This is a genomic window from Aeromonas schubertii (assembly GCF_000820105.1).
Lineage (GTDB): Bacteria > Pseudomonadota > Gammaproteobacteria > Enterobacterales > Aeromonadaceae > Aeromonas > Aeromonas schubertii.
The window spans coordinates 1-113,137 of the sequence record NZ_CDDB01000021.1 but is presented as its reverse complement, the minus strand read 5'-3'; the positions used below and the strand labels follow the sequence as shown (position 1 = coordinate 113,137).

The 113,137-nt window shown below is 61.8% G+C and carries 113 protein-coding genes and 1 tRNA gene (1 of these 114 cut by a window edge); 45 read left to right on the top strand and 69 right to left on the bottom strand.

Annotation, left to right across the window (positions count from 1 at the left end; all coding sequences use genetic code 11):
- The 5 genes from BN1133_RS04485 to BN1133_RS04465 form a co-directional block, all read right to left on the bottom strand.
- Positions 1–49: the start of an amino acid permease gene (locus tag BN1133_RS04485; protein WP_050665350.1), read on the bottom strand. 1,397 nt of this gene lie to the left of the window's left edge; 49 of the gene's 1,446 nt are visible here — the first part of the coding sequence; it begins with the start codon at positions 47–49; its stop codon lies off the left edge, out of view.
- A gap of 102 nt (positions 50–151) precedes the next feature.
- On the bottom strand, positions 152–607 hold the full coding sequence (locus BN1133_RS04480; protein ID WP_050665349.1) for a beta-galactosidase subunit beta: 456 nt from the start codon (positions 605–607) through the stop codon (positions 152–154).
- Positions 604–3,678 (bottom strand): beta-galactosidase subunit alpha, encoded by a 3,075-nt coding sequence (gene ebgA, locus BN1133_RS04475; RefSeq protein WP_050665348.1) that lies wholly within the window; start codon positions 3,676–3,678, stop codon positions 604–606. Before ebgA ends, BN1133_RS04480 begins: the two co-directional genes overlap by 4 nt.
- A 220-nt stretch (positions 3,679–3,898) precedes the next feature.
- Positions 3,899–4,867, bottom strand: a complete 969-nt coding sequence (ebgR, locus tag BN1133_RS04470; protein WP_050665347.1) for a transcriptional regulator EbgR — start codon at positions 4,865–4,867, stop codon at positions 3,899–3,901.
- A gap of 234 nt (positions 4,868–5,101) precedes the next feature.
- On the bottom strand, positions 5,102–6,232 hold the full coding sequence (locus BN1133_RS04465) for an anthrax toxin-like adenylyl cyclase domain-containing protein (RefSeq protein WP_050665346.1): 1,131 nt from the start codon (positions 6,230–6,232) through the stop codon (positions 5,102–5,104).
- Positions 6,233–7,064: 832 nt separating this feature from the next.
- On the opposite strand from BN1133_RS04465, the gene BN1133_RS19545 reads away from it, so the two are divergent.
- Positions 7,065–8,153, top strand: coding sequence for a trypsin-like serine protease (locus BN1133_RS19545; protein ID WP_082177896.1), 1,089 nt, complete (start codon positions 7,065–7,067; stop codon positions 8,151–8,153).
- Between the two features lie 475 nt (positions 8,154–8,628).
- On the opposite strand, the gene BN1133_RS04455 is transcribed toward BN1133_RS19545, so the two are convergent.
- The 7 genes from BN1133_RS04455 to ilvC form a co-directional block, all read right to left on the bottom strand.
- On the bottom strand, positions 8,629–8,964 hold the full coding sequence (locus BN1133_RS04455; protein ID WP_050665344.1) for a copper-binding protein: 336 nt from the start codon (positions 8,962–8,964) through the stop codon (positions 8,629–8,631).
- A gap of 13 nt (positions 8,965–8,977) precedes the next feature.
- On the bottom strand, positions 8,978–9,256 hold the full coding sequence (locus tag BN1133_RS04450) for a copper-binding protein (protein ID WP_050665343.1): 279 nt from the start codon (positions 9,254–9,256) through the stop codon (positions 8,978–8,980).
- Positions 9,253–9,687: a cupredoxin domain-containing protein gene (locus BN1133_RS04445; protein WP_050665342.1), complete on the bottom strand. Its 435-nt coding sequence runs from the start codon at positions 9,685–9,687 to the stop codon at positions 9,253–9,255. Before BN1133_RS04445 ends, BN1133_RS04450 begins: the two co-directional genes overlap by 4 nt.
- Complete coding sequence (locus tag BN1133_RS04440) at positions 9,684–12,818, bottom strand: efflux RND transporter permease subunit (RefSeq protein ID WP_050665341.1); 3,135 nt, start codon at positions 12,816–12,818, stop codon at positions 9,684–9,686. Before BN1133_RS04440 ends, BN1133_RS04445 begins: the two co-directional genes overlap by 4 nt.
- Positions 12,819–12,820: 2 nt before the next feature.
- Entirely contained in the window at positions 12,821–14,290 is a 1,470-nt protein-coding gene (locus BN1133_RS04435) for an efflux RND transporter periplasmic adaptor subunit (RefSeq protein ID WP_050665340.1), read from the bottom strand.
- A gap of 69 nt (positions 14,291–14,359) precedes the next feature.
- Positions 14,360–14,731 carry a hypothetical protein gene (locus BN1133_RS04430; RefSeq protein ID WP_050665339.1) on the bottom strand — a complete coding sequence of 124 codons (372 nt, stop codon included), beginning with the start codon at positions 14,729–14,731 and terminating at the stop codon, positions 14,360–14,362.
- A 130-nt stretch (positions 14,732–14,861) separates the two neighbouring features.
- Entirely contained in the window at positions 14,862–16,340 is a 1,479-nt protein-coding gene (ilvC, locus tag BN1133_RS04425) for a ketol-acid reductoisomerase (protein ID WP_050665338.1), read from the bottom strand.
- A gap of 121 nt (positions 16,341–16,461) precedes the next feature.
- Between ilvC and ilvY the strand changes: the two genes are divergently transcribed.
- Entirely contained in the window at positions 16,462–17,346 is an 885-nt protein-coding gene (gene ilvY / locus BN1133_RS04420; RefSeq protein ID WP_050665337.1) for an HTH-type transcriptional activator IlvY, read from the top strand.
- On the opposite strand, the gene BN1133_RS04415 is transcribed toward ilvY, so the two are convergent.
- Positions 17,343–18,188 (bottom strand): substrate-binding periplasmic protein, encoded by an 846-nt coding sequence (locus tag BN1133_RS04415; RefSeq protein WP_050665336.1) that lies wholly within the window; start codon positions 18,186–18,188, stop codon positions 17,343–17,345. The two genes, ilvY and BN1133_RS04415, sit on opposite strands and share 4 nt — an antisense overlap.
- A gap of 148 nt (positions 18,189–18,336) precedes the next feature.
- Between BN1133_RS04415 and BN1133_RS04410 the strand changes: the two genes are divergently transcribed.
- The gene (locus BN1133_RS04410) at positions 18,337–18,537 is read left to right on the top strand and encodes a hypothetical protein (protein ID WP_050665335.1); all 201 of its coding nucleotides are present in this window, start codon (positions 18,337–18,339) and stop codon (positions 18,535–18,537) included.
- A 24-nt stretch (positions 18,538–18,561) separates the two neighbouring features.
- Here BN1133_RS04410 and BN1133_RS04405 read toward each other — a convergent pair whose 3' ends face one another.
- The gene (locus BN1133_RS04405) at positions 18,562–18,747 is read right to left on the bottom strand and encodes a hypothetical protein (protein ID WP_050665334.1); all 186 of its coding nucleotides are present in this window, start codon (positions 18,745–18,747) and stop codon (positions 18,562–18,564) included.
- Positions 18,748–18,918: 171 nt separating this feature from the next.
- On the opposite strand from BN1133_RS04405, the gene tusA reads away from it, so the two are divergent.
- A complete protein-coding gene (gene tusA / locus BN1133_RS04400; protein WP_050665333.1) occupies positions 18,919–19,164 on the top strand; it encodes a sulfurtransferase TusA in 246 nt (81 codons plus the stop codon).
- Between the two features lie 14 nt (positions 19,165–19,178).
- Positions 19,179–19,526, top strand: a complete 348-nt coding sequence (locus BN1133_RS04395; RefSeq protein ID WP_050665332.1) for a RidA family protein — start codon at positions 19,179–19,181, stop codon at positions 19,524–19,526.
- A gap of 52 nt (positions 19,527–19,578) precedes the next feature.
- Here BN1133_RS04395 and BN1133_RS04390 read toward each other — a convergent pair whose 3' ends face one another.
- The 3 genes from BN1133_RS04390 to BN1133_RS04380 form a co-directional block, all read right to left on the bottom strand.
- Complete coding sequence (locus BN1133_RS04390) at positions 19,579–21,624, bottom strand: S9 family peptidase (RefSeq protein WP_231686239.1); 2,046 nt, start codon at positions 21,622–21,624, stop codon at positions 19,579–19,581.
- 286 nt (positions 21,625–21,910) lie between these two features.
- Positions 21,911–22,345: a DUF411 domain-containing protein gene (locus BN1133_RS04385; protein ID WP_050665331.1), complete on the bottom strand. Its 435-nt coding sequence runs from the start codon at positions 22,343–22,345 to the stop codon at positions 21,911–21,913.
- A gap of 58 nt (positions 22,346–22,403) precedes the next feature.
- Positions 22,404–22,727 (bottom strand): hypothetical protein, encoded by a 324-nt coding sequence (locus tag BN1133_RS04380; RefSeq protein WP_050665330.1) that lies wholly within the window; start codon positions 22,725–22,727, stop codon positions 22,404–22,406.
- 136 nt (positions 22,728–22,863) lie between these two features.
- On the opposite strand from BN1133_RS04380, the gene kefF reads away from it, so the two are divergent.
- The 4 genes from kefF (at position 22,864) to BN1133_RS04360 (ending at position 26,872) form a co-directional block, all read left to right on the top strand.
- Positions 22,864–23,460, top strand: coding sequence for a glutathione-regulated potassium-efflux system oxidoreductase KefF (kefF, locus tag BN1133_RS04375; RefSeq protein WP_050665329.1), 597 nt, complete (start codon positions 22,864–22,866; stop codon positions 23,458–23,460).
- Positions 23,460–25,316: a monovalent cation:proton antiporter-2 (CPA2) family protein gene (locus BN1133_RS04370; RefSeq protein WP_050665328.1), complete on the top strand. Its 1,857-nt coding sequence runs from the start codon at positions 23,460–23,462 to the stop codon at positions 25,314–25,316. The genes kefF and BN1133_RS04370 overlap by 1 nt, the downstream gene beginning before the upstream one ends.
- On the top strand, positions 25,313–25,699 hold the full coding sequence (locus BN1133_RS04365; protein ID WP_050665327.1) for a SirB2 family protein: 387 nt from the start codon (positions 25,313–25,315) through the stop codon (positions 25,697–25,699). The genes BN1133_RS04370 and BN1133_RS04365 overlap by 4 nt, the downstream gene beginning before the upstream one ends.
- A 195-nt stretch (positions 25,700–25,894) precedes the next feature.
- A complete protein-coding gene (locus tag BN1133_RS04360) occupies positions 25,895–26,872 on the top strand; it encodes a helix-turn-helix transcriptional regulator (RefSeq protein ID WP_050665326.1) in 978 nt (325 codons plus the stop codon).
- A gap of 54 nt (positions 26,873–26,926) precedes the next feature.
- Here BN1133_RS04360 and BN1133_RS04355 read toward each other — a convergent pair whose 3' ends face one another.
- Positions 26,927–30,232: an alpha-L-rhamnosidase-related protein gene (locus BN1133_RS04355; RefSeq protein WP_231686237.1), complete on the bottom strand. Its 3,306-nt coding sequence runs from the start codon at positions 30,230–30,232 to the stop codon at positions 26,927–26,929.
- A 240-nt stretch (positions 30,233–30,472) separates the two neighbouring features.
- Here BN1133_RS04355 and BN1133_RS04350 point away from each other — a divergent pair, with 240 nt between their 5' ends.
- Complete coding sequence (locus BN1133_RS04350; RefSeq protein WP_231686236.1) at positions 30,473–31,417, top strand: LysR family transcriptional regulator; 945 nt, start codon at positions 30,473–30,475, stop codon at positions 31,415–31,417.
- Between the two features lie 39 nt (positions 31,418–31,456).
- Here the strand turns inward: BN1133_RS04350 and BN1133_RS04345 are convergent.
- The 9 genes from BN1133_RS04345 to BN1133_RS04305 all read right to left on the bottom strand — a co-directional run bounded on the left by BN1133_RS04345 (position 31,457) and on the right by BN1133_RS04305 (position 40,450).
- Positions 31,457–31,533, bottom strand: a tRNA-Pro gene (locus BN1133_RS04345).
- A gap of 111 nt (positions 31,534–31,644) precedes the next feature.
- Positions 31,645–32,343, bottom strand: a complete 699-nt coding sequence (locus BN1133_RS04340) for an MOSC domain-containing protein (RefSeq protein WP_050665325.1) — start codon at positions 32,341–32,343, stop codon at positions 31,645–31,647.
- Positions 32,344–32,383: 40 nt separating this feature from the next.
- Entirely contained in the window at positions 32,384–33,235 is an 852-nt protein-coding gene (locus BN1133_RS04335; RefSeq protein ID WP_050665324.1) for an ABC transporter permease subunit, read from the bottom strand.
- Complete coding sequence (locus BN1133_RS04330) at positions 33,232–34,128, bottom strand: ABC transporter permease subunit (RefSeq protein ID WP_050665323.1); 897 nt, start codon at positions 34,126–34,128, stop codon at positions 33,232–33,234. Before BN1133_RS04330 ends, BN1133_RS04335 begins: the two co-directional genes overlap by 4 nt.
- Positions 34,125–35,279, bottom strand: a complete 1,155-nt coding sequence (gene potA / locus BN1133_RS04325; protein ID WP_050665322.1) for a polyamine ABC transporter ATP-binding protein — start codon at positions 35,277–35,279, stop codon at positions 34,125–34,127. Before potA ends, BN1133_RS04330 begins: the two co-directional genes overlap by 4 nt.
- 94 nt (positions 35,280–35,373) lie before the next feature.
- Positions 35,374–36,465, bottom strand: a complete 1,092-nt coding sequence (locus BN1133_RS04320; RefSeq protein WP_050665321.1) for a polyamine ABC transporter substrate-binding protein — start codon at positions 36,463–36,465, stop codon at positions 35,374–35,376.
- Between the two features lie 81 nt (positions 36,466–36,546).
- A complete protein-coding gene (locus tag BN1133_RS04315) occupies positions 36,547–37,644 on the bottom strand; it encodes a polyamine ABC transporter substrate-binding protein (protein ID WP_136614561.1) in 1,098 nt (365 codons plus the stop codon).
- 46 nt (positions 37,645–37,690) lie between these two features.
- Positions 37,691–39,049, bottom strand: coding sequence for an aspartate aminotransferase family protein (locus tag BN1133_RS04310; protein ID WP_050665319.1), 1,359 nt, complete (start codon positions 39,047–39,049; stop codon positions 37,691–37,693).
- 69 nt (positions 39,050–39,118) lie between these two features.
- Complete coding sequence (locus BN1133_RS04305) at positions 39,119–40,450, bottom strand: glutamine synthetase family protein (protein WP_050665318.1); 1,332 nt, start codon at positions 40,448–40,450, stop codon at positions 39,119–39,121.
- Between the two features lie 407 nt (positions 40,451–40,857).
- On the opposite strand from BN1133_RS04305, the gene BN1133_RS04300 reads away from it, so the two are divergent.
- The 10 genes from BN1133_RS04300 (at position 40,858) to BN1133_RS04255 (ending at position 49,789) form a co-directional block, all read left to right on the top strand.
- Positions 40,858–41,244: a TraR/DksA family transcriptional regulator gene (locus BN1133_RS04300; protein WP_050665317.1), complete on the top strand. Its 387-nt coding sequence runs from the start codon at positions 40,858–40,860 to the stop codon at positions 41,242–41,244.
- Between the two features lie 45 nt (positions 41,245–41,289).
- On the top strand, positions 41,290–42,144 hold the full coding sequence (locus BN1133_RS04295) for a hypothetical protein (RefSeq protein ID WP_050665316.1): 855 nt from the start codon (positions 41,290–41,292) through the stop codon (positions 42,142–42,144).
- Positions 42,145–42,168: 24 nt separating this feature from the next.
- A complete protein-coding gene (locus BN1133_RS04290; RefSeq protein WP_050665315.1) occupies positions 42,169–42,615 on the top strand; it encodes an Mpo1 family 2-hydroxy fatty acid dioxygenase in 447 nt (148 codons plus the stop codon).
- Between the two features lie 12 nt (positions 42,616–42,627).
- Positions 42,628–43,086 (top strand): CreA family protein, encoded by a 459-nt coding sequence (locus tag BN1133_RS04285; protein ID WP_050665314.1) that lies wholly within the window; start codon positions 42,628–42,630, stop codon positions 43,084–43,086.
- 77 nt (positions 43,087–43,163) lie between these two features.
- Positions 43,164–44,153: a 2-hydroxyacid dehydrogenase gene (locus BN1133_RS04280; protein ID WP_050665313.1), complete on the top strand. Its 990-nt coding sequence runs from the start codon at positions 43,164–43,166 to the stop codon at positions 44,151–44,153.
- Positions 44,154–44,218: 65 nt separating this feature from the next.
- Entirely contained in the window at positions 44,219–45,577 is a 1,359-nt protein-coding gene (gene yegD, locus BN1133_RS04275; RefSeq protein WP_050665312.1) for a molecular chaperone, read from the top strand.
- A gap of 94 nt (positions 45,578–45,671) precedes the next feature.
- Positions 45,672–46,085 carry an META domain-containing protein gene (locus BN1133_RS04270; protein ID WP_050665311.1) on the top strand — a complete coding sequence of 138 codons (414 nt, stop codon included), beginning with the start codon at positions 45,672–45,674 and terminating at the stop codon, positions 46,083–46,085.
- Positions 46,086–46,282: 197 nt separating this feature from the next.
- Entirely contained in the window at positions 46,283–47,113 is an 831-nt protein-coding gene (locus BN1133_RS04265; protein ID WP_050665310.1) for an HDOD domain-containing protein, read from the top strand.
- Positions 47,114–47,115: 2 nt separating this feature from the next.
- Entirely contained in the window at positions 47,116–48,942 is a 1,827-nt protein-coding gene (malZ, locus tag BN1133_RS04260) for a maltodextrin glucosidase (RefSeq protein ID WP_050665309.1), read from the top strand.
- Between the two features lie 73 nt (positions 48,943–49,015).
- Positions 49,016–49,789, top strand: coding sequence for a glycosyltransferase family 2 protein (locus BN1133_RS04255; protein WP_082177894.1), 774 nt, complete (start codon positions 49,016–49,018; stop codon positions 49,787–49,789).
- 30 nt (positions 49,790–49,819) lie between these two features.
- Here BN1133_RS04255 and BN1133_RS04250 read toward each other — a convergent pair whose 3' ends face one another.
- On the bottom strand, positions 49,820–50,860 hold the full coding sequence (locus BN1133_RS04250; RefSeq protein WP_050665307.1) for a glycosyltransferase family 9 protein: 1,041 nt from the start codon (positions 50,858–50,860) through the stop codon (positions 49,820–49,822).
- Positions 50,861–50,996: 136 nt separating this feature from the next.
- On the opposite strand from BN1133_RS04250, the gene coaD reads away from it, so the two are divergent.
- Positions 50,997–51,494, top strand: a complete 498-nt coding sequence (gene coaD, locus BN1133_RS04245; protein ID WP_050665306.1) for a pantetheine-phosphate adenylyltransferase — start codon at positions 50,997–50,999, stop codon at positions 51,492–51,494.
- On the opposite strand, the gene BN1133_RS04240 is transcribed toward coaD, so the two are convergent.
- The 6 genes from BN1133_RS04240 to radC all read right to left on the bottom strand — a co-directional run bounded on the left by BN1133_RS04240 (position 51,479) and on the right by radC (position 55,118).
- Positions 51,479–52,345, bottom strand: a complete 867-nt coding sequence (locus BN1133_RS04240; RefSeq protein WP_050665305.1) for a VirK/YbjX family protein — start codon at positions 52,343–52,345, stop codon at positions 51,479–51,481. The two genes, coaD and BN1133_RS04240, sit on opposite strands and share 16 nt — an antisense overlap.
- A 165-nt stretch (positions 52,346–52,510) precedes the next feature.
- Complete coding sequence (gene mutM / locus BN1133_RS04235) at positions 52,511–53,323, bottom strand: bifunctional DNA-formamidopyrimidine glycosylase/DNA-(apurinic or apyrimidinic site) lyase (protein WP_050665304.1); 813 nt, start codon at positions 53,321–53,323, stop codon at positions 52,511–52,513.
- 8 nt (positions 53,324–53,331) lie between these two features.
- Positions 53,332–53,793, bottom strand: a complete 462-nt coding sequence (locus BN1133_RS04230) for a hypothetical protein (RefSeq protein WP_050665303.1) — start codon at positions 53,791–53,793, stop codon at positions 53,332–53,334.
- Between the two features lie 95 nt (positions 53,794–53,888).
- Positions 53,889–54,056, bottom strand: a complete 168-nt coding sequence (gene rpmG, locus BN1133_RS04225; protein ID WP_005307500.1) for a 50S ribosomal protein L33 — start codon at positions 54,054–54,056, stop codon at positions 53,889–53,891.
- Between the two features lie 10 nt (positions 54,057–54,066).
- Complete coding sequence (gene rpmB, locus BN1133_RS19540; protein WP_005349438.1) at positions 54,067–54,303, bottom strand: 50S ribosomal protein L28; 237 nt, start codon at positions 54,301–54,303, stop codon at positions 54,067–54,069.
- 140 nt (positions 54,304–54,443) lie between these two features.
- On the bottom strand, positions 54,444–55,118 hold the full coding sequence (gene radC, locus BN1133_RS04220) for a RadC family protein (protein WP_050665302.1): 675 nt from the start codon (positions 55,116–55,118) through the stop codon (positions 54,444–54,446).
- A gap of 144 nt (positions 55,119–55,262) precedes the next feature.
- On the opposite strand from radC, the gene coaBC reads away from it, so the two are divergent.
- From coaBC to BN1133_RS04200, 4 genes are all read left to right on the top strand, one after another.
- Complete coding sequence (gene coaBC, locus BN1133_RS04215) at positions 55,263–56,492, top strand: bifunctional phosphopantothenoylcysteine decarboxylase/phosphopantothenate--cysteine ligase CoaBC (RefSeq protein ID WP_050665301.1); 1,230 nt, start codon at positions 55,263–55,265, stop codon at positions 56,490–56,492.
- Complete coding sequence (dut, locus tag BN1133_RS04210) at positions 56,489–56,947, top strand: dUTP diphosphatase (RefSeq protein WP_050665300.1); 459 nt, start codon at positions 56,489–56,491, stop codon at positions 56,945–56,947. The genes coaBC and dut overlap by 4 nt, the downstream gene beginning before the upstream one ends.
- A gap of 69 nt (positions 56,948–57,016) precedes the next feature.
- The gene (gene slmA / locus BN1133_RS04205; RefSeq protein WP_050665299.1) at positions 57,017–57,613 is read left to right on the top strand and encodes a nucleoid occlusion factor SlmA; all 597 of its coding nucleotides are present in this window, start codon (positions 57,017–57,019) and stop codon (positions 57,611–57,613) included.
- 123 nt (positions 57,614–57,736) lie between these two features.
- Positions 57,737–58,567 carry a mechanosensitive ion channel domain-containing protein gene (locus BN1133_RS04200; RefSeq protein WP_050665298.1) on the top strand — a complete coding sequence of 277 codons (831 nt, stop codon included), beginning with the start codon at positions 57,737–57,739 and terminating at the stop codon, positions 58,565–58,567.
- Positions 58,568–58,630: 63 nt separating this feature from the next.
- Here BN1133_RS04200 and BN1133_RS04195 read toward each other — a convergent pair whose 3' ends face one another.
- On the bottom strand, positions 58,631–61,060 hold the full coding sequence (locus BN1133_RS04195) for a VolA/Pla-1 family phospholipase (RefSeq protein WP_050665297.1): 2,430 nt from the start codon (positions 61,058–61,060) through the stop codon (positions 58,631–58,633).
- A 270-nt stretch (positions 61,061–61,330) separates the two neighbouring features.
- Here BN1133_RS04195 and ubiK point away from each other — a divergent pair, with 270 nt between their 5' ends.
- Complete coding sequence (gene ubiK / locus BN1133_RS04190) at positions 61,331–61,588, top strand: ubiquinone biosynthesis accessory factor UbiK (protein ID WP_050665296.1); 258 nt, start codon at positions 61,331–61,333, stop codon at positions 61,586–61,588.
- Positions 61,589–61,604: 16 nt separating this feature from the next.
- On the opposite strand, the gene BN1133_RS04185 is transcribed toward ubiK, so the two are convergent.
- The 6 genes from BN1133_RS04185 to trxA all read right to left on the bottom strand — a co-directional run bounded on the left by BN1133_RS04185 (position 61,605) and on the right by trxA (position 67,851).
- Positions 61,605–62,552 (bottom strand): GGDEF domain-containing protein, encoded by a 948-nt coding sequence (locus tag BN1133_RS04185; RefSeq protein WP_224160944.1) that lies wholly within the window; start codon positions 62,550–62,552, stop codon positions 61,605–61,607.
- Between the two features lie 182 nt (positions 62,553–62,734).
- Complete coding sequence (fre, locus tag BN1133_RS04180; RefSeq protein ID WP_050665295.1) at positions 62,735–63,430, bottom strand: NAD(P)H-flavin reductase; 696 nt, start codon at positions 63,428–63,430, stop codon at positions 62,735–62,737.
- Between the two features lie 78 nt (positions 63,431–63,508).
- A complete protein-coding gene (ubiD, locus tag BN1133_RS04175; protein ID WP_050665294.1) occupies positions 63,509–64,978 on the bottom strand; it encodes a 4-hydroxy-3-polyprenylbenzoate decarboxylase in 1,470 nt (489 codons plus the stop codon).
- 49 nt (positions 64,979–65,027) lie between these two features.
- Positions 65,028–65,975, bottom strand: a complete 948-nt coding sequence (locus tag BN1133_RS04170) for a hypothetical protein (protein ID WP_050665293.1) — start codon at positions 65,973–65,975, stop codon at positions 65,028–65,030.
- Positions 65,976–66,077: 102 nt separating this feature from the next.
- Entirely contained in the window at positions 66,078–67,343 is a 1,266-nt protein-coding gene (gene rho / locus BN1133_RS04165; RefSeq protein WP_005349337.1) for a transcription termination factor Rho, read from the bottom strand.
- A 181-nt stretch (positions 67,344–67,524) separates the two neighbouring features.
- Positions 67,525–67,851, bottom strand: a complete 327-nt coding sequence (gene trxA / locus BN1133_RS04160) for a thioredoxin TrxA (RefSeq protein ID WP_005349340.1) — start codon at positions 67,849–67,851, stop codon at positions 67,525–67,527.
- Positions 67,852–67,964: 113 nt separating this feature from the next.
- Between trxA and rhlB the strand changes: the two genes are divergently transcribed.
- The 3 genes from rhlB to BN1133_RS04145 all read left to right on the top strand — a co-directional run bounded on the left by rhlB (position 67,965) and on the right by BN1133_RS04145 (position 71,919).
- The gene (rhlB, locus tag BN1133_RS04155) at positions 67,965–69,248 is read left to right on the top strand and encodes an ATP-dependent RNA helicase RhlB (RefSeq protein WP_050665292.1); all 1,284 of its coding nucleotides are present in this window, start codon (positions 67,965–67,967) and stop codon (positions 69,246–69,248) included.
- An 8-nt stretch (positions 69,249–69,256) separates the two neighbouring features.
- Positions 69,257–70,753, top strand: a complete 1,497-nt coding sequence (gppA, locus tag BN1133_RS04150) for a guanosine-5'-triphosphate,3'-diphosphate diphosphatase (protein ID WP_050665291.1) — start codon at positions 69,257–69,259, stop codon at positions 70,751–70,753.
- Between the two features lie 185 nt (positions 70,754–70,938).
- Positions 70,939–71,919: a DUF4382 domain-containing protein gene (locus tag BN1133_RS04145; protein WP_050665290.1), complete on the top strand. Its 981-nt coding sequence runs from the start codon at positions 70,939–70,941 to the stop codon at positions 71,917–71,919.
- Positions 71,920–71,948: 29 nt separating this feature from the next.
- Here BN1133_RS04145 and BN1133_RS04140 read toward each other — a convergent pair whose 3' ends face one another.
- The 3 genes from BN1133_RS04140 to rph all read right to left on the bottom strand — a co-directional run bounded on the left by BN1133_RS04140 (position 71,949) and on the right by rph (position 73,953).
- Positions 71,949–72,437, bottom strand: a complete 489-nt coding sequence (locus tag BN1133_RS04140; protein ID WP_050665289.1) for a YbaK/prolyl-tRNA synthetase associated domain-containing protein — start codon at positions 72,435–72,437, stop codon at positions 71,949–71,951.
- A gap of 82 nt (positions 72,438–72,519) precedes the next feature.
- Positions 72,520–73,161: an orotate phosphoribosyltransferase gene (pyrE, locus tag BN1133_RS04135; protein WP_050665288.1), complete on the bottom strand. Its 642-nt coding sequence runs from the start codon at positions 73,159–73,161 to the stop codon at positions 72,520–72,522.
- A 75-nt stretch (positions 73,162–73,236) separates the two neighbouring features.
- Positions 73,237–73,953, bottom strand: a complete 717-nt coding sequence (gene rph, locus BN1133_RS04130) for a ribonuclease PH (protein WP_050665287.1) — start codon at positions 73,951–73,953, stop codon at positions 73,237–73,239.
- 139 nt (positions 73,954–74,092) lie between these two features.
- Here rph and BN1133_RS04125 point away from each other — a divergent pair, with 139 nt between their 5' ends.
- The 5 genes from BN1133_RS04125 to creD all read left to right on the top strand — a co-directional run bounded on the left by BN1133_RS04125 (position 74,093) and on the right by creD (position 79,416).
- The gene (locus BN1133_RS04125) at positions 74,093–74,956 is read left to right on the top strand and encodes a YicC/YloC family endoribonuclease (protein WP_050665286.1); all 864 of its coding nucleotides are present in this window, start codon (positions 74,093–74,095) and stop codon (positions 74,954–74,956) included.
- A 128-nt stretch (positions 74,957–75,084) separates the two neighbouring features.
- Complete coding sequence (gene blrA / locus BN1133_RS04120) at positions 75,085–75,759, top strand: beta-lactam response regulator transcription factor BlrA (RefSeq protein WP_050665285.1); 675 nt, start codon at positions 75,085–75,087, stop codon at positions 75,757–75,759.
- A complete protein-coding gene (gene blrB, locus BN1133_RS04115) occupies positions 75,759–77,180 on the top strand; it encodes a beta-lactam sensor histidine kinase BlrB (protein ID WP_050665284.1) in 1,422 nt (473 codons plus the stop codon). Before blrA ends, blrB begins: the two co-directional genes overlap by 1 nt.
- 48 nt (positions 77,181–77,228) lie before the next feature.
- The gene (blaOXA, locus tag BN1133_RS04110) at positions 77,229–78,020 is read left to right on the top strand and encodes a class D beta-lactamase (protein ID WP_050665283.1); all 792 of its coding nucleotides are present in this window, start codon (positions 77,229–77,231) and stop codon (positions 78,018–78,020) included.
- 112 nt (positions 78,021–78,132) lie between these two features.
- Positions 78,133–79,416 (top strand): cell envelope integrity protein CreD, encoded by a 1,284-nt coding sequence (gene creD, locus BN1133_RS04105; RefSeq protein WP_050665282.1) that lies wholly within the window; start codon positions 78,133–78,135, stop codon positions 79,414–79,416.
- A gap of 49 nt (positions 79,417–79,465) precedes the next feature.
- Here creD and glmU read toward each other — a convergent pair whose 3' ends face one another.
- The 23 genes from glmU to BN1133_RS04000 form a co-directional block, all read right to left on the bottom strand.
- Complete coding sequence (glmU, locus tag BN1133_RS04100; RefSeq protein WP_050665281.1) at positions 79,466–80,827, bottom strand: bifunctional UDP-N-acetylglucosamine diphosphorylase/glucosamine-1-phosphate N-acetyltransferase GlmU; 1,362 nt, start codon at positions 80,825–80,827, stop codon at positions 79,466–79,468.
- A 95-nt stretch (positions 80,828–80,922) separates the two neighbouring features.
- Positions 80,923–81,348 carry a F0F1 ATP synthase subunit epsilon gene (locus BN1133_RS04095; RefSeq protein ID WP_050665280.1) on the bottom strand — a complete coding sequence of 142 codons (426 nt, stop codon included), beginning with the start codon at positions 81,346–81,348 and terminating at the stop codon, positions 80,923–80,925.
- A gap of 18 nt (positions 81,349–81,366) precedes the next feature.
- Positions 81,367–82,755, bottom strand: a complete 1,389-nt coding sequence (gene atpD / locus BN1133_RS04090; RefSeq protein ID WP_050665279.1) for a F0F1 ATP synthase subunit beta — start codon at positions 82,753–82,755, stop codon at positions 81,367–81,369.
- Between the two features lie 34 nt (positions 82,756–82,789).
- Entirely contained in the window at positions 82,790–83,656 is an 867-nt protein-coding gene (gene atpG, locus BN1133_RS04085) for a F0F1 ATP synthase subunit gamma (protein WP_050665278.1), read from the bottom strand.
- A gap of 43 nt (positions 83,657–83,699) precedes the next feature.
- The gene (atpA, locus tag BN1133_RS04080; protein ID WP_050665277.1) at positions 83,700–85,241 is read right to left on the bottom strand and encodes a F0F1 ATP synthase subunit alpha; all 1,542 of its coding nucleotides are present in this window, start codon (positions 85,239–85,241) and stop codon (positions 83,700–83,702) included.
- Between the two features lie 15 nt (positions 85,242–85,256).
- Positions 85,257–85,790, bottom strand: coding sequence for a F0F1 ATP synthase subunit delta (atpH, locus tag BN1133_RS04075; RefSeq protein WP_050665276.1), 534 nt, complete (start codon positions 85,788–85,790; stop codon positions 85,257–85,259).
- A gap of 13 nt (positions 85,791–85,803) precedes the next feature.
- The gene (gene atpF / locus BN1133_RS04070; protein WP_050665275.1) at positions 85,804–86,274 is read right to left on the bottom strand and encodes a F0F1 ATP synthase subunit B; all 471 of its coding nucleotides are present in this window, start codon (positions 86,272–86,274) and stop codon (positions 85,804–85,806) included.
- Between the two features lie 62 nt (positions 86,275–86,336).
- Positions 86,337–86,564: a F0F1 ATP synthase subunit C gene (atpE, locus tag BN1133_RS04065; protein WP_396021095.1), complete on the bottom strand. Its 228-nt coding sequence runs from the start codon at positions 86,562–86,564 to the stop codon at positions 86,337–86,339.
- 45 nt (positions 86,565–86,609) lie between these two features.
- Entirely contained in the window at positions 86,610–87,389 is a 780-nt protein-coding gene (gene atpB, locus BN1133_RS04060; protein WP_050665273.1) for a F0F1 ATP synthase subunit A, read from the bottom strand.
- An 8-nt stretch (positions 87,390–87,397) separates the two neighbouring features.
- A complete protein-coding gene (locus tag BN1133_RS04055; RefSeq protein ID WP_050665272.1) occupies positions 87,398–87,790 on the bottom strand; it encodes an ATP synthase subunit I in 393 nt (130 codons plus the stop codon).
- 204 nt (positions 87,791–87,994) lie between these two features.
- A complete protein-coding gene (locus tag BN1133_RS04050; RefSeq protein WP_050665271.1) occupies positions 87,995–88,906 on the bottom strand; it encodes a ParB/RepB/Spo0J family partition protein in 912 nt (303 codons plus the stop codon).
- Complete coding sequence (locus BN1133_RS04045; RefSeq protein WP_050665270.1) at positions 88,903–89,706, bottom strand: ParA family protein; 804 nt, start codon at positions 89,704–89,706, stop codon at positions 88,903–88,905. The genes BN1133_RS04050 and BN1133_RS04045 overlap by 4 nt, the downstream gene beginning before the upstream one ends.
- Positions 89,707–89,734: 28 nt before the next feature.
- The gene (gene rsmG, locus BN1133_RS04040; RefSeq protein WP_050665376.1) at positions 89,735–90,358 is read right to left on the bottom strand and encodes a 16S rRNA (guanine(527)-N(7))-methyltransferase RsmG; all 624 of its coding nucleotides are present in this window, start codon (positions 90,356–90,358) and stop codon (positions 89,735–89,737) included.
- Positions 90,359–90,379: 21 nt separating this feature from the next.
- Positions 90,380–92,269, bottom strand: a complete 1,890-nt coding sequence (mnmG, locus tag BN1133_RS04035; protein WP_050665269.1) for a tRNA uridine-5-carboxymethylaminomethyl(34) synthesis enzyme MnmG — start codon at positions 92,267–92,269, stop codon at positions 90,380–90,382.
- 510 nt (positions 92,270–92,779) lie between these two features.
- Complete coding sequence (gene mioC, locus BN1133_RS04030; RefSeq protein ID WP_050665268.1) at positions 92,780–93,229, bottom strand: FMN-binding protein MioC; 450 nt, start codon at positions 93,227–93,229, stop codon at positions 92,780–92,782.
- Positions 93,230–93,392: 163 nt separating this feature from the next.
- Positions 93,393–94,754 carry a tRNA uridine-5-carboxymethylaminomethyl(34) synthesis GTPase MnmE gene (gene mnmE, locus BN1133_RS04025; protein WP_050665267.1) on the bottom strand — a complete coding sequence of 454 codons (1,362 nt, stop codon included), beginning with the start codon at positions 94,752–94,754 and terminating at the stop codon, positions 93,393–93,395.
- 80 nt (positions 94,755–94,834) lie between these two features.
- Positions 94,835–96,469, bottom strand: coding sequence for a membrane protein insertase YidC (yidC, locus tag BN1133_RS04020; protein ID WP_050665266.1), 1,635 nt, complete (start codon positions 96,467–96,469; stop codon positions 94,835–94,837).
- Positions 96,470–96,474: 5 nt separating this feature from the next.
- Positions 96,475–96,723, bottom strand: coding sequence for a membrane protein insertion efficiency factor YidD (gene yidD, locus BN1133_RS19535; protein ID WP_082177893.1), 249 nt, complete (start codon positions 96,721–96,723; stop codon positions 96,475–96,477).
- Positions 96,690–97,046: a ribonuclease P protein component gene (rnpA, locus tag BN1133_RS04015; RefSeq protein ID WP_050665265.1), complete on the bottom strand. Its 357-nt coding sequence runs from the start codon at positions 97,044–97,046 to the stop codon at positions 96,690–96,692. Before rnpA ends, yidD begins: the two co-directional genes overlap by 34 nt.
- The gene (rpmH, locus tag BN1133_RS19530) at positions 97,046–97,180 is read right to left on the bottom strand and encodes a 50S ribosomal protein L34 (protein WP_005351555.1); all 135 of its coding nucleotides are present in this window, start codon (positions 97,178–97,180) and stop codon (positions 97,046–97,048) included. The genes rnpA and rpmH overlap by 1 nt, the downstream gene beginning before the upstream one ends.
- A gap of 263 nt (positions 97,181–97,443) precedes the next feature.
- Entirely contained in the window at positions 97,444–98,178 is a 735-nt protein-coding gene (locus BN1133_RS04010; RefSeq protein WP_050665264.1) for an amino acid ABC transporter ATP-binding protein, read from the bottom strand.
- A 10-nt stretch (positions 98,179–98,188) separates the two neighbouring features.
- Positions 98,189–98,857 (bottom strand): amino acid ABC transporter permease, encoded by a 669-nt coding sequence (locus BN1133_RS04005; RefSeq protein ID WP_136614557.1) that lies wholly within the window; start codon positions 98,855–98,857, stop codon positions 98,189–98,191.
- Positions 98,858–99,607 carry an amino acid ABC transporter substrate-binding protein gene (locus tag BN1133_RS04000; protein WP_050665263.1) on the bottom strand — a complete coding sequence of 250 codons (750 nt, stop codon included), beginning with the start codon at positions 99,605–99,607 and terminating at the stop codon, positions 98,858–98,860.
- Between the two features lie 293 nt (positions 99,608–99,900).
- Between BN1133_RS04000 and dnaA the strand changes: the two genes are divergently transcribed.
- From dnaA to BN1133_RS03965, 7 genes are all read left to right on the top strand, one after another.
- Entirely contained in the window at positions 99,901–101,268 is a 1,368-nt protein-coding gene (gene dnaA / locus BN1133_RS03995) for a chromosomal replication initiator protein DnaA (RefSeq protein WP_050665262.1), read from the top strand.
- Between the two features lie 15 nt (positions 101,269–101,283).
- Positions 101,284–102,387 carry a DNA polymerase III subunit beta gene (gene dnaN / locus BN1133_RS03990; protein WP_050665261.1) on the top strand — a complete coding sequence of 368 codons (1,104 nt, stop codon included), beginning with the start codon at positions 101,284–101,286 and terminating at the stop codon, positions 102,385–102,387.
- A 2-nt stretch (positions 102,388–102,389) separates the two neighbouring features.
- Positions 102,390–103,490 (top strand): DNA replication/repair protein RecF, encoded by a 1,101-nt coding sequence (recF, locus tag BN1133_RS03985; protein WP_050665260.1) that lies wholly within the window; start codon positions 102,390–102,392, stop codon positions 103,488–103,490.
- Positions 103,487–105,898: a DNA topoisomerase (ATP-hydrolyzing) subunit B gene (gyrB, locus tag BN1133_RS03980; RefSeq protein WP_050665259.1), complete on the top strand. Its 2,412-nt coding sequence runs from the start codon at positions 103,487–103,489 to the stop codon at positions 105,896–105,898. The genes recF and gyrB overlap by 4 nt, the downstream gene beginning before the upstream one ends.
- Positions 105,899–106,101: 203 nt before the next feature.
- Positions 106,102–107,775 carry an AMP-binding protein gene (locus BN1133_RS03975; RefSeq protein WP_050665258.1) on the top strand — a complete coding sequence of 558 codons (1,674 nt, stop codon included), beginning with the start codon at positions 106,102–106,104 and terminating at the stop codon, positions 107,773–107,775.
- A 164-nt stretch (positions 107,776–107,939) separates the two neighbouring features.
- Positions 107,940–108,353, top strand: a complete 414-nt coding sequence (locus BN1133_RS03970) for an Hsp20 family protein (RefSeq protein ID WP_005351577.1) — start codon at positions 107,940–107,942, stop codon at positions 108,351–108,353.
- A gap of 72 nt (positions 108,354–108,425) precedes the next feature.
- The gene (locus tag BN1133_RS03965) at positions 108,426–108,869 is read left to right on the top strand and encodes an Hsp20 family protein (protein ID WP_050665257.1); all 444 of its coding nucleotides are present in this window, start codon (positions 108,426–108,428) and stop codon (positions 108,867–108,869) included.
- A gap of 45 nt (positions 108,870–108,914) precedes the next feature.
- Here BN1133_RS03965 and BN1133_RS03960 read toward each other — a convergent pair whose 3' ends face one another.
- Positions 108,915–110,168, bottom strand: coding sequence for a valine--pyruvate transaminase (locus BN1133_RS03960; RefSeq protein ID WP_050665256.1), 1,254 nt, complete (start codon positions 110,166–110,168; stop codon positions 108,915–108,917).
- Between the two features lie 258 nt (positions 110,169–110,426).
- Between BN1133_RS03960 and BN1133_RS03955 the strand changes: the two genes are divergently transcribed.
- Entirely contained in the window at positions 110,427–110,669 is a 243-nt protein-coding gene (locus BN1133_RS03955) for a hypothetical protein (RefSeq protein WP_153006794.1), read from the top strand.
- On the opposite strand, the gene BN1133_RS03950 is transcribed toward BN1133_RS03955, so the two are convergent.
- Complete coding sequence (locus BN1133_RS03950) at positions 110,641–111,420, bottom strand: AraC family transcriptional regulator (protein WP_050665254.1); 780 nt, start codon at positions 111,418–111,420, stop codon at positions 110,641–110,643. The two genes, BN1133_RS03955 and BN1133_RS03950, sit on opposite strands and share 29 nt — an antisense overlap.
- Before the next feature lie 259 nt (positions 111,421–111,679).
- Between BN1133_RS03950 and BN1133_RS03945 the strand changes: the two genes are divergently transcribed.
- The 3 genes from BN1133_RS03945 to BN1133_RS20415 form a co-directional block, all read left to right on the top strand.
- The gene (locus tag BN1133_RS03945) at positions 111,680–112,804 is read left to right on the top strand and encodes an ISAs1 family transposase (protein WP_050665253.1); all 1,125 of its coding nucleotides are present in this window, start codon (positions 111,680–111,682) and stop codon (positions 112,802–112,804) included.
- Positions 112,801–112,941, top strand: a complete 141-nt coding sequence (locus BN1133_RS20000) for a hypothetical protein (protein ID WP_157432336.1) — start codon at positions 112,801–112,803, stop codon at positions 112,939–112,941. Before BN1133_RS03945 ends, BN1133_RS20000 begins: the two co-directional genes overlap by 4 nt.
- Positions 112,938–113,137, top strand: a 200-nt coding sequence (locus tag BN1133_RS20415; protein WP_231686235.1) for a hypothetical protein, incomplete at its 3' end; no start/stop codon positions are given. The genes BN1133_RS20000 and BN1133_RS20415, both read left to right, overlap by 4 nt.

The window sequence follows — 113,137 nt, the reverse complement described above, 5'->3', positions numbered from 1 at the left end:
GCGACAGCAGACCAAACTTGCCGATCGTATTTCGTTTGGAATCAGACATGGTGCATCTCCAGACCTGTAGTTATTGCAGCGAAAGAGCGGGGCATTCGTTGTAGGGTGAGCCCCGCCCTTTCGGCTTTGTCGGTGCAAAACCGGCGGCTTGTTATTTGTTTTTGAAGTAGCCGCCTTCGACCGTGACCTTGATGATCACCTTGCGCACCGGAGCGTCCCCGCAGAAGCGGTAGGCCTTGTCGCTCTCGAAGAGCACCACCTGGCCATGGCCTACCCGGCAGCGTTGCTGCACCTCGCCCCCGAGTTGCTCCCGGTCGGTGCAGTCGTCATAGGCCTGCACCACGCCAAGATCGTCCTTGGCGGCCCACTCCACCGTCTCCTCCCCCTCCAGGTAGTAGTGCAGGTCCACATAACGGCGGGTCCCCTCGAAGGTCTCTTTGGCCGGGCTCACCCCCTCGAACAGCCGGTAGACCAGGGAGTCACCGATGGAGTGGAAGACCCCGGGGCGGATATTGGGCAGGTTGTCGATCGCCTCGATGCAGCGGTTCCACTTCTTGCCTTCGCGGTAGACCTGCTTGAACAGATCCAGACTTTCCAGGGTGATCATGCGAGGTTCCTCCCGCCCTTGATGGTGAGGTCCAGTCCGGCCAGGGTGGCCGGTGTCAGGTTGCCGCGCTCGATAGGCAGCAGGGTGAGGCCATACTCAAATGCCTCGAAGCGCACCCGGTGGGAGTCCAGCACCTCTGAGCCCCAGGAGTTGGAGCCCAGCCCCAGCACCTTGTGATCCAGGTTGAGGGTGATGTGGCCGCCGGGCTCGAGCTCGTTGATGTGCTGGGCCGCGTGGATATGCTCCCAGCTGTAGGGCCAGGCGCTCAGGTTGATGGGGGCGTCGGGGCGCACATAGAGGCCGCTGCCGTGACGGTCGGTCAGGCTGGCCCAGCGCACCTGCTGGCGATTGCCGTTGTCCTGGGGGAAGGGGTAGTGCTCCCACATCTCGGCCACCGTGCTCTTGAAGGTGCCGATCCAGTTGCTCTGGCGACTGTCGGAGTAGTTCTCGCCCGGACCCATGCCGTAGTAGTGCACCCGATCCAGATCCCCGCGCAGCCCCAACTCGACGCCGATCTTGGGAATGATGTCGTCGTAGCGGCCATAGGGAACGCCGCTCAGGGCCACATGCAGCTGGCCATTGGGGCTCAGGGTGTAGACGTAGCGGCAGCGCATGCCGAAGTCGAACACCGGCGGGGCTATGATGCTCTCCACCGTCACCTCGACCGCCTCACCCAGCTGGCGCCAACTCAAGGTGCGGAAGTGCTCCTGCATGATCTGCAGGTGGTTCGGGTGCCACAGGCTCTCGTACTCCTGCTTGTGGTTGTCGATCATCGCCTTGAAGAAGGTAAGGCGCGGGGCGCTCGCCAGCAGCTCGTCACCGGCCACCTGCCAGCTCTCCAGCTTGCCATCCAGACGGGAGAAACGCAGGGCGAAGCCGCTGCCCGTGATGGTGAGGGCCAGACGTCCCTCCTCCAGCTGCAGTTCGGTGGCGTTGGGATTCACCAGAGGGTAGAGGGTGCGGGTCGCCCCCTTGAGTTGGAACTGGTACTGACCCAGCTGATAGCCCGCCGGGCTATAGGCGGTGGCCTGTTCGCGCACCACCCGCACCTGCAGGAAGGTCTCCCGCTGATCCAGGGCCGGCAGGTCGAGGGCGACAGGCAAGGTCTCTCGCGGTGCCACGCCACACAGGGGCTGGCTCTCACTCCAGATCACCTCTCCTTCGGCCTGCAGCTCCCACTCCAGACGCAGCCCGTCCAGGGAAGAGAACCAGAAGCGATTCTCCAGCTCGAAGCGGCCGGCGGCGGCGTGACTGGCACGTACCTTGACCGGGCAGAGCACCTGCTTGTATTCGCGCAGGCCCGGCCCCGGGGTCTGATCCGGGTAGATGAGGCCATCCATGCAGAAGTTGTAGTTGTTGGGGTAGTCGCCATAGTCACCGCCGTACTGGTAGACGGGGCGCCCCTGCTCGTCGTGGGCCAGGATGCCGTGATCGCACCACTCCCAGATGTAGTGGCCCTGGATATGATCGTGGCGATCGAACACCTGCTGGTACTCGCTGAGGCCACCCGGGCCATTGCCCATGGCGTGAGCGTACTCACACAGGATGCGCGGCTTGTTCATGGGGTACTCGCCGAAGTGGTTCATCTGCTGAACCCGGGAGTACATGGTGCTCACCACGTCCACCACCTCGGCGTCCCTGTCCTCCTCGTAGTGGACCAGACGGGTCGGATCGATGGCCTTGCAGCTGTGGTACATGGCCCTGATGTTGCAGCCGTAGCCGGATTCATTGCCCAGGGACCAGATGATGATGGAGGGGTGATTCTTCTGGGCGTGTACGTGGCGCACGATGCGATCGACGAAGACGCTCTCCCAGGCCGGATCATCGGTGATGGCGCTGAGATCACCGACGCTGACGAAGCCGTGGGTCTCCACATCGGTCTCGGCCATCACAAACAGGCCATAGCGGTCGCACAGCTCGTAGAAGCGGGGGTCGTTGGGGTAGTGGGCGGTGCGCACCGAGTTAAGGTTGTGCTGCTTCATCAGGATGATGTCCTGCTCAACCCGATCCATGCCCACGGCGCGGCTCTTCAGATGATCGTTGTCATGGCGGTTGACCCCGTGCAGCTTGAGGTAGCGGCCGTTGACATGAAAAAGGCCGTCGCGCACGGCGATCTCGCGTACCCCGACCCGCTGGGGGATCACCTCCAGCAGGGTGCCGGCGGCATCGAAGTGGGCCAGCTCCAGGCGGTAGAGGTAGGGGTCTTCGGCACTCCAGAGGCGCGGCCGATCGAGGTCCAGGGTGAAGCGGGTGGTGAGGTTGCCATCGATGTGCAGATCCGTCTGCTCGCCACTCCCGACCTCTTGCTCGGCGTCAAGCAGGCGCCAGGCCAGACGATGGCCGCTGACCGGGCCGTCCAGGCTCTCGAATTGAAGATCGCAGCTCAGGGTGGCGCCGGTGCAGTCACCCGAGAGGCGGGTCTGAACGAAGAAGTCCTGCAGATGGGCGCGCGGCTTGCCGACCAGGTAGACGTCGCGGAAGATGCCCGCCATCCACCACATGTCCTGATCCTCGATATAGGTGGAGTCGGCCCACTGCATCACCCGCACCGAGAGCAGGTTCTCGCCCACCCGGGCAAAGGCACTGATATCGAACTCGGCGGTGAGGCGGCTGCCCTTGCTAAAGCCGGCGTAGTGACCGTTCACATAGACCTCGAAGTAGGTCTCGACCCCGTCAAATTTGATGATGACCTGCTCCCCGTCCCACGCCGGGCTCAGCGTGAAACTGCGCTGGTAGGCACCTGTGGGGTTGTTGGTCGGCACGAAGGGGACATCGATGGGGAAGGGAAAACCTTCATCCGTGTACTGGAGCCGGCCATGCCCCTCCATCTGCCACAGGTTGGGCACTGTGATCTGGCCCCACTCGGTCATGGGGCTGTGGTAGAAGGCTTCCGGCACCGCCAGGGGGTGATCGAAGTAGTGGAACTGCCAGCGGCCGCTCAAGGAGAGGAAGCGGCGGCTCAGTTCTCGCTGCATGGTGGCGGCGCTTGCCCTGTCGGCATAGGAGAAGAAGTAGGCGCGTGGCGCCAGACGATGCTCTCCCAACAGGGTGAAGTTTTCCCAGTTATTCACATGTCCTCCCGGAACAGGCTGAGTTGATGGGAAGACTTTAGTTAAAGTTTTACTTAATCACAGAGTTAAACAGGTAAAACTTTAACTGGATCACAGCTCACTTTCTGGACTGTGATCCGGATCCTGTTGGCGAGGTGGTGAGGCGCTCGTTGGCATAAAAATTGACCCGCATCGAGGGCATCGAGCGGGTCAGGGTCGGGTAAAGGGGAGTAAAACGGGTTCAGCGGGTGGTGCCGCGCAGCACCAACTGGCTCGGTACCAGCACCCGTAACGGGATGTCGCGCCCGTCGCGCTGCCGCTCCAGCAGCAGGTTGACCCCCTGCGAGCCCATCAGCTCGGAGTGGATGCGCACCGTGGAGAGCGGGGGGAAGGTGAACTTGGCGGTGGGGATGTCGTTGACACTGATAAGCTCCACCTGCTCGGGAATGCGCACCCCCCGCTCGTGCAGGGCACGCAACACCCCGATGGCAATGGAGTCGGAGGCGACGAAGAGGGCCGGCGGGCACTCATGCTCCAGCATCTGACAGGCCAGCCGGTAGCCGGAGGCACTGGAAAACTCGCCCCGGTAGAGATCCTCCTGCTGCACCACCCCGAGCCGCTCTCCGTAGGCGGCGAAGGCGATCTCGCGGGCGTCGGTTTCTCCATCCTGACCACCGATATAGCCAATGCGCCGGTGACCATGGGCGACGAAGTGATCGATCACCTGCTGACTGATACGGGCCAGATCCACGTCGACCGTGTCGTGCTCGAGAGCGCTGCTGTTGTCAACCGACACCAGGGGCACCCCGCGTTCCTGCAGCAGGCGGCAGAGGTCGGTTTCGACCCGCCCGACCAGAAGGGCACCGTCCAGGGTGGCAGGCAGCTCGCTCTGGGCTCCCGCCTCGTAGAGATGGCTCAGGCCGATGCCGAGGCGGGCACACTGGGCCTCGATGCCATAACGGATGGAGAGGTAAAAGGGATCGTTCACCTCCAGGCTCTGGGGATAGCCATAGAGGGCCAGAAACTGCTGCTTGCTCTTGTGCACCCCGCGTCGGTTCGCCTGCGGCCGATACTCCAGCCGCTCGGCGATCTCGAAGATACGCTGCCGGGTCTCATCCTTGACGCTCAGGGTGGGGTCCTCATTAAGGACACGGGAAACGGTGGCGAGCGAGACACCCGCCTCCTGCGCAATCTCTTTCAGGGTTGCCATCGAGACTCCTGTGGCCGGACAACGCCCCTCCGGGGCCGGAAGAGCAAGATTACCGAGCCAGACCGCGAGGGACCAGCAGATTTTTACTAAAACTCATCATGAAAGCGGTTGCGAGGAGATCTCCATGCTTGGGACTTACTCACCACTGCAGCCAGCCTGGCCTCAGGACAGAAACGGACAGATCAGCTGCGTGACGCCTTCCATGGCGTCGGATATCCCTGCTCGATTATCGACTCACACCTTGCCGCGAAAGAAGGCTTGCGCCTCTGCAAAGCTGGGCCGTACAGGCACCTGCCAATCGGGGTGGGCGTTAAAGTGGTAACCATTCTCCTTGATGCACTCGACGAACACATTGAAGTGCTGATCGTCCGTCACGACGCAGACCTCTGTGAAGTGCATCGACTCTCCCCCAGCCCTGTACTCCATGGCCCGGGGAAGGTAGAAAGTCGCCGGGAAGTTATCCCCCATGGAAGAGACAGGGCTGCCCGCATCATCGCTGTGATGAAACATCTCCTTATGCTCTCCACGTCCCAGCGAGTCATTAAGGGTATCCACCAACTGCCTGGTGCGCGACGTGATGTTGCCCCGGGTCGCATCTTCCCGGCCGTAGAAACTCTCCATGGTATGGGGATCATTAGGCAAAGGTTGGTACTTCACCGCCGTGTTAGGCCTGGCATCACAGCCACCACTGCCGTACTCCTCTACTGAGGGCGCCACCAGAAAGAGGTCATAGTCCGCCGTCATGGGCAGGCCACACTCTGGGTGGGCCAAGACCTGAATCGCCTCCTGCTCACCCTGTCGACTGATCCGGTAGAGGCCATCTTCCTCCTGCCGGGCGACAAACTCATAGGTGTTGCCACTGGGCCCCGTGGCACTCAGGTGGCGAACCGACCCAACCCCCTCTCCTTTGAGGCCAAAATCCTGGATCAGCTCACCGATACGCTGAGGGCTGATCCTGAGGTCGGCCTGGGTATAGGCACCGCCCTTCATCCCCTTTGCCACCGCCTGGGTGAGCTTGCCGATCTCGGCCGGGTCACGATTCTCCCGCTTGCTCAGCTTCTGATCGACACAAATAAAACCGGCCTGAGGACCCCAGTTAGCACTCTTCCCCTTGACCGAAAATCCCTTGGTCGGGTATCCCTCTTTGATCAGGGTGGTCACCATCCCCTCGACGGGACGAATGCCAAAGACTGTGTTGGTCTCTTTGGCAACCGCTTGCATACGCATGGCATGCTCAACCGGGATTCCCACCCCATGGTCGGTAAACAGATATTGCAGCGCCTGAGGAGTGAGCGCGGCTGGCTGTTTCCCCTCCGGTTGCCCCACATCTCTCGGCACTATTTCACGAACACCATCGATACGCATCCTGACTCTCCTCTACGAAACAGAGGTCAGTCTAAAAATCCATAAGGTGAGGGTATTGCAAAATCGGCCGCCATTTATTCACTTTCGCAATATTATATCGAATGGGATAGATCACTCTTGGAGTCGGTTCCTGGAAGCGGAAAAACTGAAGAACAGTAAAATTTACTCCACTCATTTTCTCGCAAGTACCCCATCATAAAGTGACAAAAACATTGGCAGAACAATAAACACACCTTGTTTTATCGCACTAAAAATGACAACCATCAATACCAAGTGAGTAGCAACATAGTCCACACATTAGATGCAACCTCTTTACATCAATAATATTGAACAACATCATCAACCAATTTCACTTCCCCTTCGAATAACCCCCTCATAGACCCCTGATATCACCTCAAATCATGGTGCGTAGAGATTTATACCTTTGTTCATATCACCGAATGTGGATAATGAAATAGATGATATAAACTCAGGGTGCAACCCATGTTGAATTTAAAGCAAAAATAAATAAAAACTACTTAAACACTCTGGATGCCAATGGATTTCAGATTGCTGTTAATTGATGGGAAGGATATTTAATTGATCTTGCCAAGCACTGGCCATCATGTGATAAATCATTACAGAACTTAATGTATGACTCACTCGAAGCCCGCCATTAGTAATCTGAACCAAGATTGTCACGTCATCAGCACGATGACAAAAGTATCCACAGCAGCACTCTGACCAATCACTTTCCTGGTGATAGTGACAAGCGAAGATACGCCTTGGATTGAGCATGAAAACCTCGTTGCATACCGCTTCATCACATATACAAGATAAGGAAAGGGATTGCATGAAACGTGAAAAGTATTTCATCCCACTGTCAATTAGTCTGTCATTAACTGGTGGTTTATATGCATTGCCTGCCATGGCAGTTGACGGAGAGGATGTCTTGGCTAACGATGCGCCATATATGGTCTATTTAAGAGGAGCGCATTGCTCTGGTGCTCTGATTGCACCAAAAACGGTTCTCACCGCACAACACTGTGTTTACTTAGGCGCCGGAAAAGGGGCTGATGCCTATCTTCTTCATTCGAGAGCACAGGCGCGTGACGAAAATGGCCGCATACCTCACCTTGGCATCAAGGTAAAAATAGTAGAGACCTATACGCCTGACCATATTTACAGGGTTAATAACAAGATAGTGGCTGATAAGTTTGATGATATAGCCATTTTGGAGCTTGAAAGCATGCCAGAGGGCGTGACGTTCTTGCCAGTCGCACATGAGGAAATTGACTTTGGTGCAGAGGTTTTCCCCATTGGATATTCAACCAGGAACCTTAAACGCATGCCAGTTCCCGCCATTGTTGCTGAGAAAGAACACTCTCCAGACTATGAGCGTGAAGTAGACATGTCTCGATGTCATAGCTCCAAGTACTTTTCAAACCAATACTTCACACAGAAATATCCACAAAGTGACCAAAATAGCTGTGAGATCGCTGAGGCCGACTATGAACGAAGAGCGAAAGCAGCCACCTATAAACCTAACCGCTACTCTATCACGGTTGAAAACCCACCGCTAAATATCTCTGACCCCAGATGGAGCACGAATGAGTTTGGAACTGTGATAACAAAATATTCAACATTCAAGGGCGATAGCGGTGGACCCCTTATCTACCAAGGAAAAATTTATGGCGTTGTCAGTACAGGAGCAAACGCACACTCTCAGCTACATAACCAGGCCACCTTTTATGCCGGATTCACAAGGCCAGGTGTGTTCAGCTGGATTGTTGATACGGTACGAAGGATTCAGAGTAACTCAGTAGTAACAGAGAATAACAACGCTGTATTGAACGCTCCAATCACCTTCTCGAAACCTAATACTGTGCTAGAAGAAAACAAATCTGTGCTAAATGCACCCATTGTTTTCCCCAAGCATTAAAAAGATAAGATGGGGCACTCAACACACATATATCACCACCGCTATAATCGAAACAAACCTCAGAGGTTGGATCGATCCATGGTGCAAGGGTAATGGGGAGTGTCCCAGAATGTCGGGTTAGATCAGAAGCAAGGTCAGAAGCGCCATCAGGGATGATGGCACAGCGGTCGAATGGGTGGGTTGGCCGCTCGATTGGTGACCTTTCTTTGACCAAAAGTCACTCGCCACGTCCCGCAGGGCGGGCGAAACCCCTTCGAGGGCAGCGGCCTAGCGCCCTATGCAGCAACACAGCCCCCCTTACCCCGGAGCAATGCGCTGCGCTTATTGCACTCTCCCCCTGCAACGCCGCCACATCGAAAAGCCGGGTCAGGAGCCGACCGAAAGCCTCCCTGCCGGCGGCAATAAATAAAATACCCTCCCCGTCCGGGGAGGGTCATAAACCCGCTTGTCGGGGCGTCGCCAGATGTCCCGCCGCTTAGCGGCTCAGGGAGACGAGCACCAGGGCCCCGTCCCGTTTCTCGGCGAAAAACTCGATGGCATCCCCGGTTTTAAGCCCCTCCAGCAGGGCAGGATCGGCCGCCTTGAAGATCATGGTCATGGGGGGCATCCCCAGGTTGGCGATCGCCTCGTGACGGATCCCCACCTTACCCGCCTCCAGATCGACCCTGGTGACCACCCCCTTGGTCATCACCTGGGCCCCCATCATGGGCTCGTCCATCTGGTGGCCTTCGTGGCCGGCCATCTCGTTGGCCAGGGCGGGCATGGTCAGGCTCAGGGAGCCCAGCAGCAACAGGGTCAGTGCACTTTTCATTTGTCTCTCCTCGTCAGATTGATACGCTCGGGCCAAGCAGTCCGAAGCTATTAAGCAATGGGTTATCACACAGGGCCAGCAAGAGGGTGTCCCCCACCGCCAGCGTCTCCAACAGCATCGGGTCACTGACCCGGACGCGCATTGTCATGGCCGGCATTCCCAGCCTGATTTCGGCCTCGTGGCGCACCGTAACGGCTGACGCCTCCCTGGCCACGACGACCCCCTTCACCAGCCAGGGCTCGGCGAGCGCCGACCCACTGAGCAACAGAGTAGCCAGTAGCCAACGCCTCACCCCTCCACCCGGATCTGGCCCACCATGCCCGCCTCCATATGACCTGGGAGCAGACAGGCGAAGTCGAGTTGGCCGGCCTTGGGGAAGTACCACACCAGTTCGCCGCTGGCACCGGGGGCCAGGCTCACCATACCGGGGTCGTCATGCTCCATCCCGGGGTGCTGGCGCATCATCTCGGCATGCTGGCGCAGGCTGTTCATCTCCCCCAGCACAAACTCGTGGGTCAACTTGCCCTGGTTGTGCAGCCGCAGCCGCACCGTCTCACCCGCCTCGACCCGGATGGCAGCCGGGCTGAAACGCATGGTGTCATCCAGGGTCACCGTCAGGGTGCGGTCGACGGGGCGTTGGGGGGCAGGTTCCCCCAGGCGGTGGCCCCCGTCGGCGTGGGCGGCAAAGGTCATGGCCAGCAGCAGGCCTGCAATCACTCTCATTGGGTCTTCTCCTCGGGTTGGCAAAGGGCGGCAAGCTGACGCCCGCGCCACAGGTAGTAGATGGCCGGCAGCACCAGCAGGGTGAGCACCAGGGCCGTCACCATGCCGCCTATCATGGGGGCGGCGATGCGCTGCATCACCTCGGATCCGGTTCCCTCGCTCCACATGATGGGGAGCAGGCCGACGATGATGGTCACCACCGTCATCATCTTGGGGCGCAGGCGCAGGGCGGCCCCCTCGATGACGGCGTCGTGCAGGCTGGCGCGATCGGGCTGGCCACGGGCCCAGAGATCCTCCCAGGCGTGGTTGAGGTAGACCAGCATCAGCACACCGGTCTCGACCGCCACCCCGGCCAGGGCGATAAAGCCCACCCCGACCGCCACCGAGAGGTTGAAGCCGAGCAGCCAGATGGCCCAGATCCCCCCCACCACGGCGAGCGGCAATGAACCCAGGATGATCAGCACCTCGCTCATGCGACGAAACGCCAGATAGAGCAGCAGCACTATGATGGCCAGGGTGAGCGGCACCACATAGGTGAGGCGCGCCTTGGCCCGCTCCATGTATTCGTATTGACCGGACCAGGTCAGGGAGTAGCCGGGATCGAGTTTAAGCTCCTGCTCCACCCTGGTCCGAGCCTCGGCCACGAAGGAGCCGATGTCGCGCCCGTCGATATCCACATAGACCCAGCCGTTGAGGCGGGCGTTCTCGCTGCGCAGCATGGGCGCCTCGTCGGAGAGGTAGACCCGCGCCACGTCGCCCAGCGCAATGCGTGCCCCGTCGGCGGTCACCAGGGGGAGCAGGGCCAGGGCCTCGGGGGAGTCGCGATAGTCCTGGGGATAACGCAGGTTGATGGGGTAACGCTCGCGCCCCTCTATGGTCTGGCCTATCTCCATGCCGCCGACGGCGGTGGCCAGCACCGCCTGCACGTCGGCCACGTTGAGGCCGTAGCGGGCGGCGCGGGCACGGTCGATATCCACCTTGACGTAGCGTCCGCCGGCGACCCGCTCGGCATAGACCGACGAGAGGCCCGGCACCGTCTTGAGGATCCCCTCGATGTCGCGGCCGATGCGTTCGATCACCTTGAGATCGGGGCCGGCTATCTTGATGCCGACCGGGGTCTTGATGCCGGTGGCCAGCATGTCGATACGGGTCTTGATGGGGGGCACCCAGGCATTGGTGAGACCGGGGAAGCGAATGAGGGCGTCGAGCTCCTCACGCAGCTTCTGTGGCGTTATGCCGGGGCGCCACTGGTCGCGGGGCTTGAGCTGGATGCTGGTCTCGAACATCACCAGGTCCGCCGGATCGGTGGCACTGTCGGCCCGTCCCGCCTTGCCGAACACATTCTGCACCTCGGGCACGGTGCGAATGAGCTTGTCGGTCTGCTGCAGCAGCTCGCGCGCCTTGCCCACCGAGAGGTTGGCGTAGGTGGTGGGCATGTACATCAGATCCCCCTCGTCGAGCTGGGGCACGAACTCCGAACCCAGGTGCTTGAGCGGGTAGAGCCCCCCCACAGTCACCAGCAGGGCCAGCGCCAGGGTGGTCTTGGGCCAGGCCAGTACCGTATTGAGCAAGGGGATGTAGGCGCGCGACAGGGTGCGGTTGAGGGGATTGGCCTGCTCGGCCAGCACCCGGCCGCGGATGAAGTAACCCATCAGCACAGGCACCAGGGTAATGGCCAGGGCCGAGGCCGCCGCCATGGCATAGGTCTTGGTGTAGGCGAGCGGGGCAAACATGCGCCCCTCCTGGGCCTCCAGGGTAAAGACCGGCAGGAAGCTCATGGTGATGATGAGCAGGGAGAAGAAGATGGCGGGCCCCACCTCTATGCTCGCCTGCTGGATCACCTGCCAGCGGTTCTGGTCGGTGAGGGTGGTGCGCTCCATGTGCTTGTGGACGTTCTCGATCATCACGATGGCGCCATCCACCATGGCGCCGATGGCGATGGCGATGCCGCCCAGCGACATGATGTTGGCGTTGATCCCCTGCAGGTGCATGACGATGAAGGCGACCAGGATGGCGATGGGCAGGCTCACCACCACCACCAGGGAGGAGCGCAGGTGGAACAGGAAGGCCAGGCAGACCAGCACCACCACCACGAACTCCTCCACCAGCTTGCCGGAGAGGTTGTCGATGGCGCGCTGGATGAGATCCGAACGGTCATAGACGGTGACCAGCTCCACCCCCTCGGGCAGGCTGGATGTCAGCTCGGCCAGGCGAGCCTTGACCCCGTCTATGGTCTGCTGGGCATTCTCGCCGTAGCGCATGACGATGATGCCGCCGACCACTTCCCCCTCGCCGTTGAGCTCGGCCACCCCGCGCCGCATCTGCGGGCCCGTGCCTATCTCGGCCACGTCCCCCAGGGTGAGGGGGGTGCCGCGCACCCGGGTGCCGAGCGGGATGAGGCGCAGGTCCTCCACCCCCTTGAGGTAGCCGTTGGAGCGCACCATGTACTCGGCCTCGGCCATCTCGATGACCGACGCCCCCGTCTCCTGGTTACCCGCCTCGATGGCGCTCTTGATCAGCGAGAGTGGCACCCCGTAGGCGCGCAGCTTGTCCGGGTCGACCCGAACCTGATACTGCTTGACCATGCCCCCGACGGTCGCCACCTCGGAGACACCGGGCACCGTCTGCAGCTCATACTTGAGAAACCAGTTCTGCAGCGAGGTGAGCTGGGCCAGATCGTGCTTGCCGCTCTTGTCGACCAGGGCGTATTGGTAGACCCAGCCCACCCCGGTGGCGTCGGGGCCGAGCTCGGGCTTGGCCTCGGGCGGCAGGCGCGAGGCCACCTGGCTCAGGTACTCCAGCACCCGGGCGCGGGCCCAGTAGAGATCGGTCTTGTCGTCGAACAGCACATAGACGAAGGAGTCGCCAAAAAACGAGTAGCCGCGCACCGTGGTGGCGCCGGGCACCGCCAGCAGCGCCGTGGTGAGGGGATAGGTGACCTGATCCTCGACCACCTGGGGCGCCTGCCCCGGGTAGCTGGTCTTGATGATCACCTGCACGTCCGAGAGATCCGGCAGGGCATCGACCGGGGTCTGGCGTACCGACCAGATGCCCCAGGCGGTCACCAGCAGGGCCACCAGCAGCACCAGAAAGCGGTTGCCCAGCGACCAGCGAATGATGGCTGCGATCATGCTCACTGCCCCCCGTGTCCAGTGGTGGTGGTCGCGGCGCCGTCCATCACATGGATGGCGGTGATGAGGTAGTCATCTCCCTGCTGGCGCATCTCGAAGTGCAGGGCTCCGCCCACCTTGAGGGCGCTGGCATCGACACCGTCGGCCAGCGCGAACTCCATCTCCATGGCGGGCCACTGCCACTCGGGCACCGCCTCATGGGAGAGCGTCACCCGCCCCTCACTCAGGGCGGTCACCGTACCCTGGCTCCAGACCGACTCGGGGCGAAACGCCGTCATGCGCTGGAAATCCGATCCCAGGCTCGACTCCGAGTCGATGAGGAACTGGGCCGAGCTGACCACCTTGTCCCCCGCCTCAACCCCCTCGAGGATCGCCTGACGCTCGCCGTCGCGCTCACCGAGGCGCACCGCCACCGACTTGAAGCGCCCGTCACCCAGCGCCAGCACTACCCGATCCTGGCGACCGGTGCGGATCACCGCCTCGGCCGGTACCTGCAATACGGGGGCACGGGCCTGCTCGATGCGAACGGCGGCAAACATGTTGGGCCTGAGGAAGCCGTCCGGGTTGGCAAAGCGCAGGCGCACCTTGAGGGTGCGGGTGGCCGCATCCAGGGTGGGATAGACGTAATCGACCCGCCCCTGCCAGCTGCGCCCGGGGGCATAGTCCAGGGTCATGGTGGCGGGCATGCCCGGCTGCACAGCGGCGGCCTGGCGCTCGAACAGCTCGGCGCTCACCCATACCTGATCGAGGGCGGCCAGGGAGAAGAGGGGGTTGGCCGGGTCGACATATTGCCCCTCACGCACCTTGAGATCGACCAGATAGCCGCTGCGCGGCGCCGGCACCCGTATGGTCTCCTGCACCCGGCGGCTCTGGCGCACCTGATCTATCTGGCTCTGGGGCACCTCGAGGGCGCGCAGCTTGCCCTCGGCGGCCTTGATAATCAGCGGGTTGCCACTGCCCAGGGCCAACAGATACTCCTTCTGGGCGTTGACCAGATCCGGGGAATAGAGGTCGAACAGGGGCTCGCCGGCACGCACCGTCTGCCCCTCGCTCTTGACGTAGAGACGACGGATCCAGCCGCTCAGGCGGGCGGTCACCGTCTCGAGGCGCTCCTCGTCATAGCCCACATAACCCACCGTATCGATGCGCTGCAACCAGGGGGCCCGGGTCACCTCGGCCAGACGCACCCCCATGTTCTGCTGGATCTCGGGGGCTATGGTGACGGTGCCGGGGGAGCCGTCCTGTTTCTCTTCATAGACGGGGATGAAGTCCATCCCCATGGAGTCCTTGGCGGGGCCCGGTCGCTTGTCGGCCGGGTCCATGGGGTTGACCCAGTAGAGGGGCTGCTTCTCGGCACTGGCCGGGGCGGCGTGATGACTCGCCAGCCAGTAGCCGGCGGCGGCGCTGCCGGCCAGGGCGGCCAGCAGCAAGATCCCCTTCAAGGGGTGCAGGGATGAGGTGTTGGATTCCATGATCACTCTCTTGCACGAAAACGAAGACACGCCGGCACGAGGCCGGCCGTTGACACGGCAAGGGAAAAATCAATGGCGCAGGACGCAGAGCTCCAGGTGTCGCCTTGGCCAGGAGGGTGGCGGGGCGCCCCGTTCACGACCGACCCGCCAGCCCGGGCGGGCGGCCAGCAGCAGGGGTGGGGCAAACAGGGTGAGGCAGAGTAGCAGTGGCAGCAGCAGCCAGGGCAGACCCGCCGCCAACTGGGCCAGGGAGCCGGCGAGGCCAGAAGGCATGGGGCAATCGCTGCCGGACTGGTTCTCTTCGGCGTGGCAGCCAAGGGCCATCTGGTCCACAGCGGCGTTGGCCTGATGAGCGGCGAGGCAGAAGGTCAGATTGCAGGCGAGCAGCAGCACCAGCATCAGCCGGGCTATCAGGCTCGTGGGCAATCTGTTTGCAAGCATGGGCTCTCCCTTCGCTGCCGGCAGGCAGTCCTGTCTCTCACCCTAAACCTTACCAGGATGGGAAGGTCAAGCAGGGGACTCCAACGAAAAAGGGGGAGCCGTTGGCTCCCCCCCTCTGACATCCCTTGGCTTAACCGCCGACGGCGATGCGCTTCATGTCCTTCATGTAACCGCGCAGCACCTGGCCGATGGCCTCGATGGGGTGGTTGCGGATCGCCTCGTTGGCGCGGATCAGGGCGGCGTTGTCCGCCTCGTTACCCGCCAGCAGCTGGCCCAGATCGCCTGCCTTGAGGGTCGGCATGAAGTGCTCGCGCAGCAGCGGTACGGCGGCGTTGGCGAACAGGTAGTTACCGTATTCGGCGGTGTCGGAGATGACCACGTTCATCTCGTACAGGCGCTTGCGGGCAACCGTGTTGGCGATGAGCGGCAACTCGTGCAGGGACTCGTAGTAGGCGGACTCTTCGTAGATGCCGGAGGCCACCATGGTTTCGAACGCCAGCTCGACCCCCGCCTTGACCATGGCCACCATGACCAGCCCCTTGTCGAAGTACTCCTGCTCGGCGATCTTGCCGTCGAACGCCGGGGCGTTCTCGAAGGCGGACTTGCCGGTCTCTTCGCGCCAGGTCAGCAGCTTGATGTCGTCTTCGGCCCAGTCGGCCATCATGCCGCGGGAGAAGTCGCCGGCGATGATGTCATCCATGTGCTTCTCGAACAGGGGGCGCATCAGCACCTTGAGCTGCTCGGAGAGCTCGAAGGCACGCAGCTTGGCCGGGTTGGACAGGCGGTCCATCATGTTGGTGATGCCACCCTGCTTGAGGGCCTCTGTGATGGTCTCCCAGCCGAACTGGATCAGCTTGCCGGCGTAACCGGCGTCGGTGCCTTCGGCCACCAGCTTGTCGTAGCAGAGCAGGGAGCCCGCCTGCAGCATGCCGCAGAGGATGGTTTGCTCGCCCATCAGGTCGGATTTCACCTCGGCCACGAAGGAGGACTCCAGCACCCCGGCGCGGTCGCCGCCGGTGGCGGAGGCCCACGCCTTGGCGATGGCCATGCCCTCGCCCCTGGGATCGTTCTCCGGGTGCACGGCGATCAGGGTCGGCACGCCGAAGCCGCGCTTGTACTCCTCGCGCACCTCGGTGCCCGGGCACTTGGGGGCCACCATGACGACCGTGATGTCGGCACGGATCTGCTGACCTTCCTCGACCACGTTGAAGCCGTGGGAGTAACCCAGGGCGGCGCCCTGTTTCATCAGCGGCATCACGGTCTTGACCACGTCCGAGTGCTGCTTGTCCGGGGTCAGGTTCAGCACCAGATCGGCGGTGGGGATCAGCTCTTCATAAGTGCCGACCACGAAGCCGTTGTCGGTGGCCTTCTTCCAGGAGGCGCGTTTCTCTTCGATGGCCGCCTTGCGCAGGGCGTAGGCGATATCCAGGCCGGAGTCACGCATGTTCAGACCCTGATTCAGACCCTGGGCACCACAGCCGACGATCACTACCTTCTTGCCCTTGAGCACGGCGCAGCCGTCACTGAACTCATCGCGCTTCATGAAACGGCACTTGCCCAGCTGGGCGAGCTGCTGACGCAGATTCAAGGTATTGAAATAGTTGGCCATGGTGATTGCTCCGTCCGGTTGATTCCATGCCGCGATGCGGCTCGATGTCGAACCACTATAGCGTGGGACAGGTATTGCCGTAACTGATATATTCGAAACATCGTATTGCGGATAATGAAATATGGACCTGCGCCACCTGGAGCTCTTTCTCCACCTCGCCGACAGCCTTCACTTCGGCAAGACCGCCGATGCCATGGCGGTCAGCCCCTCCACCTTAAGCCGCGCCATCCAGCGTCTGGAGCAAGAGACCGGCTGCGCCCTGTTCGAGCGGGACAACCGCAGCGTGCGCCTGACTCCGGCCGGGGAGAAGCTGCGCGAGTTTGGCGGCAGCCTGGTGCAGGAGTGGCGCCACCTGCGCCAGGAGCTGCGCCGCAGCGACGAGCCATTGCAGGGGCGACTGCGGGTCTTCTGCTCGGTCACCGCCAGCTACTTCCTGCTGCCCGAGGTGCTCGAGCGTTTTCGCCGTCGCCACCCGCGCCTCGAGATCAAACTCGAGACCGGCGACCCGGCCCTGGCAGTGGACAAGCTGCTGGGAGACGAGGCGGATCTCGCCATCGCCGCCCGCCCCGATGCCCTGCCCGCCAAGCTGGAGTTTGCCAGCCTGCGCCAGGTGCCCCTGGTGTTCATCGCCCCCCGGAGTGGCCCCCAGCTGGCCCAGTGGTTTCCGGGTGGCGAGCCGGATTGGGAGCGGCTACCGGTGATCCTCTCGGAGCAGGGGTTGGCCCGTAAACGCAGCGATCAATGGTTTCGCAACAAGGGCATCGCCCCCAACCTCTACGCCGAGGTGGCCGGTAACGAGGGCATAGTGGCCATGGTGGCCCTGGGCTGCGGGGTGGGACTGGTACCCGATGCGGTGATCGACCATAGCCCCATGGGGGAGAAGGTGCGCATCATCGATCTCGCACCGCCCTTCAAGCCCTTCGATGTGGGCGTGGCCGTGCTCAAGAAGCGGCTCGAGGAGCCGCTGGTACGCGCCTTCTGGGACACGGCCCGCAGCGGCCGCTAGGGACGCGGGAAGGTCAGGGCCGGATCGGCCAGCATCTGGCGACTGCGCTCGGGCAGGTCGGGATTTTCCAGCTCCAGTATGGTACGCCGCGCCAACCCCAGGCGGCGTATGGTGCCGCCAAAGCCCTGCTCAAACAGCCGTTCATAGGCGCCGTTGGCGCGTGCCCGCAGCAGGCCGGTCTCGATGCGACGCGCCAGCTCCGGTCGCGTCGGCGAGACGAAGAACATCAGGGCCAGGGGATAGCGAAAAATCAGGTGTGGCTCGATGACGAGATCCGGGTTGGCCTTCTGCTCATCCTCCACCTCGATCACCGAGCGCAGAAAGCAGTCGAAACGCCCCTTGCGCAGCATCCGAAATAACCCCTCATAGCGATGCCCCAACTCGACCCGCAGCTTGTTGGCCTGAAGCAGCGCGGTATCGGGCCAGGATTGGTGCTGCCCGATCAACAATCCGCTGGCCCGCCAGCGCGCCAGGCTGTCGATGGCCGCGAAGCGCCGCTCGTCGCCGGGGCGGATCAGGCAGACCCGCCACCCCAGCAACCCCCTGGCGAGCGGCACATAGACGCCGAGCAGGGTGCGCTCTCGCTCCCCATCGGGGGCAAACACCGCCACATCCATCTGCCCCGACTGCAGTTCCCGTACCGCCCGTCCCTGCTCCATCTCCACGCTGCGACTCAGGGTGTAGGGGCCGTAGTCCTCCACGGTGAGGTCGAGCGCCAGGCGCAGCAGACCGGCCACGGCGGGATTGGGGTGCTCGAGCAGCCGGTTCCAGACCACCAGCGGCGCCTCGGCAGCACGGGGCATACCGCACAACAGTAACAGGCACAGGGCCAGATGCCGCATCGCACGACTCCAACAGAGATTCCTCTCTACTATAACGCGACCCTCTACGGAGCAAAGGGGAGAGCGCCCGGTGTCAGATCTGACAATGGGCAGATGCCAAGGGAGCCGGGAGACTATGCTATTTACTCGTTACTCAGGAAAGATGGCCATGGATCCGCGTTTCATCGAGATAGGCAGCCCCGTATTGTTTGAGGAGTACCTTCGCAGCATGGGGGTCACCCACGCCCATCTGGGGCAAGAGGGGGAGATCTATCTGCAGGAGCGCCATCTGGCGGCCATACGACGGGTGCAGGGGGAGCTGCGCTACTACCTCAGGGCCAGCGCCCTGACCGAGGGGCAGAAACAGTGAAGACGGGCCAATGGCCCGTCTTCGTTACTGATCCCTGTCGTCCTCATCCTCGTCGAAATCGCTGATCTCGACCCAGAGTCCCAGCCCTATCATCACCAGGGCACCAAACCAGGTACCGGCATTGCCGATGGGCGCTCCCAGGGCCAACATGGAGAAGGCCAGAAAGCCCATGGCGGCATAGACCTTCAGTCTGTCGTATGACTGGATCATATTCACACCTCCTTGTTGAATATGGGTCTTTTTTTATATTACCCATGATAGGCGGACAGGAAAGCGAGATGAAACAATTTGGTTACATCTTCTGTCCGGCATCGACCCGATTTGATTATTTTTTGGTCGCGAGTATTATTGGCAGCCGAATTGGTTAGGGGTTTCAAGTTAATGAGTGATTTATTCTGCAGAGCAACCCATGAACTGGATGCCATTGGGCTCCGTTGTCCCGAGCCGGTGATGATGGTGCGCAAGATGGTGCGCAACATGGCCGACGGCGAGACCCTGCTGGTGCGTGCCGACGATCCCTCCACCACCCGGGATATCCCCAGCTTCTGTCGCTTCATGGACCACACCCTGGTGGCCTGCGAGACCGAGGCCACCCCCTATCGCTATCTGATCCGCAAGGGTCTGTAATCCGGAGCAACCCCATGTCACAGATCACCCGTATCGGCACCACGGCCCGTTGGTCCGACGTCGTCATCCACAACGGCACCCTCTATGTGGTGGAGGTTCCCGCCACCCTGGAGGCCGACCTCCAGTCCCAGACCCGCGAGGTGCTGACCAGCCTGACCCGCCTGTTGGAAGAGAACGGCTCCGGGGTCGACAAGATAGTGATGGCCACCATCTATCTGAAAGAGATCGGTGACATCGCCGCCTTCAACGAGCTGTGGGACGCCTGGTTGCCGGCCGGCACGGCCCCGGTGCGCTGCTGCGTGCAGGCCCGCCTCGCCCACGACGACTACAAGGTCGAGATCCAGCTCACCGCCGCAGTGTGACGGTCGCGAAATAAAAAAAGAGCGCCAAAGGGCGCTCTTTTTGTTGGGCGGTTTACGCCCTCTTGTCCACCTGCAGCAGGAAGGCGAACTCCAGGGCGATATCCTCATAGGCCTTGAAGCGTCCCGACTTGCCCCCGTGGCCCGATTCCATGTCGGTATTGAGCAGCAGCAGGTTGTGATCGGTCTTGAGTTCGCGCAGCTTGGCGACCCACTTGGCCGGCTCCCAGTACTGCACCTGGGAGTCGTGCAATCCTGTGGTCACCAGCAGGTTCGGATAGGCCTGAGCCTTGACCTGATCGTAGGGACTGTAGGACTTCATGTAGTCGTAGTAGGCCTTCTCGCCCGGGTTGCCCCACTCGTCGTACTCGCCGGTGGTGAGGGGGATCGACTCGTCGAGCATGGTGGTCACCACATCGACGAACGGCACCTGGGCCACCACACCGCGATAGAGCTCGGGGGCCTGGTTGATCACCGCTCCCATCAGCAGGCCGCCGGCGCTGCCTCCCATGGCATAAACCCGATCGGCGGCTGCGTACTTCTGCTCGACCAGGGCCCGGGTGACATCCACGAAGTCGTTGAAGCTGTTCTGCTTGTTGAGCAGCTTGCCCTGTTCATACCAGTCGCGCCCCAGCTCCTCGCCACCACGGATGTGGGCGATGGCATAGACGAAGCCGCGATCGAGCAGGCTCAGGCGGGCGCTGCCAAAGTCCGGATCCATGCTGGCGCCATACGAACCGTAGCCATAGACCAGCAGGGGGTTGCTGCCATCCTGTTTGAACTTGTCTTTGCGCCACACCAGCGAGACCGGCACCTTGACGCCATCACGGGCGCTCACCCAGAGCCGGGCACTGGCGTAATCCTCGCTCTTGAAGCCGGCCACCGCCTGCTGCTTGAGCCGGGTACGCTCGCCGCTGTCGAGGTTCACCTCGTAGGTGGTGCTCGGGGTGGTCAGTGACGAGTAGCCGTAGCGCAGGCGATCGGTGTCGGGCTCGGGGTTGTAGCCGAGCCAGGTGACGTAGGCGGGATCGTCGAAGGCGATCGCCTTCTGCTCCCCATCCTTCCAGCGGATCTGGCGCAGCCGGGTCAGCCCCCCTTCCCGCTCCTCCACCACCAGCCAGTCGCGCAGCAGGGTATAGTTTTCCAACAGGGTGTCGGGGCGCGGCGCCACCACCGACTTCCAGCGCGCCTCCGAGGCCTCGCGGGTCTCGTAGAGGCCGAAGTTCTTGCCGTCCTTGTTGGAGCGTACATAGAAGTAGCCGCGATAGTGATCGATGCCGTACTCGTGGTTCACCCGACGGGGCAGGAACACCTTGGGGGGACGCTCGGGGTGAAGGGGATCGATCAGCAGTGCCTCCCCCGTGGTGGTACTGGAGAGGCCGATGACGATGAACTCTTCCGAGGTGGTGGCGTAGAGGCTCACGTAGAAGGTGTCGTCCTTCTCCTCGTAAACCAGCACATCCTTGGCCGGATCCGTGCCCAGCACGTGGCGATAGACCTGGTAGGGCAGCAGGGTCTGGGGGTGCTTGCGCACATAGAAGAGGGTCTTGTTGTCGGCGGCCCAGACGATGTTGCCCGAGGTATTCGCGATGGTATCGGGCAACCACTGGCCGTGCTCGATATCGAAGAAGCGCACGTCATACTGGCGGCGCGATACCAGGTCTTCGCTCACCGCCAGCAGCCGGTTGTCGCGGCTCACCTCGAGCGCGCCGGTGGCGTAGTAGTCGTGCCCCTCGGCACGCCGGTTGCCATCCAGCAGCAGCTGGGAGGCGCCGCCTGCCACCGCCTCACGGCTGTAGATGGCGTACTCCTTGCCCGGCTCGTAGCGAGTCTGGTAGCGGTAGCCATTCTTGACGTAGGGCACTGACTCGTCCCGCTGGGGAATGCGCGCCACCATCTCCTTGTAGAGGGTATCGCGCAGCGCCCTGGAGGGGGCCAGCATGGTGGTGGTGTAGTCATTCTCGGCCTTGAGGTAGTCGAGCACGGCCGGATCGCGGCGCTCGTCATCCCGCAGCCAGTAGTAGTTGTCGATACGCTCATCCCCGTGACTCTTGAGCAGATGGGGATGGCGGGCGGCCTGGGGAGGCATGGGCTGGGTCATGGGGGCAATACTCGCGGCTTGGGCGGCCCCGGTCAGGAGTCCCAACCAGAGCAGCCAATGGGGTTTTAGCAACATGTCGCGTCCTTTGCGATCTTCTGTCGTTTCTCTCGAGCGGCCTGGGCCACTCTCCTGGCGGGACCAATCTGCCCCCATACGGGCCCGATGACAAGGCGATCTCCATAAAAAAACCGCCACCCAAGGGTGGCGGTCGACCGCTGCGGCGGCTCGGCAGTCTGCCAGGTGTGCCTCACATGGGATGAAAGGAGCGCACCACAGCGGTCTTGGGTCAGCCCGGGTAGGCGGACCAGCGGGCCGTCTTGCCCTCCTTGTCCATGCTCAGCACCTCATAGGGGTGGCCGGGAATGTCCATTCCCGGGGCGCTCTGGGGCATGCCGGGAATGGTCAGCCCCTGGATCGCCGGTTTCTCCTTGAGCAGGCGCTTGACGTCGGCGGCGGGGACATGCCCCTCCACCACATACCCTTCCACTATGCCGGTGTGGCAGGAGGAGAGCTCGGGACGGATGCCGTACCTGGCCTTGACGGTGGCGAGATCATTGGTCTCCACCACCTTCACGTCGAAGCCATTCTCCTCCATGTGTTTGACCCACCCCTTGCAGCAGCCGCAGTAGGGAGATTCATAAACGGTCATGCTCTGCCCCGCAACGGCGGAGAAGGCAGCCACACCGGCCATCATGGCCAGCAGACGGGATGCGAGTTTCATCGGGTTATCCTCGTTTGACTTAGGGTTGAGCCTTCCCCGGAAGGAAGACGGCGACGAGTCAGAGGAGGGAGATCGGAGGGCGCTCCAGCCGCTCCACCGGGGCGACAGGGACGAAACGGCTCGGCTCGGGGAAGCAGGGGGTATCGGGCACCGGACGGGCCACCCCCAACCAGGCATCCGCCACCACCGTCATGCTGAGGGCCGTGGTGAAGCTGCCGCAGGGCATCGCCTTCTCCAGGTTGCGCTCCATGGCGCCACAGTGGCTGGTGAAGGTACAGAGATCGGCCGCCGCCCTGGTCCCGAACGACATCAACACCAGCAGCAGACACCACAAGGGTATCCAGCGGCCGGCGCCGAGTCGGGAATGGGTTAGGGAGAGCATGGGAGACCTCATCGGGAACAGGGGCATATCCTAACCTTACCACCGGGGGCAGGGTCAAGGCGGGATCGACGGACTGGACGCCATCGACAACCCGGCCGAGAATGGGGCCCCTGTGACAGGACAAACCGAGGACCCCATGAAACGCATCCTGGTGCTGTTTGCCCACCCCGCCCTGCAGAAGTCGCGGGCCAACCGCAGTCTGCTGCAGGCCATCTCGGATCTGGAGGGGGTCACACTGCACGATCTCTATCAGACCTACCCGGATCAGCTGATCGATGTTAAACGGGAGCAAGCCCTGTTGGCCGAGCACGATCTCATCGTCTTTCAACACCCCTTCTACTGGTACTCCTGCCCCGCCATCCTCAAGGAGTGGTGCGATCTGGTGCTCGAGTACGGCTATGCCTATGGCCAGGAGGGCACCGCCTTGCACGGCAAACAGTGGCTCTCGGCCATCACCACAGGGGGGGCACCGGAGTCATACAGCGAGGCCGGCTACAACCACCGCCCCCTGCTCGACTTCCTGCTGCCGTTTCAACAGACGGCCCGGATGTGCGGCATGACCTGGCTGCCCCCCTTCGTGCTGCACTCCTTCCACAAGCTGAGCGAACCGGGAGCCTTCACCCGCTGCGGCCAGGAGTATCGCCGCCTGCTCGAGGCCCTGCGCGACGACCGCCTGGCGCAGGAGCAACTGGCCGGCCGCGACTACCTGCGCGATCTGCTGGAGGCGCTGTGATGGAACAGGGACTGCTGCACAACGCCCTCATCTATCTGGGGGCCGCCGTCATCGCGGTGCCGCTGGCCAAGCGCTTCGGCCTCGGCTCTGTGCTCGGCTACCTGCTGGCGGGTATCTTGATCGGCCCCTATCTGCTCGGCCTGGTGGGGGATCAGAAAGAGGTGATGCACTTTGCCGAATTCGGTGTGGTGCTGATGCTGTTTCTGGTGGGGCTGGAGCTCAAACCCGCCCTGCTGTGGCAACTCAAGGGACCCATCCTCGGCACGGGTGGTCTGCAGATGGTGCTCACCACGGTCGCCCTCACCGGGGTGGGGCTGCTCTTCTCCCTCGGTTGGCAGAGTGCGCTCGCCATCGGCCTGATCCTGGCCCTCTCCTCGACGGCCATCGCACTGCAGAGCCTGCAGGAGCGCCACCAGATGCAGAGCGAGAGCGGTCGCAGCGCATTCGCCGTGCTGCTGTTGCAGGATATCGCCGTCATCCCCATCCTCTCTCTGCTTCCCCTGCTGGCCCTGCAGCCCACCACCCTCGGCGAGAGCAGCGGTCTCAGTGGCTGGCAGCAGGGCATGGTGGTGGCCGCCGCCATCAGCGGCATAGTGTTGGGTGGCCACTACCTGATGCGTCCCATCTTTCGTGCCATCGCCCAGGCCCATCTGCGGGAGATCTTCGTCGCCGCCGCCCTGCTGCTGGTGGTGGGGATCGCCGTGTTGATGGAGTCGGTGGGCCTCTCGCCGGCGCTCGGCTCCTTCCTGGCCGGCGTAGTATTGGCCGAGAGCGAATACCGGCACGAGCTTGAGGCGGACATGGCCCCCTTCAAGGGGCTGTTGCTCGGCCTCTTCTTCATGTCGGTGGGGGCCGGTATCGACTTTAGCCTGTTTGCCGAGCATCCCCTGCTGATCCCCCTGCTGGTCATCGTGCTGGTGGCGGTGAAGTGGGCCGTGCTGATGGGACTGGGCCGGGTGCTGCGGATGAGCCCGAACCAGAACTGGACCTTCGCCCTGGCGCTGGCCCAGGGGGGGGAGTTTGCCTTCGTCCTCTTCTCCTTCGCCGGCCAGGCCCGGGTGCTCGATGGTGAGATCACCGACCTGCTCACCCTGGTGGTGACCCTCTCCATGGCGCTCGGTCCCCTGCTGCTGATCCTCAACGATCGCCTGATCCAGCCCCGCTTCGACTATCAGGCTACGGCCCGGGAGCACGCCAACCCCGAGCCCGCCGACAACCCGGTCATCATCGCCGGCTTCGGTCGCTTCGGGCAGATGGTGGGGCGTATGCTGCACGGTCACGGCATCGGTACCACCATACTCGAGCAGGACCCGAGCCAGATCGAGATGCTGCGCAAGTTCGGCTACCAGGTCTTCTACGGGGATGCGGCCAGGCTCGATCTGCTGCACGCGGCCGGGGCCCACCAGGCCAGGCTGCTGGTGGTGGCGGTCAACGATCCGGCCATGACCCTGGCCATCATAGAGACGGCGCACAAGCACTTCCCCCACCTGCGCATACTGGCCCGGGCCCAGGACCGTCCCCACGCCCACGCGCTGCTGCGTAACGGGGTCGAGAGGGTCTATCGCGAAACCCTGGGGTCGGCGGTCGATCTCGGGGTCGAGGCTCTGACCCAGCTCGGCTTTCGGGCCAACCAGGCGTGGCGCGCCGGCCAGACCTTCAAGCAGCACGACAATCGTCTGCTGCACGAGCAGCTCCACTATCTGGACGACGAATACACCTATATCAACAAGAGCCTGCAATACCGCGACATCCTGGCCGACTTGCTGCAAGATGACGAGGAGGAGCAGGAGCGCGCCCGTCATCACGACTGGGACAGCGGTTTGCCCGCCGATGAACACCCCAAGGAAGAGAGATGATCACCTACTACCCATTGATAAAGCACCTGCATATGCTGCTGGCCATGGTGAGCCTGCTGCTGTTTCTCGGCCGCTGGATACTGGCACTGATGGAGAGCCCGCTCTTGCAGCGCAAGTGGCTCAAGATAGCTCCCCACATCAACGACACCCTGCTGCTCGGGGCCGGCCTCTGGCTGGCGGTGCTGCTGCACCTCTCCCCCGGCAGCCAACCCTGGTTGCTGGCCAAGCTGATCGCCCTGGTCGGCTATATCGCCGCCGGCATGGTGGCCCTCAAGAGCCGGCGTCCGCTCCTGCGTACCCTCTCGGGGGTCAGCGCACTGGGTCTGTTTGGCTACATGGTGGGGGCCGCCCTCCTCAAGAGCCCCCTCTCCTGGCTGAACTAGGCAAGCAAAACCCACTGCGACAGAAACCTTCAGGGCCTCTAACGGGGCCCTTTGTTTTGTTAAAATCCATGATTTTCAGATAGATATGCCATTGTGTATGTAAATGGCGACACTTGTCGCAGCAAAAAATGCGACAGAAGCTGTCGCAACTTGTCTCTAGGATAGACTCATAGCCCATCAGCAAAGGCATTCACCATGAGCAAGAAGCTGTTAAGACAACTGACGCTGGCACGCTGCATTCCGCACCGTCCCTACAAGCTGACCGCCAGCCAACTGCAGGTGAAACTCGAGGAAGAGGGGATTCGTGTCAGCCTGCGTACCGTCCAGCGCGATCTGGAGGAGATGTCCGGCATGGGTCTGTTCGACCTCACCTCCGATGAGCGCAGCAAGCCCCATGGCTGGTGCTTCGAACGCAACGGCCTGAGCGACTTCGCCAATATCATGCCCCTCTCCCTGGCGGTGGCCCTGAAGACCTGGAGCGATCAGGCCAGTCAACTGCTGCCGGCGAGCGTGCTGACCGAACTCAACCCCCTGGTGGACAAGGCCTGCCAGGTGATCCAGGACAGCCAGAGCGAACCGGCCCAACGCTGGCTCGAGAGCGTTCACCAGTCGCCGCGCCCCTTCGCCGGCAACCCGGATATTCGCCGCAGCACCCTGATCCGCGACGCCCTGTGGCGTGGCCGCAAGTTCAGCGCCGACGTGCAGCGGGTGATCAAGGAGCGCACCGTCTGGCTGCGTTACGATCTGATCAACCCCCTCGGCATCCTGAATCAGGAGGAGGGCCCGGTGCTGCTCTGTACCCTCTCCGAGCTGGATCCCAAGGTCTACGGCATCGCCTTCGACCATATTCGCGAAATAGAGCTGACCAACCACAGCACCACCCAGCCGAAGGATTTCAACCTCCAGAAGCTGGTGCGCGAGCAGAGCTATCAGGATGCCAGCAGCACCATCCGCTTCGTCGGCCGTATCGACGAGAGCAGCCAGGCCCTGCGCGAGGGTGACATCCCCGGTCGCAACCAACGCATGACCCGCTATGACAAGCGCAGCGTGGTGGTAGAGACCGAGGTGGCCGACACCCCCGAGTTTCGCAGCTGGCTGCACAACATCGACGGTCAGGTCGAGGTGTTGGCCCCGGAGTTTCTCAAGAAGGTCTACCCCTCCCGTCTGAGCTGATGACAGCCTCAAGAAAAACGCCGCTCTCAGGAGCGGCGTTTGCATCTATGGCCCTTAGCGATCCGTCAGCAGCAGGGCGGCCAGATCGACCCGGTTGATGGGCCCCTCCCGTCCACCCGCATCGTTATAGGTCTCATTGGAGCTTAGATAGCTCATGTTATAGAAGTCGCTGACCCGGACGCTGTAACGACCGGCCGGCAGATCGACCGCCAATGGCGTCGACTCGCGCAGGGGCTTCTTCTCCCCCTCCTTCATGACATGGGGCATCTGCACCACACCGCTCGCCACCACGGCACCGCCCTGGCTCAGCACTTCGACCAGCTTGACCCCGTTGGTCACTCCCAGATTGATGGCGTGGTGACCGTTGAAATACTCGAGCCGGATCATCCGCTTGCCCTCGATGGGCAGATCCCCGATCAGCAGCTGCTCACCCGGCGCCCCCCAATCCTTGAGATAGGCGACCTCAATCCCCTCCCCCGTCACCAGGCTGCCATCGTGGCGAACCCTGGCGTCGGTGACCGGGATGCGCTCTCGCACCGCGTTCAGGCACAAGGGCTTGGCGTGATGGGAGCGATGGCCACTGGACCCATAGACCGCCTCGGCGCTGTAGCAGGCCCCGTCGGTCGCAGGCAGACCCGCATCCAGCCAACGCGGCTCGGTCAGGCCACTGGCCACCCGCTGTCCGTTGCGATAGAGGTTGTAGGTGACGCCGCCGCGGTTGGCCATGTCACTAAACTCGACGGCTACCCCGTCACCCTGGCGGGTCACGGCGACCATCTGCGGCTCCACGGGGGCAAAGACGTTGGAGTCATCCACCGAGCGGGGATCGACCCCCTCGATCAGGGTCACCGGCTGCTCGTCGCGCTGGGCGGCGCCAAACCGGATCTCGATGCGGTTGCTCCCCTGCAGCTGGCTGGCGTCGATCCGATCGCCGCTCACCTCGTTGCCGTTGAGGCGGATTCCCGCCACCGGATAGTAACCACCGACCGCCCCCTGTGCGGGCAGTTGCAGCACTATGCTGATCGTCTTGCCCCGATAGTTGAGCCCCGTCAGGGCCACGCTGTCACTGCCCCCCATGAGGCGGTGCAGCCTTGTGGTGACGAAGGGCGTGAGGCGTATGCCCCCCTCCTCCACCCGGTAGCCGAAGATGTCACTCGTCACCATGCCGAGGTACCCCCCCACGGACCAGAGTTGGCGCTGGGAGTTGATCACCGGGCCACTCAGCTCGGGGTGCTCCAGATCCATCAGGGAGGGTTGACCGGAGAGCCACTCCAGGTTCTCCATGTTGGAAAGGTTGAGGGCCGCGCCGCGCATCAGGGTGTCCACATGGCGATCAACTGCCGCCACGCTCTTCACCTGCACCGACGCCTTGAGGGCGTAGGCGGTGACGAAGGGCCAGATGGAGCGGTTGTGATAGACGGGCACATCGGGTTGCTGGGGGAAGTAGACGGGCGCCCCGAAGGGGCCGAAGGGGTAACGGCTGACGATCGACCTGGCCTGCTGCTCATCGGCGATGCCGCTGACGATGGCCAGGGCCTCCCCCAGCATGTCGAAGCGATAGCCCTGGCCGGCATCGGTCGCACCATAGATGAGGCTGGCATACATGCCCTGCTCCGGCATCCAGAAGCCCCGGTTGATGGCCAGCTTCAGATCCCGGGCCCACCCCTCATAGCGGCTGGCCGCCTCGCTCTCCCCCTGCTGGTCCGCCAGGCGGGCCGCCAGGCGCAGCGCCCGGTAGTGGTTCACGTTGGTCGAGAGGGCCTTGCTCATGGCGATATGGGCGATGTCCCCGGTAATCCACCTGGCATAGGTCTGTTCACGCCAGTCCAGGTAGGACTGCTCCCCCGTGTAGAGGCCGTCGGCCGGATCGAAGGCGGCCAGCCGGTCGCTCTCCAGGGTGGCCTTGAGCCCGCCATAAACCTGGCGAGCGAAGACGAGCCGCTCCGGCTCATCCAGGCTGCCCAGCACCGATTCGGCCCCCATGGCCCAGGTCACCCGATCCGTGCTGATGGGCCAGCTGCCGCCGGTCCCTGTGTCCTGCACTATCTGCGCCCCCTCGGGGATGCGGGGCGAGAGATCCCCCTGCAGGGATGCCCTGAACGGGGAGAGCTTGAACTGCAGCGAGTTGCGGGCGCGCAGGGGATCCAGGGTGCCGAGCCCCAGATCGGTGGCATAGGAGAGATCCCGGGTCCAGACATAATGCCACTTGGCCCCCGTCTCGAAGCAGTCGCACGGGATGGCCCGGCCACCGTTGTAGCTGCCATCCTTCACCTCTGCCACGCTGTTGAGGCGCATCTCATGGTTGGCCAGGGCAAACAGGGCATCGAAGGCCAGGCTGCCGGTGCGCACCCTGGGCAGATCGGCCTCCTCCCGGTAGGTCACATGATTTTCGACCGGGTCACGCAGCTCCTGGGTGGTGGATTGGGCGTATTGGCGCAGCTCGGCATCGCGCTTGAGCACCGAGAAGGTGACCTCCTCCTTCACCCCGGCTTGATAGGTATCGAAGGAGCGCTTCTCGACCGCCTCATGCCCCTGATGCGGGTTGACCAGGGTCAGATCCTCAGCGCTCGCCTCGCTCACCATCAGACGGGGGGCATCAGCCCGGCTCGCATCCAGCTCAAACTTGTAGAACCCTTCCTGAGCCAGGGTGAGATCGAACGGGCTGCAGGCGCCATCACAGCGCGCCAGCGGCAGGCTCTCGCTGGGTTTGGCCTGCGCACCCAGGCTCGACAGGCCCAGTTCGCCGCCGGCTGAGCCTATCTCCAGCCGGTGATCACCGGCCGCCAGGCGGGCCACGGTGACGTAGCGACCGTCTCCCAGATAGGTGAGGGAGAGGACCGGCTCGCGGCTCCCCTCGATGCCGAACAGATAGAGGGTTTGAGGGTACACAGGGTCATCCCGCTCCATGGTGAAGGTGATGCCGGGGGCCGCCAGATCGGCGCGATTCACCTCGACCTTGATGTCGAACAGCCCCTTGCGCTCTACCACCAGCCGGTTGTTTTGTCCCCCGTCCAGGTAGTACATAGGATAGGCTTGCCCCGGGTGAATGGCGGTCTCTTTCTGGGTGTCGGCGGCAAAGTCCGGATAGGTCCCCCACTCGGGGCCCGCCACCTTGAAGGGGGGCATGCCGCTGTTGAGACGCAGGTTATCCAGGTGATAGGCGCCGTCACGATAGACAAACTTGAACTTGTTATCGCGATTCCAGCCACTGAACTCCCCGACCATGTAGAGATCGAACGCCCAGGGGGCCTTCTGGGCCTCGGGGTTGGGCGGGGTTGTCGAGTCATTCTGGTTGCAGGCGCTGAGTAGCAGGCCGCCGCTGCAGAGGGCAACGGCCATGGCGACAGGATGGAGCTTCATGATTTTCCCTTTATTTTTTATAGGCAACGATGTGCCGCGCCATTCTAGGGAAGAGGATCATGGGGTTAGAAATAGCACAGGGCCTCACCACCGATAGAGGCCATCTATAACGCCCCCGAAAAGTGTGATCGGGTCACCGTTGAGAGGCCATAACCCGCTATTTCGATTCTCTGAAACTGTGATCGTGACGGGGCTCCCCGCACCGCCTTCCGCACCTTGCTACCCACACTCGGCGGGGATATGGTGGCCTCCCCTTGCCAAGCCCCCATCATCACAGTGAACCGACAGCTACAACAATTCATTCAGGTCGCCACCTGCCGTAACCTGAGCCAGGCGGCCCGACACCTCGGCGTGACCCAACCCACCCTCACCCACAACATGCGCCGTCTGGAGGAGAGGCTGGGGGTCACCCTCTACCAACGCAACAGCAGCGGCATCACCCTGACCGAGGCGGGACTCTGCCTGCTGGAGCAGGCCAGGGAGATAGAGGCGCTCTATCAACAGACTCACCAACGCCTGCAACGAATCCGGGATCGCCAGCACCACGCCCTGCGCATCGGCACCGGTCACGCCTGGTGGCACGGCCTGTTGCTGCCGGTCGTCAGCCGCTATTGTGATGCCCACCCGGCCGCCTCGCTCAACATCCAGGTGGGTAACCACCTGCGCCTGCTGGACCTGCTCGCCCATCATGAGATCGATCTCTTCATCGGCCACGAGATCCACGGGCTGGCCGAACAGAGCCAACTCCACTTCGAGCCCTTGCTGCAGGCCGAGGATGCCCTCTTCGTCCGCACTGGACACCCCCTGAGCCACACCCTCTGCAGCAAGCAGGACCTGGCCCGCTACCCGACCCTGCTGGTCACCCCCGATGAACATCGCTTCATCCGGCTGGTACACGACCTCTCCACCAAGCAGGCAGAGAAGCAACGCATGGGAATCGACGACAAATTCATCCACACCACCAACTCCATGATGGTGGCCATGGACCTGCTGCGGGGGAGCAACATGATCATGCCCTTCCCGCGTCAGATGGGGGAATACCTGGGCCGGCAGGGGCTGCTGCCCCTGCGGATGAGCGAGGAGTACAACAGGGGCATCATAGGTGTGTATTACCGGCAGGGGGAGGAGTGGACGACCATGCTCCGGTTACTGCAACAGGAGGCGGCCCGTCATCGGCAGGGCTGAAATGCAAAAAGGCCGCTCTATGAGCGGCCTTTTCAAATGTGGTCGGTGTGAGAGGATTCGAACCTCCGACCCCTTCGTCCCGAACGAAGTGCGCTACCAAGCTGCGCTACACACCGATGTCGACGGGGCGTGAATTTACCTAAACCCCCGCCCCGTGACAAGGTTTTTTTCACTTTTTTTTGGAAAAGCGGCGCGTTTGCTCACCGCCTGCCCGAAGCGCCGTTTTTTCAACCAGAAAGACCCTGGGGACCGAGCAGGCGATGGCGCCAGTCGGCGGCTTCCCCCCGCTCCAGCCACTGGCTGGCATGGTGTCGCCAGTTGGGGGAGAGGGTTGGATGCTCCGCCAGCAGACGCAGATCGGCCTCAACCAATGCCTGGTTGAAGAGGATATCCGCACAGCGCTTCACGCTTAGGGTCGAGGTACGATCGATCAGGGTCAGTTCGGCATCCGGCGCAACAGCGCCCTCCTCCACCACCCGCAGTAACCAGCCACAGCGACCGCTCAGCTGCATCATCAGGGAGAAGTCGGGGTAACCGAAGCGCAGGTTGAGCTTGAAACAGGGAGAACGGGGCTGACTCACCTGCACCAGTGCCTCACCCAGGCGAAAGAGGTCCCCGATATGAACCCCCTCCTCGGTCAGGCCAGTGCACGAGAGGTTCTCGCCGAAGGCGCCGGGCAACCAGGGAGTGGCGGGATCGGGTAACCCCAGGCTCTGCTGCCAGCTGCGCCAGAAGGCGTAGTGGTCGGCAGGATAGTGATGCAGGGCCCGTTCCGGGCCACCGTGATGGCGGGGATCGGCCTGCTCATCCCCCTCCAGCCCGGTTGCACCACACCAGAGCGAAGCCGTGGCCGGCCGCTTGGCGATGGCGGAATCAAGCTGGGGGGAGAGTGCAGCCCGGCTGCCGGTAAAGAGGGTAATCCGCATTCTCATCCTCCTGATTGACGAGAGAATGCGGATCTTATCATCACTGGGCGTCGACCACCGACTGCATCTGCAGCATGTGGGCAATCTCCGCCTTGCGACGCTTCTCTGCCTTGGCCATGAAGTACCAGCTAAAGAAGGTAAACAGGGAGACAGAGAGCAGGATCAGGCTGGCGATGGCGTTGATCTCCGGCTTCACACCGAGACGCACGGCGGAGAAGACCTCCATCGGCAAGGTGGTCGCGCCGGGGCCCGCCACGAAGCTGGCCAGTACCAGGTCATCCAGCGACAGGGCAAACGACATCATGCCACCGGCCGCCAGGGAGGGGGCGATCATCGGGATGGTGATAAGGAAGAACACCTTCCATGGGCGAGCCCCCAGATCCATGGCCGCCTCCTCGATGGAGAGATCCAGCTCGCGCAGGCGCGCCGACACCACGATCGCCACATAGGCCGAACAGAAGGTGGTGTGGGCGATCCAGATGGTCAGCATGCCCCGCTCCGCCGGCCAGCCCACCAGCTGGGCCATGGCCACGAACAGCAGCAGCAGGGAGAGACCCGTGATCACCTCGGGCATCACCAGCGGCGCCGTCACCATGCCACCGAACAGGGTCCGGCCACGGAAGCGGGGGATGCGGGTCAGCACGAAGGCCGCCAGGGTACCGAGCGCCACCGCCGCGATCGCCGTGTAGAAGGCGATCTCGAGGGAACGCAGCACAGAGTTGATGAGCTGGGTGTTCTTGAGCAGACCGAAATACCACTTGAGGGACCAGCCCCCCCACACGGTCACCAGCTTGGAGGCGTTGAAGGAGTAAATAACCATGATGACCATGGGCAGGTAGATGAAGGTCAGACCGGCCCAGAGCATGAAGCGGGAGAAGTTGTGCTGTTTCATACCTTGCCCTCCAGCTCCTTGGCCTGGTTACGGTTGAACAGGATGATGGGGATGATGAGGATCGCCAGCATCACCACCGCCAGGGCCGAGGCCACCGGCCAGTCGCGGTTGTTGAAGAACTCTTGCCACAGCACCTTGCCGATCATCAGGGTCTCTGGACCACCGAGCAGCTCGGGAATGACGAACTCCCCCACCACAGGGATGAACACCAGCATGCAGCCGGCGATGATGCCGTTCTTGGAGAGAGGCACGGTGATCTGCCAGAAACGGGTCAGGTTGCGCGCCCCCAGATCCGAGGCCGCCTCGAGCAGGCTGTGATCGTGCTTGGCCAGGTTGGCGTAGAGGGGCAGCACCATAAAGGGCAGATAGGAGTAAACGATGCCGATGTAGACGGCCACGTTGGTGTTGAGGATCTGCAGCGGCTGATCGATGAGGCCGATCCCCATCAAGACGCTGTTGAGCAGCCCATTGTTGCTGAGGATGCCCATCCAGGCGTAAACCCGGATCAGGATGGCGGTCCAGGTGGGCATCATGATGAGCAGCAGGTAGACGGTCTGCATATGCTTCTCGGCCCGTGAGATGGCGTAGGCCATGGGGTAGCCGATCAGCAGACAGAGCAGGGTGCTGATGAACGCCATCTTGAGCGAACCGAGATAGGCGGCCAGATAGAGTTCATCCTCGTCGAGCAGCAGGTAGTTGCCGAGGTTAAGCAGTATGGTGAGCTGGTTATCGGCCCAGGTCATCACATCCGTGTAGGGCGGAATGGCCACATCCGCCTCGGCGAAACTGATCTTCAGCACCATGATGAAGGGGAGCAGGAAGAACAGGAACAGCCAGAAGAAGGGCACACCGATGACCAACCGGCGGCCGATGGCAAGATTCATCGTCTTCATGATTGCAGCACCACGCCGCTGTCATCTTCCCAGTAGAGGAACACCTGGTCGTTCCAGGTGGGCCGCTTGCCGTGGCGTTCGGCATTGGCGATGAAGGCCTGAACCACCATGCCCGACGGCAGCTCGATGAAGTAGACGGAGTGGCCCCCCAGGTAGGCGATGTCGTACACCTTGCCCCAGGTGCCGTTATGGTTGGGATGCTCCAGGTCCTCCGGCTTCTGGGTGCTCATCAGCAGCTTCTCGGGACGCAGGGCATAGGTGACCTTCTTGTCCTCGGCCCGGGTACTGATGCCGTGGCCCACCATGATGGGCTGATCCAGATGGGGACAGGCGATCACCGCGTGGTCCAGCTCATCTTCCACCAGCACGCCGTCAAACAGGTTGACGTTGCCGATAAACTCGCACACCAGGCGGCTGGCCGGGGTCTCGTAGATGTCCATCGGGCTGCCGATCTGCTCGATGCACCCCAGGTGCATGATGGCGATACGCTCGGCCATGGTCATGGCCTCTTCCTGATCGTGGGTCACCATGACGCAGGTCACCCCGACCCGCTCGATGATCTCCACCAGCTCAAGCTGCATCTGGGAGCGCAGCTTCTTGTCGAGCGCCCCCATGGGCTCGTCGAGCAGCAGCAGCTTGGGGCGCTTGGCCAGAGATCGGGCCAAGGCCACCCGCTGCCGCTGACCACCGGAGAGCTGGTGCGGCTTGCGCTTGGCATATTGGGTCATCTGCACCAGCTTGAGCATCTCCTCGACCCTGGCATCGACCTCAGCCCTGGGCAGACCATCCTGCTTCAGACCGAAGGCGATATTCTGCGCCACTGTCATGTGCGGGAAGAGGGCGTAAGACTGGAACATCATGTTGATGGGGCGCTCGTAGGGGGGCATGTCGGTGATGTCCACCCCGTCGAGGAAGATGCGACCCTCGGTCGGACGCTCGAACCCCGCCAGCATCCGCAGCAGGGTCGATTTACCGGAGCCCGAGCCCCCCAGCAGGGCGAAGATCTCCCCCTTGTTGATGTTGAGGGAGACGTTATCGACCGCCAGGGTCTCGTCAAACTGCTTGCTCACCCTGTCGATCTTCACCAGCACCTCTTTCGGCTGCTGGCTCCCTTCTAGGGCTTTCTTGTAGGCACTGGAGGCTATTGCCATCACCAAACTCCCAAACAATGCACACTGCCCCTCACGGCCGTGTCCTGGCTACTGAGACGAAGGGGCGGGCCTGCCGGCCCGACCCCGCTTTTTGTTATTTTCCGGTCTTGACCCGGCTCCAGCTGCGCGTGAACTGTCGCTGGATCTTGGGGGTACGCTCGGCGGCGATGTAGAGCCGGCCGAGCACGTCTTTACTGGGGTAGATGCCCTGATCGGTGAGCATCCCCTCATCCATGTAGGGCACCGCCTTGGTATTGGGATTGGCGTACCCCACGTACTTGCTGACCCCGGCGATCACCTGGGGATCGAGCAGATAATTGATATAGGCGTGGGCCTCTTTGACATGCCTGGAGTCCACCGGAATCGCCATCATGTCAAACCAGAGGTTGCTCCCCTCCTTGGGGATGGAATAGGCGATCTCGATCCCCTTGCCCGCCTCTTCGGCACGGGCGGCGGCCTGCATCACATCGCCCGAATAACCGACCGCCACGCAGATGTCGCCGTTGGCCAGATCGCCGATGTACTTGGAGGAGTGGAAATAGGTGACATAGGGGCGGATCTCCATCAGGCGGGCCTCGGCCTTCTTGAAGGTCTCCGGGTCCTTGCTGTTGGGATCGAGCCCAAGGTAGAGGGCCGCCAGAGGCAGCATCTCATCCCCTGAATCGAGCAGGGCGACGCCGCATTTGGCGAGCTTCTGGATATTCTGCGGCTCGAAGATGACGGCCCAGGAGTCGATGTGATCCACCCCCAGCACTGCCTTCACCTTCTCGACGTTGTAGCCGATGCCGTTGGTCCCCCACAGGTAGGGCACCGCGTACTGGTTGCCGGGATCGTTGACCTCCAGCTGTTTGAGCAGCATGGGGTCCAGATTGTTCCAGTTGGGCAGCAGGCTGCGGTCGAGCTTCTGGAAGGCGCCCGCCTTGATCTGCTTGCCGAGGAAGTTGTTGGAAGGCACCACAACGTCATAACCGGTATTACCGGTGAGCAGCTTCCCTTCCAGGGTCTCGTTGGAATCGAACACGTCATAGACGGGCCGAATGCCGGTGACCTTCTGGAAAGAGGGCAGCGTCTCTTCGCCGATATAATCGGACCAGTTATAGATGTGTACGGTCGGAGCAGCCTGGAGCAGGGAAGAGGCTCCCAACAACAGGGTCGCGGTCAACAGTTTGCTATGCACAGAATCCATCCTCGTATCTTGGGTTAGAGAACCTGAACCCCTCACACTCCGGCGAATTCCCCTCCGGCGAACCGGAGGGGCGATACGGCATTACTTACCGGACTTGATCTTGGTCCAGCTACGGGTCATGGCCCGCTGCACCTTGGCCGGAAGATCCGGGAAGGTGTAGATCTTCTTGAGGGTCTCCGCCGTCGGGTAGATACCCGGGTCGGTGCGGATCGCCTCATCCACCAGCGGCGTGGCCGCCTTGTTACCGTTCGGGAACTGAACGGCATTGGTGATCTCGGCAATGATCTCCGGCTTCATCAGGAAGTTGAGGAAGGCGTGGGCCTCCTCCACATTCTTGGCGTCGGCCGGCACGGCCAGCATGTCAAAGAAGCTGCCCGCCCCCTCCTTGGGAATGGTGTAAACGATGTTCACCCCATTGTTCGCCTCGACGGCACGGGACTTGGACTGCTGCAGATCACCGGAGTAACCCACGGCGACACAGAGGTTGCCGTTGGCCAGATCACCGATGTACTTGGAAGAGTGGAAATAGGCGGTATAGGGACGGATGGAGAGGAACAGCTCCTCGGCCTTCTTCAGATCCGCCGGCTTCTCCGAGTTGCTGGGCAGCCCCTGATAGTGCATGGCAGCCGGCAGCATCTCGGTCGGAGAGTCCAGGAAGGAGACGCCGCACTCCTTGAGCTTGGCCATGTTCTCCGGCTTGAAGACCAGATCCCAGGAATCGACCGGGGCCTTGTCCCCCAGCACGGCCTTGACCTTGTCCACGTTGTAGGCGTAACCGATAGTGCCCCACATGTAGGGCAGGGAGTACTGGTTACCCGGATCGCTCGGCTCCAGCGCCTTGAGCAGATCGGTGTCCAGATTCTTCCAGTTGGGCAGCTTGGACTTGTCCAGCTTCTGGAAGACACCGGCCTTGATCTGCTTGGCCAGGAAGGGGTTGGAAGGCACCACCACGTCATAGCCCGACTTGCCCGCCAACAACTTGGCTTCCAGCACCTCGTTACTGTCGAACACGTCGTACACCACCTTGATGCCCGTCTCTTTCTCGAACTTGGCGATGGTGTCCGGGGCGATATAGTCGGACCAGTTGTAAACATGCAGCTTCTTGTCTGCGGCTACCGCATTCGTGGCCAGCATGGCAGAAACCACGCAGGCAGCGAGCACACCCTTCTTAAAAGACATCATCCTTGTCTCCTTCAAGTTTGCATACGGCAACCGGGCCTCAGACTCAGCCGAGCAGGCTATCGGCGGTCAGCTCCAGACTCCGTCTGGCCAGGTTGACCAAGTTATCCACCTCCGTCTCGGTGATGACCAAGGGGGGGGATATGATCATCGTATCCCCTACCGCCCGCATCACCAAGCCATTGTTAAAGCAGAACTCACGGCACGTCAGACCCGCTTTTGACGAGGCCGGGAAGCGACGTTTGTCCTGCTTGTTTTGCACTATCTCGAGCGCCGCCACCATCCCCTTGCCCCGGGTCTCCCCGACGATGGGCAGGTCAGAGAGCTCCGACCAGCGCTGCTGAAGATAGGGGGCGATTCTATCATGCACGCGACTAACTATGCTCTCTTTTTGCATAAGCTTAATGTTAGCGATCGCTACGGCGCAAGCCACCGGATGGCCTGAATAGGTGAATCCATGAGCGAACTCTCCCCCCTTCTCCACCACACGTGCGACCCGATCGCTTACCATCACGGCACCGAGCGGCACATAACCCGAGGTGATCCCCTTGGCCAGGCACATGAAGTCGGGACGGATGCCGAAGGTGTCGCTGCCAAACCAGGCGCCGGTACGGCCGAAACCACAGATCACCTCGTCGGCGATGAGCAGAATGCCGTAGTCATCGCAGATGCGCTGGATCTCTGGCCAGTAGCTCTCGGGAGGGATGATGACGCCACCGGCCCCCTGGATCGGCTCGCCGATGAAGGCGGCGACCTTCTCCGGCCCCACCTCGAGGATCTTCTTCTCGAGCTGTCGGGCCCGCTCCAGACCGAACTCGTGAGGAGTCATGCCACTCCCTTCACCGAAGTGATAGGGCTGATCGATGTGGACGATACCCGGGATCGGCAAGGAGCCCTGTTCGTGCATCCCGCTCATACCACCCAGGCTGGCACCAGCCACGGTGGAACCGTGATAGGCGTTGTGGCGGCTGATGATCACCTGGCGCTCCGGCTTGCCCTGACTGGCCCAGTAGTGGCGCACCATGCGCAGCACAGTGTCGTTGCACTCGGAGCCCGAACCGGTGAAGAAGACCTGGTTCAGGCCGGCCGGGGTCACCTCGGCCAGCAAGCTGGCCAGCTCGATGGCGGGTGGATGGGCGGTCTGGAAGAAGAGGTTGTAGTAGGGAAGCTCGCGCATCTGGCGCTCGGCCGCGTCGATCAGCTCCTCACGACCATAACCCATGTTGACGCACCACAGACCGGCCATGCCGTCGAGGATGCGCTTCCCCTCGGAATCGATCAGGTAGACCCCCTCACCCCGGGTGATGATACGGGATCCCTTCTGGCGCAGCGGCTGGTGATCGGTAAAGGGGTGCAGGTGGTGGCTCGCATCCAGACGCTGCCACTCACGGGTATCGAATTGCATCTTTCGCTCCTTGCGCGGACGGACTGGCCGCCCTCCAGTTGAAGCGGGCCGCCGGGCGGCCCGCCGGGATCAGACGTTGAGCAGCAGGAACTCCCGCTCCCAGGAACTGATGACACCGAAATAGGTCTCGTACTCCTTGCGCTTGACCGCCACGAAGGCCCGCACGAAGCGCTCTCCCAACAGCTCCTTGATGGGCTCGCACTGCTCGAGGTGGCTCAGGGCCTCTTCCAGGGTGCGCGGCAGGCTGTAGGGCAGGTCGTAGGCGCTGTGTTTCATCTCGGGCAGCGGCTCCAGCTTCTCCTGGATGCCGAGGAAGCCGCACGCCAGGGTGGCGGCCAGGGCCAGATAGGGGTTGGCATCGGCCCCGGCGAAGCGGTTCTCGACGCGGCGGGCAGAGGCATCGGAGTGGGGCACCCGCAGACCACAGGTGCGGTTCTCCACCCCCCACTGCACGTTACGCGGCGCGCTCTCGCCGAAGGTGAGGCGACGATAGGAGTTGACGTTGGGGGCCAGCAGGGCGGTCACCGCCGGGGTGTACTTCTGCAGTCCGGCGATGAAGTGCATGAAGAGCTGGGTATGCCCCCCATCCTCGGTGCCAAACAGGTTGCGCCCCTCGCTATCCTCCAGACTCTGGTGGATATGCATGGCCGAACCGGGTTCGTTGCTCATGGGTTTGGCCATAAAGGTGGCGTAGATGCCGTGACGGTGGGCGGCCTCACGCATGGTGCGCTTGAACAGAAACACCTGATCGGCCAGGTCGATGGCATCCCCGTGCAGGAAGTTGATCTCCATCTGGGCGGCACCGGACTCATGGATCAGGGTATCCACCTCCAGCTCCTGGGCCTCGCAGTAGTCGTACATGTCCTCGAAGATGGGGTCGAACTCGTTGACCGCATCGATACTGAACGACTGGCGGGCGGTCTCGGGACGCCCGTTGCGCCCGATGGGCGGCTCCAGCGGGTAGTCGGCATCCTCGTTGCGCTTGACCAGATAGAACTCCAGCTCGGGGGCCACCACCGGTTTCCACCCCTGCTTCTCATAGAAGGAGAGGACCCTACGCAGCACGGAGCGGGGGGCGATATCCACCAGCTGACCGTGAGAGTCGAAGCAGTCGTGGATCACCTGGGCAGTGGGCTCCAGAGCCCAGGGCACGAAGCGAATGGTGTTGGGGTCGGGGTAGAGCAGCATGTCCCGCTCCAGGGGATCGACCATGCTCTCGTCCTCCGGGTAGTCCCCGGTGACGGTCTGGATGAAGATGACCTCGGGCAGTCGCATTCCCCCCTCGCGCAGAAACTTGCTGGCGGGAAGAATCTTGCCCCTGGCGTTACCGGTGAAGTCCGGAATCAGGCACTCCACCTCTGTGATGCGGTTGGCGTCCATCCAACCCTTGATGCGATCCATGTTAACCCCGACTGTGAATCTGCCCCGTCTGGAGCGATGTTACCGAAATGTAACTTGTCACCATCTAAGCCGGTTATAGGATCCACTGTCAAGGGAGGGTGTTTAAAAAAATAAAAAGATTCACCCCAAAAACAGCTTTACGGACGCAAATATTAAACACCTTGACCCAAGGCCGGATCCAGGTGCCATGAGGCCGAAATCGACGCAAAAACTCACTCGGAACCCATCTTTTCCCGAAGAAGTGCACAAAATAGCGACGCCCCCCTTTGCTAGCCGGAAAAGATCTGATAAAAGGCCCGCCCTGATTTCGTGCTCACGCACGAGTTCAGAGCACCGGGAATTGGTCTGGTCACAGACCGCCCCTATCCATACTGATAATTCGGGTTTGAATACACGGGTAGTAACACATGTGTGACTTTATGACTGAAGACCAACTGAGCTTCTACAAGGGCCAAATCGAGGCCCAGATCGTCGAGATCGAGGAGCGTCTCAACTCCCAGGCCAGTCAGGCGATTGCCACCGACACCAACGAGATGGCTGACGAGATCGATCGCGCCAGCGTCGAAGAGGCACGCCGCCTCGAGCTCAACCGCATCGAGCACGACAAACTCCATCTGCGCAAGCTCAAGGCTGCCCTCAAGCGCATCTCCGAAGGGGATTTCGGTTACTGTGAGTCCTGTGGCGACGAGATCGCCATCAAGCGTCTGCAAGCACGCCCCGAGTCGCGCTTCTGCGTCGAGTGTCAGAGCACCAAGGAGTTCAACGACACCCACGTCTATCGCCGCGTCGCCTGACATTTCTGTTAGAATCGGGCCAGTTTCCATACGGAGTCCGATTCGATGAAATGGTTTGGTTGGTTGTGCCTGTACCTTCCTCTGCTGGTACAGGCACAGACCCTCACGGTCCGAGTCCCCCGCCTGCCGGTCAACCAGATGGCCGAACAGTACCAGTTGCCCCTGCTCAGGCTGGCCCTGGAGAAGTCGGGCATTCCCTTCGAGATCACCGAAGTTCCCACCACACTCACCCAGGATTCCATCAGCCGCGAGCTCGAGAAGGGCAAGCAGTTCAACCTCTTCTGGATGGGAACCTCAAGCGATCTGGAGCAGCGCCTCACCCCCATACCGGTTCCCCTGTTTCGAGGGCTGGAAGGGGTGCGGGTCGCCATCATCCACCGCGACGCCCAGGAGACCTTCGCCCGCATCAACAATCTCGATGAGCTAAGGCAGCACAAGGCGGTCCAGGGGGTGGGCTGGGGCGACAACCGGATTCTGGAGGCTGCCGGCATTCCCACCTATGCGGGGCGCTTTCACACCCTGTTCCACCTCATCAATGACCATCAGGAGGTCGACTTCTTTCCAAGGGCTCTGGTCGAAGCCTATTCCGAGCGTCGTGAACTGGCCGAGCAGTACCCCAATCTGATGATCGACACTCACCTGCAAGTGCGTTATCCCTATGCCCAGTTCTTCTTCGTCGGCCACGATGAGACCGAATTGGCCAAGGCCCTGCAGACGGGTCTGGAGCGGCTCTACGCCGATGGTAGTTTTCTGCGCTTCTTTCGGGGTAATCCCCTGGTGCGCGATGCACTGGCCCGGGCCAATCTGGGCCAGCGTGTCACCATCGATCTGGCCAACCCGGACATGACCCCCACTCTCAGGGCCGTTCCTGCCGCCTATTGGGAGTGGCCACAGCCCTGACCAACCGGCTCAAGGAGGAGCCCGATGAAAGACCTGACCACCTGGTTTTCCCTCTATGGAGAGAGCCACCGGCACCCGCTCAACCAGGCGATACACAGGGTGGCGGTGCCCGGCATCTACCTCTGTTCCATTGGCCTGCTGCGAGAGCTGCCCTGGGCGCCGGCCAGGCTGGACTGGGCCCTGCTCATGGCCATCCCGGTCCTGCTCTTCTACCTGTACCTCTCCTTTCGCCTCTTTCTCGGCATGGGATTGCTGACCGCGGCCGGCCTGTGGAGCTGGCAGCAACTGGGGGCAGGAGGCTACGCCTGGCCCCTGGCGCTGCTGCTGTTTGCCCTCTTCTGGGTGGCCCAGTTTATCGGGCACCGGCACGAGGGGCGTCGTCCGGCCTTTCTCACCGACCTGCAGTTCCTGCTGATCGGCCCCCTCTGGGTGCTGGCAGGCCTCTATCGCCGACTGCACATCCCCTACTGACAGGAGGTTTTAATGAAATATCCGCTGCTGTTCACTCTACCCCTGCTGACGGCCTTCGCCCAGGGGGCCGACGCCGATCGGGTCGGCGAGGTGAGCACCGCCTTCAAGCTGTTTGGCCCCAACCACAAGATAGTGATCGAGGCGTTCGACGACCCGCGAATCCAGGGGGTCACCTGCTATCTGGCACGCCCCAAGACCGGCGGCATCAAGGGCGGTCTGGGGCTGGCCGAGGACCCCTCTCACGCCACCCTCTCCTGCCATCAGGTCGGCCCCATCCAGGTGCCGGCCACCCTCAAGGAGGGGGAGGAGGTATTCGACGTCAGCACCTCCCTGGTCTTCAAAGAGCAGAAGGTGGTCCGCTTCTACGACCAGAAGCGTAATGCCCTGGTCTACCTCACCTACAGCACCCGGCTGGTCGATGGATCCTACAAGAGTGCGGTGAGCGCCGTACCCATCATGCCGTGGGGCTAATACCCCTGCCTCGGCACGGGTGATAGGGATCACACTTTGGTGTAAGGTGTGGCCACGCATCCTCGGGAGTCCACACCATGAAAATCGCCCTCTTCAGCAGCAAGAATTACGACAAGGAGTACTTTCAGCAGGCGAACGCCGGCTACGGCTTCGAGCTGGAGTTCTTCGATGTCCGGCTGGAGGCCAAGACCCTGCGGCTGGCCCACGGCTTCCCCGTGGTCTGCCTGTTCGTCAACGACGAGGCCGACCGCACCATACTGACCGAGCTGGCCGAGAATGGCACCCGGGTCATCGCCTTGCGCTGCGCCGGTTACAATAACGTGGATCTGGTGGCCGCCAGGGAGCTGGGGCTCAAGGTGGTGCGGGTACCCGCCTACTCGCCAGAGGCGGTGGCCGAGCACGCGGTGGGGCTGATGATGACCCTCAACCGCCGCATCCATAAGGCCTACCAGCGCACCCGCGACGCCAACTTCTCCCTCGAGGGTCTGGTCGGCTTCAACATGTACGGTCGCACCGCCGGCGTTATCGGCACCGGCAAGATAGGTATCGCCACCCTGCGCATCCTCAAGGGGTTCGGCATGCGCCTGCTGGTAAGCGACCCTTACCCGAACCAGGCAGCCCTGGATCTCGGGGCCGAGTACGTGGACCTCGACACCCTCTATCGCGAGTCCGATGTCATCTCCCTGCACTGCCCCCTGCTTCAGGAGAACTACCACCTGCTCAACGGTGAAGCCTTCGCCAGGATGAAGAACGGGGTGATGATCATCAACACCAGCCGGGGCGGCCTGCTCGACGCCAACGCCGCCATCGAGGCACTCAAGAGCGGTCGCATCGGCGCCCTGGGCCTCGACGTCTACGAGGAGGAAGAAGAGCTCTTCTTCGAGGACAAGTCCAACGAGGTGATCACCGACGACGTGTTCCGCCGCCTGTCAGCCTGCCACAACGTGCTCTTTACCGGTCACCAGGCCTTCCTGACCCGCGAGGCCCTGCACGCCATCGCCGATACCACCCTGGCCAACGTCAAGGCGGTACGCGAGGGACGCGTGAGCGGCAACGAAGTGGAATAACGCAGCCCCTTGAGACGGGCCGACGCTTTGGGTAGGCTCTCCCTTTTTGCCGGGAGAACCTGCCCATGTTTGTCGGATTCGATTATGGCACCTCCAACTGCGCCATCGCCGTGATGGAGCAGGGAGCGCCACGCCTGTTACCCCTGGGCCAGGGTAGCTATCTCCCCTCCACCCTGCACTCACCCCATCGTGATGCCATCCCGGGCCTGCTCGCCGAGCTGCTGCCCGAGACCCGGCGGGCCCGCTATCTGACCCTGCGCGGCCCCCAGGTGCAACGGGCCCAGAGCCTGCGCCGCGAGCTGCGCGAAGAGGGGCTCGACGATGCCCTCGCCATCGGCGAGGCGGCCCTCAGCGCCTATCTGGAGGAGCCGGAAGAGGGGTACTACATCAAGTCCCCCAAGTCCTTCCTCGGTGCCTATGGGCTCAAGCCGCCCCAGATCGCCCTGTTCGAAGACATCGTCTGCGCCATGATGCTGCTGGTGAAGCGGCGTGCCGAGGCGCTCACCGGGGTCCCCATCGACCGGGCGGTGATCGGCCGACCGGTCAACTTCCAGGGGCTGGCCGGGGAAGAGAGCAACCGCCAGGCGATCGCCATCCTGACCGAGGCAGCCAGCCTGGCCGGCTTCGAGCGGGTGGAGTTCCTCTATGAGCCGGTGGCCGCCGGTTTCGAGTTCGAGGCGCGCCTCGATGCGGACTGCACCGTGCTGGTGGTGGACATCGGCGGCGGTACGACCGACTGCTCCATGCTGCGCATGGGACCGAGCTACCGCGCCCGGCTCGATCGCAGCGCCCAGATGCTGGGGCACAGTGGCCAGCGTATCGGCGGCAACGACTTCGACATCCGCCTGACGGTGGAGGGCATCATGCCCCTGCTCGGCATGCATGAACGACTCAAGAGCGGCAAGCCCCTGCCCCACCCCCTGTTCTGGGACGCCGCCGCCATCAACGATGTGGCCGCCCAGAGCCGCTTCTACAGCCTGACCACGGGGCGCGAGCTGCAAGACATGCTGCTCGACTGCCCGAGCGGCAGCCACCTCGCCCGACTCATCCGCCTGCGCGAGCACAAGCTGAGCCATCAGGTGGTGTGGCGTGCCGAGCAGGGCAAGATCGCCCTCTCCAGCCAGGAGAGCGCGCTCCAGCCCCTCGGCGAACTGGAGCGGGAGCTGGTCGTGACCCTGACCCGCGCCCAGCTCGCCGACTCTTCCGCTCCCCTGCTCGGGAAGATCGGTGAGCTGATGGACGAGGCCATCGCCCAGGCCGGTTGCCAACCCGATCGCATCTTCATCACCGGGGGTAGCGCCAAGTCCCCCCTGATCGGCCAGTTCATCCGCACTCGCCTGCCCGGGGTGCCGCTGGAGGGGGGCGACGACCTCGGCTCGGTGGCCTCGGGACTCGCTCGCTACGCCGAGCGTCTGTTCGCCTGAGCGAAGCGACAGGGGCGGTCGGTTGGCCGCCACCGCCCCCTGTCACCCCGTCTCGCCTCACTCTATCCTTGAGCCCTACCAAGGAGCCACAGTGATGAACCGCCCTGCCATGACCCTCGCCAGCCTCTTGCTGCTGACCGCCTGCAGCACCACCTGTCCTACCCAGACCGATCTGATGCACCACCACTGGGTGCTGGAGAGCCTGGATGGCCAAGCCGTTCGTGCCGAGCGCGGGCAGGAGCCGGATCTGGAGATTGGGGAGAATTTCACGGTCAACGGCATCGCCGGCTGCAACCGCTACTTCGGCATGGGCAATCTGGATCGGGGACGTTTCTGGGTCACCAGTCTGGGGAACACCGAGATGGCCTGTACCGTCCCTCTCGATACGGTGGAGCAGGCGGTACTCACCACCCTGCAGGAGGGGGCCAGCCTGACCCTCGAGCCCGAGCAGTTGATCCTGAAGGGAAAGCGGCACACCCTGCACTACCGGCTGGAAGACTGGAAATAAAAAAACCGGCTACGAGAGCCGGTTAAAAGAAACAACAGGTGTTCCACACAGTGCTGAGAGAGCGTGAGCTCTACTGGGTAGCAGGATGGCACCGCCACCTTGAACCCCTTATGAACACAAGGGGCATATTTGCAGGCATCCCCACCGCCCCTGTGGCACAATAAACAGGAGTAAGGACCAGGGAGGCCACCACTGCCATGTCGATGGATCGTCTGTTTGACAAGATTAAGCAGCTCCCCACCATCCCCCAGCTATTGCACGAGCTGATGGAGAGCTTCAACGACGAGAATGCCCGCATCGACGAGATCGCCCGCAAGATCGCGATGGATCAGGTGATCAGCGTCAAGGTGCTGCGCATGGCCAACTCGGCGGCCTTCCGACGGGGGCAGGATGTTACCTCCATCGAGCAGGCGGTGATCCGGCTCGGCTTCAACCGGTTGCGCTCCGTGGTGGTGGCCTCCGGCATCATTGGCAGCTTCAAGGCGCCCCCCAGCTTCGACAAAAACAAGTTCTGGACCGAAACCTTTCAGGTGGCGACCATCGCCAAGACCCTTGCCCAGCAGTGCGGCACGGTCGACCCGGAGACCGCCTTCACCTGCGCCCTGATCCACAACATCGGTGAGCTGCTCATCCAGAGCACACTGCCGGAAGAGGCCGAGCTCATCAGCCTGGCCATGGCCAAGGGGGCAAGCCGGGTCGAGGCCCAGCGGGAGATGCTGGGCTACGACTACGCCCAGCTCGGCGCCGAGCTGGCTCGCCGCTGGAACCTGGCCGATGCCTTCATCACCGCCATTGCCCAGCAACTCGACCCGCTGGAACACGAACCGGTGAGCAAGGAGGCAGTACTGATCCGACTCGCCATGTTTGTCTCGTTTGCCTGGAACGCCGGCGTCCCGGCCCAGGCTATCATTGCCCGCTTCCCCAAACCCCTGGCGACCCACCTCGGCCTGCAGCCGGAGAAACTCGCCAACCAACTGGAATCCCTGCACGAACAGGGCAACGCCCTGGCCGAGATCCTGACCGGATAAAGATGACCCCCTTTCTGTTTCATCCCCAAGCGTCGCCCTGGTTCAGGGCGACCAACGACACATTACTGCTCACCCTCTTTGTCGATCGCGCCGCCAACCTGAATCAGGTGCTGCTGCGCATCGAACCCGACAACGAGGAAGAGCTGCACCCCATGACTCTGGTCGAGGTACGCGATCGCCTGCAGATCTGGCAACTCACCCTGCCCTTGTCCCCTCATCAGGATCAGCACCTCTACTGCTTCAAGGGGTTGACCGATGAAAGCCAATGGTGGTTGCACGGAGGCGGCATCGATCCCGCCATGCCCCCACGCGCCACCCATTTTCGCTACAACGCCCGGCACCAACCACCGGCCTGGGTGCAGGATCAGGTCTTCTACCAGATCTTCCCGGACCGCTTCTGCAACGGAGATCCCAGCCTGAACGTACAGGAGGGAGAGTACGACTACCGCGGTCGTCCGGTACTGAGCAAGGCCTGGGGTGAACCGGTCAGCCTGCCGGGCAGCGGTGACGAGGCGAGCGAGTTCTACGGCGGCGATCTGGCCGGCATCGACCAGAAGCTCCACTACCTGCACTCCCTGGGAGTGACGGCCCTCTACCTCAACCCCATCTTCGCCTCGCCGAGCAACCACAAGTACGACACCCAGGACTACTACCGGATCGATCCCCACTTCGGCAGCAACGAGCAGTTCGCCCAGCTGACCCGCAACCTGCGTCAGCGCGGCATGCGCATCGTGCTCGATGCGGTGGTCAACCACACCTCTACCGAGCACCCCTGGTTTGCTCCCCCCGAGGGTGCACACGGTAACCCGGACTCCCCCTGGCGCAGCTTCTACACCTTCGCTGAAGACGGGGACTACGTGAGCTGGAAGGGGATCCGCAGCCTGCCCAAGCTCGACTTCGCCAGCGAGCGGGTACAGGACGTCATCTACCGGGCCGACGACGCCATAGTGCGCCACTGGATGCGCCCCCCCTACCAGATCGACGGCTGGCGCTTCGACGTCATCCACATGCTGGGAGAGCAGGGCTCGGCCAGCGGTAACCGCCACCATGTGCGGGCCCTGCGCGGTGCAGTCAAACAGGAGAACCCGGACGCCTACGTGCTCGGCGAGCACTTCTTCGAGGCCAGCCAGTGGCTGCAGGGGGATCAGGAGGATGGCGCCATGAACTACTACGGCTTCGCCCACCCGATCCGCGCCTTCCTCGCCGGCAAGGACATCGCCTATCAACCGATCCGGATCAGCGCCGCCGAGCTGGATCGTTGGCTGCGGTTGGCCCGCGCCCACATCCCCTTTGCCAACCAGCTGGCCCAGTTCAACCTGCTCGACAGCCACGATACCGCCCGCTTCCTCGAGCTGCTGGGGGGAGACCGGGAACGGATGGCCCTGGCCGTCACCCTGCTGATGACCTATATCGGTGCCCCTTGCGTCTATTACGGTGACGAGGTGGGGATGCGGGGGGGCAATGATCCGGATTGTCGCCGCTGCTTCCCCTGGGAGAGCACCCGCTGGGATCACGCCCTGCACGATCTCTACCGCCGCCTGATCCGGCTGCGCCGCCAGCGACCGGCCCTGCGTCGGGGCGATCTGCAGACCCTCTATGCCGGGGAGCACACGCTAGCCTATGCCCGCACCCTGGAGCGGGATCAGGTGGTGGTGGCCTGTAACCGCCACCCGGACAATCCGCGCAGCCTCACCCTGCCCCTGTGGCAGACCGGCGCACCGGTCAGCCGCTTCTGTGATGCCCTCACCGGCGAGCGTTTCGAGCTGGTGCAAGGGGAACTGCAACTGACCCTGCCCCCCGGCGGCAGCCGGGTACTTATCGCCACCTGAGCCGGGCCGGTGCTGGCGCCGGCCCTCTCACCTCACTAGAATGGAGCCCCTGCACTCCCCGATGGAAAGACCCATGAAACCGACCCTGGCCGCCGTGCTCATCGTCAAGAACGAGGCCGAAAACCTGAGAGCCTGCTTGGCCACCCTGCAGGGAGTGGTCGACGAGATTGTCATCCTCGACTCCGGCAGCCAGGATGAGACCGCCGCCATCGCCGCCGAGTTTGGCGCCCGCTTCTTCGTTAACAACCAATGGCCCGGGTTTGGTCGCCAGCGTCAGCTGGCCCAGTCTCACGTACAATCCGACTGGGTGCTGTGGCTGGACGCCGACGAGCGCCTCACCCCCGAGCTGGCTCAAAGCATCCGCACCGTGCTGGAGAACCCGCCAGCCGATACCCTCTACACCTTGCCGCGCCTCTCCTGGGTGTTTGGCCGTTTCATCCGCCACAGCGGCTGGTACCCGGATCGGGTGCTGCGTCTCTACCCCAGGGCGCTGACCGGTTACAACGACGCCCTGGTCCACGAAAAGGTAGAAGTGCGCGCCAACATGAAGGTGGTGGACCTCAGCGGCGACCTGCTCCACTACACCTATCGGGATCTCGAACACTATCTGGTGAAATCGGCCGGCTATGGCCGCGCCTGGGCCGACCAGCGTCAGGCCCGCGGCAAGAAGAGCTCCCTCGGCCAGGGGCTGCTGCATGCGATCGGCTGCTTCATGAAGATGTACCTGCTCAAGGCGGGTTTCCTCGACGGACGGCAGGGACTGCTGCTGGCCATCCTCTCGGCTCACTCGACCTTCATCAAGTACGCCGACCTCTGGATCCGCCACCAGCCACAACGCCCCGAATAACCACAAGGCCCCTCACGGGGCCTTGTTCATTCAGGAGGCTTGCCAGAATGGCGGAGCCCACTCGGCGATGGCGGCCGCCACCACCCTGGGCTCGATCTGGCTCATGTCTTCGGGATGGTCGCTATCTTCTGGTGGGCTGAATGCCAGGTGGCGTCCCTCCCCGTTGAGCGGACGCCAGCGCAGGGGCGTGGCCGAACGACGCATGGGGAAGAAGCCGACCGTGGGCACGTCCAGGGCGGCGGCGATATGCAGGGGCCCTGTGCTGCCGGCCATGAAGAGGGCGGCGTTGGCGATCACCTGGCAGAACAGGGGAAGTCCCCCCTCGGAGCGGTAGATCCAGCCATTCCCCCCGTGGGCCAGCAGCTCGGCGGCCAGCTGCTCGGCCATCTTCTCCTCGCCGGGACCGGCGGTGAGGATGCATTGCAGCTCGGGACGAGCCTGGTTCAGCTTGATAATGATACGGGCATACTGCTCGATGGAGAGGTTGTTGGCCGAACCACCGCTGCCGGCATGTACCAGCAGCCAGGGGCGGTTGGCATCGACCCGCAAGCGGGCGGCCACCTGCTCGCGTACCCGTGCCAGCACCTCGCCCGGGAAGCGCAGGAAAGGCGCCACGGGCTCGACCGGCGTCACCCCCTGATCCGCCAGGAAGCGACGTATCAGGTCGAGGTTGTATTCGTACTCGGGCTTCTCGGAGCGGGAACGACGCTGGGTCAGGCGCTGGTTGTAGAGCACCTGGGCCAGCTTGGTGGCCGGTGCCAGCCGATAGGGAATGCCCGCCTTCCACACCAGCATGGCATTGCGGGAGTTGGAGAAGAGGCAGATGGCCGCATCGAAAGCCTGCTCGCGGATGGCGCCGAGCAGCCCCTGCTGTTTCTCCTTGTCGGCCCCCTTGCCCGGATCGATCAACACCTCGTCGATCCAGGGACAGAGCCTGGCCAGCGGCGCCGTATAGGACGGCACCAGGGCGGTCACATGACAGGGCAGTGACTGCTTGAGCATGGCGAAGCTTGGCCATGCCAACATGAAGTCACCGATCTTGTCGTTGCGCACCACCAGAATACGTTTCATCACAACCTCATCCTGTGCCCCGACCACTATGGTGGGGACGATCGTTACCTGTGGTGCGCTATTCTTGCCCGACCGACTGCACTTCTCAAGGTGTGGTCGTATAATGCGCCCTATTTCGATCCCAGGAGAGAACATCATGAGCCATCGGGTCATCTATCCGGGCACCTTCGATCCCATCACCAATGGCCATACGGATCTCATCGGCCGGGCCGCCAGCCTCTTCGACGAGGTGATCGTCGGTGTCGCCGCCAGCCCGAGCAAACGCCCCCTGTTCGAGCTGGACGAACGGGTCGAGCTGGCCCGCGAGGTCACCTCACACCTGCCCAACGTCACCGTGGTGGGTTTCTGTGGCCTGCTGGTGGACTTTGCCAAGGCTCACCAGGCCAATGTGTTGATCCGTGGCCTGCGTGCCGTCTCCGACTTCGAGTATGAGTTTCAGCTGGCCAACATGAATCGCCGCCTGATGCCGGAGCTCGAGAGCGTCTTCCTCACCCCGGCGGAGGAGAACTCCTTTATCTCCTCCACCCTGGTCAAGGAGGTGGCCCTGCACGGGGGCGACATCGGTCAGTTTGTCGACCCCAGAGTCGGCAAGGCGATCGCCGCCAAGCTGGCCCAGCGTCAGCCGAACACCTGATCCAGCCGGCGGGCCAACTCGTCCAGCCAGTCGTAACGACGGCGATACATGGCCCGCTTCTTGGACGCTATCTCCTCGAGGGGTTTACGCTCCAGGGGGGCCAGGGTCACGAAGTTGGCGTCCAGCACCCGGGCGCCAAACTCCCCCCACAGCTCGTCATAGTCCGCCTGCAGGCACTCCTTCTTCTTCTTGCTGTAGCGCTTGGCCTGGAAGATGTGGGCACACTTGCGGATAGCACTCACCCGGCTGGCCCCCACACTCTCTGCCAGCATCAGCACCAGCATCACCACCAACGACTTGGGACGCAGGCCATGGCACTGCTTGGTCAGTAACCGGACCCGCTCCTGGGGAGCCTCGACCGAGGGCTCAGGCCCCTGTACCGAACCGATCACCAGCCCCAGCGAGCCACCACAACGCTCCAGAGAGAAGGCACAGCTGTAGAGACGTTTGCCCTCTCCATCCAGCAGGGAGAGGGAGAGCTCGGCCTCACGGCGGAAGGTGCCGTCGTGACGCAGCACCAGGCGCACTTCGGAGTCAGGGATCCGCCCCACCTCGACCCCTTGCTCCAGATAGAGGGGAACGATGAGTGACGGGAAGCGCTCCAGCATCAGTCGATAGTGCTCCTCCACCATGGCGGCGCGCTGGTGAGCACTGGAGCTGGCGAAACGATAGGGGCGCATCGGCTTGTCGAGCAGCTCGGGATAACGGGTCGGCAGCTCGCACAGGGGCGCCTCGCAGAAGAGGCGATAGACCCGGCTGAGCGGCTTGCGGTAGAGCAGACTACGCAACACAAACTTGGTGCGGTTGAAGGTACAGCGGGCACTCCCCTCGGGATAGAGGTAGCGAGCCATGGCAGAGGCGCGATAGCGCTCCTGCCGGGCCAGGTCGGCCCAACATGCGTGTGAAGTTGTCATTGTTGTTTATCTCGTGTACAGCCTGAACGGACGAGATACTAAGGAAGGAGCGACCACCAGGACAAGCCCCTGCAACACTCTCTTACAAGATGAGAAGGGATCTCAATGCTGGCAGTGGGGGCAGAAGAAGGTGTTGCGCTGCCCCAGGCGCAGGGAATGGATCTCGCTGCCACAGGTGTGGCAGGGCTCCCCGGCACGCCCGTAAACCTGCAGCCGCTGCACGAAGTAGCCCGGCTTGCCATCGGCACTGGTGAAGTCCTTGAGGGTGGTCCCCCCCTGGGCGATGGCCTCGGTCAGCACCCGTTTGATCTCCTCAACCAGTCGCCCCAGCCGCTCCCGGCTGATGTTGCCGGCCGCCCGCTTGGGATGAATACCGGCGGCAAACAGGGCCTCGTTGGCGTAGATGTTGCCGACCCCGACCACCACCTGATTGTCCATCAAAAACTGCTTGATGGCGGTGCTGCGCCCCTTGGCACGCTGGGCCAGATAATCGGCGCTGAAGGCGTCGGTCAGCGGCTCCGGGCCCAGCCTGGCGAGCAGGGCATGTGCCTCGGCGGGGTCCCGGGTCCACAGCAGGGCGCCGAAGCGACGGGGATCGTTGAGGCGTAGCAGCTTGCCGTTGGCAAACTCTATGTCCACGTGATCGTGCTTCCCGGCCGGGGTGCCTATGGGCAGCACCCGCAGGCTGCCCGACATCCCCAGATGCAGGATGGCGGTGCCAAAATCGGTCTCCAGCAACAGGTACTTGGCACGCCGGGCGACCCGGCGAAGGGTGAGCCCGGCCAGCTCCTGGATCTCCCCGGGCACCGGCCAGCGCAGGCGGCCGTCGCGCACCACGATGCGGGTCACTGCGATACCGGTGAGCCAGGGGGCAATCCCCTGCCGACTCACCTCGACTTCGGGCAGTTCTGGCATGTGTTCCCTTACTTGGCAGGGGTGGGAGAGAGCAGGGCCTGATACTGCTCGGCCGTGAGGGCAAGCCAGCGATCCGGCGGCAACAGGGCCCCGTAGCGACCGTTATCCTGGTAGAGGCCAACCTCGACCGGATCGTCGCTGGCCGCCAGCCAGACCCGGATCAGGGTCGGCGCACCACGCAGTGGCTCGGTGGGAGGAAGCAGCCACTGGCTCCACTGGCTCACCAGCCCTCCCAGCGCCGCACTGTCGAGACCAAGGTCGGGCTGGCTGCGCCACCCCTGGCCAATCCGCTCGATCTGCCAGGTGGGCCCCTGCCAGGTGAGCACCACGGCATCGGCCGGCAGCAGGGTACGCTGACGATTCTGGCTGTTGATCTCCTGCATCTGCTCCATGCGATGCAACAGGGTGATGGCGGCCAGGACCCCGACAATGATGACGTTGTTCCAGCCCCGACGGGAGAGTCTGAACATGCTTTCCTCCTGAAAAGGGAGGACAGTGTACTGTGGATCGCGGCCATAAAAAAACCCGGCCTAAGCCGGGTTTTTGGGAGAGCAAGATCAAGTAATTACTTGATTTTGCCTTCCTTGTAGATCACATGCTGGCGAACGACCGGATCAAATTTCTTGATCTCCATCTTTTCGGGCATGGTGCGCTTGTTCTTGGTAGTGGTATAGAAGTGACCAGTACCGGCGCTGGAGTTCAGGCGAATCTTCTCGCGAATACCTTTAGCCATGATTTAGTCCTTATACCTTCTCACCGCGGGCGCGCAGTTCAGCCAGAACGACTTCTACGCCACGCTTGTCGATGATACGCATGCCCTTGGCGGAAACACGCAGGCTTACGAAGCGCTTTTCACTCTCAACCCAAAAACGGTGAGTGTGCAGGTTCGGCAGGAAACGACGCTTGGTAGCGTTGTTAGCGTGCGAACGGTTGTTACCAACAGCCGGACGCTTGCCGGTTACTTGGCATACTCTAGACATGTCAGTCTCTCCAAATCTTACTTCTTGCTCGAGCAAATATTTGCCCCGCTGGCCTTCGATTGCGGGGCAAACAGAAGGCGGCATTTTATACAGCATCTGTGATCAAAGATCAACTAAAACGGGGCCCAGCGCCATGGTTGTCAGAGCCAACCGCGCTCGGCGAAGGAAACCGTGATGCCGTCACCGATCACCAGATGATCCAGGACTCGCACATCGATCAGGGCCAGTGCGGCCAGGATCCGTTCCGTCAACTGGCGATCGGCCCGGCTGGGCTCGGCCACGCCGGACGGGTGATTATGCGCCAGAATCACGGCGGCTGCATTATGTTTGATCGCGATCCGCACAATTTCTCTCGGCCAGACGCTGGCACTGCCCAGGGTTCCCTGAAACAACTCTTCGTCATGGATCACCCTGTGCTGATTATCGAGCAGGAGGATCGCGAAGATCTCCCGCTCACGATCCCTGAGCCTGGCCTGCAGATAGTCGCGGGTCAGCTGGGGGCTGGTGAGGGCCTCCCCCCGCTCCAGCCGCTCGGCCAGATGGCGCCGGGCCATCTCGAGGACCGCCTGCAACTGGACAAACTTGGCCTCACCGAGACCACGGCCACGACAAAAGGCCTGCCGCTCGGCCCCCATCAGGGCGCGCAGGGAGCCAAACTCCCCCAACAGGTTGCGCGCCAGGGTCACCGCGTCCGTCCCGCTCACTCCGGTGCGCAGAAAAATCGCCAGCAGCTCGGCATCCGATAACGCCTGTGCCCCCCTGGCCAGCAGCTTCTCCCGTGGGCGCTCGTCCCGGGGCCAATCTTTGATAGCCATTTGTCACCCTCCCTGTGGGATGAGACAACCTTAGCCCGTCCCCCTCTTCCCTGCTCACCCATGAACTTGACCTTGCCCCCTGTCCCGAACAGAGGGGTGTGATATCTTAGCCGACCAGTGACTGAGACGACCGGAACGAGATCCATGAGATTGGCCGACAAACGCATCCTGCTGGGCATCAGCGGGGGGATCGCCGCCTACAAAAGTGCCGAGCTGGTGCGCCGCCTGAAAGATCAGGGGGCCGAGGTGCGGGTGGTGATGACCCGCTCCGCCAAGGAGTTCATCACCCCCCTGACCCTGCAGGCGGTATCGGGCCATCCGGTGGCCGACAGCTTGCTCGACCCGGCCGCCGAGGCTGGCATGGGCCATATCGAGCTGGCCAAGTGGGCCGATCTGGTCCTGATCGCCCCGGCCAGTGCCAACCTGATGGCCCGTATGGCCGCCGGCATGGCCGACGAACTGCTCACCACCCTCTGCCTGGCCACCCCGGCCACCGTCGCCCTGGCCCCGGCCATGAACCAGCAGATGTATCTCAACCCCGCCACCCAGGCCAACCTCAAGACCCTGGCCAGCCGCGGTATCCTGTTGTGGGGGCCCGACTCGGGCAGCCAGGCATGCGGCGATGTGGGACCGGGTCGCATGCTCGACCCGCTCGAGTTGGTGGAGCGCTGCGTGACCCGGCTGCAGGGAGAACGCCCCCTGGCCGGTTGTCGTCTGCTGCTGACCGCCGGCCCGACCCGGGAAGCCCTCGACCCGGTGCGCTACATCAGCAACCACAGCTCGGGCAAGATGGGATTCGCCCTGGCCCGTGCGGCGGTCGAGCTGGGGGCCGAGGTGACCCTGGTGAGTGGACCTGTGGCCCTGGCCACCCCGGCAGGCGTCACCCGCATCGACGTGGAGAGCGCCGGGCAGATGCATGCGGCCGTGATGGCCCGGGTGGCCGGCAGCGACATCTTTATCGGCTGCGCCGCCGTGGCGGACTACCGGCCGGCCGAGATCCACCCTCAGAAGATCAAGAAAACGGTCGATAAAGAGGAGATGGTGCTGACCCTGGTGAAGAACCCGGACATCATCGCCTCGGTTGGCGCCCTCGAGGATAAACCCTTCACCGTTGGGTTTGCCGCCGAAACCGTGGATGTGGAACAATACGCCCTCGACAAGCTGCAACGGAAGCGGCTCGACATGATCGCCGCCAACGACGTGTCCCGCGCCGGCCAAGGATTCAATGCCGATGACAACGCCCTTACCCTGTTTTGGCAGGGGGGACGCCACGAGTTGCCACTGGCCGACAAGCTGTCGATCGCCCGGCACCTGCTCACCCTGGTGGCGGAACACTATCTGCGCCGCCGCGCCCAAGATAACAAGCACTCATGACGACACAGATTGAACTGAAAATCCTCGATGACCGCATCGGCCGCGAATTTCCGCTGCCCGCCTACGCGACCCCGGGTTCTGCCGGCATGGACCTGCGCGCCCTGCTGGACGAGAGCATCACCCTGGCCCCCGGAGAGACGACGCTCGTCCCCACCGGCCTGGCCATCCATATCCAGGATCCGGGCCTGTGCGCCACCATCTTGCCCCGCTCCGGCCTCGGCCATAAGCACGGCATCGTGCTCGGCAACCTGGTGGGCCTCATCGATTCCGACTATCAAGGCCAGCTGATGGTCTCGGTCTGGAATCGCGGCAAGGAGAGCTTCACCATGCAACCGGGCGAGCGCATCGCCCAGCTGGTGATCCTGCCCGTGGTACAGGCCAGTTTTACCCTGGTCGACGAGTTTGATCAGAGCGAGCGCGGCGAGGGGGGCTTTGGCTCCTCCGGACGCCAGTAACGCCGCCGGCAGACACACCCGGGCAGCGCCAAATAATAAAGACAAGGCATTGTTTTTGTAGGGGATTTTATGGCAAGCAGTCAACTCAAGCAGAGCCGTCGGGAGCAGATCCTGCAGGCTCTCGCCCATATGCTGGAAACCAGTCCTGGGCAGCGCATCACCACGGCCCGCCTGGCCGCCGAGGTCGGGGTATCGGAGGCAGCCCTGTACCGGCACTTCCCCAGCAAGGCGCGCATGTTCGAGGGATTGATCGACTTCATCGAGGACTCCCTGCTCTCCCGGGTGAACCTGATCCTGACCGAGGAGAAGGACACCATGGCGCGCTGCCGCCACATACTGCAACTGCTGCTGGTGTTTGCCGAGCGCAACCCGGGCATCACCCGTATCCTCAACGGCGATGCTCTACTGGGGGAAAACGACCGGCTGCGGGATCGCATCGGCCTGCTGTTCGACAAGCTGGAGACCCAGCTCAAGCAGGTGCTGCGCGAGAAGCGACTGCGCGAGGGGCAGGGATTCCAGCTCGACGAGACCATGCTGGCCAACCTGCTGCTCGCCTACGCCGAGGGACGTATCAGTCAGTTTGTTCGCTCCGAGTTCAAGCTCAAGCCCACCGCCGGCTTTGAGGAGCAGTGGCACTTCATTCGCAGCCAGCTGCTGCAGAGCTGATTGCCAAGGGGGAGACCAGAGGTCTCCCCCTTTTCTTTGTCTGTTTCATATGCGACCGTAGTCGTCGCACCCTTGTGCTCTAATCCACCCCTTTGCCCATCACCATCACGGACAGGAGACCCTATGGAACCCGAGATCCTCAACGAGGCCCAGACCTGGTTGCAGAACAATCAGACCCTGATCATCGAATATGGCGTCAATATCGCGGCCGCCCTGCTTACCCTGCTGCTGGGTTACTTCGCGGCCAACATCATCAGCGGTGGCGTGACCCGGGTGATGAAGGCCCGCCAGCTGGATATCACCATTACCGAATTCGTTGGCAGCATCCTCAAATACGCCATCCTGATATTCGTGGTGATCGCGGCGCTGGGCCGGGTCGGAGTGCAGACCGCCTCCTTCGTGGCCATCATAGGTGCCGCCGGTCTGGCCATCGGCCTGGCACTGCAAGGGTCGCTCTCCAACTTTGCCGCCGGTTTCCTGCTCATCATCTTCCGTCCCATCAAGGCGGGGGAGTTTATCGAGGTCGCCGGCACCAGTGGTGTGGTACAGGCGGTGCAACTCTTCACCACCACCCTTAACTCCGCCGATAACAAGATGGTGGTGGTCCCCAACTCCGCCATCCTCAACGGCACCATAGTGAACTACTCGCGCATGGAGACCCGCCGGGTCGACATGACCTTCGGCATCGGCTATGGCTCCGACCTGCGCAAGGCCAAGCAGATCCTCGAGCGCCTGGTTCATGAAGAGCCGCGCATCCTGAAAGATCCGGCCGTCACCATCGCCGTCGCCGCCCTGGCCGACTCCTCGGTCAATATCGTGGTGCGCCCCTGGGTCAAGACCGCCGACTACTGGGGGGTCTGGTTCGACTTCCACGAGAGGGTGAAGATGGCCTTCGACGCCGAGGGTATCGAGATCCCCTTCCCCCAGCGTGTGGTGCATATGAAGTCTGAATAACACCTCACCATGAAAAAAGAGAGGCCGCCCCACGTGGGGCGGCCTCTTTCATTGCTGCTTGGTTTATTGCTTGAGCAGGTTGGGATCACTCACCTGCACAGCCCCGCCGGCGGTCACGAAGAAGCTGGCAAACTCCTTCTGGATCTCGGCAGTCACAGCCCCGGTGTCATCACCCCCGTCCGGCGCCAGCAGCGAACTGTGGCCCCCGTCGACGAAGCGTGCCACATGGCGGATGGGTCCGGCCTGGGTGCCGGTCAGTGGCTGCAGCCCCAACACCTTGAGCAGAGGCTCGGTGCCGCCCAGGGGAGCGCTCGCGATACTGTTGGGGATCACCTGATCCGGCAGCTTGAGGGCACCATCGCCCACGATCTCGGTGGCAAACAGCTTGAGGTCGCTCTTGATGCCCGCCCCCAGATTGATGGGATCGGCCGAGTCGAGCACCGACTGGGCGGCGAAGCTGTAACTGGCCAGGGTCGAGGTGGCGGCAGCCCGGGTCGCCGCATCCTGTTTCGGCAGGAACTCGTTGACGAAGCAGGCAGGATCCGGTGCCTTCTGGCAGCTCGGGGCATAGGCAGCGAAGCCATTCTTGAGTGCGGCAGAGCTGCTGGTCAATATCCCGTACTGGATGGTCGGCCCGAAGGTCGGTGAGTTGAGCAGCAGGGGGGCTATGCCACCACCGGGCATGGCCAGGCCGCCGGTGTCGAACTTGAACAGAGGATCGACTTGAGGGTTAAGCTCCGCATTCGCCACCGCCAGCAGATTGGTGCCGGTGATGGCCCCCAGGGAGTGACCCAGGAAGTGCACCTTGAGCCCGACACCACCGATCACTCCCTTGCTGTTGGCCAGCCCCACCGCCAGGCGCAGCCCGAGCAGGTCGGCGACGCTCTGTTTGAGGTTGTCGCGGGCCACGGTCAGGTAGCTGAGGTTGAGGTAGGGGGTCGGGTTGCTGCTGGTGGTGACCGTATCCATGCTGCCGCTCAGGGCGTAACCACGCTCACCGTGCAGCGGGTGGTCGATCACCACGATGGCTACATTCTTGGCACTGGGCAGAGCCTGCAGGCCGGTACCGATCTGGCTCAGGGCCAGGGCGTAGGCGTTCTCCTTCACCGAGGTGACGCCATGCTGGTAGATGATCACATCGGTCACGGCACTCAGGGGCGCCGCGGCGAAGATGCGCATCGGCACCGACTGCACCTCACTCAGGGCCGGCAGCGGGTTGAAGCGACCTATGTTGTGCTGGGTATCGATGGGCTTGCCACCCGAGGTGAGGGTCACCCCGATCAACTTGCTCGCCTCGGCCAGCAGTTCGGCCGAGCGGCCGGGATCGGCCAGCAACTCGGCCAGCTCGGCGGGGTTGACACCTGCGCCCACCAGACCGTCAATCACCTCCTTGTCGCCCGCCTTGAGGGCGTTGGCGATGGCGTAGAGGCTGTCGACAGCCCCGTGCCAGGATTGTCCCTTGGCCTTGTCCCAGGAGCCCGCCAGGGCCGGGGTGGAGAGGAAATAGGGGAGTCTGACGGTGCCGCTATAGACCTTGGTCGCTGCCGCCAAACCGGAGAGAGTCGGGTCGGCACCAATCACCTGGGCCAACTGATCACGCGAGGCCTGGGGCAGGAAGGTTTCACCGGCCAGCTTGGTCAGAAACGCCGTACCGCCATCGATCTGGTTGATGGTGTAGGTCCCCGGCAGGCTGGTATTGCCGCTGGCATCCTGCTTCCACAGAGCGGCGGCGTCCAGGGTGGCGGAATTTGCCAGGATGCTGGCTGCCGCACCCTTGACGGCGGTCAGCACATCGGCGCCGGATTGGGTGGCAAACCAGTCGGAGAAGATCACCTTGTCTGAGGTAATGCCGGTCTTCTGCAGGAACAGCCCCTCCTGCAGGGCGATCAGGTTGTGCAGCTTCTGCTCGGTGGCGCTGCTGCCCGCATTGGCTCTCAGGTTGGCGTAGTCATCGCCGGCGCGCAGGGCACTGCCACGGCTGTCCTTGAGGGTGCTGGTGGCCACCGTCATGTAGTAAGAGGAGGGATTGAAGGGCTTGAGCGGTACCAGGGCCAGCTTGCCGCCACTCTCGGCCACGACGAAGTCGGAGCCATAGACGAGTTGCTTCTTGATCCCCTTGGGCGCCATGGTGCTGCTGTCAAAATCCAGCTCGAACAGATAGAGGGGGGCCACCGCAGCGGCAAAATCGGCGCCGGAAGGAGCCGGCACACCCACCCCTTCGACCCCGATGGGGACCAGGGTCACCGGCTGGGTGGTGGACCATCCATCCAGAGTGGAGAGAGCGGATACCGGGTTGGAGAGATCCGTCGTTTCGGTAGAGAACTTGAGGGTCCCGTCACCGTCGCGGGGAGCCAGCACACTGGCACGCAGACCCGTGGAGCCGGTCAGCAGATAATCGAGAGAGGAGGAGGTATCCCCCTTGTTGTCGTCACCACCGCCACAGGCGGTCAGCAGCGCAGTGGCCACCGCAACAAAGATCAGCTTCTTCTTCATATCCATGTCTCATTATTGTGAATGTGTCCTGACGAGGCGGGTACGGCTCCAACCCGCACCCAGGCACATTAACATAAAAGCAACAGCTCAGAAGCTACTGGTCCGTCATCGGATCTCAACTCTTGCTTAAAAATGCGACGCACCCCTCATCGGGAGGAGGCGCAGACTAGCACACCCCGCATTGGCTCCCGCTCCGACCAGGCCCATCAAACAGGCTCGGCAGCTGGGGCCATTAGCGGTAGAATGCTGACCAGCAACAAGGAGACAGCCATGATTGACCCGAAAAAATTGGAAGAGATCGCCAAGCAGATCCATAACGCCATGCCCCCTGGCATGAAGAGCGTTGGGGAAGAGGTAGAGAAGAAGATTCGTCAGGTTCTGCAGGCTCAGCTCGGCAAGCTCGACCTGGTGAGCCGCGAAGAGTTTGACGTGCAAACCAAGGTGTTGCTGCGCACTCGCGAGAAGTTGGCCACGCTGGAAGCCAAGCTGGAACAGCTCGAGCAGCAGCTGGGCCAGAAGGGGGAGTAATTCCCGGGGCAGGCCGTCACAGGTAGAGTTGATGCCAACGCTGCTTGCCCCTCTCCTTGGCCAGGTACATGGCCCGGTCCGCCGCCTCCAGCGCCAGCCTAAAAGGGGGGCGCTCCGCCTCCCAACGGGCGATGCCGATACTCATCCCCAGCGTCAGGCGACTGCCCGGATCGGGCAGATAGTCGCTCACCTGTGCCAGTAATCGCTCGGCCAGCGGACCCGGCGACACCCCCTCCGGCAGACAGACCACAAACTCATCCCCGCCGTAACGCCCGCACGGGGCCGATTCGGGCATGATGTCACGCAGCCAGCCGGCTATCTGTTGCAATACCCGATCACCACAGGCATGCCCCAGACTGTCATTCACCAGCTTGAAGTCATCGAGGTCGATAAAGAGCAGCGCCGCCAGCGACGGCGTCTCACTGAAGGCATGAGCCAACCCCTGGCGGTTGAGCAGATCGGTCAGGGCATCGCGACGGGCCTGGCGAGCCAGACGCTGCTCGTTCTCCTTGCGATGGGTGATATCGATATGAGAGCCGAGGATCCGCAGCGGCTTGCCGTCCCCATCCCACTCCACCACCCGCCCCCGGTCCCACAGCCAGGTCACCCGACCATCGGGAGCCAGGGTGCGGTACTCGGCCTCGTAGAAGGGCGTCTCTCCCGACAGGTGATCGAAGTAGCGGGTGAGGGCCAGCTCACTGTCTTCGGGATGGAGCTTGGCGCGCCACTGGTCGAAGTGAGGTGCCATCTCACCAGCCTTAAAGTGCTGTAGATTGAAGACCTTAAGCTCACCGGTCGGGATCAACCCCTGCCACAGACAGAGGCCGGTACCATCCAGGGCAGCATTGAGGCGCTCCTGCAGGATACGATTTTCCTGCTCCAATTGACGCACTGCCTGACGCAGTTGGCGTAGCTCATCTTCCTCAACCTGGGCCAGGGTCAGCCATTCCGAACCCTCCGTCACCGCCGCCTCCCTGCTCTGAACTCTGCTCCAAGTGAGACACAATAGTGTTGATTATCAATAGAATGCAAGCGGATAACGCATAGGGAGAGAAAGGCATCACAGGGAGAAAAGAAGAAGGGGCCGTTCGGCCCCATTCAAACAGATACATTGGCGTCACCGGGATCACCCCCAGCCACCCTGATTCAGATAAACTCGTAGGCATCACCGAAGATGCGCTCCGGCTCGGCGCCGAGCAGCTTGAACTCCTCGCGCGCAGCACCGGCCATCTCGAAGCGCCCCGCCACATAGATGTCGTAGTCGTGCAGACTGACGAAGTCATCCATGATCGCCTTGTGCACCAGTCCGGTGCGGCCCTGCCACTGCGGATCGGGCTCCTGTACCACGGGGATAAAGGTGAGCGGCGCATAACGCTGCTCGAGGGAGCGCATCTCGTCGAGTTCATAGAGCCAGTGGGCCTGACGCACCCCCCAGTAAACGAACACGGGACGCTGGCTGCCGCCGTCGATCAGTTGTTGCAATATACTGCGCACATAGGAATAACCGGTACCGCCCGCCATCAGCAGCAGGGGGCGGGGCGACTCTTCCCGCAGGAAGGCCTTGCCCGCTGCCAGCTCGACCTCGATCTCCCCCTGCTCGCGCATGCGAGCCAGTACCTGACCGGCATAGGCATTTTCCGGGGTGGCACCGATCTGCAGCTCGAGGCCAGGACGGCCCGGCCCATTGGCGATGGAGAAGGGGCGCTTGTCCGAGTCGCTCATCACCACCAGCAGATACTGGCCCGGCTTGAAGGTGATCGCGTCGGCAGGTGTCAGGCCCACCTGCCAGATGGTCTCTACCACTTCGCGTAACTCGGTTACGCGGCACTTGATTCGTTGCATTCGTTTCCTTTCTCGGTGGCACTCGCCACCCTGGCTCATGTCGTCATTATGATGACCGGTCGATTCCCGGTTGGGCTATTAGTCGAGAATACCCAATTCGTCCCAGATCGCATCGATCTTTTGCTTCACCACCGGGTCTTGCACTATGGGCGCCCCCCACTCGCGGTTGGTCTCTCCCGGCCACTTGTTGGTGGCATCCAGCCCCATCTTGGAGCCGAGCCCCGAAACCGGCGAGGCGAAGTCCAGGTAGTCGATCGGCGTGTGCTCGATCAGGGTGGTGTCGCGGGCCGGGTCCATCCGGGTGGTGATGGCCCAGATCACATCCTTCCAGTCGCGGGCATTGATGTCGTCATCGCACACCACCACGAACTTGGTGTACATGAACTGGCGCAGGAAGGACCAGACCCCCAGCATCACCCGCTTGGCGTGGCCCGGGTAGCGCTTCTTGATGGTCACCACCGCCATCCGGTAGGAGCACCCCTCCGGCGGCAGGTAGAAGTCAACGATCTCGGGAAACTGCTTCTGCAACAGGGGCACGAACACCTCGTTGAGCGCCACCCCGAGCACCGCCGGCTCATCGGGTGGACGGCCGGTGTAGGTGCTGTGGTAGATGGCATCCTTACGCAGGGTCATGTGGGTGATGGTGAAGACCGGGAACTCGTCCACCTCGTTGTAGTAGCCGGTGTGATCCCCATAGGGACCTTCCGGCGCCAGCTCGCCCGGTTCGATATAGCCCTCCAGCACGATCTCGGCGCTCGCCGGCACCTCCAGCTCACAGCTGACAGCCTTGACCACCTCGGTACGGCTGCCGCGCAGCAGACCGGCAAAGGCGTATTCGGAGAGGGTGTCGGGCACCGGCGTCACGGCACCGAGTATGGTCGCGGGATCGGCACCGAGCGCCACCACCACCGGGAATTGCTCACCCGGGTGCGCCTCCTGCCACTCGCGAAAATCGATAGCCCCACCGCGATGATCCAGCCAACGCATGATGAGCTTGTTCTTGCCGATCTTCTGCTGGCGGTAAATGCCGAGGTTCTGCCGCTTCTTGTAGGGGCCGCGGGTGATGGTGAGTCCCCAGGTGACCAGGGGCGCCACATCCCCCGGCCAGCAGTGCTGGATGGGGATACGGTCGAGATCGACCTCGTCGCCGGTCAGCACCTGCTCCTGGCAGGGGGCCGAGGAGAGGCGCTTGGTCGGCATGTTGAGCACCTGCTTGAAGATGGGCAGCTTATCCATCAGCTCCCTGAATCCCTTGGGTGGCTCCGGCTCCTTGAGGTAGGAGAGCCAGGTGCCCACCTGGCGCAGGGCGCCGACGTCCGGCTGGCCCATGCCCATGGCGACCCGATCCGGGGTGCCGAACAGATTGGCCAGCACCGGCATCTGATACCCCTTGGGGTTTTCGAACAGCAGGGCGGGGCCACCGGCACGCAGGGTACGGTCGCAAATCTCGGTCATCTCGAGATAAGGATCGATCTCGCGGCCGATCCGCTTGAGCTGGCCCCGCGTTTCGAGCTGCGCGATAAAGTCGCGCAAATCCTTGTATTTCATAAGGCTACCGCGTTGGATTCAGGGGTTGACAGTATACCCTGACGGGGGCTCAGGGGCGACCCGGCTCGACACCGGCCTGCCCCGACTTCTGCTCCTGCAACAGGCGATCGGCCAGCAGGATCAGTTGCAAGGACTCCGCCCTGGGCTGCAACAGCTTGGCCAGTGCGACGCCGTTGTCACTGATGCCGAGCTCCCGGTTGAGATAATCGCGAATGGCATCGGGCAGCGGGCGCAGGGCACCGAGCGCCAGCATGGCCTGGCCGTTGAGAGAGGGGAGCTGGGCGGCGGCCAGCAGCAGGGAGCCGGCGTCCCGTCCCTGATAGAAGCGGCTCACCAGGGAGAGGGCCCGCAATGAGCTCTCATCCACCGGACGCCGCCAGAGGGCCAGAAACAGGGCCCGGTTACCGGTGCGGGAGAGGAGGTCGTAGGCCAGCCTGTTGTCGGGGAGATAGAGTGCTTCTTGCGCCAGTTCGGTGGCCAGACGGATCACCTCACCGGCGGGAGCCTTGTTCAGCGCCGCCAACAGGGCCGCCTGCTGCCACTCCACCTCGGGGTTGTTGAGGCGATAGAGGGAGCGAAGCTCGAAGCGGCCTGCGGTCAGCTCGGCCTCAAACTGGGCCTGCCAGTCCAGCTGGCGCCAGGCATGTTGCAGATAGCGGGCGCGGGCCGGGTAGTCATAGCGGGGAAGCGACACCAGGAAACCGTCGCGGGTCTGCTCTGCCAGCGTCAGGGGTACCCGTTCGGCCTGCCGGTCCACCCAATGACGGATCGGTGCCGCGGGACGCATGCTCCCCTCCATGGCACCGAGCAGTTGCCAACGCAGTTGTTCACTCTGCTCAACGGGCAGGGTGACCAGCAGACTCTCGACCGCCTCCTCCTGCCCCTGCTGCAGGCGCGCCTGCAGATAGGAGAGATGATCTCCCGGCACCACCTCACTCACCGCCATGGCCATCAGGCTGACCAGCCACAGCAGGACTCCTGCCCCGATCCTTTTCATCCGTGCCACTCCCTGGTCTGTCGCCCCTATAGTGCGATGCCACTCCTCCATGGGCAAATAAAAAACCGCGGCACTGGGGCCGCGGCTTGTCATCGAGACGGGTTATTTCTGCTGACGCTTCATGGCGTCGAAGAACTCGTCGTTGGTCTTGGTCATCGCCAGCTTGTCGATGAGGAACTCGATGCCGTCGATCTCGCCCATGGGGTGCACAATCTTGCGCAGGATCCACATCTTCTGCAGCTCTTCCGGGGTGGTGAGCAGCTCTTCCTTCCGGGTACCGGAGCGGGTGATGTCGATGGCCGGATAGACACGCTTCTCGGCTATCTTGCGCGAGAGGTGCAGCTCCATGTTGCCGGTGCCCTTGAACTCCTCGTAGATCACCTCGTCCATCTTGGAGCCGGTGTCGATGAGGGCGGTGGCGATGATGGTCAGGCTGCCGCCTTCTTCAACGTTACGCGCGGCACCGAAGAAGCGCTTCGGACGGTGCAGGGCGTTGGCGTCTACACCACCGGTCAGTACCTTGCCGGAGGAGGGGATGACGGTGTTGTAGGCGCGGGCCAGACGGGTGATGGAGTCGAGCAGGATGACCACATCCTTCTTGTGTTCGACCAGGCGCTTGGCCTTCTCGATCACCATCTCGGCAACCTGTACGTGGCGTGCAGCCGGCTCGTCGAAGGTGGAGGCGATCACCTCACCCTTGACCATGCGCTGCATCTCGGTCACTTCTTCGGGACGTTCGTCGATGAGCAGCACGATCAGCTCACAGTCCGGGTGGTTGTAAGCAATGCTCTGGGCGATGTTCTGCAGCAGCATGGTCTTACCGGCCTTGGGCGGAGCGACGATGAGGCCACGCTGGCCCTTACCGATCGGAGAGGCCAGATCCAGCACACGGGCGGTGATATCCTCGGTGGAGCCGTTACCGCGCTCCATACGCAGACGCTCGTTGGCGTGCAGCGGGGTGAGGTTCTCAAACAGGATCTTGTTACGGGCGTTTTCCGGGCGGTCGTAGTTGATGTTGTCGACCTTGAGCAGGGCAAAGTAACGCTCGCCTTCTTTCGGCGGGCGGATCTTGCCGGCAATGGTGTCACCGGTACGCAGGTTGAAGCGGCGGATCTGGCTCGGGGAGACATAGATGTCATCCGGGCCGGCCAGGTAAGAGCCGTCGGCACTGCGCAGGAAGCCAAAGCCGTCGGTCAGGATTTCGAGTACGCCGTCACCGAAGATATCTTCCCCACCCTTGGCATGGGCCTTGAGGATGGCAAAGATGATGTCTTTTTTGTGTGCCCGAGCCAGGTTTTCCAGCCCCATGGACTCGCCCAGCTTGATGAGCTCGGACACAGGGGTGTTCTTTAATTCGGTCAGATTCATAGCAATGAAGGTCTGTAAGAAGGGTTTTAAGATGTGGGGAAAGTCTGCTGGGTAGCTACTGATTGGACTGGATTGCAGAGGCGGTTAGCAAACGAACAATAAACTAGCACCAATCGGGGTGAGCGTCTACAGGCAGAAACGGAAGGAGCGCATTATTGCAATGCGCTCCTTGTCTATCTCATCAGATGTTGGCGTCCAGGAACTCTTTCAATTGAGTCTTGGACAGCGCACCCACCTTGGTCGCGGCCACTTCGCCGTTTTTGAACAACAGCAGGGTCGGAATACCGCGAATACCAAATTTGGGCGGGGTATCTGCGTTGTGATCGATGTTCAGTTTGGCGACGGTCACACGGCCTTCATATTCCTGAGCAACTTCGTCCAGGATAGGGGCGATCATTTTGCACGGACCGCACCATTCTGCCCAAAAATCAACCAGAACGGGGCCAGCAGCCTTGAGAACATCTGCCTCGAAGCTGGCATCGCTCAGCTGAACAATTTTGTCACTCATTTCCAACTCCAGTCAGTAAATAAGGCTTTATTGAGAGGCCAATAAAGGCCATAGTTGCCCTATTTGAAATGATCCTGTTTATTAATGCAAGCCTAACCTGATAACCTACCGCCATGAGCAAAACACACCTAACTGACGAAAAATTCGCCCAAATGGGCCTCGAGCCGGAAGTGCTGGCCGGTCTGGAAACCAAGGGTTTTCACTACTGTACACCGATCCAGGCACTCTCCCTGCCTCTGCTGGTAGAAGGCCATGATATTGCCGGCCAGGCTCAGACAGGTACAGGCAAAACCATCGCTTTCCTCGCCGCCACCTTCAATTATCTGCTGACCCATCCCCTGACCAAGCCCCGCCTCATCAACCAACCGCGCGCCATCATCATGGCCCCGACTCGCGAGCTGGCGGTGCAGATCCACAAGGATGCCGAAAGCATCTCCGCCAGCACCGGCCTCAAACTGGGTCTGGCCTATGGCGGTGAAGGGTATGACAAGCAGCTGGCCGTACTGGAGCAGGGTGTCGACATTCTGATCGGTACCACGGGTCGCATCATCGACTACTACAAGTCCAAGGTGATCGATCTGGCCAACATCCAGGTGGTGGTACTGGACGAAGCGGATCGCATGTTCGATCTCGGCTTCATCAAGGACATCCGCTTCCTGTTCCGTCGTATGCCGGCCGCCGCCGACCGCCTCAACATGCTGTTCTCCGCCACCCTCTCCCTGCGGGTGCAGGAGCTGGCCTACGAACACATGACCAACCCGCGTCATGTGCAGGTAGAGCCGGAGCAGATGACGGGGGTGCGCATCAAGGAGGAGCTCTTCTACCCCTCCAACGAAGACAAGATGCTGCTGCTGCTCACCCTTATAGAGGAGGAGTGGCCGGATAAAGCGATCGTCTTCGCCAACACCAAGCACTGCTGTGAAGATGTGCACGCCTGGCTGGAATCCGATGGCCATCGGGTCGGTCTGCTGACCGGTGACGTGCCGCAGAAGAAGCGCCTCAAGATCCTGGAAGAGTTCACCCAGGGCAAGCTGGATATCCTGGTTGCCACCGACGTGGCCGCCCGTGGCCTGCACATCCCGGATGTGACCCACGTCTTCAACTACGACCTGCCCGACGACTGCGAGGACTACGTCCACCGCATCGGCCGTACCGGCCGTGCCGGCAAGAGCGGTCACTCCATCAGCCTGGCCTGTGAAGACTATGCCTTCAACCTGCCGGCCATCGAGGAGTACATCCGTCACCCGATCCCGGTCAGCAAGTATGACCGCGAGGCCCTGCTGGGTGACGTGACCCCGCCGCGCCGGGTACAACGCAACCGTCCGCCGGTGAACCGCAACATGCGCGATCGCCAGGGAGGCGGTGGCAACCGTCGCCGTCCGCCCAAGCGTCACTGAGACTGGCAGTGAGCAGTACCCCCCTCTACGCAGCCATCGACCTCGGCTCCAACAGCTTCCATATGCTGGTGGTGCGCGAGGTCGCCGGCGCCCTGCGTACCGTGGCCAAGGTCAAGCGCAAGGTGCGCCTGGCCTCCGGCCTCGACGAGCATTTTCGCCTCAGCCGAACCGCCATGGAGCGTGGTTGGGATTGCCTGCGCCTCTTCTCCGAACAGTTACAGGACATCCCGCCCGAGAATATTCGCGTGGTCGGCACCGCCACCCTGCGGCTCGCCACCAACGTGGAGGAGTTTCTCGCCGAGGCGGAGCGGGTGCTTAACCACGGCATCGAGATCATCTCGGGTGAGGAGGAGGCCAAGACCATCTATGAGGGGGTCTCCTGGACATCGGCCGGGGAGGGTAACCGCCTGGTCATCGACATCGGCGGTGCCAGCACCGAGCTGGTGATCGGCGAGCAGAGCGAGGCCAAGCTGCTGAGCAGCCTGCACATGGGCTGCGTCACCTGGCTGAGCAACCACTTCGGCGACGGCCAGCTCTCCACAGAGCGCTTCGCCCAGGCCATCGATGCCGCCAAGGCGGTGCTCACCGAGGTGGCCCATGACTATCGCCTGCTGGGGTGGAAGAGCTGTGTCGGTGCCTCCGGCACGGTGCAGGCCCTGCAGGAGATCATGCTGGCCCAGGGCAAGAGCGAGCGAGTCACCCTGCCCAAGCTGCAGGAGCTGATGCAGCAGGCGATCGCCTGTGGCCGTCTCGACCAACTGCAGCTGGAGGGACTCACCGCCGAACGCCTCACCGTGTTCCCCTCCGGGCTCGCCATCCTGATCGCCCTGTTCGAGGTGCTCGGCATCGAGAGCATGACGCTCGCCGGCGGTGCCCTGCGCGAGGGACTTATCTACGGTCTGCTCGGCAACAGCCACGACTGTGATGCCCGGGATCGTACCGCCAACAGCCTGATCAACCGCTACCAGCTCGATCGGGAACACGCCGAACGAGTGCGCGACACCGCTGTCGAGGCCTTCGCCCAGGTACAGAGTGCCTGGCGCCTGTCGCGCCGCTACGGCCGCCCTATCCTGCGCTACGCCGCCCTGCTGCATGAGATCGGCCTCTGTATCGAGTACAAGAAGGCCCCCCAGCACGCCGCCTATATCATCGACAACATCGACATGCCCGGCTTTACCCCGGCCCAGAAGAAGTTGCTGTCGGCCCTGCTGCTCAACCAGCGCGACGACTTCAAGATGGAGCCGCTGGAGAGACAGGGTGCCGTCACCGCCCGCCAGGCGATCCGGCTGGCTCGGCTGCTGCGCCTCTCGCTCATTCTCTGCATGCGCCGCACTCAAGGGACGGTTCCCACCTTCACCCTGCAGGCCGAAGAGGATGCCCTGACCCTGGCCCTGCCCAAGGGCTGGCTCGATGTGCACTACCTGCGCGCCAGCGAGTTGCGCATGGAAGTAGAGCGCCAGCAGAAGATGGGCTGGCCAACCCGACTGATCGAACGGGAGGCATGACGCCTCCCGATTCTTTACCCTCTCCGTCAAACCCCTTCGCATTACCGGCCGGGTTCATAAGACGCCACTGCTTGCAAAATCAATGTATTGCTTCTGGATGTGGCTCCCCACTCTGACGACCGCCTCCTGACAAGCCACCGCCTTCGTCTAGAGTGGAACAGATGCCCCCAACAAGGATGACCCCCATGAAGCGTCTGTTACTCCTCGGCCTCACCACCGCACTGACCGCCTGCGGCGGCGGTGACGGCGGCTCCTCCGGCTCAACTTCCGATGCCAGGTTCTCCCTCGCCTTCTCCGATGCACCGGTCGATTCGGCCAAGCGGGTCTGCATCGCGGTGAGCCGGATCAGCATCCATCCAATCGCCGGCGGCGAGACCGCCTGGAGTAGCCAGAGTATCCTCAACGCCGCCCAGGATGACGGCTGCACCCCGCTCGGTGAGAGCATTCCCCTCAACACCGACGGCTCGCCCCGGTTCGTCTACATCGATCTGCTCAAGTATCAGGGCTCGGCCAGCCGTAACCTGCTCGCCGGCCAGAGCGTCAGTGCCGGGGAGTACAGCCAGATGCGTCTGACCGTGCTCGATGGTCGTGAGGCGGCCAACCAGTTTGACGATGGCACTCCCTACTCCTACGTGCAGCAGGATGACGACACCATCAAGCCCCTCGAGGTGCCAAGCAGCGAGCTGAAACTCGATGCCTTCACCATTGCCGCCAACGGCACCAGCAGCTTCACCACCGAGTTCGACCTGCGCCACTCCATGGTGCTGCCGGGCCATCTGCAGTACTACAAGCTCAAGCCCCGCGGCGTTCGGCTGGTCAACAACAGCGAGGCAGCGACCCTGAGCGGCAGCATTGCCGGCGGCCTGTGCGGCGGCCTGCTGGCCGACAAGGGGGCGGTTTACCTCTACGCCCCGCGCAGCGACGACAACTACCCCGACATGGCGGATGCCGACAATGGCTTCTATGCCAGCGCCCCCGTGGTGAGTGACGGGGCAGGCGGCTTCCGCTACGAGCTGGGCTTCGTCGCCGTGGGCAGCTATGACCTGGCCCTGGTGTGCAACAGCGATCAGGATGACCCTGAGGGATCCGGCGATGTACTGTATCTGGGGCCCGTACTCAAGGCTCAGGCGGTGGCAGCGCCAACGACGACGATCAATCTGGAGTAACCAGAGGGGCCACACAGGCCCCTCTCTTGTCAGGGATGACGGGCGAACGGAACCAGGCGAGGGGCGGCGATGCGCCGGTAGTCCTCGGTGGCGAGGATGAGGGAGCGCTCCAGCACGCCGGCGTTGAAGGCCAGCTCGTCGAAGCGATCGAACAGGAGTGGATCGGCCACCAGCCGCAGATCGTCGTGAAAGCTGAAAGGCGGGATGGCGCCGAACACACAGTCGGTCAGAGCAGCCACCTCGGCGGGGCTGGCCAGTGACGCCCGGCTGCCGCCCAGCCCCTTGGCGAGGGTCGCCAGATCGGCCTGACAGTCGGCCGGCAGCACCGCCAGCACATGGCACCGGATGCCGTTCCCCTTGACGTGGCACACCAGCGCCTTGGCCCCCTGGCCGTGAGCGGTGCCGCGCACCCTGGCTACCTCCTCGGTCTTGCCGGCGCTCGAATGATGCACCACCCGGTAGCGGGCCTGGTGGGCGTCGAGCAGCCGGATCAGGCGCTCGAAGGTGTGCAGAGACATGAGGGCTCCTTGGAACAAACAAGACGGGGCGCCACAGCGCCCCTCATCATACAGGGTTAAGAGGCCCAACCGGGCCGTCCGATCAGATGCCGTACTGGGCGCGGTAGGCGCGCATGGCGGCCAGCTGTTCGGCCATCTCCGGCTTCTCTTCCAGGTACTTGATAAGATCCGCCAGCTGGACGATGGCGATGACATGGGCGCCGTAGTCACGCTCCACCTCCTGGATGGCGGAGAGCTCGCCCTTGCCCTTCTCCTGGCGATCCAGGGCGATCAGCACCCCGGCCAGGGAGGCGCCGTTGGCCTGGATCAGATCCATCGACTCACGGATGGCAGTGCCGGCGGTGATCACATCGTCCACCAGCATAATGCGTCCCTGCAACGGGCTGCCCACCAGGTTGCCGCCCTCGCCGTGGTCTTTGGCCTCCTTGCGGTTGAAGCACCAGGGGGTGTCCACGTCGTGTTGCTCGGCCAACTGCACCGCGGTGGCGGAGGCGATGGGGATTCCCTTGTAGGCCGGTCCGAACAGGACATCAAACTCGATGCCGGCATCCATCAGGGCGGCGGCGTAGAAGCGGCCGAGGCGGGCCAGATCACGCCCGGTGGAGAAGAGGCCGGCGTTGAAGAAGTAGGGGCTCTTGCGACCGGATTTCAGGGTGAACTCACCGAATTTCAGGACCTGTTTCTCCAGGGCAAACTCGATAAATTGACGCTGATAGGCTTTCATCATGGCTCCTTGATTGCTGCTTGTGGGGGATAAACGTCAGATACAAAAAACGCGGCCAATGCCGCGTTTTGAAAATCACTTCAGGGATGCCTTCTGCATCTCGATCAACTGACCGATGCCGTCTTTGGCGAGTGCCAGCATGGCCAGCAGCTCCTCGTGGGTGAAGGGCTCACCCTCGGCGGTGCCCTGCACCTCGATCATGCGACCGTCCTCGGTCATCACCACGTTCATGTCGGTCTCGGCGGCCGAGTCCTCCACATATTCCAGATCGCAGATGGCCTGGCCTTCGTGAATGCCGACCGACACGGCGGCCACCATCTGTTTGAGCGGGCTCTGCTTGAGCATGCCTTTGCCGACCATCCAGTTCAGGGCATCGACCAGGGCCACGCAGGCGCCGGTGATGGAGGCGGTACGGGTGCCGCCGTCGGCCTGCAGCACGTCGCAGTCAACCGTGATGGTGTGCTCACCCAGGGCGGTCAGATCGACTGCAGCACGCAGGGAGCGGGCAATCAGGCGCTGGATCTCGAGGGTGCGACCCCCCTGTTTGCCGGAGGCGGCCTCGCGGTTCATGCGCGAGTGGGTGGAGCGCGGCAGCATGCCGTACTCGGCGGTCACCCAGCCCTGACCCTTGCCCTTGAGAAAACGCGGCACGCTGGTGTCGACGCTGGCGGTACACAGCACCCGGGTGTTGCCGAACTCGACCAGCACAGAGCCTTCGGCGTGCTTGGTGAAGTGGCGGGTAATGGTGACCGGACGGACGTCGGCAGGCGCGCGATCGTTGGGACGGGACATGATGACCTCTGGGCTGGCGTGAATTGGCGGAGGAGTATACGTGATCGGACGACAAATATCAGCCTGGTGCCCAATGCGGCTGACGCCTCGCCCGCCGCCGGTTATAATCGGCGCACTTTTCATCAGATGGGACACACCCATGATCCACAGCATGACCGCCTACGCCCGCAAGGAGATCAAGGGCGACTGGGGCACCGCCGTCTGGGAGATCCGTTCGGTCAACCAGCGCTACCTCGAGACCTACATCCGTATGCCGGAGCAACTGCGCGGCCTCGAGCCGGTGCTGCGCGAGCGCTTTCGCAATGCCCTGCAGCGCGGCAAGGTGGAGTGCAACCTGCGCTTCGAAGCGGCCCAGGCCGGTGCCGGCCAGCTGCACATCAACGAAGAGCTGGCCAGGCTCATCATCGACAGCGCCAACTGGGTGATGAAGGAGGCCGGCCAGGGCCAACTCAACCCGGTCGACGTGCTGCGCTGGCCCGGGGTCATGGCCGCCGCCGAGCAGGACATGGACGCCGTCAACGCCGCTTTGATGGTCGGATTTGACGAAACCCTGACCGACTTCATCGCCGCCCGCGCCAGCGAAGGGGCCAACCTCAAGGCCCTGATTGAGCAGCGCCTCGACGGCATCGGCGTCGAGGTGGTCAAGGTACGTGGCCAACTGCCCCAGATCATCGAGTGGCAGCGCCAGAAGCTCACCGACCGCCTGGCCGAGGCCAAGGTGGAGCTGGATCCGGCCCGCCTCGAACAGGAGATGGTGCTGCTGGCCCAGAAGATCGACGTGGCCGAAGAGCTCGACCGCCTCGAGATGCACATGGGCGAGACCCGCAAGATCCTGAAAAAAGGGGGCGCCTGTGGACGTCGTCTCGACTTCATGATGCAGGAGTTCAACCGCGAGTCGAACACCCTTGGCTCCAAGTCGATCAACGCCGAGGTGACCCAGTCCGCCGTCGAGCTGAAGGTCCTCATCGAGCAGATGCGCGAGCAGATCCAAAACATCGAGTAATCTTCCGACCCCTCCTCAGCGATGAGTGAGGGGCCTTTTCCCTGCTCAATACACGCGGCACGCCCTTCGTTACATGGGCAGCCACTCCTGCTAACCTGCTCCCAACCTTTCTCTGGCGGAGTGACCAGGTGCAACACACACCCCTGATTTGGCTGGTGGAAGACGAGTCCAGCATCGCCGATACCCTGATCTACACCCTGCAAACCGAGGGGTTTGCGGTGGAGTGGTTTCCCCTCGGCCGCCCCATGCTGGAGCGGCTGGCCGGGATGACACCCGATTTTCTTATTCTCGATGTGGGGCTACCCGATATCAGTGGCTTCGAGCTGTGCAAGGCGGTGCGCGCCGTCAGCCAGGTGCCGCTGATGTTCCTCACCGCCCGCAGCGAGGAGATGGATCGCCTGATCGGCCTCGAGATCGGGGCCGACGACTATGTGGCCAAACCCTTCTCGCCGCGCGAGGTCTCGGCCCGGGTGCGGGTGATACTGAGGCGCAGCCAGGGGAGTACACCCACCCCCGCGGCGGGTCTGCAACTGGACGAGGAGCGGGCCCGCATCACCCTGCATGGCCAGCCGCTGGCGCTGACCCGTTACGAGTACCTGCTGCTCAAGACCCTGATGCAGGCACCGGGGCGGGTCTTCTCACGCCAGCAACTGATGGAACGGGTGTGGCAAGACGCCGAGGAGAGCCTGGATCGCACCGTCGATACCCATATCAAGACCCTGCGCGCCAAACTGCGCGAGCAGGCCCCCGACTTCAACCCCATCCTGACCCACAGGGGTCTGGGCTATAGCCTGGAGGGGTAATGCGGCTCTGGCAACAGCTCCTGGCGGGGCTCCTGCTTATCTTCGCCCTCGGCGCCTGGTTCGTGCTCGAGATCTTCGTGCAGGAGATCAAGCCGGGCGTGCGCAGTGCCACCGAAGACACCCTGGTGGATATGGCCCAACTGCTGGCGCCCCTGGCGCTGGAGGATCTGCAGCGTGGCAACATGACCGACGGCAACCTTGCCAAGGCCTATGCCCGCCTCAACCAGGCACCGATCAATGCCCTCATCGACGGGCATCTCAAGGAGCAGGTGGAGTACCGCATCTATGTCACCGATCGCCTGGGCAGGGTGATCTACGACTCGGACGGTGCGGCCCTCGGCCAGGACTATTCACGCTGGAACGACGTCTACCTCACCCTGCGCGGTGAGTATGGGGCCCGCAGCACCCGCAGCGATCCGGACGATCCCGCCACCTCGGTGATGCATGTGGCGGCCCCCCTGCGGGATGGGGAGGCGATCATCGGTGTGCTCACCGTGGCCAAACCCAATCGGGCCCTGATGCCGGCCATCGAGCGCAGCGAACGGCGGCTGCTGAGGGCCGCCGGCCAACTGCTGCTCATCGCCCTGCTGATCGGCGCCCTGCTGGTGTGGTGGATGAACCGTGCCATCGGCAAGCTGGAGCACTACGCCGGCGCCGTGACCCGGGGGGAAGCAGCCCCCCTGCCACGCCTCTACACCCCCGAACTGGACCGCCTAGGCCGGGCCCTCGAGACCATGCGCCGCCAGCTCGACGGCAAGCACTATGTCGAGCGCTACGTACACGGGCTCACCCATGAGCTCAAGAGTCCCCTGGCCGCCATTCGCGGTGCCGGCGAGATACTGGCCGAGTCACCGCCCCCCGAGGTGGCGGCGCGCTTTCTTGCCAACATCAGTGAGCAGGGCACCCGCATGCAGCAACTCATCGACCGCATGCTACAGCTGGCTCGTCTCGAATCGGGGCAGGGGATAGAGCGCCAGCCGGTCGCCCCCGCCGCACTGGGCGAGCGGGTGGCCGCCATCAAGGCCCCCCAGGCCGCCTCACGACAGGTCCACCTCGTCCTGAGCCTGGCCGACGCAGCTCCCCTGCGTTGGGATCCTCTGCTGGTGGAGCAGGCCCTCGGCAATCTGCTCGACAACGCCCTCGACTTTGCCCCCGCCGGCAGCACCGTCACCCTGGAGGGAGGCCCGACCCAGAGCGGTTACCGCTTCCTGGTCGAGGATCAGGGCCCAGGCATCCCCGATTACGCCCTGGATCGCATCTTCGAGCGCTTCTACTCGCTGCCGCGTCCGGACAAGGGAAAGAGCAGCGGCCTCGGACTCAGCTTCGCCCGGGAAGTCGCCCACCAGCATGGCGGCGATCTGGTTCTGGCCAATCGTCCGGATGGGGGAGCCAGGGCCGAACTGGTGCTCGCTTCACACTGACCACACAGGGGAGGGGTAGTGTCGGGCTTTTCCCCATAAGGAGTCCTCATGCCCTCACCCTTACTGAGTACCGCCCTGGCCGTGAGCCTGTTGTGCGCCCTGCCTGCCTCGGCGGCAGGCTGCTTCCTGTGGGCCGATGGTCACGGCAACCCCATCGAACAGGAGGGAGGCTGCGATCGGCGCCTGCCCCCCGCCTCGACCTTCAAGATCCCGCTCGCCCTGATGGGTTACGAGAGCGGTTACCTGACCGATGAGGAGCACCCGGCCCTGCCATACCAGCCCCAATACGATGGCTGGCTGCCCGCCTGGCGCGAAACCACCACCCCGAGACGCTGGGAGACCTACTCCGTGGTCTGGTATTCCCAGCGCCTCACCGAGTGGCTGGGCATGCAGCGATTCCAGCGCTACGTCGATCGCTTCGACTACGGCAACCGGGATCTGTCCGGCAATCCCGGCAAGCAGGACGGTCTGACCCAGGCCTGGCTCAGTGCCAGCCTGGCCATCAGCCCGCAGGAGCAGGCCCGCTTCCTCGGCCGTATGCTCGACGGCCGTCTTGGCCTCGCCCCCGAGACCCTGCGCCACAGTGCGAACATCCTGAAGGTGGCCGAGATCGATGGCTGGCAGATCCACGGCAAGACGGGCATGGGGTATCCCAAGCGCGCCGATGGCAGTCTCGACAAGGGGCAACAGATCGGCTGGTTTGTCGGCTGGGCGAGCAAGGGATCACAGCATCGCATCTTCGTGCGCACCCGGATCCAGCCCCCTGGCAAGCAGTTTGCCTCTGTTCAGGCGAAAGAGGAGGTGATGGCAGCCCTGCCGGCCCGTCTCGGCAAGGAGTAGCACGACCGGCCCGACGGGCCGGTTTTTTCATGGCTTCACCCTCTCTTCACACGGCCTCATGCCCGCTTCACTCCCCCCGCCTAAAGTGCTCCCATCTCAAGGAGGGATTGTCATGGTGAAACAGATACTGACTCATAAAACGACCGTCTTGTTGCTGCTTGGCCTGCTGCTGATGTTGCCGATGCAGTGGATCCTGGATCTGAACCAGGAGCGTCAGGCCTATCGGCGAGAGGCGATAGAGAAGATCATGGGCAGCGCCAGTGGTCCCCAGCGCCTGATAGGCCCGGTGCTGGTGCAGCCCTTCGTGCGCGAAGTCACGTTGCACGATGGTAAGGAAGTGAAGCGCTATCAGGAGCGCCTGCTGCGCTATCGCCTGCCCCAGCGCCTCGACGCCCATATCGGCATGGAGGTCACCCCGCGCACTCTGGGTATCTATCAGGCCCAGGTCTATCAGGCCAAAGTGACCCTGAGCGGAACCTTGGATGCCGATCCAGATTGGCAGGTACCGGCCGATGCGGTGGCCGAGACCCCCTATCTCAGCCTGGCACTCTCCGATGCCCGAGGCATCAGCCAGATCCCGACCCTCACCCTGGGGGGCAAGTCCCTGGAGGTGCTGCCCGGGGCTCGCCTCGGTCAGCTGGCAGGGGTTCACGCCCCTCTGACGACGGATGCCGGGGGGCGCTTCGAGGTAGAGCTGACCCTGCAGGGGATGGAGAGGCTGGCTCTGGTGCCGGTCGGCCGCGACAGCAGCCTCACCCTGGCGGGGAACTGGCCACACCCCAATTTCCTCGGCGACTTCCTGCCCACCAGCCGCGAGGTCACCCAGGAGGGCTTCAACGCCCGCTGGCAGACCAGCTGGTTTGCGACCGACATGGAGAGCCGCCTGCCAGACCTTATTGAGGAGCACAGCGATACACTGCCGGCCTTTGCCACCAGCCTGGTGCAACCGGTGGATCACTATCAGCAGAACGAGCGCAGCGCCAAGTATGCCCTGCTCTTTATCGGGCTCACCTTCCTGGCCGTGGTGATGGGAGAGTTGCTGCGCGGGCTGCGCATCCACCCCATCCAGTACGCCCTGGTCGGCATGAGCCTGGTGATCTTCTATCTGGTGCTGCTGGCCCTGACCGAGCAGATCGGCTTCACCCCGGCCTATCTGCTGGCCAGCCTGGCGTGTGTGCTGCTCAACGCTGTCTACCTGAGCCAGGCACTGGGCGGGCCTCGTGCAGGCCTCGCCTTCGCCGGCCTGCAGGCACTGCTCTACACCGTACTCTACGGTCTGCTGCAGGCCGAGGATCTCGCCCTGCTGCTGGGTGCCCTGTTGCTGCTGCTGATCCTGGCTCTGGTGATGATGCTGACCCGCACGTTTGACTGGTACGCCCTGAACAGGGGAGAGTGAAACGAAAGAGGGCGCCTGCGGGCGCCCTCTGCTTATGGTTGATCGGTTATCACTTCTTCTTCACCGGGCGGGCCCAGTTCTTGATGTGGCGCTGGGGCACCCGGGTGATGACCAGCTCGTTCTCGGCCACGTCCTTGGTGATGGTGGAGCCGGCACCCAGGGTCGCCCCCTTGCCGATGCGCACCGGTGCCACCAGCTGGGTATCGGAGCCGACGAAGACATCATCCTCGATGATGGTCTGGAACTTGTTCACCCCGTCGTAATTACAAGTAATGGTACCGGCGCCTATGTTCACCTTGGCGCCGACTTCCGCATCCCCGAGATAGGTCAAATGACCACACTTGGAGCCAACCCCGAGGCGCGCCTTCTTCATCTCGACGAAGTTACCCACGTGAGCGTCCTGCTCCAGCACAGCCCCCGGGCGCAGACGGGCAAACGGACCGACCGAGCACTGATCGGCCACCCGGGCCCCTTCCACCACCGAGTAGGGTTTGATCTCGGTGTCGTCACCGATCTCGCAATCCTTGAGGATGGCTCCGGCACCCACCACCACCCGGTTACCCAGGGTGACCCTGCCCTCGATGATGACATTGACGTCGATCACCACCTCTTCCCCGACGCTCAGCTCGCCGCGCAGATCGAAGCGGGCCGGATCCATCATGCTCACTCCGGCGATCATCAGGCGCTCGGCCTGCATCTGCTGGTAGCTGCGCTCGAGCGCCGCCAGCTGCACCCGGTTGTTGGCCCCCTCTACCTCGGCGGCACGCTCCGGATGCACGGCAGCGATAGGGCAACCGTCGGCGTGGGCCATGGCGATAACGTCGGTAAGATAAAACTCCCCCTGGGCGTTCTTGTTATCCAGCCGCGACAGCCAACCTCGCAGCTGGCCACCATTGGCTACCAGCACCCCCGTGTTCACCTCACGAATGGCGAGCTGCCCGGCGCTGGCATCCTTCTGCTCGACGATGCCGACCACCTGGCCGTTTTCCCGCACGATGCGACCATAGCCGGTGGGGTTGTCGAGCACCACGGTCAGCAGCGCCATACCATCGCTTGCCTTGGCGGCCAGCAGCCGCTGCAGGGTCTCGGGCTGGATCAGCGGGGTGTCGCCGTACAGCACCAGCACGTCATCTTCATCGCTCCAGAACGGGATGGCCTGTGCCACCGCATGACCGGTCCCCAACTGCTGGGCCTGCAACACCCAGTTCAGGTCGTCTGCCTGGATCCGCTCCTTGAGCAGCTCGCCACCATGACCGTACACCAGATGCACCTTGCCGGCGCCCACCTGGCGAGCGGTATCGATCACATGGGAGACCATGGCCTTGCCGGCGACCGGATGGAGCACCTTGGGCAGGGGAGAACGCATGCGGGTGCCTTTGCCCGCGGCCAGGATGACGACATTGAGAGACATGATTTCAGCCTTGAATTCGTGTGGAAATACCCGGCGGAGTCTATCCAAGGGGCAAAAAAAAAGCGACCCGAAGGTCGCTTTTTGCATCACCGTTATCAGCGATAGTTCTTCTTGACGATGTCGATGACCCGCAGCTGGGCCAGTGCCTTGGCCAGCTCGGCAGAGGCCTGGGCATAGTCGATATCGCCGTGGGAGCTGTGGATCCGCTCTTCGGCACGACGCTTGGCCTCGAGGGCTTTCGCCTCGTCCAGGTCGTCGGCACGGATGGCGGTGTCCGCCAGCACGGTCACGGTTTCCGGCTGTACTTCCAGCATACCGCCGGAGATGTACATCACCTCTTCGCCACCCTGTTGCTTCACCAGCCGGACCAGGCCCGGCTTGATGGAGGTCAGCAGCGGCGTGTGACCATGATGAATACCCAGCTCACCTTCCGCACCTGTCACCGCGACACTCTGAACGCGACCGGAGAACAGCTTGCCTTCGGCGCTTACGACGTCCAGGTGAAAGGATATCTCAGCCATGAGCCCTCCTATCGAGGCTTACAGTTTCTTGGACTTCTCGACGACTTCGTCGATGCCGCCAACCATGTAGAACGCCTGCTCGGGCAGATCGTCATACTCGCCTTTCAGGATGCCCTGGAAGCCACGAATGGTCTCCTTCAGCGGCACGTACTTGCCCGGGGAACCGGTAAATACTTCGGCCACGAAGAAGGGCTGGGACAGGAAACGCTCGATCTTACGGGCACGGGCAACGGTCAGCTTGTCTTCTTCTGACAGTTCATCCATACCCAGGATGGCGATGATGTCCTTCAGCTCCTTGTAGCGCTGCAGAACGGTCTGCACGCCACGAGCGGTCTCGTAGTGCTCCTTGCCAACCACCAGCGGATCCAGCTGACGGGAGGTGGAGTCCAGCGGATCAACGGCCGGGTAGATACCCAGGGCGGCGATCTGACGGGACAGAACCACGGTCGCGTCCAGGTGGGCGAAGGTGGTCGCCGGGGACGGGTCGGTCAAGTCATCCGCAGGCACGTATACGGCCTGTACGGAGGTGATGGAGCCGGTCTTGGTGGAGGTGATACGCTCCTGCAGAACGCCCATCTCCTCGGCCAGGGTCGGCTGGTAACCTACTGCGGAGGGCATACGGCCCAGCAGTGCGGATACCTCGGTACCGGCCAGGGTGTAACGATAGATGTTGTCGACGAACAGCAGAACGTCTTTACCCTCGTCACGGAACTTCTCGGCCATGGTCAGACCGGTCAGTGCCACGCGCAGACGGTTTCCGGGCGGCTCGTTCATCTGACCGTATACCAGGGCAACCTTGTCCAGTACGTTGGAGTCCTTCATCTCGTGGTAGAAGTCGTTACCCTCACGAGTACGCTCACCCACGCCCGCAAACACGGAGTAACCGGAGTGCTCGATCGCGATGTTACGGATCAGCTCCATCATGTTGACGGTCTTGCCTACACCGGCACCACCGAACAGACCGACCTTACCACCCTTGGCAAACGGGCATACCAGGTCGATAACCTTGATACCCGTCTCCAGCAGGTCGGTAGAGCCAGACTGCTCTTCGTAGCTCGGCGCTTCGCGGTGGATAGCCCAACGCTCGTCTTCGCCGATGGGACCGGCTTCGTCAACCGGCTCGCCCAGCACGTTCATGATACGGCCCAGGGTGGCCTTGCCAACCGGAACCTGAATCGGGTTGCCGGTGTTGACTACTTCCATCCCACGGCGCAGACCGTCGGAGGAACCCATGGCGATACAGCGAACGATCCCGCCACCGATCTGCTGCTGAACTTCCAGCACCAGACCCTGGCCTTGACCCTCGCTGACGATTTTCAGTGCATCGTACACTTGGGGCACGGCATTCTGCGGGAACTCGATGTCCACCACAGCGCCGATGATTTGGACGATGAAACCGTTACTCATGTCAAATCCTCTAAACCTTTGGGTAACCCTTGCCTTACACCGCGGCAGCACCGGACACGATCTCGTTGAGCTCCTGGGTGATACTGGCCTGACGGGCCTTGTTGTACACCAGTTGCAGATCGTTAATCAGGTTGCCGGCGTTGTCAGTCGCGGCTTTCATGGCAACCATTCGGGCTGCCTGTTCACTTGCCAAGTTTTCCACTACGCCCTGGTACACCTGAGATTCGACATAGCGAACCAGCAGGGTGTTGAGCAGTTGCTTGGGATCCGGCTCATAGAGGTAATCCCAGTGGTGTTTCTTGGCGAGCTTGCTGTCTTCGGTAATGGGCAAAGGCAGCAGTTGATCGACCTTGGGCTGTTGCACCATGGTGTTCACAAACTTGTTGTACACCAGGTACAGACGGTCAATCTCACCGTTGTCATAGGCCTTCAGCATGACCTTCACGGAACCGATCAGGTCATTGACACTCGGGGCATCCCCGAGGCCGGACACTTGGGCAACGACCTTGGCGCCATACTTCTGGAAGAAGCCGTTCGCCTTGTTGCCAATCAGGGCCAGATCAATCTTGGCGCCCTTTTGGCTCCATTGCTTCATGTCATTGATGGCGGCCTTGAACAGGTTAATGTTCAGACCACCACACAGGCCACGGTCGGTGGAGATGACGATGTAGCCCACACGCTTGACCTCACGCTCGATGAGGTAGGGGTGCTTGTATTCCAGGTTCCCCTGAGCGATGTGGCCGATCACCTTGCGCATGGTTTCAGCGTATGGACGGCTAGCAGACATGCGATCCTGCGCACGGCGCATCTTGCTCGCTGCCACCATTTCCATAGCGCTGGTGATCTTCTGAGTGTTCTTCACACTCCCGATCTTGGTACGTATCTCTTTTGCGCCGGCCATCTCTATTCTCCATCAGGTGGCAGCCCGGGGCTGCCACACACGCTTACCAGGTCTGGGTTGCTTTGAAGGTATCGAGCAACGCAGTCAGCTTGCCAACGATCGCGTCGTTGTAGTCGGCCTTGGCATTGATTTCAGCCATCAGCTCGCCATGCTGGGTATTGGCGTAGGAGACCAGAGCGGCTTCGAAGTCGACCACTTTGTTCAGGTCAACGTCGTTGAGGTAACCCTTCTCGGCCGCAAACAGCACCAGTGCCTGGTGAGCAACGCTCATCGGGGCATACTGCTTCTGCTTCATCAGCTCGGTTACCTTCTGGCCGTGATCCAGCTGCTTGCGGGTCGCATCATCCAGATCGGAAGAGAACTGGGCGAAGGCGGCCAGTTCGCGATACTGGGCCAGAGCGGTACGGATACCACCGGACAGCTTCTTGATGATCTTGGTCTGAGCCGCACCACCTACACGGGATACGGAGATACCCGGGTCAACGGCCGGACGAATACCGGAGTTGAACAGCTGGGTAGTCAGGAAGATCTGGCCGTCGGTGATGGAGATCACGTTGGTCGGAACGAATGCGGATACGTCGCCGGCCTGAGTTTCGATGATCGGCAGGGCGGTCAGAGAACCGGTCTGGCCTTTCACTTCGCCCTTGGTGTACTTCTCAACGTACTCTTCGTTGACGCGAGCGGCACGCTCGAGCAGACGGGAGTGCAGATAGAAGACGTCACCCGGGTAGGCTTCACGTCCAGGCGGACGGCGCAGCAGCAGGGAGATCTGACGGTAGGCAACGGCCTGCTTGGAGAGGTCGTCATAGATGATCAGGGCATCTTCGCCACGGTCACGGAAGTACTCACCCATGGAGCAACCGGCATAGGGAGCCAGGAACTGCAGGGCAGCCGCTTCGGAGGCAGAAGCCACGACCACGACGGTGTTGGCCAGCGCGCCGTGCTCTTCCAGCTTGCGTACCACGTTGGCGATGGTGGAGGCCTTCTGACCTACCGCCACGTAGACACACTTAATGCCGGAGTCTTTCTGGTTGATGATGGTGTCGATGGCGATGGCGGTCTTACCCACCTGACGGTCACCGATGATCAGCTCACGCTGGCCACGACCGATGGGGATCATGGCGTCGATGGCTTTCAGACCGGTCTGGACAGGCTGGTCAACAGACTTACGCTCGATAACACCCGGGGCGATCACTTCTACCGGAGAGAAGCCATCGTGCTCAACCGGGCCCTTACCGTCGATCGGTTGACCCAGGGTGTTGACCACCCGGCCCAGCAGACCACGGCCAACCGGCACTTCCAGGATACGACCGGTACCCTTGACCTTCATCCCTTCGGCCAGATCGGCGTAGGGACCCATGACCACGGCACCAACGGAGTCACGCTCCAGGTTCAATGCCAGAGCGTAGCGGTTGCCCGGCAGCTCGATCATCTCACCCTGCATGGCGTCGGCCAAGCCGTGGATACGAATGATACCGTCGCTCACAGAGACGATGGTACCTTCGTTGTGCGCCTCGCTCTTGATCTCAAACTGCGCAATGCGCTGCTTGATCAGCTCGGCGATTTCAGTGGAATTCAGTTGCATGCTCTAATACCCCAATCAAGATTGCAGCGCGTCGGCCATCCGATCCAGTTTACCGCGGAGGGAACCGTCGATAACCAGGTCGCCGGCTCTGATGAGCACTCCGGCCATCAAGGACGCATCTGTGCTGCAATTCAGCTTCACTTTGCGCGCGAGACGTTTTTCCAGAGAAGCCTGAATGTCGGCTTTCTGCTGTTCGGTCAGCTCGACCGCCGATACCACCTCGGCCTCGACACTCTTCTCGTGTTCGGCCTTGAGCAGGTGGAATTCGACAGCCACAGCCGGCAGTACACTCAAACGACCATTCTCGGCCATCACCCGGATCAGGTTTTGGCCGTGCTCGTTGAGTTGCTCACCGCAGACACCGACAAACACGTTTGCCAGCTGGTCGGCAGCCATGGCGCCGCTAATCAGGGCAGCGACGGTGTCGTTCTCGGCCACCTGGGCCGCAAACTCCAGCATCTCCTGCCACTGGGCGATCGCCTGTTGCTCGACGGCAAAGTCGAAAGCAGCCTTGGCGTAGGGGCGAGCAATGGTAGTCAGTTCAGACATGGCCCCATTCCCGTTACAGTTCCGCTACCAGCTTGTCGACGATGTCGTTGTTGGCAGCCTGGTCGATGTGACGCTCCAGGATCTTCTCTGCGCCGGCGATGGCGAGGGCAGCAACCTGCTTGCGCAGCTCTTCTTTAGCACGATGACGTTCGGCTTCGATCTCGGCACGGCCTTGAGTCAGGATTTTCTCCCGCTCGGCCTGGGCAGCAGTGGTCGCTTCATCAATGATCTGGGCCTTACGCTTGTTGGCCTGCTCAATGATTTCGGAAGCCTGCTGTTTGGCCTCTTTCAGACGATCGGAAGCATTAGCCTGGGCCAGTTCCAGATCCTTCTTCGCGCGTTCTGCAGAAGAGAGGCCGTCAGCAATAGCTTTCTGGCGAGCCTCGATGGCAGCCATCAGCGGCGGCCATACAAACTTCATGCAGCACCAGACGAAGATGATAAAGGCGACTGTCTGGCCAAGGAGGGTGGCGTTGATATCCACAACCAGTTCCTCTCTATGTGAAGTTCAAAAAAAGTGGTGTTCGCTGAACAGTCACTCGAGAGTTAGGCGGAAACACCGAAGATCAGGTACAGACCCATACCCACGACGATCATCGGGATAGCGTCAACCAGACCCATAACGATGAAGAAGTTGGTACGCAGGATCGGCATCAGATCCGGCTGACGCGCAGCACCTTCCAGGAACTTGCCACCCAGCAGGGAGATGCCGATAGCGGCACCAACAGCGGCCATACCCAGCATGATTGCAGCGGCGAAGTAAATCATTTCCATCTTTAAGATCTCCAAACAGAGGCAGTTGCTAAAAAGTTAGTTAAATCAATGATCTTCACTGGCCATCGAGAGGTATACGATGGTCAGAACCATGAAGATAAAGGCTTGCAGAGTAATTACCAGAATGTGGAACAGCGCCCAAGGCACACTAAGGAGCCATTGGGACCACCACGGCAGCAGGCCGGCGATCAGGATAAAGACCAGTTCACCAGCATACATGTTACCGAACAGTCGCAGACCCAGAGAGATGGGCTTGGACAGCAGGGTAACCAACTCCAGCGCGAGGTTAACGGGGATCAGTGCCCAGTGGTTGAAGGGTTGAAGAGTCAACTCCTTCACAAACCCGGAAACGCCCTTCATCTTGATGCTGTAGATGATGATCAAGGCGAAGACACCCAGGGCCATGGACATGGTGATGTTAACGTCGGCGGAAGGAACTACTCGCAAGTAGGGGATACCCAACGCTTGTGCTGTGTAGGGCAGATAGTCGACCGGGATGAGGTCCATCAGGTTCATCAGGAATACCCAGACGAACACAGTCAGGGCCAGAGGGGCAATCATACGGCTCTTGCCGTGAAAGATCCCTTTGACGGTTCCATCCACAAACTCGACAACCATCTCTACAAAACACTGCAGCTTACCCGGTACACCGCTGGAGGCCGAAACGGCAACCTTGCGGAAGATCCAGATAAACAGCGCGCCGAGGACAACGGAAAATATCATGGAGTCGATATTTACCGCCCAGAACCCCGAACCCACTTGCAGATGGTGCAGGTGGTGGGAGATGTACCCCTGAGCAGTCAGGGCTTCTCCGGTTGCAGCCATGAGTTTTCCTAGTAGCGGTTATTGAGAATGATCGTAATGACCCATTGGAAAAACAGGGATAGGGCATAGGTGACGTAGAGAGGGAGGTGATCCGTCTCCAATTCAACCAGCACCATGACAAACAGCATCACGGTGCAGAGAAGCTTAATCCCTGCTCCAACGTAGAAGTCCCACAACACCACGCCCGGGCTGGTTCGAGACGCATCCCGTCCCAAAACCCAGAGGCTGTAGAGCAACTGCGGGAACCAGAATATCCCCCCCCCAACGAGGGCGGAATACCCGGCGAGCAGCCCCGAAAGTTGGTACCAGACGGCACCGCTCACCAGTATCAGGAAGAGATGGACCACAAGGAGGACCAAGCCAAGGCGTAGCCCCTGCCAGGTCTGTTTTACTGCAACCATCAGACTCCCCAAATGTAGCTAAACTGTAAAAAAAGGAGGTTAAACCCCCGATTCACACAGCTTAAACGCCGGTCAAATTATACCCGTGAAAAGGGCCATTGCAACACGACAGAAAGCCTTATTTTCTGCGGCGTTGGAGCGCATATTCAGCTTCCTTTCATATGCAATGTAATGCATGTTTTATTACTACAAAAAGCGCAAAAATTACGATTCTGATACGCCAAAATGGACCAATATCTTGTCCAATTCCGTCAAGCTCCCGTAACTTATCACTAACTTGCCGCTATCCTTTTTGCCTGTCTGGATCTGCACCCGGGAGCCGATCACGTCAGCCAGGCGACGCTCCAGATACTCGACCTGAGGGTCGGCGGCGACGGCGACTTTTGGCTCTTCCGGCTCTTGGCTCTTCTGCACCAGACGCTCGGTCTCACGCACCGTCAACCCCTTCTGCACCACGCTGCGAGCCAGCTCAGACTGCGCCTCGCCGCTCAGCGCCAGCAGGGCCCGGGCATGGCCCATGTCGAGGTCTCCGTGCTCCACCAGGCGCTTCACATCATCGTTGAGCTGGTTCAGACGCAGCAGGTTGGTGACCGTGGTACGCGACTTGCCCACCGCCTCGGCCACCTGTTGATGAGTCAGTTCGAACTCGGTCAACAGCCGCTGCAGAGCCACGGCTTCTTCGATGGCATTGAGATCCTCGCGCTGAATGTTCTCGATGAGGGCGATGGCCACGGCCGCCTCATCGGGAACCTCACGGATCAGACAGGGGACCACCTCGAGACGGGCCAGTTGGGCGGCACGCCAACGGCGCTCACCGGCGATGATCTCGAAACGCTGTTCGGACAGAGAGCGTACCACAATAGGCTGAATCACCCCTTGCGCACGAATTGAACTGGCCAGCTCTTCGAGCGCCTCCTGGGACATATCTTTGCGCGGCTGATACTTACCGGACTGCAGCCACTCCACCGGCAACTTGCGCAACTCCCCCTGGGGGATAACCGGCTGCATCGCCTGTTCGGTGCGCATGTCACTCTGAACCTGTTTCTGCCGGGCCGCAGAACTGGTGCTCAGCAGGGCATCGAGGCCCTTGCCGAGGCCACGTTTCTTCGGGGTCATAGGGTTTCTCGTTCTATGGCAGCGGCCTGTCGCTCTTGCTCCTGACGGCGCAGCATCTCGCCGGCCAGCGCCAGGTAGGCCTTGGCCCCTACCGAAGATTTGTCATAGTGCATGGCCGGCGCACCGAAGCTGGGGGCCTCGGCCAACCGGACGTTGCGGGGGATGATGGTGCGGTAAACCTTGTCGCCAAAGTGCTGTTTCAGCTGATCGGACACATCATTGGCCAGGCGGTTACGGTGGTCGAACATGGTGCGCAGCACTCCTTCGATCCGCAACTCGGGATTGACCACGGCAGCCAGCTTGCTGATGGTATCGACCAGAGCCGTCAGCCCCTCCAGGGCATAGTACTCACACTGCATGGGCACCAGCACCGAATCGGCGGCGGCCATGGCATTGACGGTGAGCATGTTGAGGGAGGGAGGACAGTCGATGAAGATGTAATCGTACTTGTCCCGTACCGGGGCCAGGGCGTTACGCAGACGGATCTCGCGAGCGAAAAACTCCATCAGGCGGATCTCGGCCGCGGTGACATCCGCATTGGCGGCGATCAGGTGGTAACCCCCCGTAGTCTCGGGAATGATCACCTCGCCAACCGGCGCCTCTTCGATCAACAGCTCATAGGCAGTGCGCTCGACCTCGTACTTGTCGACCCCGCTGCCCATGGTGGCATTACCCTGGGGATCCAGGTCGATCACCAGCACCTTGCGCTTGGTGGCCGCCAGGGAGGCAGCCAGGTTGACACAGGTGGTCGTCTTGCCGACTCCACCCTTCTGGTTGGCTATGGCGATGACTTTTCCCACGCTCTCCCCTAACTCGATAGTGTGCCCACTAGGGCCGGGTAACATTCAACTCCAGCAGGTGGCGCTCCCCCTCCAGCTCAGGCACCTTGAGGGCATGAGAGGCGATGAGAGAGACGCCGGCTGGCAGAGTGGCCAACTCCTCGGCAGGGTAGACCCCTTTGAGTGCCAGGAAGCGACCGTCGGTGGCGGGCAGATGATGACACCAGGTCAACATGTCCTCGAGGGAGGCGAAGGCACGGCTCAGCACTCCGTCGAATCCCTGTTCGGGATGGTAATCTTCAACCCGGGACTGGACTGGCGTGACATTGGTCAACCCCAGCTCCAGGATCACCTGGCGAATGAAGCGAATCCGCTTGCCCAGGCTGTCGAGCAGTACAAACTGCTTGTCCGGATTGATGATAGCCAGCGGCAGCCCGGGTAATCCCGGACCCGTTCCCACATCGATGAAACGCTCCCCCTGCAGATAGGGGCTGACCACCAGACTGTCCATGATGTGCTTGACCAGCATGGCCTGCGGCTCGCGCACCGAGGTCAGATTGTAAGCCTTGTTCCACTTGTGCAGCAACTCAACCAACTGAACCAGTTGGCTCTTCTGTTGATCGGTAATAACAATACCGGCCTGCGCGAGCAGGCCGTTCAATCTTTCCAGCATGTTTTCCAACCGTATGAATCCTCAGGCGCTCTTGCGCAGCAGGCCGTGTTTTTTCAGGTGTACCAGCAGAATCGAGATGGCCGCCGGTGTGATGCCGGATATGCGCGAGGCCTGACCTATGGTCTGGGGCTTGGCATCGTTGAGCTTGGCCACCACCTCGTTGGAGAGACCGTTGACGTCGCGATAATCGAGATCCAGCGGCAGCAGGGTGTGCTCGTTGCGCAACTGCTTCTCCACCTCGTCCTGCTGACGCTCGATGTAGCCGGCGTATTTGATCTGAATCTCCACCTGCTCGGCGGCCTGGGCGTGCTCCAGGCCGGGGCCAACCCCCTCGATCCCCATCAACGCCTCATAGGTCACTTCAGGGCGACGGATCAACTCCTCGAGAGAGTGCTCACGGGAGAGGGGAGTGGTGACCAGCTCGTTGATGGCGGGCAGGGAGGGATGCTGGGGATGGATCCAGCTACTGCGCAGACGCTGACGCTCCTGCTCGATAAGCTCCAGCTTCTGGTTGAACTTGCCCCAGCGCTCGTCATCGACCAGGCCCAGCTCGCGGCCGGCAGGGGTGAGGCGCAGATCCGCGTTGTCTTCACGCAGCAGCAGGCGGTACTCGGCACGGCTGGTGAACATGCGATAGGGTTCGCGGGTTCCCAGGGTGGAGAGATCGTCCATCATCACGCCCATGTAGGCCTGATCCCGGCGCGGATGCCAGGGATCCTTCTCCTGGGCGCGCAGGGCGGCGTTGAGCCCCGCCAGCAGCCCCTGGGCACCGGCCTCTTCGTAGCCGGTGGTACCGTTGATCTGGCCGGCAAAGAAGAGATTCGGCACGAACTTGCTCTCCATGTTGGCCTTGAGATCCCTGGGATCGAAGAAGTCGTACTCGATGGCGTAGCCGGGGCGAGTGATATGGGCATTCTCGAAGCCGCGGATCGAGCGGACGATCTGCACCTGTACATCAAACGGCAAACTGGTGGAGATGCCGTTCGGATAGAGTTCGTGGGTAGTCAGCCCCTCGGGCTCGACGAAGATCTGGTGCGACGTCTTGTCGGCAAAACGCATGATCTTGTCTTCGATGGAGGGGCAGTAGCGTGGACCGATCCCCTCGATCACCCCGGCGTACATGGGGCTGCGATCCAGGTTACCGCGGATCACATCATGGGTGCGCTCATTGGTATGGGTCACGAAGCAGGAGATCTGGCGCGGGTGGTGGCTGGCCTCGCCGATGAAGGAGAAGAGCGGTGTCGGCGTATCTCCCGGCTGTTCCTGCATCACGGAGAAGTCGACGCTGCGGGCATCGATGCGGGGCGGAGTCCCCGTCTTGAGACGATCGATACGAAGAGGCAGCTCACGCAGCCGTTGGGCCAGGGCGATCGAGGGCGGATCCCCGGCGCGACCACCCCGGTAGTTCTCGAGACCGACGTGGATCAGCCCGTTGAGGAAGGTCCCCACGGTCAGCACGACCGCCTTGGCGCTGAAGCGGATCCCGGTTTGGGTCACGACACCGACGACCTTGTCACCATCCATGACGAGATCGTCACACGCCTGCTGGAAGATCTTCAGGTTTGGCTGATTCTCCAGCATCTGGCGTACGACCGCCTTGTAGAGCAGGCGATCGGCCTGGGCACGAGTCGCTCGTACTGCAGGCCCTTTGGAAGAGTTGAGGGTGCGGAACTGGATCCCCCCATGATCGATGGCGCGCGCCATGATCCCGCCCAGTGCATCGATCTCTTTAACCAGATGTCCTTTTCCGATCCCACCGATGGCCGGGTTGCACGACATATGCCCCAGCGTATCGATATTGTGGGTCAGCAGCAGGGTGTTCATCCCCATACGAGCCGCTGCCGTGGCCGCTTCGGTACCGGCGTGACCGCCACCGACGACGATCACATCAAATTGTTCATGGTATTGCATCTGGATCACCTTGATCGGAACGCCTGAAGATCTCTGTTTGCCTGGGCGTAAAAAGGCGGAACATTCTATCCGTTTAAGGGCAGGAGGGGAACGTCTACTTAACGTCCAATATAGATCCAGGATCCGCTAAATAGATCTTAAGGATCTTTAGATCGATCTTCTGTTGGATCTTTTATTAGATCCGGCGAGATCTGTTGATAAGCACTTTTTGATCAGAAAGATCATGGCGTTAAGCTCGATCGTCAGCTGTGGAAAAGCTTGGATCCGGGGGGCAGAAGCCGGGGGACAACTGGCCTACTTATGCACAAACTAAATCCGAGTCATGGGTTGTTATTAGGATAACTATAGGTTTTTAAGAGGTTTGAAGGGTGTTTATCCACATGGATGGATAGGTGTGTGGGTAAGCGTGTGAAAAGTGATCCGGAGCGGATCTGTTGATAAGTGAGTGGACAGGGGATCGCGCCGTGGTCGAAGGCGATCGGCCCGGTGGGCGCGATCCATGACTACTGATCATCCGATCAGGGGTATCCACTCCTGGATCCAGAGCTCGGCGGCATCTTCCGGGATCTCGTGGCGAGTCACGTCGATCTCGAGGCGCTCACCGATCCGGCTGGCCCCAAGTTCGCAAAGTTGTTGATCCAGCTGCTTTCCGGCGCCGCAAAAGGTGTCGTAGTTGCTGTCACCGAGTGCGATCACGCCGTAGCGTCGACCTGCAAGATCCGGTTTTTTAAGGGAAAGATCCGAAGAGAAGGGCAGCAGGTTGTCGGGCACGTCACCCGCACCATGAGTGGAGGTGACCACCAGGAGAATACCGTCGGGATCGGCAAGAACCTCGTCGAGACGCGCCGGATTGTGCTCGGTGGCCTGGTGCCCGGCTTGCTCCAGCAGGCCGGCGACGTGTTCGGCAACATACTCGGCAGCTCCCAGCATGGAGCCGATCACCAGATGGACGTGAGCCATGGATAGATCCTGTTTACAGTGAGTGTGGGCGGATTCTACTCCCAACTCATGTGGATAAATATGGCTAAACCGTGGGGATAAGGAGATCGTTCAACGATCCACCCCCCTGGCTGGTGTTTGGGGGCGGGGAGGAAAAAGAAGAGGGGCTGGCGCCCCTCATTCATCATTTTCCGATGCAGAAACTCGAGAATATACGTCCCAGCAGATCGTCGGAGCTGAACTCTCCGGTGATCTCACTGAGGGATTCCTGGGCCAGGCGCAGCTCCTCGGCCACCAGCTCGCCGGCGACGAACACCTCGAGCTGCTCCTTGGCCACCAGCAGGCGCTCGGCCGCACGCTCCAGGGCGTCCAGGTGGCGGCGACGGGCCATGAAGCCCCCCTCGGTGTTGCTCTGGAAACCCATGATCCCCTTGAGGTGTTCGCGCAGGGCGGGCAGCCCCAGCTCGGTCTTGGCGGAGATGCGGTAGACGGGGTGGCCCTGCTCCTCGCCAGGAGCCAGATCCTCACCGGTCAGGTCGGCCTTGTTGCGGATCACCGTGAGGCCAATGTGGCGCGGCAGTCGATCCACAAAATCCGGCCAGATCTCGCGCGGGTCCACCGCGTCGGTGGTGGTGCCATCGACCATGAAGAGCACCCGGTCTGCCTGCTCTATCTCGGCCCAGGCGCGCTCTATGCCAATTCGTTCCACCTGGTCATCTGTCTCGCGCAGACCGGCGGTGTCGATGATGTGCAGCGGCATGCCATCGATGTGGATGTGCTCGCGCAGCACGTCACGGGTGGTACCGGCGATCTCGGTGACGATGGCCGATTCGCGTCCGGCCAGGGCGTTGAGCAGGCTCGATTTGCCGGCGTTGGGACGGCCGGCGATCACCACCTTCATCCCCTCACGCAGCAGGGCACCCTGCTTGGCTTGTGAGCGCACACTCTCGAGATCGTCCATGATGGCGTAGAGATCTCCTGCCACCTTGCCGTCGGAGAGGAAGTCGATCTCTTCGTCGGGGAAGTCGATGGCCGCTTCCACATAGATGCGCAGGCGGATCAGACTCTCCACCAGCCGGTGGATACGGTTTGAGAACTCCCCCTGCAGGGAGTGCATGGCGCTGCGGGCGGCTTGCTCGCTGGAGGCTTCGATGAGGTCGGCGATCGCCTCGGCCTGGGCCAGGTCCAGCTTGTCGTTCATGAAGGCGCGCTCGCTGAACTCGCCGGGGCGTGCCGGGCGAACCCCGTCAATCTGCAGAATGCGGCGCATCAGCATGTCGAGAATGACGGGGCCGCCATGCCCCTGCAGCTCCAGCACATCTTCGCCGGTGAAGCTGTTGGGGGCCTTGAACAGCAGGGCTATGCCCTGATCCAGCACCTCGCCGCCGCTATCGCGAAAGGGGAGGTATTCGGCATAGCGCACCCGGGGAAGGCGGCCCAGCACCTGCTCGGCGACCCGTTCGGCCAGTGGGCCCGAGACGCGCAATATGCCGACGCCACCACGGCCGGGAGGGGTGGCCTGGGCCACAATAGTCTCTGTACTCATCAATCTTCACTCCGTCCTGATGGGGCTCATTGTAATAAAAAAGGCGGCCACAAGGCCGCCTTTTGTCATCGGATTCAGGGTTAGCTGCGGGTATGCAGGCCCTTCTTCTCCAGCTGACGGTAGATGATTGTCTGCTGGGTGATGGAGATGACGTTGCTCACCAGCCAGTAGAGGGTCAGACCGGCCGGGAACCAGAGGAACATGAAGGTGAAGATGATCGGCATGAAGTTCATCACCTTCTGTTGCATCGGGTCTGTGATGGTGGTCGGGCTCATCTTCTGCAGGAACCACATGGAGGCACCCATCAGCAGCGGCAGCACGAAGTAGGGGTCCTTGACCGACAGGTCGTGGATCCACAGGGCGAACGGTGCATGGCGCAGCTCGACCGATTCCATCAGTGCCCAGTAGAGGGCGATGAAGATGGGCATCTGGATCAGGATGGGCAGACAGCCGCCGAGCGGGTTGACCTTCTCCTTCTTGTAGAGCTCCATCATGCCCTGAGACATCTTCTGGCGATCGTCACCGAAGCGCTCGCGCAGGGCGGCCAGCTTGGGCTGCAGCATGCGCATCTTGGCCATGGAGGTGTACTGGGCCTTGGTCAGCGGGAACATGATGCCGCGCACCAGCAGGGTCAGCATGATGATGGCCAGACCCCAGTTTTGTACCAGGCCGTGGAACACGGTCAGCAGCCAGTGCAGGGGTTGGGCGATGAACCAGAGCCAGCCGTAGTCGACGGTCAGATCAAGGTGGTTGGCTACCTTGGCCATCTGATCCTGCAGCTTGGGACCGATCCACAGCTTGCCGTCCACTTCAGCGGTAGCGCCGGCGGCGATGTCGACCACAGGAGCCTTATAGCCGATGATGGCCTGCTGGTTGTTGTCGACCACGCGGGTATAGAAGGTGTTGCTCTGATCGGCCTGGGGAGCCCAAGCGGTCACGAAGTAGTGTTGCAGCATGGCAACCCAACCACCCTGGGTGCTCTTCTCCAGGTTGGCTTCCTTCATCTCGTCGAAGGAGTACTTCTTGTAGCGGGTGTCCGCGGTGGAGAAGGCACCACCACGGTAGGCGCTGGCCACCATGGCGTGACCCTGCTGACCTTCGGGGGTCGCAATGGTCTGCTTCAGCTGGCCATAGAACTGCACCTGTACCGGTTGCTCGCTCTTGTTGTCGATCTTGAAGTCGACGCCAACGGCGTAGTCACCACGCTTGAGTACGAACTCCTTGGTGAAGGTGACGCCCTTGTCGTTGGTCCAGCTCATGGGCACCACCACGCTCTCCTGGCCATCGGCCAGGGTATAGCTGGTTTGCTCGGTGCTGTAGGTGGGGCGGCCTTCCGGACGGGTATCCGGGCCATCACGACCGATCAGGCCACTCTGGGCGATGTAGAGGTGCTTGCCGGTTTCCAGCAGTACGAACGGCTGATCCTTGCCTTGCTCTAGGCTGTGAGCCAGCAGCTCGGCCTTGACGATGTCGCCACCCTGGGTGTCCAGGGTCAGCTTGAGGACGTCGGAGGAGACGGTGATCAGCTTGCGGGCGGCGTTGGCCTGCTCGGCAACCTGGGGGACGTCAGCGGACTGACCGGCAGGGACAAAGTGCTCGGCCTGGGCCGCGACAGTGGGCACCGGCTTCGGCGCCTTGTCGGCTTCCCACTGTTGCCAGAGCAGAAAGCTCACGAACAGCAGGCCGATCAGAAGTAGATTGCGTTGAGATTCCATAGTCGTCAGTTTCTTCGCTTGGGTTGCGGAACCGGGTCATAACCACCCTCGGATAAGGGGTGGCATTTTAATAGACGTTTACCGCCTAACCAAATGCCAGTTATGAAACCGTGAAGTCGGATTGCTTCTATCGCGTATTGAGAACAAGTCGGGGTAAAGCGACAACGGGGTCCCAGCAGGGGGCTGATCACCAGTTGATACAGACGTATCAGCTTGATGGCTACCCATTGCAACGGCGTGACAGGGTGCGCCATAGCTTTTCCAGTAACTTGAACAGTTCCTCGTTATCCATCTCGCGTACACCACCCTTGGCGATCACGACGATGTCGATGGCCGGCAGTTGATGCTGCTTGAGACGGAAACTCTCGCGAACGACTCGTTTGACACGGTTGCGCCAGACGGCACGCTTGAGCGCCTTTTTGGGCACGGCAAGACCGAGTCGGGGATGGTCGAGAGAATTGGGAACAGCGAGGAGGGTTAATTGCGGTGAAGCGGCCCGGACAGGCTCTGCGAATACACGCTTGAAATGATCGGGAGTTAACAGACGTAACTCCCGGGGGAAGGTGTGCGTTGGCATTAAACTACCAGGCGAGCACGACCCTTGGCACGACGAGCGGCCAGAACTTTACGACCGTTGGCAGTGGCCATACGAGCGCGGAAACCGTGAGTGCGCTTGCGCTTCAGGTTGGAGGGTTGGAAAGTACGTTTCATGATTTTCTACCGTCTTACTGTACAGTTTTGATTGTCACACTTTAGCCGACGCGCCAGCTAACAGCGTGTGACGACTAGCAAAAGAGGCCGAATTCTAAACAGAGTTCGGCTTTTAGTCAATCCGCCGGGGATTGCCGACATCACCTTGCGGCTCTGCCAACGCACGATCCCGGTGGATCGCGGGCACCGGATTATACTGGCTGCCCGCACAGGCACAAGGATCCTCTGCGAAAAAAGGCGGCTTTCGCCGCCAAACACAGAGTCTACTTGAGTACTTTACGCAGGAAGGTGCGGGTTCTGGGATCCTTGGGGTCGACCAGGATCTCGCCGGGAGGTCCCTGTTCGACGATGCGGCCCCCTTCCATAAAGATCACCCGATCCGCCACTTCCCGGGCAAATTCGATCTCGTGGGTCACCACCACCATGGTCTGGTGACGACGCGCCAGCTGTTTCATCAGCCCGAGTACCTCGTCGACCCACTCGGGGTCGAGGGCCGAGGTGGGCTCGTCGAACAGGATCACCTTGGAGTGGGCCGCCATGGCCCGCCCTATGCCCACGCGCTGCTGTTGGCCCCCGGAGAGGGAAGAGGGGTAGGCATCCTTCTTCTCCTCGAGGCCGATGTCGCGCAGGATCCCGAGCGCGGTGGCATTGGCCTCGGCGCGTGGCTGCTTCCACACGGTCACCAGCCCCTCGGCGATATTCTCCTGGGCTGTCTTGTTGGCAAACAGGGCGTAGTTTTGGAACACGAACGAGGCGCGCTTGCGCAGCTCGATGGCCTGGCGATCGCTGGCCCTGGCCAAATCCATATTGAGATCGTCGATGGCCAGTTGGCCTGCATCCGGCGTCTCCAGCAGGTTGAGGCAGCGCAGCAGGGTGGACTTGCCGGTCCCGGAGGGACCTATGATGACCACAATCTCGCCCTTGCCTACCTCCAGATCGATGCCGTCGAGTACCGTCTTGCCGTCATAAGCCTTGCGCAGGCCGGTCAGTTTAATCATGGCGGCCTCCTCAATAAGCCCGGTTGAGACGCAGCTCCAGCAGGTGCTGCAGGCGAGTGAAGACGATCACCACCACCCAGTAAATGAGTGCCACCGCCATGAAGCTCTCGAAGAAGCGGAAGGAGGAAGAGGCCTCCATCTGCGCCTTGCCCATCAGCTCGGCCACCCCGAAGGTGAAGGCGAGCGAGGTACTCTTGATCATGTCGATGAAGTAGTTCATCAGAGACGGCGACGCGATGCGGGCCGCCTGGGGCAATATGATGCGTTGCATCGCCTGTAGCCGGCTCATGCCGATGCTGAGAGCTGCCTCCATCTGGCTCTTGTGGATGCCGAGGATGGCGGCGCGGATCGATTCGGCCATGTAGGCGGCGAAGTGCAGGGTGAGGCCCACCACGGCGGCCGTGAAGGCATCCATCCCGACGAAGATCGGGAAGACTTGGGGCAGGCCATAGTAGAGCAGAAACAGCTGGACCAGCAGCGGTGTCCCCCGGAAGAAGGAGATATAGAGCATGGCCAGCCAGTGGATCAGGGGAACGCGAAACACCCGTACAATCGCCAGGATCAGCGACAGTACGAGTGCCATAGCGAACCCCCACAGGGCCATCTCCATCGTGGTGCCCAGATACTTGAGCAGGATGGGAAACAGCCCCAGGGTGTAGTCGACGTCAAATTCCATCATTTATTTGCTGGTAATGTCGGCGTCAAACCACTTCTCGGAGATCTGGCGCAGGGTGCCGTCGGCACGCATGGCAGTCAGGGCGCCGTCGACCTTCTTCAGCAGTGCCTCCTGCTCCGGGTTCTTCAGGAAGGGGAGGGCGTTCTCTATGGTCTCGAACGGCTGACCGGCCTGCTGCAGGGGGAGTTTGGACTCCTTGATCAGCTGGGCGGTGGAGACGCGGTCCATCACGAAGGCGTCGATTCGGCCCAGGGCAACATCCTGCTCGAAGGCGGAGTCATAGGTGCGGATGTCGATCTTCTTCTCGGGATCGTTCTTGCGCAGCAGTTGCTCGAAGTTGGACCCCAGGTTCACCGCCACCTTCTTGCCGGCCAGATCGGTCAACCCGTGGATGGTATCGTTGCCCTTGCGCACCACGATCTGGGCGCCGTCGTAGACGTAGGGCTGGGAGAAGGCGTACTTGGCCTTGCGCTCGTCGGTGATGGTGATCTGGTTGGAAATGGTGTCGATCTTGCCGGTTTCCAGCATACCAAACAGGCCGGAGAAGCTGGCGGTCACAAACTCGACCTGGTCGCCGGTTCGCTTGCCGATCTCGTTCCACATGTCGATCTCGAACCCTTGCAGCTTGTCTTGCTTGACGAAGGTGAACGGGAAGTACTTGCCGGACATGCCGACCTTGATGGTCTCGGCATGAACACCGGTGGAAAGAGCGGCCAGCAGGATGGCGGCGCCGGAAATCAGCTTGATGGACATGGAATTACCTCTCTGTGTCTGATTTGTTGTTATGTCGTGCGGTTGGTGGCCATGCTATTGGAATAAACGTCTTTCTATAAAGACGCCTTGGTTATATAACATAACCATTTTTTCAGGATCGTGAGTCTGATCTTCCTGTGGGTAACTTTGGGGATGAATCCCGATTCGGGGGGCGTGGATCCTTGAAAGTCAAGGATCTTATTTGCTGGATCCCGGAGGCGATCGCTGGAGATCCCCCCCCCGAAAACGTACAATAGCCGGTCTTTGGTTCAACACTTTTACGGGAGTTTAGAGTGACTGCTTCGCTATGGCAGCAGTGCCTTAACCGGCTGCAAGATGAGTTGCCCTCGGCAGAATTCAGCATGTGGATCCGGCCGCTACAAGCGGAGTTGAGTGAAGATACTCTGACCCTGTATGCCCCGAATCGCTTCGTGCTCGACTGGGTACGAGACAAGTATCTGATCCGCGTTAACGGCATCATCAAGGAGCTGTGTGGCGTCGATGGCCCGGCCCTGCGCTTCGACATCGGCAGTCGTACCAATCCCGTGGTAGCCCGTGCCCCGGTACGGGGTAGTGCCCCTGTGCATAACCCGCAAAAGAGCTGGGATAACAAGCCGGAAGCCAAACCCGAACCGAATCACAAGAGCAACACCAACGTGAACTATACCTTCGACAACTTCGTCGAGGGTAAGTCGAACCAGCTGGCCCGCGCGGCGGCCCGTCAGGTGGCCGATAACCCCGGTGGGGCCTACAACCCGCTCTTCCTCTACGGCGGTACCGGTCTCGGTAAGACTCACCTGCTCCATGCGGTGGGTAATGCCATCAAAGACCGCAAGCAGGATGCCAAGGTTATCTACATGCACTCCGAGCGGTTCGTGCAGGACATGGTGAAGGCGCTGCAGAACAACGCCATCGAGGAGTTCAAGCGTTACTACCGTAGCGTGGATGCCCTGCTCATCGATGACATCCAGTTTTTCGCCAACAAGGAGCGCTCCCAGGAGGAGTTCTTCCACACCTTCAACGCCCTGCTCGAAGGCAATCAGCAGATCATCCTCACCTCGGATCGTTATCCCAAGGAGATCGACGGGGTGGAGGACAGACTCAAGTCCCGCTTCGGCTGGGGCCTGACCGTGGCGATCGAGCCCCCTGAGCTGGAGACCCGGGTCGCGATCCTGATGCGCAAGGCGGAAGAGAACAAGATCCATCTTCCCGACGAGGTGGCCTTCTTCATCGCCAAGCGCCTGCGCTCCAACGTGCGCGAACTGGAAGGGGCCCTCAACCGGGTCATCGCCAACGCCAACTTCACCGGCCGTGCCATCAACATCGACTTCGTGCGCGAGGCCCTGCGCGATCTGCTGGCCCTGCAGGAGAAGCTGGTTACCATCGACAACATCCAGAAGACGGTGGCCGAGTACTACAAGATCAAGGTGGCGGATCTGCTCTCGAAGCGCCGTTCTCGTTCCGTGGCGCGCCCGCGTCAGCTCGCCATGGCCCTGGCCAAGGAGCTGACCAACCACAGCCTGCCCGAGATTGGCGACGCCTTCGGTGGCCGTGACCACACCACAGTGCTGCACGCCTGTCGCAAGATAGAGCAGCTGCGCGAGGAGAGTCACGACATCAAGGAAGACTACTCCAACCTGATCCGCACCCTCTCTTCCTGATAACGGAGAACACAGATGCAGCTCGAAATCAGCCGCGAGGCCCTGTTACGTCCCCTGCAACTGGTGTCCGGCGCCCTCGGTGGCCGACCGACCTTGCCCATTCTCGGCAACGTGTTGATCGACGTGAGTAATGGCTCACTGTCGCTGACCGGCACGGATCTTGAAGTCGAAATGGTCGGTCAGGTCCCCCTGATTGGCGCGAGTCAAGACGGCCGCACCACGGTACCGGCCCGCAAGCTATTGGATATCTGCCGTGGCCTGCCGGAAGGGGCCGACATCCACCTCACCACTGAAGGGGAGCGCCTCATCATCCGTTCCGGCCGCTCCCGCTTTAACCTCTCTACCCTGCCGGCCAGCGAATATCCGAATATCGAGGACTGGGAGTCCGTGCTCGAGTTCGACATCAGCCAGCTGGAGCTCAAGCGGCTCATCGAGGCGACCCAGTTCTCCATGGCCAGCCAGGATGTGCGCTACTACCTCAACGGCATGTTGTTCGAGACCGAGGGGCTGGGGCTGCGCACCGTCGCCACCGATGGCCACCGTCTGGCCACCTGTCGGCGTGAGGTGGTGCAGGATGCGCTGCCCGATCATCAGGTCATACTGCCGCGCAAAGGGGTGCTGGAGCTGGTACGCCTGCTCGAGGCCGAAGAGAAGCCGGTTCGCCTGCAGGTTGGTCGCAGCAATCTGCGCGCCGTGCTGGATGGCTTTATCTACACCTCAAAACTGGTGGACGGCCGTTTCCCCGATTGGCGTCGGGTTATCCCGCGCGGTAACGACAAGGCGCTCATCTCGGGTCGTGAAGATCTGCGTCAGGCCTTTGCCCGTGCCGCCATCCTCTCCAACGAAAAGTTCCGGGGCGTGCGTCTGAACCTGCAGGAGAACCTGCTGCGCATCACCGCCAACAACCCGGAGCAGGAGGAGGCCGAGGAGCTGCTCGACGTCCAGTATGCGGCGGGTGAGCTGGAGATCGGCTTCAACGTCTCTTATGTGCTCGACGTGCTGAATACGTTAAAATGCGAGCAGATTCGGATCAGCCTGGGCGACTCCATCAGCAGCGCCATCATCGAGGATCTGGAGAGTCAGGACGCCCAGTACATCGTCATGCCGATGCGGATCTAGTCGTGACCCTCTCCCGGCTGCAGATTGGCCAGTTCCGTAATATCGAACAGGCCGCTCTGGATCTGGCGCCCGGTCTCAATGTGTTGATCGGGCGCAACGGTAGTGGCAAGACCAGCGTGCTGGAGGCGATCCACTACCTGGGGTTGGGACGCTCGTTTCGCACCCACCTCACCGGTCGGGTGATCCGCCAGGGAGAGAAGGCCTTCACCCTGTTTGCCCGCATGGAGCGGGAGGATGAGGCGATACCGGTCGGTCTCTCCAAGGACAAGAGCGGGGAGACCCAGCTCAGGATCGACGGGGCACCGGCCAAGGCATTGGCCGAGCTGGCCGAGTTGATGCCGGTGCAGCTTATCCACCCCGACGGATTCAATCTGCTGACCGGTGGACCACCGCCACGGCGAGCCTGGCTCGACTGGGGTCTGTTTCACAGTGAACCCGGTTTCCTGAGCCTGTGGGGGCGGGTCAAGCGACTGCTCAAGCAGCGCAATGCCCTGCTGCGTACCGCCACTCAGTACCGCCAACTGGCATTCTGGGATCAGGAGTTGGCTCGCCTCGGCGATGAACTGGCCCAGCTACGCGCCAACTACTGTCAGGCCATTTCTCCCCTGATCCGGGAGATGACGGCAGATTTTCTGCCCGAATTTGAGATCAGCCTCGGCTTCTACCGGGGTTGGGAAAAAGAGACGCCGCTGGACGAACTGCTGGTGGCGGGATTTGAGCGGGACAGAGCGCTCGGCTATACCGGCGTGGGTCCCCAGAAGGCGGATGTTCGCCTCAAGGCCAATGGTGTGCCTGCCCAGGATATTCTCTCCCGTGGCCAGCTCAAGCTGCTGGTGTGTGCCATGCGTCTGGCACAGGGAGTATTCCTGCGCGAGCAGAGTGGCCGTGGCTGCATTTTTTTAATTGACGATTTTGCCTCGGAGCTGGATGTCGAGAAGCGTCGCCTGCTGGCGGCCCGGCTGAGGGAGTGTGCCTCCCAGGTGTTTATCACCACCATCGACATCGAGCAGCTGGCCGACATGATGGACGCCGGCGAGTGCAAGTTGTTCCACGTGGAACAAGGCAAGATCTCCGAACCCAAGAAGGCAGAGAGTAAGCTATGAGTGAGAACACTTACGACTCCTCGAGTATCAAGGTACTGAAGGGCCTGGATGCGGTCCGCAAGCGCCCGGGGATGTATATCGGCGACACGGACGATGGCTCGGGCCTGCACCACATGGTGTTCGAAGTGGTCGACAACTCCATCGATGAGGCTCTGGCCGGCTACTGCAGCGAGATTCAGGTCAAGATTCACTCCGACGGTTCCGTCTCGGTGCGCGACAACGGTCGTGGCATTCCGGTCGACATCCACCCGGAAGAGGGTCGCTCCGCCGCCGAGGTCATCATGACCGTGCTGCACGCGGGCGGTAAGTTCGACGACAACTCTTACAAGGTTTCTGGCGGTCTGCACGGGGTCGGTGTCTCGGTTGTTAACGCCCTCTCCGACACCCTCAAGCTGACCATCCGCCGTCAGGGCCATGTCTACGAGCAGACCTACAAGCTGGGCGAGCCGCAGGCGCCCCTCAAGCAGATCGGCGATGCCACCACCACGGGTACCGAGGTGCGCTTCTGGCCGAGCCCGACCATCTTCAGTGATACCCTGTTCCACTACGAGATCCTGGCCAAGCGTCTGCGCGAGCTCTCCTTCCTCAACTCCGGTGTCTCCATCCTGCTGACCGACGAGCGTGATGGCCGTGAGGTGCACTTCTGCTACGAGGGCGGTATCAAGGCCTTCGTCGAGTACCTGAACCAGAGCAAGACCCCGATCCATCAGAAGGTGTTCCACTTCAGCGCCGACCAGGATGGCATCGGTGTCGAAGTCGCCATGCAGTGGAACGACGGCTATCAGGAAGGGGTGTACTGCTTCACCAACAACATCCCGCAGCGTGACGGTGGTACCCACCTGGCCGGCTTCCGTGCCGCCCTGACCCGTACCCTGAACAGTTACATGGACAAGGAAGACTACAGCAAGAAGGCCAAGACCTCCGCCAGCGGCGACGACGTGCGCGAAGGCCTGGTGGCGGTCATTTCGGTCAAGGTGCCGGATCCCAAGTTCTCCTCCCAGACCAAGGACAAGCTGGTCTCCTCGGAGGTGAAGACCGCCGTCGAGCAGGCCATGGCCGACAAGCTGGCCGACTTCCTGCTGGAAAACCCGGGCGACGCCAAGATCGTGGTCAACAAGATAATCGACGCGGCCCGTGCCCGTGAGGCGGCCCGCAAGGCGCGCGAGATGACTCGTCGCAAGGGTGCCCTGGACATCGCCGGCCTGCCCGGCAAGCTGGCCGACTGCCAGGAAAAAGATCCGGCGCTCTCTGAACTTTACATCGTCGAGGGTGACTCTGCGGGCGGTTCCGCCAAGCAGGGTCGTAACCGGAAGAACCAGGCCATCCTGCCGCTCAAGGGCAAGATCCTGAACGTGGAGAAGGCGCGCTTCGACAAGATGATCTCCTCTCAGGAGGTCGGCACCCTGATCACCGCACTCGGCTGCGGCATCGGCCGCGACGAGTACAATCCGGACAAGATGCGCTACCACAACGTCATCATCATGACCGATGCGGACGTCGATGGTGCCCACATCCGGACCCTGCTGCTGACTTTCTTCTATCGTCAGATGCCCGAGATCATCGAGCGTGGCTACGTCTATATCGCCCAGCCGCCGCTCTACAAGGTCAAGAAGGGTAAGCAGGAGCAGTACCTGAAAGACGAAGACGCCCTGCTGCAATACCAGACCACCATGGCGCTGGACGAGGCGAGCCTGCACGTCAACGAGTCGGCCCCGGCCATCTCGGGTAGCGCGCTGGAACGTCTGGTCAATCAGTATCGCTCCGTGACCAGTCTGATCGGCCGCATGTCACGCCGTGCCCCCGAGGCGGTACTGGATCAGCTGATCTATCACCCGGCCCTGAGCGACGAGCTGCTGGTCGATGAGGCCGCCCTCAAGGCATGGTGTGATGCCGTCAACCTCAAGCTGAACGAGAGCACCAACGGCGTGCAGTACAACCTGGTGCCGCGCCGTGACGAGGAGCGCAGCCTCTTCATCCCGGTCGCCCTGGTTCGCCAGCACGGTATCGAGCGCGAGTTCCCGCTCAGCCACGACTTCCTGCAATCCCCGGAGTACCAACAGCTGGTTGCCCTGGGCAAGGAGATCGCCAACCTCATCGAGGAAGGCGGCTTCGTGAAGCGTGGCGAGAAGGTCAAGCCGGTCACCAGCTTCGTCGAGGCGGTCGAGTGGCTGATGGGTGAAGGCAAGCGCGGCATCTATATCCAGCGTTATAAGGGACTGGGTGAGATGAACCCGGAGCAGCTGTGGGAAACCACCATGGATCCGGAGACTCGCCGCATGCTGCGTGTCACCATCGAAGACGCCGTCGGCGCCGACCAGCTCTTCTCCACCCTGATGGGTGACGCCGTTGAGCCGCGTCGTGACTTCATCGAGACCAACGCCCTGCGGGTTGCCAACCTCGACGTCTAATCGTCCGATACGCCAAGCATGAGAAAGCCGGTCCCTGTGACCGGCTTTTGTTTTTGGTGGGCACGTTCCACGTGAAACATGGGGCAGGCAACGGGTTGCGACCAAAGTCGGCTGTTGGAAGGTGTGCTTTTACATTAACTTAACATGGCACCTTATACGCCAGCCGTGCAGTAGGCATCTTTCTACCCAGGCAAGGAGCCAACATGACAATGCTCAGCTATCGAAAGGGGGGCGAGGAGATGCCCCTCATCGACCTCACCCTCGGCGAGCAGCTCGTCGACATCGCCCGCCGTTATCCCGACCGCCCCGCCGTGGTAGTGCGCCACCAGCAGATCCGCTGGAGCTGGCGCGACTACCTGAGCGAGGTCGACCGGGTTGCTCACGGCCTGCTCGCCATCGGTATCCGCCCCGGCGACCGGGTGGGGATCTGGTCCCCCAATAACATCGAGTGGTGCCTGGTGCAGTACGCCACCGCGCGTATCGGCGCCATCATGGTTTGTATCAACCCGGCCTATCGGCGCAGTGAGCTGGAGTTCGCCATCAACAACGTGGGCTGCCGTGCCCTCATCTGTGCCGAGGGGTTTAAGGGCAGCGACTATCTGGCCATGTTGCAGACCCTGGCCCCCGAGCTGGAACAGTGTGCCCCCGGGGCCCTGTGCTCTGCCCTGTTGCCGAGCCTGGAGTGGGTGATCCGGTTGGGGAGTGGCGCCACGGCGGGCATGCTCAATTTCGCCGATCTGCAGGCACGTGGCGATGCTACACCCCGGACCGAGCTGGAGCGGGTGGCCGCGACGCTCACCGCGAGCGACCCCATCAATATCCAGTTTACCTCGGGCACCACGGGCAACCCCAAGGGAGCGACCCTGACTCACAGCAACATCCTCAACAATGCCAGGCTGGTGGCCGCCGGCATGGCTTTTAGCGAGCAAGATCGCCTCTGCATCCCGGTGCCGCTCTACCACTGTTTCGGCATGGTGCTCGGCAACCTGGTCTGCCTCAGCGTCGGCGCCTGCGCCCTGTTCCCGGCCGAGTCGTTCGATGCAGCCGAGACCCTCGCCATGGTGAGTGAGGAGCGCTGCACCGCCCTGCACGGGGTGCCGACCATGTTCATCGCCGAGCTGGCGCTGCCCGACTTCGAGCGTTATGACCTCTCCTCCCTGCGCACCGGCATCATGGCCGGCGCCCTCTGCCCGGAGCACCTGATGCGCAAGGTGCAGAGCCTGCTGCACATGACCGAGGTGACCATCGCCTACGGCCAGACCGAGTGCAGCCCGATCAACCACATGACCGCCATCGACGCGCCACTGGAGAAGCGGGTGACCACGGTGGGCCGGGTGCTGCCCCACACCGAGATCAAACTGGTGGACCTGGAGGGCAACACAGTGCCGGTGGGCCAACGGGGGGAGATCTGCTGTCGCGGTTACAACGTCATGCTGGGCTACTGGGAAGACCCGGCCAAGACGGCGGCCACCATAGATGATGAGGGGTGGCTGCACTCGGGGGATCTCGGCCTGATGGACGAGGAGGGTTACGTGCAGGTGGTGGGCCGCCTCAAGGAGCTGATCATCCGCGGTGGCGAGAACATCTACCCCAAGGAGATCGAGGATCGCATCTACACCCACCCGGACGTGCAAGATGCCGCCGTGTTCGGTGTCGACAGCGATCGCTACGGGGAGGAGGTGTGCGCCTGGGTACGTCTCAAGGCCGGCGCCTTGCTCGACGAGGGGGCACTGCGCGCCTATCTGGAGGAGCGCATCGCCTACTTCAAGGTGCCCAAATACATTCGCTTCGTCGAGGAGTACCCCATGACGGTGACCGGCAAGCTGCAGAAGTTTCGCATGAAGGAGATGATGGACGCCGAACTGATGACCCGCTGAAGGACGAGAGAGGGCTGCGGCCCTCTTTTGCATTCTCCCCTTGAAAGCCGATGAGGACATCCCTACATAGGTGATAAGGCCGAAATGCCCGACAGGGGTTTCGACCAGTTAGCCCGTCCAACCGGAGGGCCATCATCCGTTATCGCTCACATGAGGGTAATAGCATGCGTAATTTCGACTTTTCTCCGCTCTATCGTTCCGCCATCGGTTTTGACCGTCTCGCCAGCCTGATTGAATCGGCCGCGAGCAACGGCAACGGTGGCTATCCCCCGTATAACATCGAGCTGCTCGGCGAGCACGACTACCGCATCACCATGGCGGTGGCCGGCTTCACCCAGGAGGAGCTCGAGATCAGCTTCCAGGAAAACCTGCTCACCGTGAAGGGGAGCAAGCAGGCCGACAGCGGCCGCAACTACCTCTATCAGGGCATCGCCGAGCGTGGCTTCGAGCGCCGCTTTCAGTTGGCCGACTATGTCCGCGTCAAGGGCGCCGACCTCAAGAACGGCCTGCTGCACGTCGACCTGGTGCGCGAAGTGCCCGAGGCGATGAAACCCCGCCGTATCGACATCAACGGCTGATTATCACGACATGAACCGGCCGGGCGCTGCGGGCCCGGCCACCCCGACTATTGCTTGAATGAGGATAGTGACATGCGTATCGACTTTTCTTCCCTGTATCCCAATGTGGTTGGCTTCGAGCGGATGGCCCGCGAACTGGAAGGGCTGTTCGAACAGAAGAGCGCCGGATGTCCCCCCTATAACATCGAGAAGCTGGAGCAAGAGCGTTACCTGATCACAGTGGCGGTGGCGGGCTTCGAGCGCGACGAGCTGCAGATCGAGACTAAGCAAGGCACCCTGAGCATCAAGGGACTCAAGCGCCCGGCCCAGGAGGAACGCCGCTTCCTCCACCAGGGCATCGCCGAGCGGGACTTCACCCTGTCGTTCAAGTTGAGCCAGCACGTAGAGGTGCAGGGAGCACGCCTCGAACATGGCCTGCTGCAGATCGAACTGGCCCGTGAGCTGCCCGAACACCTCAAGCCGCGCCAGATTGCCATCGGCAAGCCCGAGCCCCTGGCATTGCCCGCTGGCGAGTGATCGGCGTGAAAAGAGAAAGGCCTGCAACAGCAGGCCTTTTTTGTGTCAGCGTCCGGCGTAGAGGGCGTTGATTTCGTCAGCCAGGATGGCGATGCCGCGGCGCACCAGGTCTTCGTTCTGGGCGTAGTTGAGGCGAATACACTCCTGACTGTGACGCCAGTCGGGATCGTCGATGCCGGGGAAGAAGTAGTGACCGGGGACGATCAACAGATTCTTCTCCTTGAGGCGCTGGTAGAGCTCGGCGCAGTGAATGGGCAAGTCTTCGAACCAGAGCCAGAGGAACAGTGCACCTTCAGGCTTGTGAATGTGGAAGCGCGGATCGGGGATCGCCTCACGCAGTAGCTTCACTGCCAGCTCTGCCCGCTCCCGGTAGAAGGGCTTCACCACCTGCTCGCTCAGGGTGATGATGTCACCGCTCTCGATCATCGGAATTGCCATGGCCGGCCCCAGGCTGCCCGGTGCCAGGTTGATGATGCCGCTCAGGTTGGTGATGGCCTGGATGATGGGCTCCTGGGCGATGACGATGCCGCAGCGGGTGCCCGGTAGTCCCAGCTTGGAGAGGCTCATGCAGAGAATGGTGTTGGCGTTCCAGAACGGCTTCACGTCGCTGAAGATGATGCCGGGGAAGGGGACCCCGTAGGCGTTGTCGAGGAGCAGTGGAATCCCTTTGGCACGGGCGATCTGATCCAGGTGCTCGATCTCCTCGTCGGTCAGCACGTTGCCGGTGGGGTTGGTGGGGCGCGACACGCAGATGACGCCGATGTCATCGCCCACCTCCAGGTGCTCGAAGTCAACGTGGTACTTGAACTGCCCCTCGGGCAGTTTCTCGATGGTCGGCTTGTAGGCGACGAAGTGGTCTTCGCTCAGGGCCGAGTCGGCATAGCCGATGTACTCGGGGGCCAAAGGGAAGAGCACCTTCTTCTTGCGGCCATCCGGAAATTCGCCAGCCAGCAGGTTGAAGAGGTAGAAGAACGCGTTCTGGCTGCCGTTGGTCAGGGCGATGTTGCGCGCCGTGATCTCCCATCCCAGTTCGCGGCGTAGCAGGTCGGCCAGGGCGCGGATGAAGCGATCTTTCCCCTGCGGGCCGTCGTAGTTGGCCATGGCTCGCACCAGATCGCCGCTCTCCAGCAGCGCCTGCGCCTGTTGCTGGAACTGCTCCAGCATGGCGGGGATGGGGGCCGGGTTGCCGCCACCGAGCATGATGGCGTCGGGGTTGGTCAGCCCCTGGTTGAGGTCATCCATCAACTGGGTGATGCCGGCGTGGCGGGTAAATTTCTCGCCGAAGCTGGAGAAGTCCATGGTGTAGGGGTCCGTCCTGTGTGTCGTCTGCTTTGTTATGAAGGAGATCCACCTTATCCCAGCGGTGGGGCGGGTGTCGACGGGCAAGATGAACGTTCCACGTGGAACATAAACTGTGAGGTGGTGAAAAAAACCACTCTGTGGTTAATGGTTGACCAAGGTGATGGGTTGTGGAACGGGTTTTGAGATAAAATTGAATCAAATCAATGTGTTAATTTTTGGCACGGGACTTGGAATAGACATAGGGTAATCAACCCAATGGAGATATCCAATATGAAGACCCTGATCGCCGCCCTGTTTACCACCATGGCTCTGACCGCTAACGCCAATGAGACTGGGGATAGACCGACTCTGGATTTGGCAAGCTTGCATCAGGAAGTAAAGAGTGAGGTAGCAGAAGCCAGTGCGGCCGTGGTAGCCGAGGCCATGGAGAACCTGCGTCCGTTGGAGCCCAGTGTGATGCTGACCGAGGTCAGCGCCGCGGAGGAGCCCCGTGGTTAAGGTAGCGCAACGGGGTCTGTCCCGTGTGCTGGCGAAAGAAAGCGATAAAGGCGCTGTCGCTGGCAAAATCGAGGGCTTGGGCTGTGTCGCTCAGGTTGCCCGATTCGGCCAGCAGCTCCATCGCCCGCAGCAATCGCCACTGCTGACGCCAGGCCTGATACGACATGCCGGTCTCGCGCAAGAAGATGCGCCCCAGGGTGCGCTCGCTGGCCGCCACCCGGCTGGCCAGCTGAGCCAATCGCTCCGGCAGCGCGCCGCCACGTACCCCGTCCAGCCAGGTTGCCAGCCGCGCATCGCGCGGGAAGGGTAGCTGCCACACCTGGCGCGGGGCAGCCAGCAACTCCTCCTCGCACACCGTCAGTAGGCTCTGTTGCGCCTGCGCCGTCATATCCCAGGGCCAGAAGGCCATCCGTTCGATCACCTCCCGCAGCAAGGGGTTTACCTCCAGTACCCCGAGGGGCAGGGTGGGCGCCGCCGTCTGCGCGAAATAGAGCGAGCGGTATGCTACCACGCCACGCATCATGGCGCGGTGCACAGTGCCGGCCGGGATCCAGGCCGCCCGGGTTGGGGGCAGTACGCACAGGGTGTCGGCCAGCTCTATGGTGATGCAGCCCTGATTGGCAAACAGCAGTTGATGGCGGGCGTGGTGATGGCGTCCCGAGTCGTGCTGGCCCAGATCGGCGGCGATGCCGATGACCGGAGCTGACTGGTCGTCGGGGTTAAATGAACTATGCGCGGTGATAAAGGCCATGTGTCGTGCTTTTGATGTTTAATGTCTTCAGTATTGTAATGCGACACAGAAGCCTTCCCTAGACTGAGCGCCTTTCTGTTATATAGAGGTGAGGTGTCATCATGACTCGACAGCATTGCCCACCTGTGTGGCTCATTATTCTGTTGATGATGTTTCCCCTGGTGGCAGGGCGAGATCGCGAACGCTTTTTGAGCGAACCATTGGGTTTGACCGCCGTCCCGGGCTGTGATCTTATGCTCTCTTTTCGGAGAGCCACTTCATGTCCATCGACGCCTTCTCTAAGCACTTTGCCGAGCTCCAAGACCCAAGGCAAACCGCCAAAGTGGCTTATCCCTTATTTGATGTGCTGTTTCTGACGCTCTGTGCTGTTATCGGTGGTGCTGAAGGATGGCAAGATATTGAGGACTTTGGTGACGCCCATCTAGACTGGTTCCAGAAGCGCCAGCTCTTCCTCAATGGCATGCCGGTTGATGACACGATTGCCCACGTCATTTCCCGTCTCGACCCATTGCAGTTTCAGCATTGTTTTCTCAGTTGGATGACATCGGTAAGTCAGCGCAGTAACGGCGACGTTATCGCCTTGGACGGAAAGGTGTTGCGAGGCTCCTATCACCGTGATGACAGGGCTTCAGCCATCCATATGGTCAGTGCGTTTGCCTGTGCCAATGGTGTCGTGCTAGGCCAGGTGAAAACCGATGCTAAATCCAATGAGATCACAGCAATCCCGGCGTTGTTGTCGTTGTTGGATATCAATAATTGCCTGATATCGATTGATGCGATGGGCTGCCAGACAGCCATTGCGGCTCAGATTATCGAGCAAGGCGGTGATTACTTGTTGGCCGTCAAAGGTAATCAAGAGCGTTTGTCGAATGCGGTGCGTGAGGCGTTCAAGCCAGTGTTGGCAGAGCAGCATATCGCCAGTATCGAGCAAAACCGGGGAAGAGTTGAAGTGCGGCAATATCATGTGATGCCGGCCGAGGAGGTAGCCCGCCATTTTCCTGAGTGGAAAGGGTTGCGAGCGCTGGGGGTCGCCGTTGGCTACCAGCAAAAAAGCAAGGGAGAGGTGTCATTGGAGCATCGTTACTACATCAGCTCAGCCCCTTTGGAGCGAGCCACTTTTGCGAATGCGGTACGCAGCCACTGGGGGATAGAAAACCAGTTGCACTGGGTCTTGGATGTCACCATGAAAGAAGATGCCTGCTCTATTTATCGGGGTGATGCCGCCGAGATACTGGCCACAGCAAGGCATATGGCACTGAACATGCTCAGAGCAGAAGAAGGAAAGCGAGCCAGCATCCGCCGTAAGCAGAAGATAGCCGCCATGAACAGCGACTATCTCGAACAAGTAATTTTGTCAGGGGTAAGAGCGGCGAACAAAGAGTGACCACTCATGCTCTTGCCCTGCCCCTGGTGGTTGAAACCATCTACAGCCCGGCGCTGACCAGCATCGCCCGCCACTTCGATGAGAGGGGGGGCTTTCAGGCCGACGCTTTATTGGGTCTGAACATGATCGCGAATTGAATCTGTGGGTAATTCTGTGCAAAAGCTGTTGGTCTGTTGGTGGTTTAAGCGAACGGTACAAAAGTGTGGTTTTTTCGCTGTTTTTCCCTTGCCATCCCGGCGTGCCTCCCTATAATGCGCCCTCACCAGCACGGCGGATGACGCCGGATGGTCAGCGAGTTGGCAACGCCAACCCGGCTGCGAAAGAAAAGCGATA

Coding starts and splice junctions, on each gene's coding strand:
- BN1133_RS04480 (WP_050665349.1), bottom strand. CDS start 607: ATGATCACCCTGGAAAGTCTGGATCTGTTCAAGCAGGTCTACCGCGAA.
- ebgR (WP_050665347.1), bottom strand. CDS start 4,867: ATGGCAACCCTGAAAGAGATTGCGCAGGAGGCGGGTGTCTCGCTCGCC.
- BN1133_RS04465 (WP_050665346.1), bottom strand. CDS start 6,232: ATGCGTATCGATGGTGTTCGTGAAATAGTGCCGAGAGATGTGGGGCAA.
- BN1133_RS19545 (WP_082177896.1), top strand. CDS start 7,065: ATGAAACGTGAAAAGTATTTCATCCCACTGTCAATTAGTCTGTCATTA.
- BN1133_RS04455 (WP_050665344.1), bottom strand. CDS start 8,964: ATGAAAAGTGCACTGACCCTGTTGCTGCTGGGCTCCCTGAGCCTGACC.
- BN1133_RS04445 (WP_050665342.1), bottom strand. CDS start 9,687: ATGAGAGTGATTGCAGGCCTGCTGCTGGCCATGACCTTTGCCGCCCAC.
- BN1133_RS04440 (WP_050665341.1), bottom strand. CDS start 12,818: ATGATCGCAGCCATCATTCGCTGGTCGCTGGGCAACCGCTTTCTGGTG.
- BN1133_RS04435 (WP_050665340.1), bottom strand. CDS start 14,290: ATGGAATCCAACACCTCATCCCTGCACCCCTTGAAGGGGATCTTGCTG.
- BN1133_RS04430 (WP_050665339.1), bottom strand. CDS start 14,731: ATGCTTGCAAACAGATTGCCCACGAGCCTGATAGCCCGGCTGATGCTG.
- ilvC (WP_050665338.1), bottom strand. CDS start 16,340: ATGGCCAACTATTTCAATACCTTGAATCTGCGTCAGCAGCTCGCCCAG.
- ilvY (WP_050665337.1), top strand. CDS start 16,462: ATGGACCTGCGCCACCTGGAGCTCTTTCTCCACCTCGCCGACAGCCTT.
- BN1133_RS04415 (WP_050665336.1), bottom strand. CDS start 18,188: ATGCGGCATCTGGCCCTGTGCCTGTTACTGTTGTGCGGTATGCCCCGT.
- BN1133_RS04410 (WP_050665335.1), top strand. CDS start 18,337: ATGGATCCGCGTTTCATCGAGATAGGCAGCCCCGTATTGTTTGAGGAG.
- BN1133_RS04405 (WP_050665334.1), bottom strand. CDS start 18,747: ATGATCCAGTCATACGACAGACTGAAGGTCTATGCCGCCATGGGCTTT.
- tusA (WP_050665333.1), top strand. CDS start 18,919: ATGAGTGATTTATTCTGCAGAGCAACCCATGAACTGGATGCCATTGGG.
- BN1133_RS04395 (WP_050665332.1), top strand. CDS start 19,179: ATGTCACAGATCACCCGTATCGGCACCACGGCCCGTTGGTCCGACGTC.
- BN1133_RS04390 (WP_231686239.1), bottom strand. CDS start 21,624: ATGACCCAGCCCATGCCTCCCCAGGCCGCCCGCCATCCCCATCTGCTC.
- BN1133_RS04385 (WP_050665331.1), bottom strand. CDS start 22,345: ATGAAACTCGCATCCCGTCTGCTGGCCATGATGGCCGGTGTGGCTGCC.
- BN1133_RS04380 (WP_050665330.1), bottom strand. CDS start 22,727: ATGCTCTCCCTAACCCATTCCCGACTCGGCGCCGGCCGCTGGATACCC.
- kefF (WP_050665329.1), top strand. CDS start 22,864: ATGAAACGCATCCTGGTGCTGTTTGCCCACCCCGCCCTGCAGAAGTCG.
- BN1133_RS04370 (WP_050665328.1), top strand. CDS start 23,460: ATGGAACAGGGACTGCTGCACAACGCCCTCATCTATCTGGGGGCCGCC.
- BN1133_RS04365 (WP_050665327.1), top strand. CDS start 25,313: ATGATCACCTACTACCCATTGATAAAGCACCTGCATATGCTGCTGGCC.
- BN1133_RS04360 (WP_050665326.1), top strand. CDS start 25,895: ATGAGCAAGAAGCTGTTAAGACAACTGACGCTGGCACGCTGCATTCCG.
- BN1133_RS04355 (WP_231686237.1), bottom strand. CDS start 30,232: ATGAAGCTCCATCCTGTCGCCATGGCCGTTGCCCTCTGCAGCGGCGGC.
- BN1133_RS04350 (WP_231686236.1), top strand. CDS start 30,473: ATGGTGGCCTCCCCTTGCCAAGCCCCCATCATCACAGTGAACCGACAG.
- BN1133_RS04340 (WP_050665325.1), bottom strand. CDS start 32,343: ATGCGGATTACCCTCTTTACCGGCAGCCGGGCTGCACTCTCCCCCCAG.
- BN1133_RS04335 (WP_050665324.1), bottom strand. CDS start 33,235: ATGAAACAGCACAACTTCTCCCGCTTCATGCTCTGGGCCGGTCTGACC.
- BN1133_RS04330 (WP_050665323.1), bottom strand. CDS start 34,128: ATGAAGACGATGAATCTTGCCATCGGCCGCCGGTTGGTCATCGGTGTG.
- potA (WP_050665322.1), bottom strand. CDS start 35,279: ATGGCAATAGCCTCCAGTGCCTACAAGAAAGCCCTAGAAGGGAGCCAG.
- BN1133_RS04320 (WP_050665321.1), bottom strand. CDS start 36,465: ATGGATTCTGTGCATAGCAAACTGTTGACCGCGACCCTGTTGTTGGGA.
- BN1133_RS04315 (WP_136614561.1), bottom strand. CDS start 37,644: ATGTCTTTTAAGAAGGGTGTGCTCGCTGCCTGCGTGGTTTCTGCCATG.
- BN1133_RS04310 (WP_050665319.1), bottom strand. CDS start 39,049: ATGCAATTCGATACCCGTGAGTGGCAGCGTCTGGATGCGAGCCACCAC.
- BN1133_RS04305 (WP_050665318.1), bottom strand. CDS start 40,450: ATGGATCGCATCAAGGGTTGGATGGACGCCAACCGCATCACAGAGGTG.
- BN1133_RS04300 (WP_050665317.1), top strand. CDS start 40,858: ATGTGTGACTTTATGACTGAAGACCAACTGAGCTTCTACAAGGGCCAA.
- BN1133_RS04295 (WP_050665316.1), top strand. CDS start 41,290: ATGAAATGGTTTGGTTGGTTGTGCCTGTACCTTCCTCTGCTGGTACAG.
- BN1133_RS04290 (WP_050665315.1), top strand. CDS start 42,169: ATGAAAGACCTGACCACCTGGTTTTCCCTCTATGGAGAGAGCCACCGG.
- BN1133_RS04285 (WP_050665314.1), top strand. CDS start 42,628: ATGAAATATCCGCTGCTGTTCACTCTACCCCTGCTGACGGCCTTCGCC.
- BN1133_RS04280 (WP_050665313.1), top strand. CDS start 43,164: ATGAAAATCGCCCTCTTCAGCAGCAAGAATTACGACAAGGAGTACTTT.
- yegD (WP_050665312.1), top strand. CDS start 44,219: ATGTTTGTCGGATTCGATTATGGCACCTCCAACTGCGCCATCGCCGTG.
- BN1133_RS04270 (WP_050665311.1), top strand. CDS start 45,672: ATGAACCGCCCTGCCATGACCCTCGCCAGCCTCTTGCTGCTGACCGCC.
- BN1133_RS04265 (WP_050665310.1), top strand. CDS start 46,283: ATGTCGATGGATCGTCTGTTTGACAAGATTAAGCAGCTCCCCACCATC.
- malZ (WP_050665309.1), top strand. CDS start 47,116: ATGACCCCCTTTCTGTTTCATCCCCAAGCGTCGCCCTGGTTCAGGGCG.
- BN1133_RS04255 (WP_082177894.1), top strand. CDS start 49,016: ATGAAACCGACCCTGGCCGCCGTGCTCATCGTCAAGAACGAGGCCGAA.
- BN1133_RS04250 (WP_050665307.1), bottom strand. CDS start 50,860: ATGAAACGTATTCTGGTGGTGCGCAACGACAAGATCGGTGACTTCATG.
- coaD (WP_050665306.1), top strand. CDS start 50,997: ATGAGCCATCGGGTCATCTATCCGGGCACCTTCGATCCCATCACCAAT.
- BN1133_RS04240 (WP_050665305.1), bottom strand. CDS start 52,345: ATGGCTCGCTACCTCTATCCCGAGGGGAGTGCCCGCTGTACCTTCAAC.
- mutM (WP_050665304.1), bottom strand. CDS start 53,323: ATGCCAGAACTGCCCGAAGTCGAGGTGAGTCGGCAGGGGATTGCCCCC.
- BN1133_RS04230 (WP_050665303.1), bottom strand. CDS start 53,793: ATGTTCAGACTCTCCCGTCGGGGCTGGAACAACGTCATCATTGTCGGG.
- rpmG (WP_005307500.1), bottom strand. CDS start 54,056: ATGGCTAAAGGTATTCGCGAGAAGATTCGCCTGAACTCCAGCGCCGGT.
- rpmB (WP_005349438.1), bottom strand. CDS start 54,303: ATGTCTAGAGTATGCCAAGTAACCGGCAAGCGTCCGGCTGTTGGTAAC.
- radC (WP_050665302.1), bottom strand. CDS start 55,118: ATGGCTATCAAAGATTGGCCCCGGGACGAGCGCCCACGGGAGAAGCTG.
- coaBC (WP_050665301.1), top strand. CDS start 55,263: ATGAGATTGGCCGACAAACGCATCCTGCTGGGCATCAGCGGGGGGATC.
- dut (WP_050665300.1), top strand. CDS start 56,489: ATGACGACACAGATTGAACTGAAAATCCTCGATGACCGCATCGGCCGC.
- slmA (WP_050665299.1), top strand. CDS start 57,017: ATGGCAAGCAGTCAACTCAAGCAGAGCCGTCGGGAGCAGATCCTGCAG.
- BN1133_RS04200 (WP_050665298.1), top strand. CDS start 57,737: ATGGAACCCGAGATCCTCAACGAGGCCCAGACCTGGTTGCAGAACAAT.
- BN1133_RS04195 (WP_050665297.1), bottom strand. CDS start 61,060: ATGAAGAAGAAGCTGATCTTTGTTGCGGTGGCCACTGCGCTGCTGACC.
- ubiK (WP_050665296.1), top strand. CDS start 61,331: ATGATTGACCCGAAAAAATTGGAAGAGATCGCCAAGCAGATCCATAAC.
- fre (WP_050665295.1), bottom strand. CDS start 63,430: ATGCAACGAATCAAGTGCCGCGTAACCGAGTTACGCGAAGTGGTAGAG.
- ubiD (WP_050665294.1), bottom strand. CDS start 64,978: ATGAAATACAAGGATTTGCGCGACTTTATCGCGCAGCTCGAAACGCGG.
- BN1133_RS04170 (WP_050665293.1), bottom strand. CDS start 65,975: ATGAAAAGGATCGGGGCAGGAGTCCTGCTGTGGCTGGTCAGCCTGATG.
- rho (WP_005349337.1), bottom strand. CDS start 67,343: ATGAATCTGACCGAATTAAAGAACACCCCTGTGTCCGAGCTCATCAAG.
- trxA (WP_005349340.1), bottom strand. CDS start 67,851: ATGAGTGACAAAATTGTTCAGCTGAGCGATGCCAGCTTCGAGGCAGAT.
- rhlB (WP_050665292.1), top strand. CDS start 67,965: ATGAGCAAAACACACCTAACTGACGAAAAATTCGCCCAAATGGGCCTC.
- BN1133_RS04145 (WP_050665290.1), top strand. CDS start 70,939: ATGAAGCGTCTGTTACTCCTCGGCCTCACCACCGCACTGACCGCCTGC.
- BN1133_RS04140 (WP_050665289.1), bottom strand. CDS start 72,437: ATGTCTCTGCACACCTTCGAGCGCCTGATCCGGCTGCTCGACGCCCAC.
- pyrE (WP_050665288.1), bottom strand. CDS start 73,161: ATGAAAGCCTATCAGCGTCAATTTATCGAGTTTGCCCTGGAGAAACAG.
- rph (WP_050665287.1), bottom strand. CDS start 73,953: ATGTCCCGTCCCAACGATCGCGCGCCTGCCGACGTCCGTCCGGTCACC.
- BN1133_RS04125 (WP_050665286.1), top strand. CDS start 74,093: ATGATCCACAGCATGACCGCCTACGCCCGCAAGGAGATCAAGGGCGAC.
- blrB (WP_050665284.1), top strand. CDS start 75,759: ATGCGGCTCTGGCAACAGCTCCTGGCGGGGCTCCTGCTTATCTTCGCC.
- blaOXA (WP_050665283.1), top strand. CDS start 77,229: ATGCCCTCACCCTTACTGAGTACCGCCCTGGCCGTGAGCCTGTTGTGC.
- creD (WP_050665282.1), top strand. CDS start 78,133: ATGGTGAAACAGATACTGACTCATAAAACGACCGTCTTGTTGCTGCTT.
- glmU (WP_050665281.1), bottom strand. CDS start 80,827: ATGTCTCTCAATGTCGTCATCCTGGCCGCGGGCAAAGGCACCCGCATG.
- BN1133_RS04095 (WP_050665280.1), bottom strand. CDS start 81,348: ATGGCTGAGATATCCTTTCACCTGGACGTCGTAAGCGCCGAAGGCAAG.
- atpD (WP_050665279.1), bottom strand. CDS start 82,755: ATGAGTAACGGTTTCATCGTCCAAATCATCGGCGCTGTGGTGGACATC.
- atpG (WP_050665278.1), bottom strand. CDS start 83,656: ATGGCCGGCGCAAAAGAGATACGTACCAAGATCGGGAGTGTGAAGAAC.
- atpA (WP_050665277.1), bottom strand. CDS start 85,241: ATGCAACTGAATTCCACTGAAATCGCCGAGCTGATCAAGCAGCGCATT.
- atpH (WP_050665276.1), bottom strand. CDS start 85,790: ATGTCTGAACTGACTACCATTGCTCGCCCCTACGCCAAGGCTGCTTTC.
- atpE (WP_396021095.1), bottom strand. CDS start 86,564: ATGGAAATGATTTACTTCGCCGCTGCAATCATGCTGGGTATGGCCGCT.
- atpB (WP_050665273.1), bottom strand. CDS start 87,389: ATGGCTGCAACCGGAGAAGCCCTGACTGCTCAGGGGTACATCTCCCAC.
- BN1133_RS04055 (WP_050665272.1), bottom strand. CDS start 87,790: ATGGTTGCAGTAAAACAGACCTGGCAGGGGCTACGCCTTGGCTTGGTC.
- BN1133_RS04050 (WP_050665271.1), bottom strand. CDS start 88,906: ATGACCCCGAAGAAACGTGGCCTCGGCAAGGGCCTCGATGCCCTGCTG.
- rsmG (WP_050665376.1), bottom strand. CDS start 90,358: ATGCTGGAAAGATTGAACGGCCTGCTCGCGCAGGCCGGTATTGTTATT.
- mnmG (WP_050665269.1), bottom strand. CDS start 92,269: ATGCAATACCATGAACAATTTGATGTGATCGTCGTCGGTGGCGGTCAC.
- mioC (WP_050665268.1), bottom strand. CDS start 93,229: ATGGCTCACGTCCATCTGGTGATCGGCTCCATGCTGGGAGCTGCCGAG.
- mnmE (WP_050665267.1), bottom strand. CDS start 94,754: ATGAGTACAGAGACTATTGTGGCCCAGGCCACCCCTCCCGGCCGTGGT.
- yidC (WP_050665266.1), bottom strand. CDS start 96,469: ATGGAATCTCAACGCAATCTACTTCTGATCGGCCTGCTGTTCGTGAGC.
- yidD (WP_082177893.1), bottom strand. CDS start 96,723: ATGGCGCACCCTGTCACGCCGTTGCAATGGGTAGCCATCAAGCTGATA.
- rnpA (WP_050665265.1), bottom strand. CDS start 97,046: ATGCCAACGCACACCTTCCCCCGGGAGTTACGTCTGTTAACTCCCGAT.
- rpmH (WP_005351555.1), bottom strand. CDS start 97,180: ATGAAACGTACTTTCCAACCCTCCAACCTGAAGCGCAAGCGCACTCAC.
- BN1133_RS04010 (WP_050665264.1), bottom strand. CDS start 98,178: ATGATTAAACTGACCGGCCTGCGCAAGGCTTATGACGGCAAGACGGTA.
- BN1133_RS04005 (WP_136614557.1), bottom strand. CDS start 98,857: ATGATGGAATTTGACGTCGACTACACCCTGGGGCTGTTTCCCATCCTG.
- BN1133_RS04000 (WP_050665263.1), bottom strand. CDS start 99,607: ATGTCCATCAAGCTGATTTCCGGCGCCGCCATCCTGCTGGCCGCTCTT.
- dnaN (WP_050665261.1), top strand. CDS start 101,284: ATGCAGCTCGAAATCAGCCGCGAGGCCCTGTTACGTCCCCTGCAACTG.
- gyrB (WP_050665259.1), top strand. CDS start 103,487: ATGAGTGAGAACACTTACGACTCCTCGAGTATCAAGGTACTGAAGGGC.
- BN1133_RS03975 (WP_050665258.1), top strand. CDS start 106,102: ATGACAATGCTCAGCTATCGAAAGGGGGGCGAGGAGATGCCCCTCATC.
- BN1133_RS03970 (WP_005351577.1), top strand. CDS start 107,940: ATGCGTAATTTCGACTTTTCTCCGCTCTATCGTTCCGCCATCGGTTTT.
- BN1133_RS03965 (WP_050665257.1), top strand. CDS start 108,426: ATGCGTATCGACTTTTCTTCCCTGTATCCCAATGTGGTTGGCTTCGAG.
- BN1133_RS03960 (WP_050665256.1), bottom strand. CDS start 110,168: ATGGACTTCTCCAGCTTCGGCGAGAAATTTACCCGCCACGCCGGCATC.
- BN1133_RS03955 (WP_153006794.1), top strand. CDS start 110,427: ATGGAGATATCCAATATGAAGACCCTGATCGCCGCCCTGTTTACCACC.
- BN1133_RS03950 (WP_050665254.1), bottom strand. CDS start 111,420: ATGGCCTTTATCACCGCGCATAGTTCATTTAACCCCGACGACCAGTCA.
- BN1133_RS03945 (WP_050665253.1), top strand. CDS start 111,680: ATGTCCATCGACGCCTTCTCTAAGCACTTTGCCGAGCTCCAAGACCCA.